The 115,343-nt window shown below is 71.3% G+C and carries 99 protein-coding genes and 4 tRNA genes (1 of these 103 running past the window's edge); 83 read left to right on the forward strand and 20 right to left on the reverse strand.

Annotated elements, in window-relative coordinates; all coding sequences use genetic code 11:
• Nucleotides 1-152: 152 nt before the first annotated feature.
• Nucleotides 153-1,619: an amino acid permease gene (locus tag ACH4VX_RS00075; RefSeq protein WP_398364507.1), complete on the reverse strand. Its 1,467-nt coding sequence runs from the start codon at nucleotides 1,617-1,619 to the stop codon at nucleotides 153-155.
• A 204-nt stretch (nucleotides 1,620-1,823) separates the two neighbouring features.
• Here ACH4VX_RS00075 and ACH4VX_RS00080 point away from each other — a divergent pair, with 204 nt between their 5' ends.
• Nucleotides 1,824-2,309 (forward strand): ribose-5-phosphate isomerase, encoded by a 486-nt coding sequence (locus ACH4VX_RS00080; RefSeq protein ID WP_398364509.1) that lies wholly within the window; start codon nucleotides 1,824-1,826, stop codon nucleotides 2,307-2,309.
• 41 nt (nucleotides 2,310-2,350) lie between these two features.
• Nucleotides 2,351-3,178: an Fpg/Nei family DNA glycosylase gene (locus ACH4VX_RS00085; RefSeq protein WP_398364511.1), complete on the forward strand. Its 828-nt coding sequence runs from the start codon at nucleotides 2,351-2,353 to the stop codon at nucleotides 3,176-3,178.
• Nucleotides 3,179-3,182: 4 nt separating this feature from the next.
• On the opposite strand, the gene ACH4VX_RS00090 is transcribed toward ACH4VX_RS00085, so the two are convergent.
• A complete protein-coding gene (locus ACH4VX_RS00090; protein WP_398364513.1) occupies nucleotides 3,183-4,433 on the reverse strand; it encodes a GNAT family N-acetyltransferase in 1,251 nt (416 codons plus the stop codon).
• Between the two features lie 162 nt (nucleotides 4,434-4,595).
• On the opposite strand from ACH4VX_RS00090, the gene ACH4VX_RS00095 reads away from it, so the two are divergent.
• Entirely contained in the window at nucleotides 4,596-5,774 is a 1,179-nt protein-coding gene (locus ACH4VX_RS00095; protein WP_398364515.1) for a PP2C family protein-serine/threonine phosphatase, read from the forward strand.
• An 18-nt stretch (nucleotides 5,775-5,792) separates the two neighbouring features.
• Nucleotides 5,793-6,263: an HD domain-containing protein gene (locus ACH4VX_RS00100; protein ID WP_398364517.1), complete on the forward strand. Its 471-nt coding sequence runs from the start codon at nucleotides 5,793-5,795 to the stop codon at nucleotides 6,261-6,263.
• On the opposite strand, the gene ACH4VX_RS00105 is transcribed toward ACH4VX_RS00100, so the two are convergent.
• A complete protein-coding gene (locus ACH4VX_RS00105; RefSeq protein ID WP_398364519.1) occupies nucleotides 6,260-7,375 on the reverse strand; it encodes an acyltransferase family protein in 1,116 nt (371 codons plus the stop codon). The genes ACH4VX_RS00100 and ACH4VX_RS00105 overlap by 4 nt on opposite strands.
• A gap of 697 nt (nucleotides 7,376-8,072) precedes the next feature.
• On the opposite strand from ACH4VX_RS00105, the gene ACH4VX_RS00110 reads away from it, so the two are divergent.
• Nucleotides 8,073-8,267 carry a hypothetical protein gene (locus ACH4VX_RS00110; protein ID WP_217127783.1) on the forward strand — a complete coding sequence of 65 codons (195 nt, stop codon included), beginning with the start codon at nucleotides 8,073-8,075 and terminating at the stop codon, nucleotides 8,265-8,267.
• A gap of 356 nt (nucleotides 8,268-8,623) precedes the next feature.
• On the opposite strand, the gene ACH4VX_RS00115 is transcribed toward ACH4VX_RS00110, so the two are convergent.
• From ACH4VX_RS00115 to ACH4VX_RS00125, 3 genes are all read right to left on the reverse strand, one after another.
• Nucleotides 8,624-9,178 carry a DUF6083 domain-containing protein gene (locus tag ACH4VX_RS00115; protein WP_398364520.1) on the reverse strand — a complete coding sequence of 185 codons (555 nt, stop codon included), beginning with the start codon at nucleotides 9,176-9,178 and terminating at the stop codon, nucleotides 8,624-8,626.
• Nucleotides 9,179-9,703: 525 nt separating this feature from the next.
• Nucleotides 9,704-10,939, reverse strand: coding sequence for a helix-turn-helix domain-containing protein (locus ACH4VX_RS00120; RefSeq protein WP_398364522.1), 1,236 nt, complete (start codon nucleotides 10,937-10,939; stop codon nucleotides 9,704-9,706).
• On the reverse strand, nucleotides 10,936-11,256 hold the full coding sequence (locus ACH4VX_RS00125; protein WP_398364524.1) for a putative quinol monooxygenase: 321 nt from the start codon (nucleotides 11,254-11,256) through the stop codon (nucleotides 10,936-10,938). Before ACH4VX_RS00125 ends, ACH4VX_RS00120 begins: the two co-directional genes overlap by 4 nt.
• A gap of 189 nt (nucleotides 11,257-11,445) precedes the next feature.
• On the opposite strand from ACH4VX_RS00125, the gene ACH4VX_RS00130 reads away from it, so the two are divergent.
• The 13 genes from ACH4VX_RS00130 (at nucleotide 11,446) to ACH4VX_RS00190 (ending at nucleotide 18,168) form a co-directional block, all read left to right on the forward strand.
• The gene (locus tag ACH4VX_RS00130; protein WP_398364526.1) at nucleotides 11,446-11,775 is read left to right on the forward strand and encodes a hypothetical protein; all 330 of its coding nucleotides are present in this window, start codon (nucleotides 11,446-11,448) and stop codon (nucleotides 11,773-11,775) included.
• A 2-nt stretch (nucleotides 11,776-11,777) separates the two neighbouring features.
• Nucleotides 11,778-13,094 (forward strand): FtsK/SpoIIIE domain-containing protein, encoded by a 1,317-nt coding sequence (locus ACH4VX_RS00135; RefSeq protein WP_398364528.1) that lies wholly within the window; start codon nucleotides 11,778-11,780, stop codon nucleotides 13,092-13,094.
• An 85-nt stretch (nucleotides 13,095-13,179) separates the two neighbouring features.
• Nucleotides 13,180-13,332, forward strand: coding sequence for a hypothetical protein (locus ACH4VX_RS00140; protein WP_398364530.1), 153 nt, complete (start codon nucleotides 13,180-13,182; stop codon nucleotides 13,330-13,332).
• Between the two features lie 5 nt (nucleotides 13,333-13,337).
• Nucleotides 13,338-13,508, forward strand: a complete 171-nt coding sequence (locus ACH4VX_RS00145) for a hypothetical protein (protein ID WP_398364532.1) — start codon at nucleotides 13,338-13,340, stop codon at nucleotides 13,506-13,508.
• A gap of 70 nt (nucleotides 13,509-13,578) precedes the next feature.
• Entirely contained in the window at nucleotides 13,579-14,217 is a 639-nt protein-coding gene (locus ACH4VX_RS00150) for a DUF2637 domain-containing protein (RefSeq protein ID WP_398364534.1), read from the forward strand.
• A gap of 16 nt (nucleotides 14,218-14,233) precedes the next feature.
• Nucleotides 14,234-14,416: a mobile element transfer protein gene (locus tag ACH4VX_RS00155; protein WP_058916493.1), complete on the forward strand. Its 183-nt coding sequence runs from the start codon at nucleotides 14,234-14,236 to the stop codon at nucleotides 14,414-14,416.
• A gap of 15 nt (nucleotides 14,417-14,431) precedes the next feature.
• Nucleotides 14,432-14,722, forward strand: a complete 291-nt coding sequence (locus ACH4VX_RS00160; RefSeq protein ID WP_398364536.1) for a hypothetical protein — start codon at nucleotides 14,432-14,434, stop codon at nucleotides 14,720-14,722.
• A gap of 1 nt (nucleotide 14,723) precedes the next feature.
• Complete coding sequence (locus tag ACH4VX_RS00165) at nucleotides 14,724-14,960, forward strand: hypothetical protein (RefSeq protein ID WP_398364538.1); 237 nt, start codon at nucleotides 14,724-14,726, stop codon at nucleotides 14,958-14,960.
• A gap of 92 nt (nucleotides 14,961-15,052) precedes the next feature.
• Nucleotides 15,053-15,232, forward strand: coding sequence for a hypothetical protein (locus tag ACH4VX_RS00170; protein ID WP_398364540.1), 180 nt, complete (start codon nucleotides 15,053-15,055; stop codon nucleotides 15,230-15,232).
• Nucleotides 15,233-15,237: 5 nt separating this feature from the next.
• Nucleotides 15,238-15,408: a hypothetical protein gene (locus ACH4VX_RS00175; RefSeq protein ID WP_398364541.1), complete on the forward strand. Its 171-nt coding sequence runs from the start codon at nucleotides 15,238-15,240 to the stop codon at nucleotides 15,406-15,408.
• Nucleotides 15,405-16,790: a replication initiator protein RepSA gene (gene repSA, locus ACH4VX_RS00180; protein WP_398364543.1), complete on the forward strand. Its 1,386-nt coding sequence runs from the start codon at nucleotides 15,405-15,407 to the stop codon at nucleotides 16,788-16,790. Before ACH4VX_RS00175 ends, repSA begins: the two co-directional genes overlap by 4 nt.
• Nucleotides 16,791-16,792: 2 nt before the next feature.
• Nucleotides 16,793-17,002, forward strand: coding sequence for an excisionase family DNA-binding protein (locus tag ACH4VX_RS00185; RefSeq protein ID WP_398364545.1), 210 nt, complete (start codon nucleotides 16,793-16,795; stop codon nucleotides 17,000-17,002).
• Complete coding sequence (locus tag ACH4VX_RS00190) at nucleotides 17,002-18,168, forward strand: tyrosine-type recombinase/integrase (RefSeq protein ID WP_398364547.1); 1,167 nt, start codon at nucleotides 17,002-17,004, stop codon at nucleotides 18,166-18,168. The genes ACH4VX_RS00185 and ACH4VX_RS00190 overlap by 1 nt, the downstream gene beginning before the upstream one ends.
• 66 nt (nucleotides 18,169-18,234) lie before the next feature.
• Here ACH4VX_RS00190 and ACH4VX_RS00195 read toward each other — a convergent pair.
• Nucleotides 18,235-18,308, reverse strand: a tRNA-Gly gene (locus ACH4VX_RS00195).
• A gap of 167 nt (nucleotides 18,309-18,475) precedes the next feature.
• Here ACH4VX_RS00195 and ACH4VX_RS00200 point away from each other — a divergent pair.
• From ACH4VX_RS00200 to clpX, 5 genes are all read left to right on the forward strand, one after another.
• Nucleotides 18,476-18,552: transfer RNA gene (locus tag ACH4VX_RS00200), tRNA-Pro, on the forward strand.
• A 166-nt stretch (nucleotides 18,553-18,718) separates the two neighbouring features.
• A complete protein-coding gene (gene tig / locus ACH4VX_RS00205; protein ID WP_398364549.1) occupies nucleotides 18,719-20,110 on the forward strand; it encodes a trigger factor in 1,392 nt (463 codons plus the stop codon).
• A gap of 459 nt (nucleotides 20,111-20,569) precedes the next feature.
• A complete protein-coding gene (locus tag ACH4VX_RS00210) occupies nucleotides 20,570-21,175 on the forward strand; it encodes an ATP-dependent Clp protease proteolytic subunit (protein WP_030217676.1) in 606 nt (201 codons plus the stop codon).
• A gap of 110 nt (nucleotides 21,176-21,285) precedes the next feature.
• Complete coding sequence (locus tag ACH4VX_RS00215) at nucleotides 21,286-21,978, forward strand: ATP-dependent Clp protease proteolytic subunit (protein WP_398364550.1); 693 nt, start codon at nucleotides 21,286-21,288, stop codon at nucleotides 21,976-21,978.
• 183 nt (nucleotides 21,979-22,161) lie between these two features.
• Nucleotides 22,162-23,448, forward strand: coding sequence for an ATP-dependent Clp protease ATP-binding subunit ClpX (clpX, locus tag ACH4VX_RS00220; protein WP_398364552.1), 1,287 nt, complete (start codon nucleotides 22,162-22,164; stop codon nucleotides 23,446-23,448).
• Between the two features lie 70 nt (nucleotides 23,449-23,518).
• Here clpX and ACH4VX_RS00225 read toward each other — a convergent pair whose 3' ends face one another.
• On the reverse strand, nucleotides 23,519-24,490 hold the full coding sequence (locus ACH4VX_RS00225; RefSeq protein WP_398364554.1) for a hypothetical protein: 972 nt from the start codon (nucleotides 24,488-24,490) through the stop codon (nucleotides 23,519-23,521).
• A gap of 137 nt (nucleotides 24,491-24,627) precedes the next feature.
• Between ACH4VX_RS00225 and ACH4VX_RS00230 the strand changes: the two genes are divergently transcribed.
• The 11 genes from ACH4VX_RS00230 (at nucleotide 24,628) to ACH4VX_RS00280 (ending at nucleotide 40,204) form a co-directional block, all read left to right on the forward strand.
• Nucleotides 24,628-27,252, forward strand: coding sequence for a valine--tRNA ligase (locus ACH4VX_RS00230; protein WP_398364556.1), 2,625 nt, complete (start codon nucleotides 24,628-24,630; stop codon nucleotides 27,250-27,252).
• Between the two features lie 198 nt (nucleotides 27,253-27,450).
• Nucleotides 27,451-28,965 carry a bifunctional folylpolyglutamate synthase/dihydrofolate synthase gene (locus ACH4VX_RS00235; RefSeq protein ID WP_398364558.1) on the forward strand — a complete coding sequence of 505 codons (1,515 nt, stop codon included), beginning with the start codon at nucleotides 27,451-27,453 and terminating at the stop codon, nucleotides 28,963-28,965.
• Between the two features lie 6 nt (nucleotides 28,966-28,971).
• The gene (locus tag ACH4VX_RS00240) at nucleotides 28,972-29,322 is read left to right on the forward strand and encodes a DUF4233 domain-containing protein (protein ID WP_398364560.1); all 351 of its coding nucleotides are present in this window, start codon (nucleotides 28,972-28,974) and stop codon (nucleotides 29,320-29,322) included.
• A gap of 65 nt (nucleotides 29,323-29,387) precedes the next feature.
• Nucleotides 29,388-29,801 carry a nucleoside-diphosphate kinase gene (gene ndk, locus ACH4VX_RS00245; protein WP_398364562.1) on the forward strand — a complete coding sequence of 138 codons (414 nt, stop codon included), beginning with the start codon at nucleotides 29,388-29,390 and terminating at the stop codon, nucleotides 29,799-29,801.
• A 305-nt stretch (nucleotides 29,802-30,106) separates the two neighbouring features.
• Nucleotides 30,107-31,126 carry a rod shape-determining protein gene (locus tag ACH4VX_RS00250; RefSeq protein WP_006133575.1) on the forward strand — a complete coding sequence of 340 codons (1,020 nt, stop codon included), beginning with the start codon at nucleotides 30,107-30,109 and terminating at the stop codon, nucleotides 31,124-31,126.
• A 192-nt stretch (nucleotides 31,127-31,318) separates the two neighbouring features.
• Nucleotides 31,319-32,260 (forward strand): rod shape-determining protein MreC, encoded by a 942-nt coding sequence (mreC, locus tag ACH4VX_RS00255; protein WP_398364564.1) that lies wholly within the window; start codon nucleotides 31,319-31,321, stop codon nucleotides 32,258-32,260.
• 13 nt (nucleotides 32,261-32,273) lie between these two features.
• Complete coding sequence (gene mreD / locus ACH4VX_RS00260; protein WP_398364566.1) at nucleotides 32,274-32,942, forward strand: rod shape-determining protein MreD; 669 nt, start codon at nucleotides 32,274-32,276, stop codon at nucleotides 32,940-32,942.
• A gap of 114 nt (nucleotides 32,943-33,056) precedes the next feature.
• Nucleotides 33,057-35,345, forward strand: a complete 2,289-nt coding sequence (mrdA, locus tag ACH4VX_RS00265; protein WP_398364568.1) for a penicillin-binding protein 2 — start codon at nucleotides 33,057-33,059, stop codon at nucleotides 35,343-35,345.
• Complete coding sequence (rodA, locus tag ACH4VX_RS00270; RefSeq protein ID WP_398364569.1) at nucleotides 35,342-36,544, forward strand: rod shape-determining protein RodA; 1,203 nt, start codon at nucleotides 35,342-35,344, stop codon at nucleotides 36,542-36,544. Before mrdA ends, rodA begins: the two co-directional genes overlap by 4 nt.
• 80 nt (nucleotides 36,545-36,624) lie before the next feature.
• Nucleotides 36,625-38,190, forward strand: coding sequence for a CHAD domain-containing protein (locus tag ACH4VX_RS00275; protein ID WP_398364571.1), 1,566 nt, complete (start codon nucleotides 36,625-36,627; stop codon nucleotides 38,188-38,190).
• A 64-nt stretch (nucleotides 38,191-38,254) separates the two neighbouring features.
• On the forward strand, nucleotides 38,255-40,204 hold the full coding sequence (locus tag ACH4VX_RS00280; protein ID WP_398364573.1) for a TIGR03960 family B12-binding radical SAM protein: 1,950 nt from the start codon (nucleotides 38,255-38,257) through the stop codon (nucleotides 40,202-40,204).
• A 58-nt stretch (nucleotides 40,205-40,262) separates the two neighbouring features.
• On the opposite strand, the gene ACH4VX_RS00285 is transcribed toward ACH4VX_RS00280, so the two are convergent.
• Nucleotides 40,263-40,973: a DUF2637 domain-containing protein gene (locus ACH4VX_RS00285; RefSeq protein WP_398364575.1), complete on the reverse strand. Its 711-nt coding sequence runs from the start codon at nucleotides 40,971-40,973 to the stop codon at nucleotides 40,263-40,265.
• Between the two features lie 272 nt (nucleotides 40,974-41,245).
• Between ACH4VX_RS00285 and ACH4VX_RS00290 the strand changes: the two genes are divergently transcribed.
• From ACH4VX_RS00290 to ACH4VX_RS00370, 17 genes are all read left to right on the forward strand, one after another.
• Nucleotides 41,246-42,418 (forward strand): hypothetical protein, encoded by a 1,173-nt coding sequence (locus ACH4VX_RS00290; protein ID WP_398364576.1) that lies wholly within the window; start codon nucleotides 41,246-41,248, stop codon nucleotides 42,416-42,418.
• A gap of 48 nt (nucleotides 42,419-42,466) precedes the next feature.
• Nucleotides 42,467-43,243 carry a TIGR03936 family radical SAM-associated protein gene (locus ACH4VX_RS00295; protein ID WP_398364578.1) on the forward strand — a complete coding sequence of 259 codons (777 nt, stop codon included), beginning with the start codon at nucleotides 42,467-42,469 and terminating at the stop codon, nucleotides 43,241-43,243.
• Between the two features lie 261 nt (nucleotides 43,244-43,504).
• Entirely contained in the window at nucleotides 43,505-47,767 is a 4,263-nt protein-coding gene (locus tag ACH4VX_RS00300) for an Rne/Rng family ribonuclease (RefSeq protein ID WP_398364580.1), read from the forward strand.
• A gap of 217 nt (nucleotides 47,768-47,984) precedes the next feature.
• A complete protein-coding gene (locus tag ACH4VX_RS00305) occupies nucleotides 47,985-49,052 on the forward strand; it encodes a glucose-1-phosphate thymidylyltransferase (RefSeq protein WP_398364581.1) in 1,068 nt (355 codons plus the stop codon).
• Nucleotides 49,049-50,038 carry a dTDP-glucose 4,6-dehydratase gene (gene rfbB / locus ACH4VX_RS00310; protein ID WP_398364583.1) on the forward strand — a complete coding sequence of 330 codons (990 nt, stop codon included), beginning with the start codon at nucleotides 49,049-49,051 and terminating at the stop codon, nucleotides 50,036-50,038. The genes ACH4VX_RS00305 and rfbB overlap by 4 nt, the downstream gene beginning before the upstream one ends.
• Nucleotides 50,039-50,153: 115 nt before the next feature.
• The gene (gene rfbD / locus ACH4VX_RS00315; protein ID WP_398364585.1) at nucleotides 50,154-51,077 is read left to right on the forward strand and encodes a dTDP-4-dehydrorhamnose reductase; all 924 of its coding nucleotides are present in this window, start codon (nucleotides 50,154-50,156) and stop codon (nucleotides 51,075-51,077) included.
• A complete protein-coding gene (locus ACH4VX_RS00320) occupies nucleotides 51,074-53,062 on the forward strand; it encodes a glycosyltransferase family 2 protein (RefSeq protein ID WP_398364587.1) in 1,989 nt (662 codons plus the stop codon). The genes rfbD and ACH4VX_RS00320 overlap by 4 nt, the downstream gene beginning before the upstream one ends.
• An 11-nt stretch (nucleotides 53,063-53,073) precedes the next feature.
• Entirely contained in the window at nucleotides 53,074-53,667 is a 594-nt protein-coding gene (rfbC, locus tag ACH4VX_RS00325; protein ID WP_398364588.1) for a dTDP-4-dehydrorhamnose 3,5-epimerase, read from the forward strand.
• 216 nt (nucleotides 53,668-53,883) lie between these two features.
• Nucleotides 53,884-54,204, forward strand: a complete 321-nt coding sequence (gene rplU, locus ACH4VX_RS00330; protein ID WP_033525816.1) for a 50S ribosomal protein L21 — start codon at nucleotides 53,884-53,886, stop codon at nucleotides 54,202-54,204.
• A 14-nt stretch (nucleotides 54,205-54,218) separates the two neighbouring features.
• Nucleotides 54,219-54,473, forward strand: coding sequence for a 50S ribosomal protein L27 (rpmA, locus tag ACH4VX_RS00335; protein WP_003990207.1), 255 nt, complete (start codon nucleotides 54,219-54,221; stop codon nucleotides 54,471-54,473).
• Between the two features lie 103 nt (nucleotides 54,474-54,576).
• On the forward strand, nucleotides 54,577-56,031 hold the full coding sequence (gene obgE, locus ACH4VX_RS00340) for a GTPase ObgE (protein ID WP_398364591.1): 1,455 nt from the start codon (nucleotides 54,577-54,579) through the stop codon (nucleotides 56,029-56,031).
• 99 nt (nucleotides 56,032-56,130) lie between these two features.
• Nucleotides 56,131-57,645 carry an FG-GAP-like repeat-containing protein gene (locus ACH4VX_RS00345; RefSeq protein ID WP_398364592.1) on the forward strand — a complete coding sequence of 505 codons (1,515 nt, stop codon included), beginning with the start codon at nucleotides 56,131-56,133 and terminating at the stop codon, nucleotides 57,643-57,645.
• A gap of 197 nt (nucleotides 57,646-57,842) precedes the next feature.
• Nucleotides 57,843-59,393, forward strand: coding sequence for an alkaline phosphatase D family protein (locus ACH4VX_RS00350; protein ID WP_398364594.1), 1,551 nt, complete (start codon nucleotides 57,843-57,845; stop codon nucleotides 59,391-59,393).
• 91 nt (nucleotides 59,394-59,484) lie between these two features.
• A complete protein-coding gene (locus ACH4VX_RS00355) occupies nucleotides 59,485-60,663 on the forward strand; it encodes a hypothetical protein (protein ID WP_398364596.1) in 1,179 nt (392 codons plus the stop codon).
• A gap of 225 nt (nucleotides 60,664-60,888) precedes the next feature.
• Nucleotides 60,889-62,385 (forward strand): D-ribitol-5-phosphate cytidylyltransferase, encoded by a 1,497-nt coding sequence (locus ACH4VX_RS00360; protein WP_398364598.1) that lies wholly within the window; start codon nucleotides 60,889-60,891, stop codon nucleotides 62,383-62,385.
• 181 nt (nucleotides 62,386-62,566) lie between these two features.
• Nucleotides 62,567-64,642: a hypothetical protein gene (locus ACH4VX_RS00365; RefSeq protein ID WP_398365376.1), complete on the forward strand. Its 2,076-nt coding sequence runs from the start codon at nucleotides 62,567-62,569 to the stop codon at nucleotides 64,640-64,642.
• A gap of 205 nt (nucleotides 64,643-64,847) precedes the next feature.
• On the forward strand, nucleotides 64,848-66,044 hold the full coding sequence (locus ACH4VX_RS00370) for a glycosyltransferase family 2 protein (RefSeq protein ID WP_398365378.1): 1,197 nt from the start codon (nucleotides 64,848-64,850) through the stop codon (nucleotides 66,042-66,044).
• Nucleotides 66,045-66,231: 187 nt separating this feature from the next.
• Here the strand turns inward: ACH4VX_RS00370 and ACH4VX_RS00375 are convergent, their stop codons facing one another.
• Together ACH4VX_RS00375 and ACH4VX_RS00380 are read right to left on the reverse strand one after the other, a co-directional pair.
• Nucleotides 66,232-68,316, reverse strand: a complete 2,085-nt coding sequence (locus tag ACH4VX_RS00375; protein ID WP_398364599.1) for a hypothetical protein — start codon at nucleotides 68,314-68,316, stop codon at nucleotides 66,232-66,234.
• Nucleotides 68,317-68,435: 119 nt separating this feature from the next.
• Complete coding sequence (locus ACH4VX_RS00380) at nucleotides 68,436-69,830, reverse strand: polysaccharide pyruvyl transferase family protein (RefSeq protein WP_398364601.1); 1,395 nt, start codon at nucleotides 69,828-69,830, stop codon at nucleotides 68,436-68,438.
• A 213-nt stretch (nucleotides 69,831-70,043) separates the two neighbouring features.
• On the opposite strand from ACH4VX_RS00380, the gene proB reads away from it, so the two are divergent.
• From proB to ACH4VX_RS00405, 5 genes are all read left to right on the forward strand, one after another.
• Entirely contained in the window at nucleotides 70,044-71,171 is a 1,128-nt protein-coding gene (gene proB, locus ACH4VX_RS00385; protein ID WP_398364602.1) for a glutamate 5-kinase, read from the forward strand.
• A 133-nt stretch (nucleotides 71,172-71,304) separates the two neighbouring features.
• On the forward strand, nucleotides 71,305-71,772 hold the full coding sequence (locus ACH4VX_RS00390; RefSeq protein WP_398364604.1) for a hypothetical protein: 468 nt from the start codon (nucleotides 71,305-71,307) through the stop codon (nucleotides 71,770-71,772).
• Nucleotides 71,773-71,944: 172 nt separating this feature from the next.
• The gene (locus tag ACH4VX_RS00395; RefSeq protein ID WP_398364605.1) at nucleotides 71,945-73,231 is read left to right on the forward strand and encodes a glutamate-5-semialdehyde dehydrogenase; all 1,287 of its coding nucleotides are present in this window, start codon (nucleotides 71,945-71,947) and stop codon (nucleotides 73,229-73,231) included.
• A gap of 72 nt (nucleotides 73,232-73,303) precedes the next feature.
• Nucleotides 73,304-73,903: a hypothetical protein gene (locus ACH4VX_RS00400; protein WP_398364607.1), complete on the forward strand. Its 600-nt coding sequence runs from the start codon at nucleotides 73,304-73,306 to the stop codon at nucleotides 73,901-73,903.
• Between the two features lie 87 nt (nucleotides 73,904-73,990).
• Nucleotides 73,991-75,064, forward strand: a complete 1,074-nt coding sequence (locus tag ACH4VX_RS00405; RefSeq protein ID WP_398364608.1) for a hypothetical protein — start codon at nucleotides 73,991-73,993, stop codon at nucleotides 75,062-75,064.
• Nucleotides 75,065-75,366: 302 nt separating this feature from the next.
• Here ACH4VX_RS00405 and ACH4VX_RS00410 read toward each other — a convergent pair whose 3' ends face one another.
• A complete protein-coding gene (locus ACH4VX_RS00410; RefSeq protein WP_398364610.1) occupies nucleotides 75,367-76,494 on the reverse strand; it encodes a M48 family metallopeptidase in 1,128 nt (375 codons plus the stop codon).
• 360 nt (nucleotides 76,495-76,854) lie between these two features.
• Here ACH4VX_RS00410 and ACH4VX_RS00415 point away from each other — a divergent pair, with 360 nt between their 5' ends.
• From ACH4VX_RS00415 to ACH4VX_RS00455, 9 genes are all read left to right on the forward strand, one after another.
• Complete coding sequence (locus ACH4VX_RS00415; protein ID WP_398364611.1) at nucleotides 76,855-77,019, forward strand: hypothetical protein; 165 nt, start codon at nucleotides 76,855-76,857, stop codon at nucleotides 77,017-77,019.
• 61 nt (nucleotides 77,020-77,080) lie between these two features.
• Entirely contained in the window at nucleotides 77,081-77,719 is a 639-nt protein-coding gene (gene nadD / locus ACH4VX_RS00420) for a nicotinate-nucleotide adenylyltransferase (RefSeq protein ID WP_398364613.1), read from the forward strand.
• 16 nt (nucleotides 77,720-77,735) lie between these two features.
• Nucleotides 77,736-79,427, forward strand: a complete 1,692-nt coding sequence (locus tag ACH4VX_RS00425; RefSeq protein WP_398364615.1) for an LCP family protein — start codon at nucleotides 77,736-77,738, stop codon at nucleotides 79,425-79,427.
• Nucleotides 79,428-79,520: 93 nt separating this feature from the next.
• A complete protein-coding gene (gene rsfS / locus ACH4VX_RS00430; protein WP_398364616.1) occupies nucleotides 79,521-79,967 on the forward strand; it encodes a ribosome silencing factor in 447 nt (148 codons plus the stop codon).
• Complete coding sequence (locus tag ACH4VX_RS00435) at nucleotides 79,958-80,632, forward strand: histidine phosphatase family protein (protein ID WP_398365380.1); 675 nt, start codon at nucleotides 79,958-79,960, stop codon at nucleotides 80,630-80,632. Before rsfS ends, ACH4VX_RS00435 begins: the two co-directional genes overlap by 10 nt.
• A gap of 132 nt (nucleotides 80,633-80,764) precedes the next feature.
• Nucleotides 80,765-80,837: transfer RNA gene (locus ACH4VX_RS00440), tRNA-Ala, on the forward strand.
• 201 nt (nucleotides 80,838-81,038) lie between these two features.
• Entirely contained in the window at nucleotides 81,039-81,212 is a 174-nt protein-coding gene (locus ACH4VX_RS00445) for a hypothetical protein (protein ID WP_398364617.1), read from the forward strand.
• A 3-nt stretch (nucleotides 81,213-81,215) separates the two neighbouring features.
• Nucleotides 81,216-81,449 carry a hypothetical protein gene (locus ACH4VX_RS00450; protein WP_006136074.1) on the forward strand — a complete coding sequence of 78 codons (234 nt, stop codon included), beginning with the start codon at nucleotides 81,216-81,218 and terminating at the stop codon, nucleotides 81,447-81,449.
• Between the two features lie 142 nt (nucleotides 81,450-81,591).
• Nucleotides 81,592-81,664: transfer RNA gene (locus ACH4VX_RS00455), tRNA-Ala, on the forward strand.
• 124 nt (nucleotides 81,665-81,788) lie between these two features.
• Here the strand turns inward: ACH4VX_RS00455 and ACH4VX_RS00460 are convergent.
• Both ACH4VX_RS00460 and ACH4VX_RS00465 read right to left on the reverse strand, forming a co-directional pair.
• Nucleotides 81,789-83,399 (reverse strand): NADH-ubiquinone oxidoreductase-F iron-sulfur binding region domain-containing protein, encoded by a 1,611-nt coding sequence (locus ACH4VX_RS00460; RefSeq protein WP_398364619.1) that lies wholly within the window; start codon nucleotides 83,397-83,399, stop codon nucleotides 81,789-81,791.
• Nucleotides 83,396-84,661, reverse strand: coding sequence for a cytochrome b/b6 domain-containing protein (locus ACH4VX_RS00465; protein ID WP_398364621.1), 1,266 nt, complete (start codon nucleotides 84,659-84,661; stop codon nucleotides 83,396-83,398). The genes ACH4VX_RS00460 and ACH4VX_RS00465 overlap by 4 nt, the downstream gene beginning before the upstream one ends.
• Nucleotides 84,662-85,143: 482 nt before the next feature.
• Between ACH4VX_RS00465 and leuS the strand changes: the two genes are divergently transcribed.
• From leuS to ACH4VX_RS00490, 5 genes are all read left to right on the forward strand, one after another.
• On the forward strand, nucleotides 85,144-88,032 hold the full coding sequence (leuS, locus tag ACH4VX_RS00470) for a leucine--tRNA ligase (RefSeq protein ID WP_398364622.1): 2,889 nt from the start codon (nucleotides 85,144-85,146) through the stop codon (nucleotides 88,030-88,032).
• A 206-nt stretch (nucleotides 88,033-88,238) separates the two neighbouring features.
• Nucleotides 88,239-88,985, forward strand: coding sequence for a hypothetical protein (locus ACH4VX_RS00475; protein ID WP_398364624.1), 747 nt, complete (start codon nucleotides 88,239-88,241; stop codon nucleotides 88,983-88,985).
• An 83-nt stretch (nucleotides 88,986-89,068) separates the two neighbouring features.
• Entirely contained in the window at nucleotides 89,069-89,914 is an 846-nt protein-coding gene (locus ACH4VX_RS00480; protein WP_398364626.1) for a DegV family protein, read from the forward strand.
• A gap of 680 nt (nucleotides 89,915-90,594) precedes the next feature.
• Nucleotides 90,595-91,419, forward strand: coding sequence for a helix-hairpin-helix domain-containing protein (locus ACH4VX_RS00485; protein WP_398365381.1), 825 nt, complete (start codon nucleotides 90,595-90,597; stop codon nucleotides 91,417-91,419).
• Nucleotides 91,416-94,010 (forward strand): ComEC/Rec2 family competence protein, encoded by a 2,595-nt coding sequence (locus ACH4VX_RS00490; protein WP_398364628.1) that lies wholly within the window; start codon nucleotides 91,416-91,418, stop codon nucleotides 94,008-94,010. The genes ACH4VX_RS00485 and ACH4VX_RS00490 overlap by 4 nt, the downstream gene beginning before the upstream one ends.
• 433 nt (nucleotides 94,011-94,443) lie before the next feature.
• Here ACH4VX_RS00490 and ACH4VX_RS00495 read toward each other — a convergent pair whose 3' ends face one another.
• The 3 genes from ACH4VX_RS00495 to ACH4VX_RS00505 form a co-directional block, all read right to left on the reverse strand.
• The gene (locus ACH4VX_RS00495) at nucleotides 94,444-95,016 is read right to left on the reverse strand and encodes a dihydrofolate reductase family protein (protein WP_398364629.1); all 573 of its coding nucleotides are present in this window, start codon (nucleotides 95,014-95,016) and stop codon (nucleotides 94,444-94,446) included.
• A 93-nt stretch (nucleotides 95,017-95,109) separates the two neighbouring features.
• Entirely contained in the window at nucleotides 95,110-95,994 is an 885-nt protein-coding gene (locus tag ACH4VX_RS00500; protein WP_398364631.1) for an alpha/beta fold hydrolase, read from the reverse strand.
• 79 nt (nucleotides 95,995-96,073) lie between these two features.
• Nucleotides 96,074-97,462 carry a PLP-dependent aminotransferase family protein gene (locus tag ACH4VX_RS00505; protein ID WP_398364633.1) on the reverse strand — a complete coding sequence of 463 codons (1,389 nt, stop codon included), beginning with the start codon at nucleotides 97,460-97,462 and terminating at the stop codon, nucleotides 96,074-96,076.
• A 160-nt stretch (nucleotides 97,463-97,622) separates the two neighbouring features.
• Between ACH4VX_RS00505 and ACH4VX_RS00510 the strand changes: the two genes are divergently transcribed.
• The 3 genes from ACH4VX_RS00510 to holA are packed head-to-tail and all read left to right on the forward strand — an operon-like array spanning nucleotide 97,623 to nucleotide 99,774.
• On the forward strand, nucleotides 97,623-98,462 hold the full coding sequence (locus ACH4VX_RS00510; RefSeq protein ID WP_398365383.1) for an arylamine N-acetyltransferase: 840 nt from the start codon (nucleotides 97,623-97,625) through the stop codon (nucleotides 98,460-98,462).
• A gap of 24 nt (nucleotides 98,463-98,486) precedes the next feature.
• Complete coding sequence (locus tag ACH4VX_RS00515; RefSeq protein WP_398364635.1) at nucleotides 98,487-98,732, forward strand: hypothetical protein; 246 nt, start codon at nucleotides 98,487-98,489, stop codon at nucleotides 98,730-98,732.
• A 52-nt stretch (nucleotides 98,733-98,784) separates the two neighbouring features.
• The gene (gene holA, locus ACH4VX_RS00520; RefSeq protein WP_398364636.1) at nucleotides 98,785-99,774 is read left to right on the forward strand and encodes a DNA polymerase III subunit delta; all 990 of its coding nucleotides are present in this window, start codon (nucleotides 98,785-98,787) and stop codon (nucleotides 99,772-99,774) included.
• Nucleotides 99,775-99,964: 190 nt separating this feature from the next.
• On the opposite strand, the gene rpsT is transcribed toward holA, so the two are convergent.
• Complete coding sequence (gene rpsT / locus ACH4VX_RS00525) at nucleotides 99,965-100,231, reverse strand: 30S ribosomal protein S20 (RefSeq protein WP_384722063.1); 267 nt, start codon at nucleotides 100,229-100,231, stop codon at nucleotides 99,965-99,967.
• A 242-nt stretch (nucleotides 100,232-100,473) separates the two neighbouring features.
• On the opposite strand from rpsT, the gene lepA reads away from it, so the two are divergent.
• From lepA to hemW, 4 genes are all read left to right on the forward strand, one after another.
• A complete protein-coding gene (gene lepA / locus ACH4VX_RS00530) occupies nucleotides 100,474-102,342 on the forward strand; it encodes a translation elongation factor 4 (protein ID WP_398364637.1) in 1,869 nt (622 codons plus the stop codon).
• 268 nt (nucleotides 102,343-102,610) lie between these two features.
• Complete coding sequence (locus ACH4VX_RS00535) at nucleotides 102,611-104,485, forward strand: AMP-dependent synthetase/ligase (protein ID WP_398364639.1); 1,875 nt, start codon at nucleotides 102,611-102,613, stop codon at nucleotides 104,483-104,485.
• Nucleotides 104,486-104,731: 246 nt separating this feature from the next.
• A complete protein-coding gene (locus ACH4VX_RS00540; protein WP_398364641.1) occupies nucleotides 104,732-106,789 on the forward strand; it encodes a SpoIIE family protein phosphatase in 2,058 nt (685 codons plus the stop codon).
• A 27-nt stretch (nucleotides 106,790-106,816) separates the two neighbouring features.
• Nucleotides 106,817-108,049, forward strand: a complete 1,233-nt coding sequence (gene hemW / locus ACH4VX_RS00545; protein ID WP_398364643.1) for a radical SAM family heme chaperone HemW — start codon at nucleotides 106,817-106,819, stop codon at nucleotides 108,047-108,049.
• Between the two features lie 125 nt (nucleotides 108,050-108,174).
• Here the strand turns inward: hemW and ACH4VX_RS00550 are convergent, their stop codons facing one another.
• Both ACH4VX_RS00550 and ACH4VX_RS00555 read right to left on the reverse strand, forming a co-directional pair.
• A complete protein-coding gene (locus ACH4VX_RS00550; protein WP_398364645.1) occupies nucleotides 108,175-108,981 on the reverse strand; it encodes a DUF3097 domain-containing protein in 807 nt (268 codons plus the stop codon).
• Nucleotides 108,982-109,015: 34 nt separating this feature from the next.
• On the reverse strand, nucleotides 109,016-109,750 hold the full coding sequence (locus ACH4VX_RS00555) for an MBL fold metallo-hydrolase (protein ID WP_398364647.1): 735 nt from the start codon (nucleotides 109,748-109,750) through the stop codon (nucleotides 109,016-109,018).
• Between the two features lie 164 nt (nucleotides 109,751-109,914).
• Here ACH4VX_RS00555 and hrcA point away from each other — a divergent pair, with 164 nt between their 5' ends.
• From hrcA to ACH4VX_RS00585, 6 genes are all read left to right on the forward strand, one after another.
• The gene (gene hrcA, locus ACH4VX_RS00560) at nucleotides 109,915-110,931 is read left to right on the forward strand and encodes a heat-inducible transcriptional repressor HrcA (RefSeq protein WP_398364648.1); all 1,017 of its coding nucleotides are present in this window, start codon (nucleotides 109,915-109,917) and stop codon (nucleotides 110,929-110,931) included.
• Nucleotides 110,931-112,067, forward strand: coding sequence for a molecular chaperone DnaJ (gene dnaJ, locus ACH4VX_RS00565; protein ID WP_398364650.1), 1,137 nt, complete (start codon nucleotides 110,931-110,933; stop codon nucleotides 112,065-112,067). The genes hrcA and dnaJ overlap by 1 nt, the downstream gene beginning before the upstream one ends.
• Nucleotides 112,068-112,305: 238 nt before the next feature.
• Nucleotides 112,306-113,379 carry a nitronate monooxygenase gene (locus ACH4VX_RS00570; RefSeq protein ID WP_398364652.1) on the forward strand — a complete coding sequence of 358 codons (1,074 nt, stop codon included), beginning with the start codon at nucleotides 112,306-112,308 and terminating at the stop codon, nucleotides 113,377-113,379.
• A complete protein-coding gene (locus ACH4VX_RS00575; RefSeq protein ID WP_398364654.1) occupies nucleotides 113,376-114,116 on the forward strand; it encodes a 16S rRNA (uracil(1498)-N(3))-methyltransferase in 741 nt (246 codons plus the stop codon). The genes ACH4VX_RS00570 and ACH4VX_RS00575 overlap by 4 nt, the downstream gene beginning before the upstream one ends.
• A gap of 82 nt (nucleotides 114,117-114,198) precedes the next feature.
• Nucleotides 114,199-114,741 carry a hypothetical protein gene (locus ACH4VX_RS00580; protein ID WP_398364656.1) on the forward strand — a complete coding sequence of 181 codons (543 nt, stop codon included), beginning with the start codon at nucleotides 114,199-114,201 and terminating at the stop codon, nucleotides 114,739-114,741.
• A gap of 45 nt (nucleotides 114,742-114,786) precedes the next feature.
• Nucleotides 114,787-115,343: the 5' portion of a S41 family peptidase gene (locus tag ACH4VX_RS00585; protein WP_398364658.1), read on the forward strand. It continues 2,686 nt past the right edge of the window; only the first 557 of its 3,243 coding nucleotides appear in the window; it begins with the start codon at nucleotides 114,787-114,789; the stop codon falls past the right edge of the window.

Raw genomic sequence — 115,343 nt, forward strand, 5'->3', positions numbered from 1 at the left:
CTCGCCCGCTGCGGGGGCCGGGGGGTGGGGGGGCGGCCCCCCCGCGTGAATTGCCGCCCACAGGGTTTGCGGGGGGGGGTGGGGGGGGGCGGGGCGGGGGGGGGGGGCGGCCCGCCCCCCCCCCCGGGCCTCTCCCCATGTGTACGAGTGCCTCAGCCGGCCGGGATCTCGTCCCGGTCCTTCGCGCGGCGCCCGGCCACCCGCTGCTTGACGAAGGCGATGGCGAGCACGATGCCGGCGACCAGCAGCGACAGCAGCATCGTCGTACGCCCGTCGTGCTCGGTGTCGGTGAGCATGTACCCGAGCACGAACACGATCAGCGCGGCGCTGGCCCACGTCAGATACGGGTACAGCCACATCCGCACGACCAGCTTCTCCGGCGCCTCCGCCTGGATGATCTTCCGCATGCGCAGCTGCGAGAAGCAGATCACCAGCCACACGAACAGCGCGACCGCGCCCGAGGAGTTGACCAGGAAGAGGAAGACGGAGTCCGGGAACTTGTAGTTGAAGAAGACGGCGACGAAGCCGAACACCACCGACGCGATGATCGCGGTCTGCGGCACGCCCCGGCGGGTGGTCCGGGCGAACGCCTTCGGCGCGTCCCCGCGCCGGCCGAGCGAGAAGGCCATCCGGGAGGCCGTGTAGAGCCCGGAGTTGAGGCAGGACAGCACGGACGTCAGCACGATGAAGTTCATGATCTGACCGGCGTGCGCGATGCCGAGGGAGTCCAGGGCGGCGACGTACGAGCCGTCCTCGGTGATCGACTTGCTGTCCCACGGCAGCAGACAGACCACGACGAAGATCGAGCCGAGGTAGAAGACGCCGATCCGCCAGATGATGCTGTTGGTCGCCTTGGTGACGGCCCGCTGCGGGTCCTCCGACTCGCCGGCGGCCAGGGTGGCGATCTCGCTGCCCATGAAGGAGAAGACGACGAGCAGGATGCCGGTGAGGATGGCACCGGCGCCGTGGGGCAGGAAGCCGCCGTGCCCGGTGAGGTTGGCGAGGCCCGCCTGGTCGGTGTCGGCGCCGGGCAGCACGCCGAAGACGGCCAGCCCGCCGATGACGATGAACGCGCCGATGGCGACGACCTTGATCCCGGCGAACCAGAACTCGAACTCGCCGTAGGAGCCGACGGACACCAGGTTGGTGGCGGTCAGCACCACCATCACGATGAGCGCCCAGCCCCACTGCGGAACGGCCGGGACCCACCCTTCGAGGATCGCGGCACCGGCGGTCGCCTCGACCGCGAGGACGACGACCCAGAAGAACCAGTAGAGCCAGCCGATCGTGAACCCGGCCCACGGGCCGAGCGCCCGGTCGGCGTGCGCGGAGAAGGACCCGGACGTCGGGTTGGCCGCGGACATCTCACCGAGCATCCGCATCACCAGCACCACGAGCGTGCCGACGAGGGCGTACGACAGCAGGATGCCGGGGCCGGCGGTCGCGATGCCGGAGCTGGAGCCGACGAAGAGGCCCGCGCCGATCACGCCGCCGATGGCGATCATCGACAGATGGCGGTTCTTGAGTCCGGCCTGGAGCCCGGAACCGTGTCCTGAGGGGCCGCTGCCGGATTCTCCGGGGCCGCTTCCGGCTGTTTTCAGGGTCGGCTGCGAGGTCATGGAACAGATTTCCTTTGCGCCGTGGGGGAGCTGCACTCCGTATGGGTCTACGGGCCGGACCAGTGAAACGGAGGTCAAAGGATTGGGGAACCTTCGAATCCATATTGTTACTTGAGCTTTTCCTGAGCTTCTGAGATTCTCCTCACTTTTTCGGCAGCAGTACCCGGCGCGCCTTCCCGGTAACCCCCGTGTCACACTCGGACCATGCGCGTGTATCTCGGCTCGGACCATGCGGGCTACGAACTCAAGAACCACCTCGTCGAGTGGCTCGAGGCGGCGGGCCACGAGCCCGTCGACTGCGGCCCGCACATCTACGACGCCCAGGACGACTACCCGCCCTTCTGTCTCCGCGCCGCCGAGCGGACCGCCGCGGACCAGGGCGCCCTCGGCATCGTGATCGGCGGCTCCGGCAACGGCGAGCAGATCGCCGCGAACAAGGTCAAGGGCGTACGGGCGGCCCTGGCGTGGAGCGAGGAGACGGCGGCACTGGGCCGCCAGCACAACGACGCCAACGTGGTCGCGGTGGGCGCGCGCATGCACTCCCAGGACGAGGCGACGAAGTTCGTCGAGATCTTCCTGAGCACCCCGTTCTCCGGTGACGAGCGCCACATCCGCCGGATCGACATGCTCGCCGTCTACGAGACGACGGGCGACCTCCCGCCCGTCCCCTCGCACCACCCGCAGCGGTAGCGGACGGGACGGAGCGGAAGAGTAAGCGAGGGGGGCGACCCGTGCCCGAGGGCCACACGATCCACAGGCTGGCCAAGGACTACGCCGCGGCCTTCGCCGCCGGCACCCCCCTGCGCGTCACCAGCCCCCAGGGCAAGTTCGCCGACGCCGCCGCCCTCCTCGACCGCACGCCGCTGCACACCACCGACGCCCACGGAAAGCACCTCTTCCTGGGCTTCGGCGACTCCGAGCCGGAACGCGCCGAGTGGGTCCACATCCACCTCGGCCTCTTCGGCAAGGTCACCTTCGGCCCGGCCCCGGCGCCGCCGCCCACGGACACCGTCCGGCTCCGCCTCGCCGACGCCACCTCGTACGTCGACCTGCGCGGCCCCACCACCTGCGCTCTGATCACGGACGGCGAGAAACGGGCGGTCCACGACCGGCTCGGCCCCGACCCGCTCCGCCCGGACGCCGACCCCGCCCTCGCGTACCGCAGGATCAGCCGCAGCCGTACGACGATCGCCGCCCTCCTCATGGACCAGAAGATCATCGCGGGCGTGGGCAACGTCTACCGCGCCGAGGTCCTCTTCCGGCACCGGATCGACCCGTACCGCGCGGGCCGGGACGTCACCCCGGCCGAGTGGGACGCCGTCTGGGCCGATCTGGTCGCGCTGATGCGCGAGGGCGTCCGCAACAACCGCATCGACACCGTCCGCCCCGAACACACCCCCGAGGTGATGGGACGCCCGCCGCGCGTCGACGACCACGGCGGCGAGGTGTACGTCTACCGCAGGGCGAACCTGCCCTGTCACATCTGCGGCGGCGGGATCCGCACCGCCGACCTCGCCGCCCGCAATCTGTTCTGGTGCCCGGACTGCCAGCGCCGCTGAGCCCTCAGAACCCGTGCGGCAGCCACGGCGCCGGGTCGCTCCCGAACGCCAGGGACGCCTCCGCCAGCGCGCCCCGCCGCAGCCCGTCCACCCGGCCGGCCGCCGCGAGCGCGGTGAGACTCACCCCGCCCAGATACGCGGCGCCCAACTCCCGTACCGACAGGGCGAGATCGGCCGCATCCTCCGTACGCTCGCAGGACGCGCCCTTGGCGTCCCCGCTCAGCCGCCAACGCCCCGCGTTCCAGGGGCAGAAGGCGTCCTCCACCTCGAACACGACGTCCACCGGCGCCCGGTACGTCCGCGCCTGGAGCGCCGCGCCGACGTCGACCAGCCGTACGTACAGCGAGTCCCGTGTCTCCGGCCGGCACCGGCGGATGTCGGACACCATGTACTGCCACGCCTCGTCGACCGGCCGGCCCCGCACCACCAGCGTCGACGTCAGGTCGACGCCGAACAGGAACCGCCACAGCGCCGCGTCCGCCGCGGGATCCAGCGCGGCCAGGTCGCTCAGGATCACCGACCCGTCGTGCCCGGACCGGCCCCAGCCCGGCTTCACCCGGAACCGCGCGTAGCCGACGGTCTCGCCGCCCCGCTCCGCGACGACACACTGCAGCGGCGACGCCCCGCCCCGGTCGCTCTCCGGATCGTGCGTCCCCAGCCGCTCCCAGCCGGGCTGCCGCGCCAGCATCCCCGCACGCCCCGGGACGAGCCGGGCGTACACCGCCTCACACGCGCCGAGCACGTCGGCGGGCGCCGCGTACCGCAGCCGTACGCCGTCCGTACCGGGCGGGACGGACAGATCCGTACGACTCGTGTCGATCTCGGCGTTCACCTGGAACGTCGCCGCCGCGTACCCGAACCGGCCGTAGATCGCCGGCTCGGACGCCGTGAGCACCGCCAGCGACTCGCCCCAGGAGCGCACGTCGTCCAACTGGCGCCGCATCATCGACCTCAGCACGCCGCGCCGCCGGTGCGTGGCGGCCACGCTGACGCCCGTGATGCCCGCGGCCGGCACGGACTCACCGCCGGGCACGGTCAGCCGGAACGAGAACGCCCCAGCCGTCCCCACGCACTCGTCGCCGTCCCACACCCCCAGAAAACGGTCGAATTCGGTGAAGGAGTTCCACAGTTCCCGTTCCTCGGGGGACTCCGGCACCCCGCTGAAGGCGCGGATCAGCGTCTCGTACCACTTCTCCCAGTCGTCCGGCCGCAGCGCTCGAAGTCCGGTCACGGGGCCCGCCTGCTCGTTCACCATGGGCCATGCCTACCAGGGCCGTACAGGACGAGCGAGGCAATTTCTCCCGCGCGGCCCCACGACGGCGTCCGGTGAAGTTCACTGTGAAGTCGGTCCCCGACAAGAGGACAACCAGGACCTCCCGTGCCAAGTGGCCGGTCCGATGGATAGGGTCCCGAACTAATGGCAGCAGGACGAGAGCGGCGCGCGGAAGCCGACACGTTCACGGCCCGGTTGAAGAAGCAGTGGCACCGGGCCCGCGTCGGCATGCGCCGGAGCGCGGTCGACTACTTCCGGGGGGACGGCTCCGACTGGATCGCGCTCGCCGGACTGCTCCTCGCCGTCCCGCTGATCGCGGCCGGGACACTCGCCAACTCCGTGTGGTGTGCGCCCGCCGCACTGGTCATCCCGATCGTCGCCGGCGGCCTGCTGCTGCGCCCGGCGAGCCTGCTCGGCCTGTACGCCGCCGCGGCGACCGCGCTGATCGTGGAGTCGGTCCGACTCGGCCCCTACACCGAGGGCGCGGCCCGGGTCACCCCGGGCGTGGTCCTCGTCGTCGCCGCCTGCGGCTTCTTCGGGCTGCTCGTCGCCCAGTTCCGCAGCCGGGTGGGCGTGCCCTGGCGGCGCGGCGGCACCATGCTGTTCGACCTGCGCGAACGCATCCGGGTACAGAGCAAGCTGCCGAAGCTCCCCGACGGCTGGCACCGGGAGATGGCCCTGCGCCCGGCGGGCGGACAGTCCTTCTCGGGCGACTTCGTGGTCGCGGCCCGCACCAACGGCGGGCGCACCCTGGAGGTCGTGCTCACCGACGTCTCCGGCAAGGGCATGGACGCCGCCTCGCGCGCCCTGCTCCTGTCGGGCGCCTTCGGCGGTCTCCTCGGCAGCCTCCCGCCGCACGCCTTCCTCCCCGCCGCCAACGGCTATCTGCTGCGCCAGGACTGGGACGAGGGCTTCGCCACCTCCATCCACCTGGTGCTCGACCTGGACTCCGGCGACTACGAGATCTACTCCGCCGGGCACCCGCCGGGCCTCCAGCTCAGCGCGGGCAGCGGCCGCTGGGAGGAGAAGGCGGCCGACGGACCGCTGCTCGGCGTGTACGACGGCGCCCAGTTCGACCCGGTGAAGGGCTCGCTGCGCCCCGGGGACGTGCTGATGCTGTTCACGGACGGTCTGGTGGAGACCTCCGAGCGGGACATCGTCGAAGGCATCGACCGCCTCACCGGCGAAGCCGACCGCTATGTCGCCGGCGGCTTCCACGGCGCCGCCTGGCACCTCATCGAGGCGGTCGCCAAGGACGTCAACGACGACCGGGCCCTGCTGCTCATCTGCCGCGAGGGTCCGACGGCCGCGGCGGCCCGCTGACCCGTGCACACTGGACGGGTGAACGAGACGACACCGCTGCCCCTGGACCGGGTCGAGGCCGTCGCCCGAGCCGCGCACACCGGCCAGAGGGACAAGGCGGGCCGGCCCTACGCCGAACACCTCCGGGCCGTCGCCGAGGGCGTACGGGCACGCGGCGGCGACGAGGAGCAGATCGCGGCGGCCTGGCTGCACGACGCCGTCGAGGACGGCAGGCTGTCGGAGCAGTGGCTGGCGGAGGCGGCGCTGACCCGGCGGACCAAGAGAATCGTCCTCGCGGTCACCAAACGGTCCGGGGAGCCCCCCGAGGCGTACGCGGCCCGGATCCTCGCCACCCCCGGCGCGCTGCTGGTGAAGGAGGCGGACCTGGCGCACAACGCCGACCCGGCCCGTCTCGCCGTACTGGACGGGCCGACCCGCACACGACTGACCGAGAAGTACGCGCGGATGCGCGTACTTCTCGGTCTCGTGACGGGGGAGGGAGACTCCTAGGCGGAGACCTTCTCGCGGGTCTCCCTCTTCTCCTGCCGCTCGCGTTCGCGGGCCACTTCGGCGGGGTCCCGCTTGAACGCCCAGTCCATCCTCGGCTCCATCACGAACCGGAACACCCGCCGCACGGGGGCGGTGCACAGCAGTGTCACCAGGGCCGCCGCCAGGACGCTCACGGCGATCTCGCCGAGCGGCCGGTGCAGCACGGAGTGCTCGAACCAGCCCTGGTAGTCGCCGGCCTTCACCACGAAGCCGTGCAGCAGGTAGCCGTACAGCGTGCCCGCGCCGAGCGCCGTGAACCACATGTGGCGGCCCGGCACCCAGGCGAAGAAGCAGGCGGTCAGCAGCAGCGAGCAGCCGAACATCGCGAGCACCATGACCGGGCCGGCCCACCACGGCGCGCCCAGCTCCTGCGCGGCGTCACGGTGGTAGAACCACGCGGTGTTCATCCGCGGCACCGCCCACCAGCCGAAGGCCAGCGCCGCCGCGAACACCGGCACCGCCGCGATCCGCACCGCCCGGCGCCGCACCCGGTGGAAGTGCTCCGGCCTCATGCACAGACCGAGCACGAAGTAGGGCAGGAACTGCAGCACGCGCTGCAGGTCGAGGTCGTCGCCGATCCCGGGGGTGACACTGGCCAGCACGGCGATGCCGAGGGCCAGCGGCAGCGGGTGCCGCACCGCGTTCCAGATCGGCGTGGTCAGCCGCCACACGAACAGCGCGACCAGGAACCAGGTCAGGTACCAGGGGTCGAGCAGGCTGATCTCCTGCTCCGGGGCGTGGTCGACGACCCGCCGGAACAGGGGATAGGCGGTCTCGAACACGATGTACGGCACGGCGACACCGGTGATCAGCCGGCGCAGCCGGTCGGGCCGCATGTCGAAACTGCGTGAGAAGAAGCCGGAGATGATGATGAAGGCCGGCATGTGGAACGAGTACACGACCGTGTACGCCGCCTCCAGGACCCGGCTGTCGCCCTTGAGGGGCTCCCAGGCGTGGCCGACCGCCACCAGCACGATCGCCAGGTACTTGGCGTTGTCGAAGAAGGCGTCGCGCTGTCTGCCGGACGGTGCGGGCCGGTCGCTGCGCCGGCTCCGCGTGCGCGGGCTCGGCACTCCGGGCGCCGGTGACTGTGCCGGGGGGAGCGGCGTTCTGCGGTTGCCGTACGGTCGCTGCGAGTTCGTCACTGACCCTCCCGGCGGGAACTCGGGGAGTCGATCGGTGGGCTCGCTGCGCTTGCGGGGGACGGGGCAGCGTGGAACATCTGAGGCACCCTAGCCTTGTCCGCGGCATTTCGTAAAACGCCCGACGTCGTACCTGGTATTCGACTCGGATACCCCGGATCGGGGAAAGTGTGCGACGTGGTCGGCGTGATGGTCGACACACCGTGCGCATAAGGTATTTGGTCGCCGCACAGGCCGCCCTTGTCATGATTGTTCCGGACTAAATCACGCATAGGGCCAGCAGGTGACTCAGGTGATATGTCCAGCTTCGGTACGTCTTTCCCGTATCGCCCTGGGGCCTGTTTGGGCACCTGCGGAGACAATTCGAATTAGCTGCGAACGCGTTGTGTGGAGACGGAAACGATCCGGTTGAATTCCCTGCGCGGGTGCTCTTTCGAATTGCCTTGCGACACAACGCCGTTGGTCCGTGCGGACGGCCGCGCGGGGGTGGGTCCGGCCACGCCGGGACGGATGATGCGTCAGCCGCCGCATAGGGCGGCCGTGTTGGTGGCACGATGGTTCTGGCGGGGTGCGCGGGGTCGCGTCGCCCGGGCCGGGGAAGCGGAACCGACCGAGGGTGTGATCAGTTGTGGCCATTTCACTGTCCGTGGTGCTGCTGTTGGCGATCATCCTGGTGGTGTTGATGAGAAGCGGCTCCATCAAGGCCGGGCCGGCGATCGTCGCCGTCCTCTTCGGCTTCTTCCTCGCCTCCACCGGCATGGCCGACGACATCCAGCGATTCCTGGACTCGATAGCCGAGATGATCAACTCCATCAGCTTCTGACCCCGCCCGCCCCGCGCGGAAACGATCCGGGCCGGCCCGGGAACCACCCGGCCCGGCCGACCGGCCGTCCGCCCGACACCACGACCGGCGCCACCGGCACCACGACCGGACCGCCCACCGCCCACTGCGCACTGCGCACCGCGAAGAACCCGCTGAGGACACGCAGGAAGCCCGGAGGCACGACCGACTGTTCGGACCCCGGAAAACGATCAGGGCCAGGCGGAGGAATGATCCTCTGACCTGGCCCTGAGCCGTATGGAGCGGGCGACGGGAATCGAACCCGCGTAGCTAGTTTGGAAGATCGCGTATGCGGATCGGGCCTGACCTGGCGAGTCAGTGACCTGCGGGTTTTCGGTTCACTCTCCGGTGTTCCCCGCTACTCCCCGCCGGCCGCCACCTGATCGGGCACGTGAGAGACACGGACCACCCTCCAGGCTTTCCGCTGTGCTCTGCGGCTCACCCGGCTCGGGGACACACATCATGCGGTGGGCTGGAACGACGGGTTCGCTCGGCAACGGATCGATTCCACGGACCCGTACAGCCACGATATCCGTGGGGATGGGGGAGTGGTCCGGGAGCCTCGTCAAACGCCACCGGAAGGCCTCTGGGACGTCCTTGGCGGGCAACTCCACCATGGCGAGGCTGACCCATCGGTCATAGTTGGTGGGGTATACGCGGATCAAGGCACCACATTCGGGGCAAACTGGCGGCTCGATCCACGTCACGTCGTCGGGATCGGGTCGGGGTGCGGCTGTGGCTCCGTCGGCTTCCGCCATCTCGTTGGCGAGGGTGTTCCAGCACCTCTCACAGAGCCGCGCCATGAGGCTGAACCGTCCGTGCTCGCGCACGGTTGGGTCGACTTTGTCACAGTGATGACATGCGAACTGGTCACGATCCTGAATCGCCCCCATGCACTTGAGTGTGAGCGAATCCGACTGGATCCCAGTAGGTCGCTATTTGGCCTCATTTGGCGATCACGCATCCACCATCCTCAACCCACCACTCACCCCAGCTCCCATCCCGTCCGCCGTCGACCCACACACCGTGGAGCGGGCGTGGTTCAGGGCGTCCAGGTGGAGCGCGCCACTGTACGAACGACCTGGACGCCCTGGGCCGCGTCTGCTCGGCTCTGCCTGGGTCGACGGTGGACGGGATGGGAGCACCCCACAGACACCCCTACGGGCCCGCAGTCGGCGACGGTGCCCCCTCCATCCCGGTGCCGGCCGATCCCCCGCCGGAGGCACTGCTGTGAGGTGCTGCCGACCTACGGTGATCACCTCATGGTCACCGGCCCTACCCACGTGGGCGCGCGTCGGCGCAGCGCGGGCGGAGCGGGCCGAAGGCAGGAGCGGCGCCCGGAGCGGAGCCGGGAAGCGCGCCGGCGGAGCGGAGCGCAGCCGGGCTTGATGAGGTAGAGAAATCTGTAACAAGATCGGCTAGCCGACCGCGCTCCGCTCGGCCAATCCGCGGAGGGATTCAGGAACACGTGGTTCGGAGAGCTGGACCAGATCGCGAATGACCTCGCGGGCCAAGTGGTGATCGTGGACCTGTTCCGGTGCCAAAGCCTCGGATTCCAAGAGTGCGGCTGTGGCCTCGCCGACGTGTCGCCGCTGCGCGTGCGCTCGCGCCACGTCAAGGAGGAAACGTGACTGCCGCTCCGGTGAGAGACCTGATGCGTCGACCTGCTGGGCCACTTCCAGGGCAAGCCCCGCGTCTCCCAACTCGACCGCCGTACTCACCGCGTGGATCTCGACGTTCGTCGGACCGAACTCCGTGTCGAAGTCGTTGCGGTCCTCACCCAAGCGCGCCGCGATCTCGCGCGCCCGGTCGATGTGCTCGTGAGTCCCTCTCCGGTTCCCCTCCCTCGCGTTGATCACCGAGAGAACGAGGTTCATAGCGCCCAACAGCGACAGCTCCTCTGGTGGGCACCCGGGGGCCTCCGCCCTGGGCGCCATGACTGCCACGGCGGACTTCGCTGCCTGCTCGGCCTGCTCCATGTGCTGTTGCCGCATGAACGCGTGCGCCATGCGGAACAGGCTCGCGACAACCTCCATCGGCTGTCCGGCAAGCTCGGCCGCCTGTAGCGCCCGATCGGCCGCGACCCATGCCGCGTCGGCCTGGTCCTGCCGGGTGAAGCTCGCTGCTGCCACCTGGTACGCCTTGGCACGGAGGGAGTGAAGTTCCGTGCGATCGCTCTCCGGCGCGTGACGTACCGCCGCCTCGATGCTCGGCAGCAACTGGGCAAGGTGCTCACTCAGAGCCGCGTAGCTCGAAGCGTGCGCGAGGGTCCAAGCCTCCTCCACGCGCTGACGGAAGTCGGGAAGGGAGGGAACCGGTTCGCCCGGCGACTCCTCGAACAGACTGCCCAAGGCTGGGTGCCCTGTGAGGGCGACGCGCAGCCCTTCAAGGTCGTTGCTCCTGTCGAGTTCTTCGGGCTGGGTCGGCTCAGCCGGCGCGGCATCTGGTCGCACTTCGCGCACGGATACGTTGAGCGCGTCGGCGAGAGCCTGAAGGATCGACAGCCTTTCAACGGGCTGCACGCCCCTTTCGACCTGCGATACCCAGCTTTCCGAGCGCCCCATAGCGGCGGCAAGGTCGCTTTGTGACATGCCTGCGGCGCGGCGTAGCTCCTTGATCCGCTGGCCGAGCGCCTTGGTGTCGGTGCCCGTCATGCCCCTGCTCCGGTCGGGTACTTGCCGGCGTACGGCTGAAGCCGGTCGACCTCGGTCTTCTCGACGTACTTGGTGCGCTCCGCGAGGAAGCGGCGCGTGTGGGGCTGACGCTCGTGCTCCTCGAACGCCTCGCGGTCGGCGTACAGCTCAAAGAAGATCCGCTCATTGGGCGCGCCCTCGACCTCGTGGCACGCGTACACGAGTGTGCCGGGCTCGTGAGCCTGTATGCCCGCTGCGGTCTCCCGGATCAGCGCGTCGAACGCCTCGCCTGCACCCTCGCGAAGAGTGAAGCGAACAAAAAGCCCATAGTTGGCCATCTCTCCTCCTTCTTGTCGCGTTCAGTCTCCCAGAGGCAGACTTCTACTGCTAGTCGCAGCTTTCCTGTTGACTCGCAGTTTTACTGCGAGTAGCTTCGATGGTGTCGGAAAACAAGGCACCCCGGGCTACGTGCGTCCGCCAAGATCACAACGCAGCCCGGGGCTGATCCCACAAGGGGAGGCTCCATAATGCCGTCCTTCAAGATTGACACTTCGACCGCCGTGGTGTTCGTGGCGACCGCGCCGGAACCCAAGATGGCGAACAAGAAGACCGGTGAGCGGGCCATGGACCGGGAGACCGGTGCGGCGCTGTCGACCGTGGGCCTGCTGGTCTCGGACGAGGGAGAGGGCAACCTCTACCAGGTGACCATCCCGGAGACGGGTTACCCGGAGGGGCTGGCGCCGGGCATGCCGGTGCGGGTCGTCGGGCTGAGGGCGCGGGACTGGGAGAACGAGTTCAACGGCCAGAAGCGGCACGGGATCTCGTTCCGCGCGGTCGCAATCACCCAGGTGGCCTGACCATGGCTGACCTGTCGATGTGGCTGGAGGCCACGGGAGCCTTAGCAGGGGCCGGCGGTCTCGGTTATGCGAAGGTCCGCGCTCCGCGCGTGTACTGGTCGCTGGTCGGGATGCCGGTCACCTGGGGCCGGTTCACCTTCTCCTACGCGGCGACGATGGACGTGTGCGGTCTGACGGTGCAGCCGTCCGCCCTGCGGGCGTTCATGACGCGCAACGTGGCCCGCCGTGAGGTGCGGCCCGTTCCGCCGAAGGTGCGCCGGGTGCGTCCGACCTCGACCGGGCTGCGCATCTCGCTGCGGCTGCCCGCGGGGCTGGAGCCGGCCGACCTCGCCGCTTCCTCGCAGCGCCTGCGGCACGCCTGGGGTGTGCAGTCGGTGACCGTGGTGGAGTCCAAGCCGGGGTTCGTGGAACTGCGCATGACCGGCTATGACGTGCTCGGCCGGGTCCGGATGCCGCGCCGTGCCGTGCCCCGTGACCTGGTCGTCCCGGTGGCGCTGCGGGAGGACGGCACGGTCTTCGAGCGGGACTACCGCAAGATCCCGCACGCCCTGACCCTGGGCGCGAACCAGTCCGGCAAGTCGATGTACCAGCGCAACCTGATCCAGGGCCTTGCCCGGCTGCCGGTGGGCCTGGTCGGTATCGACTGCAAGCGCGGGGTCGAGCAGTCCCGGTACGCGCCGCGTCTGTCGGCGCTGGCCACCGACCGCGAGAGCGCCGGGCACCTGGTCGATGCCCTGGTGGCAGAGATGGAAGAGCGCTTCGACCTGCTCGCCCTGCACGGCGTCTCGGACCTGTGGGAGCTGCCCGCGAAGGTACGGCCGGCGCCGCTGGTCGTGCTGATCGACGAGGTGGCGGAGCTGTTCCTGGTGACCTCCAAGAAGGAGGAAACCGCCCGCGATCACACGGTCATGCAACTGGTCCGACTCGGCCAGATGGCCCGCGCGGTCGGCATCTTCCTGGAGGCGTGCGGGCAGCGGTTCGGCTCCGACCTGGGCAGGGGCGCGACCGCCCTGCGGGCCCAGCTCACCGGCCGGGTCGTCCACCGCGTCAACGACAAACAGACCGCCGAGATGGGGTTGGGCGACATCGCCCCGGACGCCGTGGTCTCCGTGACCGGCATCCGGGCCGACCGTCCCGGTGTCGCGGTCGCCGGCGACGCCTCCGGCTACTGGTCGCGCATCCGCACCCCCGAGACCAGCCCGGCTCAGGCGGCGGCGGTCTGCCGCGAGTTCGCCCACTTGGCCCCCGACCTGCCGTTCCTGGCCCCGTTCCGCCCGGCCCTCTGCGCCGATACGGCTGCCGAGCCCGCCGGCATCTAGCCCCCTCCTGCTCACCCGGTCGGCGTGACCGCTGCACGCCAGGTCCCTACCCGAGCCATGCCGAAAACCGAAAGGAGAGATCGCAATGACGATCATCCCGTTCCCGGAGCCCGACCCCCGTCCGGTGGATCCGCTGGAGTCGGCCTTGCTCTCCGCCTGGAACAACTCGCCGGACGTCATGGACGACTACCAGGACGAGGAACCGGAGGACACCTCCGACTCCCCTTGGGCCTGGTGACCGCCATGACCGCGCGCAAGCCCACCAAGCCCAAAACCAAGCCGTGTCCGTCCTGCAAGGGCTCGGGTGAAGTCTCCCGGCCTGTCCGCGTCGGACGCAAGCGCAGGACGGTCGGCCAGCAAGCCGGTATGTGCCTGGGCTGCTTCGGCGCTGGCGAGATTCCTGCCGACGACTGAACCCGCCGGGGCGGCGGCCGGACACCTGGACCCCGCCCCGGCCCGATCCCCGCGAAGGGAGGTGGAGACCGTGTTCCGCTCGATCCGCATCGACGCCGTGCTCATTCAGGCCGTGATCGCCGGTGCCCTGTCCTTCGCCCACCTGCACGACCTTGCCGAAGCGGCCGGACAGTCCGGCTGGAAGGCATGGGCCTATCCCGTCTCCGTCGATCTGCTCTTGGTCGCCGCCTGGCGCCGACTGCGCACCGCGCGCCGAGACCGCTCGGCCTGGACATGGTTCGTCATCGCCCTGGTCGCATCCCTCGGCGCGAACGTCGTGACCGCCGGCCTCCTCGACCTCGACCACGTTCCAGCCTGGCTGCGCATCCTCGTCGCTGGCTGGCCTGCACTGGCTTTCCTCGGCGGCACCCTCCTGGTCCACCAACCCACCGACCGCACACCGGACCCGGCCCCCGTGCCTGCTCCCGTGCCGGTCGTCGACCGCCCCAAGACACCCGAACCGGCCCCGGAGATCACCACACCGGAGCCCGCCCCGGCCCTGCCGGAAGCACCGACCCCCGCGGTGCCGCCCGCGCTGGTCGACCACGCACGCAAGGTCGCCACCGAGCACCGCACCCGCACCGGAACCGACATCGACACCGCCACCCTGCGCGCCCGCCTCGGCATCCCGGAAGACCTCGCCGGCGCGATCGTCGCCCAACTCGCCTGAAAGGAGGTGACCCCTCGTGCGCCCGAACCGCTTTTACGACGTGATCCGCATCGGCCCCGTAAGGGTCGGCACGTTCAACAACGGCCGGGGCCAGACCCGGCACACCGCCGCCTGCACCGCCCCGAACTGCGGCTTCTCCACCGAGCACCGCGACCGCTCGGCGGCCGAACTCGCCGCCCGTACCCACCGCTGCACCTGAGAGGAGGACACCACCATGCAGCTCCCCGAAGACCAGCTTCGCGCCGGTCACATCCCCGCCGACCTCTACCGGCAGATCCCGCCCGGCACCGACGTGCGCCGCGTCGTGATCGTCCAAGAGGCGCCGCGCTCCTACCGGGGGCCCATCGTCCTGGCCCTGGTCGTCACCGCCGGGTCCGTCGCGGTGCTGCTGGTGGTCGCCTTCGTCGTCCAGGTCGTCGCCGGTGCTGCCGTCGCGGTCCTGTCGGCCACCGGCGGACTCAGCTATGCGATCAATCGCACGTCCAAGACCAGGAAGGGCAAGTGACATGGGCTTCTTCAGCCGCAAGAGCAACGACACCCCGGCCAACCCGGAGATAACCGAGCTGGGCCGTGAATACGCCATCGCCCGGCGCCACGGCGACCGCAAGACCGTCAAGCGCATCACCCGGCAGATCGGTGAGTCCGGTCTGAGCGAAGGCGACCGCACTTCGTTCGAGCAGGGCCGCGACTCCTACGACGCGATTCCGCCGGCCTACTCCACGCGCCGCAACCGCCGCCGCTAACGCCCTCCGGGGCGGCTCTCTCGCCAAAGAACCGCCGCCCCGGACGGCTCCACCACTTCCAGATCCAACGGACCCGAAAGGGAAACCTCATCATGCCCCAGCACGCCCGGAACACGCGCGTCTGCCGCGACTGCGACGGCTTCGCCACCGCCGCGATCACCACCGGCACCCGCCATGCCGACGGTACCCGCGCCACCCTCCGCGTCACCTGCCCGGCCTGCAAGGGCACCGGCCACACCGCCCCCGCCGCTCTGGCCCGGACGGGGAGGTGACCGCCGTGGCCCTCCTCGACTGGCGCTCGCCCGAGCACTTCGACCACACCGGCGACAAGCCGTGCGTGATCTGCACCAAGCCCACTCCGCTGCGCTCCGACCGGGGCAAGCCCGTCCACAAGGTGTGCGCGGAGGACTGGATCGACCGTCACCCCGCCAAGGAGGACGACGCGTGACCAACGCCGCCACCGCGGCGGGCCTGGACCCGGCCACCCTCGCCGACGTGCTGAGGCTGGCCGGGTCCACCGGCTTCGACCGCCTCCAAGACCAGATCCGCCGTACCGGTGGCTGCTCCGACCCCATCCACCTGATGGGCTCGACCGTCACCCGCGACGCTGCCACCGGACACGTGCTGCACGCGTACTCGACCGACACCGAACCCGGCGGCCGGCTCCGCGTCGCCTGCGGCAACCGCCGGGCCTCGCGCTGCCCGGCCTGCGCCTGGACCTACGCCGGGGACACCTACCACCTGATCCGCGCCGGCCTCGTCGGCGACCCGGCCAAGGGCACCCCGGACACGATCCGCGAACACCCGCGGGTGTTCGCCACCCTCACTGCGCCCTCGTTCGGCCCGGTCCACAACCGGCCCGGTAACCGGCCGTGCCGCTGCGGCACCCGTCATGGTGAGGACGCTCCCGAGCTGGGCACCCCGCTCGACCCGGAGGCGTACGACTACGCGGACGCGGTGTTGTGGAACAACCACGCCTCCGAGCTGTGGCGCTACTTCACGATCTACCTGCGCCGCCAGATCGCCAAGCGGGCCGGACTCACGCAGAAGGCTGCCCATGAAGCCTCCCGGGTCTCCTTCGGCAAGGTCGCCGAGTACCAGAAGCGCGGCGCGGTGCACTTCCATGCCGTGATCCGCTTCGACGGACCGGCCGGGCCCGACGATCCGCCCCCGTCCTGGGCCACTGTCGACCTGCTCACCGACGCCATCCGGGCCGCCGCCGCCCGCGTGGAAGTCGAGGTCCCCGCCGCCGGCGACCAGCCCGCCCGCGTCCTGCGCTGGGGCACCCAGCTCGACGTCCGCACCATCCGGGCCTTCGGCGACGGCGAGGAGATCACCGAACAGGCCGTCGCCTCCTACGTCGCCAAGTACGCCACCAAAGCCGCCGAAACCACCGGCACCGTCGACCGCCGCATCGGCAACAAAGAAGCCCTCGCCCTGCTCAGCGTGCCGGACCACCCCGCCCGGCTCATCGCCGCATGCCTCGACCTCCACGCGCTCTACCCGGACCGCAAGCTCCGCGACTGGGCACACATGCTCGGCTTCCGCGGCCACTTCTCCACCAAGTCTCGCCGCTACTCCACCACCCTCGGTGCCCTGCGCCAGGTCCGCGCCGACTACCGCGCCGCCCAGCAACGCGCCGCCCTCGGCCTGCCCGACCCCGACGACGAGAAGGCAACCACCCTGACCCTCGCCCACTGGACCTACGCCGGCCACGGCCACACCCCCGGCGAATCCTGGCTTGCCGCCAACATCCGCCGGGACATCCAGCACAACCGCGAAACCGCCCGCGAGGCCCTGCAAGACCTCGACACCCAAGGGGAGGACTGAACATGGATCGACTGCTGACCGTGGCGCAGGTTGCCGAACTGCTGGGAACAACGGAGCGTTTCCCTCGGCGGCTGATCGAGGAACGGCGTATCGAGTACGTGAAGGTGGGGCGACACGTTCGCATCCGTGAGAGCGCCGTACGTGCGCTGATCGACGCGAACACGGTGCAGCCTCGCCGGCGTGGCAACACTCTTCACGGGGTGGCTGCCTGATGGCCGGGAGGCGCCGCCAGTTCGGGCGGGTCCGCAAGCTCCCGTCCGGCCGTTACCAGGCTCGCTACGTTGGCCCGGACGGCATGTTGCGGCCTGCCCCGGAGACCTTCCGTACGAAGAAGGACGCGGATGCCTGGCTCGCCGACAAACAGACCGAGATGCGGCGCGGCGACTGGCACGACCCCGATGCGGGGAAGGTGGAGTTCGGCCCGTACGCCGCAGCCTGGATCGAGGAACGGGAGCTGACCGCCACCACTCGTCAGCTCTACGGTTCGCTGCTGCGGCATCACCTCGAACCCACCTTCGGCGTGGTCAACGTCGCGGACATCTCGCCCCCGCTCGTGCGCCGCTGGCGTGCCGACAAGCTCTCTGCCGGCACCGGTCCTACGACCGTAGCTAAGGCGTACGCCCTGCTTCGCGCCATCCTGCACACTGCTGTCGCTGACCAGATGATCCGACGCAACCCGTGCACGATCAAAGGCGCAAGCGTGGTGCACACCCCGGAGCGGCCCACCGCCACCGTGCAGGAGGTGTACGACCTCGCCGACGCCATCCAGCCGCGCTACCGGGCACTCGTTCTCATGGCTGGGTTCCTCGGTCTTCGCTGGGGCGAACTGATCGGCCTGCACCGCCGGGATGTCGACCTGGACCACGGCGCCGTGCGCGTCCGCCGGTCGGTCGCCGAACTCAACAACGGGCAACGCGAGATCAAGGCCCCCAAGAGCGCAGCCGGTAAGCGCACGGTGTCCATCCCCACCGCGATCGTCCCCGACATCCGCGAGCACCTGAAGCGGTATGCCGAGCCGGGTGCGGACGGCCGGGTTTTCATCGGTGCAAAGGGGGCGACGCCTCGCCGGAACCACTTCAACCGGCTGTGGCGCACCGCGTGCGGTGACGCCGGCGTCAAGGGCCTGCACTTCCATGATCTTCGGCACACTGGCAACACGCTCGCCGCGTCGACCGGCGCGAGCACACGTGAGCTGATGGCACGCATGGGCCACAGCACCGCCCGCGCCGCGCTGATCTACCAGCACGCCAGCGCAGAGCGGGACCGGCTGATCGCCGACGCCGTGTCCGGTCTTGTCGACAAGGGCCGGAAGAAGAATCGGAAGGGCAAGAAGAAAGATCGAAAGCCCAAGGGGCACGCCGGGGACACGACCGACTGATCGGGACCCCGGAAAGCGATCAGGGCCAGGCGGAGGAATGATCCTCTGACCTGGCCCTGAGCCGTATGGAGCGGGCGACGGGAATCGAACCCGCGTAGCTAGTTTGGAAGACTAGGGCTCTACCATTGAGCTACGCCCGCACGAGCGCGCCGCGCTTCGGTGGCCGCGGCACTGACAGGCATCGTAGCGGGTTGTACGCCCTCGTCGCACACCCCGTTTCCGGTCCGCCCCCCCCGGCGTCGCGCCGCGCCCGCGAAATGCGGCGACCGTTTCGCGCGGGTGCATGTACCCTACGTGTCGCACCAGACGGGGTGTGGCGCAGCTTGGTAGCGCGTCCGCTTTGGGAGCGGAAGGCCGTGGGTTCAAATCCCGCCACCCCGACCAGCCACCTGCTTCACGTACCGGTGATCGCCTTTTGGGTGCCGTACCCGCTGCCGTTACTATGCAAGCTGCACGCCCTGTGTGTCTCTGAAGTCCTCCGGGCGGCGAATCGGCCGGACCGTTCTGGTCCCGGCAGAACCCGAGAAGTCAGCCACAAGGAGACCGAACCGTGAAGAGCGCCGTGGAGACCCTGAACCCGACCCGGGTTCGGCTCACTGTCGAGGTGCCCTTCGAGGAGCTCAAGGACAGCCTCGACGCGGCGTACAAGAAGATCAACCAGCAGGTCACGGTGAAGGGCTTCCGCAAGGGCAAGGTCCCGGCCCGGGTCATCGACCAGCGCTTCGGCCGCGGTGCGGTGCTGGAGGAGGCCGTCAACGACGCCCTCCCGAAGTTCTACACCGACGCGGTCAACGAGGCGGAGCTGAACCCGCTGGGCCAGCCCGAGGTCGACATCACGGAGCTGAAGGACGGCGAGACGCTGAACTTCACCGCCGAGGTCGACATCCGCCCGGCCATCGAGATCCCGGACTACTCCGGCATCGAGGTCGAGGTCGACGCCGTCGAGGTCACCGACGAGGACGTCGAGAAGTCGGTCGAGCAGCTCCGCGAGCGCTTCGCCTCCACCTCCCCGGTGGAGCGCGCCGCCGAGGACGGCGACGTCGTCACCCTCGACCTGGAGGCCAAGGTCGACGGCGAGGTCCTCGAGGACGGCATCGCGAGCGGCGTGTCGTACACCATCGGCTCCGGCGAGCTGCTGGACGGCATCGACGACGCCGTGAAGGGCGTGGAGGCCGGTGGCGAGGCCACCTTCACCTCCGAGCTCAAGGGCGGCTCGGCGGCCGGCAAGGAGGCCGAGGTCACCGTCAAGGTCTCCCAGGTCGCCGCCCGCGAGCTGCCGGAGCTGGACGACGAGTTCGCCCAGCTCGCGTCCGAGTTCGACACCCTCGAGGAGCTCAAGGCGGACAGCCGCAAGCGCCTGGAGAACATGAAGCAGTACGACCAGGCCACGCAGGCCCAGGAGCGCGTCCTGGAGAAGCTGCTCGAGCTGGTCGAGGTCCCGGTCCCCGAGAAGCTGCTCGAGGACGAGATCAACACCCGCAAGCACAACCTCGAGCACCACCAGCTCGGCCAGATGGGCCTCGACCTCGCGAAGTACCTGGAGATCCAGGGCAAGACCGAGGAGGAGTTCGAGACCGAGACCCGCGAGGCCGCGGTCAAGGGCATCAAGACCCAGTTCGTGCTCGACGAGCTCGTCAAGCAGGAGAAGCTGAACGTCAACCAGGAGGAGCTCACCGAGCACCTCATGCGGCGCGCCGCCTCCTCCGGCATGTCCCCCGACCAGTTCGCCCAGGCCGTCGTCGAGCAGGGCCAGGTCCCGCTCCTCGTCGGCGAGGTCGCCCGCGGCAAGGCCCTGGCCGCCGTGGTCGAGAAGGCCACGGTCAAGGACACCAACGGCGAGGTCGTCGACCTCGAGGACGAGGAAGAGGACGAGGCGGAGACCGCCGAGTCGACCGAGGCCGAGGCCACCGAGGCCCCCGCCGAGGAGAAGACCGAGGGCTGACCCTCGCGTCACCTCCGACGTGATCAGCAGGGCCCCGGGGTGTGCACACCCCGGGGCCCTGCTGTCCGGCTCGCGGGGCGGCCGGCCCAGGGGCGCGGGACGGTACCGGCGTGCGGCCCCGCCGCGTGGGCGCGACCGGTCCTCACGGTCCGCGGCCGCCCGGGGACCGGGGCCCCGCCGTGCGGGCGCGACCGGCCCTCACGGGCCGCGGCCGGCCGCGGACCGGGGCCCCGCCGGGAAGGCGAACGGCGCTCCCCGAGGAGCACACCGCGGAGTACACCCCTTCTACGCCCCCGGCGAACACCCCGGTTACCGGGATTCCCCGGCGGAGCCACCGCGTTAGGGTCCATGAATACGGGGCCAGGAAACCACGGCGAGACCGCCGGAGGCCCCCCGCAGGGAAACGTGAGACGGCCCGGCGCCGTCGTAAGACGAGCAGGTGGATACGTGACGAATCTGATGCCCTCAGCCGCCGGCGAGCCCTCCATCGGTGGTGGCCTCGGCGACCAGGTCTACAACCGGCTGCTCGGCGAGCGGATCATCTTCCTCGGCCAGCCGGTCGACGACGACATTGCCAACAAGATCACCGCACAGCTGCTGCTCCTTGCCGCCGACCCGGACAAGGACATCTACCTGTACATCAACAGCCCCGGCGGCTCCATCACGGCCGGCATGGCGATCTACGACACCATGCAGTTCATCAAGAACGACGTGGTGACGATCGCGATGGGCCTGGCGGCCTCCATGGGCCAGTTCCTGCTGAGCGCCGGCACCCCCGGCAAGCGCTTCGCGCTGCCGAACGCCGAGATCCTGATCCACCAGCCGTCCGCCGGCCTGGCCGGCTCGGCCTCGGACATCAAGATCCACGCCGAGCGGCTGCTGCACACCAAGAAGCGCATGGCCGAGCTGACGTCCCAGCACACGGGCCAGTCGGTCGAGCAGATCACCCGCGACTCCGACCGCGACCGCTGGTTCGACGCCTTCGAGGCCAAGGAGTACGGCCTCATCGACGACGTGATCCCCACGGCCGCCGGTATGCCGGGCGGCGGCGGCACCGGGGCCTGAGCGGCCTCACGGAGCCCTTGTGGCCCCGTGGACGCCCCCGGGCCCCCAGGGGCCCGGCGAACAGCCCCAGCAGCCCCAGCCGACCGCCTCAGCCCCTTTCAGGAGACACCGTGAACAGCTTCCCCGGCAGCGGCCTGTACGACCGCACGCCCGCCGCCTCCGAGGCCCGGTACACCGGCCCCTCGGCCGAGTCCCGCTACGTCATCCCGCGCTTCGTCGAGCGCACCTCCCAGGGCATCCGCGAGTACGACCCGTACGCGAAGCTCTTCGAGGAGCGGGTGATCTTCCTCGGCGTCCAGATCGACGACGCCTCCGCCAACGACGTCATGGCGCAGCTGCTGTGCCTGGAGTCGATGGACCCCGACCGTGACATCTCGGTCTACATCAACAGCCCCGGCGGCTCCTTCACCGCGCTCACGGCGATCTACGACACGATGCAGTACGTGAAGCCGGACGTCCAGACGGTCTGCATGGGCCAGGCGGCCTCCGCCGCCGCCGTCCTGCTGGCCGCCGGTACGCCCGGCAAGCGCATGGCGCTGCCGAACGCGCGCGTGCTGATCCACCAGCCGTACAGCGAGACCGGCCGCGGTCAGGTCTCCGACCTGGAGATCGCCGCCAACGAGATCCTCCGGATGCGGAGCCAGCTGGAGGAGATGCTGGCCAAGCACTCCACCCGGCCGCTCGACAAGATCCGCGAGGACATCGAGCGCGACAAGATCCTCACGGCCGAGGACGCGCTGGAGTACGGCCTGATCGACCAGATCATCACCACCCGGAAGATGGACAACTCCAGCCTGCGCTGACGCGAGGTGGGGGTGTAACGTCTGCCGCCCCTTGGCACGGTTTGGCACGGTCCACGTCAAAGTGAACCGTGCCAAGGGGGGCCCGAACGAGGGGCTCGGCAAGGTACCGTCGGACATAAGGCAGCACCAGGAGCCGCCGGACGTTGACGTCCAGGCGACTCCCAGGCGAAGGGGAAGCACACCGTGGCACGCATCGGTGACGGCGGCGATCTGCTCAAGTGCTCGTTCTGCGGCAAGAGCCAGAAGCAGGTCAAGAAGCTCATCGCAGGGCCCGGTGTGTACATCTGCGACGAGTGCATCGATCTCTGCAACGAGATCATCGAGGAAGAGCTCGCCGAGACCAGCGAGGTCCGCTGGGAGGAACTGCCCAAGCCCCGCGAGATCTACGAGTTCCTCGAGGGGTACGTGGTGGGGCAGGAGTCGGCCAAGAAGGCCCTCTCCGTCGCCGTGTACAACCACTACAAGCGCGTCCAGGCCGGCGAGAACGGCGGCGCCCAGGGCCGTGAGGACGCCATCGAGCTGGCGAAGTCCAACATCCTCCTGCTGGGCCCCACGGGCTCCGGCAAGACCCTGCTGGCCCAGACCCTGGCCCGCATGCTGAACGTCCCGTTCGCGATCGCCGACGCCACGGCGCTCACGGAGGCGGGATACGTCGGCGAGGACGTCGAGAACATCCTGCTGAAGCTGATCCAGGCGGCCGACTACGACGTCAAGAAGGCCGAGACCGGGATCATCTACATCGACGAGATCGACAAGGTCGCCCGCAAGAGTGAAAACCCGTCGATCACCCGTGACGTCAGCGGTGAGGGCGTCCAGCAGGCCCTGCTGAAGATCCTCGAGGGCACCACGGCGTCCGTCCCGCCGCAGGGCGGCCGCAAGCACCCGCACCAGGAGTTCATCCAGATCGACACGACGAACGTGCTGTTCATCGTGGGCGGTGCCTTCTCCGGACTGGAGAAGATCATCGAGGGCCGGGCCGGCGCCAAGGGCATCGGCTTCGGCGCGACGATCCGCTCCAAGCGGGAGATGGAGTCCAAGGACCAGTTCGAGGAGGTCATGCCGGAGGACCTGGTCAAGTTCGGCATGATCCCCGAGTTCATCGGCCGCCTCCCCGTCATCACCTCGGTCCACAACCTCGACCGCGAGGCCCTCCTCCAGATCCTGGTCGAGCCGCGCAACGCGCTGGTGAAGCAGTACCAGCGCCTCTTCGAACTCGACGGTGTGGAGCTGGACTTCGAGCGCGAGGCCCTGGAGGCCATCGCCGACCAGGCCATCCTCCGCCAGACCGGAGCCCGCGGCCTGCGCGCCATCATGGAGGAAGTCCTCCAGGGCGTGATGTACGAGGTCCCGTCCCGCAAGGACGTCGCCCGCGTGGTCATCACGGCCGACGTGGTCCTCTCCAACGTCAACCCGACCCTGATCCCGCGCGACGCCCGCGGCCGGGGCTCCGGGGAGCAGAAGACGGCGTAGCAGCCACACGGAGGACACGCGGAAGGGGCCCCGGTCGATGCGACCGGGGCCCCTTCCGCGTGTGTACGTCTCAGGCCTTGACGCGGATCTGCTCGCGGAGCTTGGTGGTCAGGTCCACCGCGGTGTCCTTGCCGACGCCCGTGCCGTTGTTGTCGCCGGGGGAGACCATGGCGACCGTGCTGTAGTCGGCCCAGGCGCAGAACCAGTCGGTCGACTCCTTCTTGGTCAGCGCGTTGGTGCTCTTGGTCGACTGGCACTTGGCGACCGCGCCGTCGATCTCGACCTCCTCGGGGTCGCCGATCAGCTCCGCGTTCTGCATGCCGCCGGTGTCACTGGTCGAGCTCTCCTTGACTTCCTTCTGGATGTTGGCGAAGAACTTGTCCAGGACGATCTGGGGGTCGGCGATCTCGCCGTAACCGCCCACCATCGTCATGCCCTTGGCGGTCAGCAGTTCGGCCTGGTCGGGAATGGTGGAGGGGTCCTCGGGGTCGTAGCCGCCGAAGTCGGCGGTCGACCACTGTCCGACGACGGCCGTACCGTTCTTGACCCCGCTCTTCTCCATGTCCTTCGCGGTGTCGGAGTCGCTGGCCTGGTTGCCCTCGCCCACCCGCTTGTACTCGCCGATCACCGTCTCCGGCGTCGACAGCTTGTGCGCCCCGTCGTCCTCCAGGCCGCCCGCGCCGCCGCCCCCGCCGATCACGAAGTACGCGCCCACGCCGATGGCCGCCACGACCGCCACCGCGCCGATGATGATCCCGGCCTTCCTGCCGCCGCCACCGGACGCCGGAGGCTGGGGCGGCATGCCGTACTGGGGCTGGCCGTACGGGGGCTGCTGGCCGTACGGGGGCTGCTGCGGCGGGACGCCCGGCTGGCCGGGCTGCTGCGGGTAGCCGTAGCCGGGCTGGCCGGGCGGCGGGGCCTGCTGGGGGTAGCCGTAGCCGGGCTGCGGGGCCTGCGGCTGCTGGCCGTAAGGACCCGGCTGGCCGTACGGCCCGGGCTGCTGGGGCTGCCCGCCGTACGGGCCCGGCTGGTTGTAGCTCATTTCTGGGTTCCCCTCCAGATGCTTATACGTTGCTGACATCCTGACTCAGGAGTGAGACGTTCAGGCAGGCGGGGGTCGCACCGTTACAAAGGAAACGCGTTTCGGGACAGGCCCGTGACGCCTCTAAACTGAGCCCCGTGACCGAGAACGCTCAGCAGGAGCCACCAGCGCCCACGACCGAACTGCCGACCCAGTACGCGCCGGCCGATGTAGAGGGGCCGCTGTACGAGCGCTGGGTAGAGCGCGGTTACTTCGAGGCGGACGCGGCGAGCGACAAGCCGCCCTTCACCGTCGTCATCCCCCCGCCGAACGTCACGGGAAGCCTGCACCTCGGGCACGCGTTCGAGCACACGCTCATCGACGCCCTGACCCGCCGCAAGCGCATGCAGGGCTTCGAGACGCTGTGGCAGCCCGGCATGGACCACGCCGGCATCGCCACGCAGAACGTCGTCGAGCGGGAGCTCGCCAAGGAGGGCAAGTCCCGCCACGACCTCGGCCGTGAGGCGTTCGTCGAGCGGGTCTGGCAGTGGAAGGGCGAGTCCGGCGGGCAGATCTCCGGCCAGATGCGCCGCCTCGGCGACGGCGTCGCCTGGTCGCGTGAGCGCTTCACGATGGACGAGGGCCTCTCCCAGGCCGTCCAGACCATCTTCAAGCGGCTCTACGACGACGAGCTGATCTACCGCGCCGAGCGCATCATCAACTGGTGCCCGCGCTGCCTGACCGCGATCTCCGACATCGAGGTCAACTACCAGGACGACGACGGCGAGCTCGTCTCCATGAAGTACGGCGACGGGGACGAGACGATCGTCGTCGCCACCACCCGCGCGGAGACGATGCTCGGTGACACGGCCGTCGCCGTCCACCCCGGGGACGAGCGCTACAGGCACCTCGTCGGCAAGCTCGTCAAGCTGCCGCTGACCGACCGCTCCATCCCGGTCGTCGCCGACGAGCACGTCGACCCCGAGTTCGGTACGGGTGCCGTCAAGGTCACCCCGGCGCACGACCCGAACGACTTCGAGATCGGCCGACGGCACGGCCTGCCGTCCCTCACCGTGATGGACGAGCACGCCGTCATCACCGCCCACGGCCCCTTCCAGGGCCTGGACCGGCTCGAGGCCCGCTCCGCCATCGTCGCCGCGCTGCGCGCCGAGGGCCGGATCGTCGCCGAGAAGCGGCCGTACGTCCACTCGGTCGGCCACTGCTCGCGCTGCAGTACCACCGTCGAGCCGCGGCTGTCCATGCAGTGGTGGGTCAAGGTCGGCCCGCTGGCGAAGGCGGCCGGCGACGCCGTCCGCGACGGCCGCGTCAAGATCCATCCGCAGGAGATGGAGAAGCGGTACTTCGACTGGGTCGACAACCTCCACGACTGGTGCATCTCGCGGCAGTTGTGGTGGGGCCACCGCATCCCCGTCTGGTACGGGCCGAACGGCGAGGTCGTCTGCGTCGGCCCGGACGACGAGGCTCCGGCCGGCGAGGGCTGGCACCAGGACACCGACGTCCTCGACACCTGGTTCTCCTCCGGCCTGTGGCCGTTCTCCACGCTCGGCTGGCCCGAACAGACCGAGTCGCTCGCGAAGTTCTACCCGAACTCCGTCCTGGTCACCGGCTACGACATCCTCTTCTTCTGGGTCGCCCGGATGATGATGTTCGGCCTGTACGCGATGGACGGCACCCCGCCGTTCCACACCATCGCCCTGCACGGCATGGTCCGCGACCAGTTCGGCAAGAAGATGTCGAAGTCCTTCGGCAACGCGGTCAACCCGCTGGACTGGATGGACAAGTACGGCTCCGACGCCCTGCGCTTCACCCTCGCCCGCGGTGCCAACCCCGGCGTCGACGTGCCGATCGGCGAGGACTGGGTCCAGGGCTCGCGCAACTTCGCCAACAAGATCTGGAACGCGACGCGTTTCGCGCTGATGAACGGCGCGACGGTGGACGGCCCGCTGCCGGACGCCTCGCAGATGTCGCCGACCGACCGCTGGATCCTGTCCCGCCTCAACTCGACCGTCGCGGAAGTCGACGCGTTCTACGAGGACTACCAGTTCGCGAAGCTGTCCGACGCGCTGTTCCACTTCGCGTGGGACGAGGTCTTCGACTGGTACGTCGAGCTGTCCAAGACGACGTTCCAGGCGGGCGGCGCGCCGGCCGAGGTCAGCAAGCGGGTCCTCGGCGAGGTCCTCGACGTCACCCTGCGGCTGCTGCACCCGGTGGTCCCGTTCGTCACGGAGACGCTGTGGACGACGCTCACCGGTGGCGAGTCGGTGGTCATCGCCGACTGGCCGGCCGACAGCGGCTTCCGGGACGCGGATGCCGAGCGGGAGATCGAGACGCTGCAGTCGGTGATCACGGAGGTCCGGCGGTTCCGCGCGGACCAGGGGCTGCAGCCCGGACAGCGCGTCCCGGCCAGGCTGACCCTCGACGGCACGGCGCTGGCCCCGCACGAGCCGGCCGTCCGCCAGCTGCTGCGCCTGCAGCCGGAGGGGGAGTCCTTCACCGCGACGGCGACCCTGCCGGTCGCGGGCGTCGAGGTCGCGCTGGACCTGTCCGGCGTGATCGACGTCGCCGCGGAGCGCAAGCGCCTCGCCAAGGACCTCGCCGCCGCCGAGAAGGAGAAGGCCCAGGCCACGGCGAAGCTCGGCAACGAGGCGTTCCTCTCGAAGGCACCGGATCACGTGGTCGACAAGATCCGGGGCCGTCTGGCCAAGGCGGAGGAGGACATCGCGCGCCTCCGGGCGCAGCTGGAGAAGCTGCCGGAGGCGTAGACGCCGGTACGCCGGTGGAGGCTCCCGGTGCCCTGTCGGCACCGGGAACCTCCATGCGCTCAGGGGCGCGGGGGCCGGATCGGCGTACGGCTCCGCCGCGTGGGCGCGACCGGCCACGACGCGCCCGCACGGGCCGCGGGGCGCCGGCCGCTCCACTCCGTGGGTGTCCCGTCGGCCGGCCTCCGTAGACTGGTCCCCGTGAGCGACATCCCCGGCGAGAACGACCAGCCAGACCCCCTCGACTCCTTTGACGAGATCGTCGACGCGGAGACCACCCGCGACCCCGACCTCGCCGTCATCGAGGCCGGCAGCCGCACCCTGCGCACCCAGGGCGGCCCGTCCCAGGCGGACGTGCCGGCCCGTCCCGAGGACCCCGAGGTCGACAAGGCCCTGCGCGAGGTCGAAGTGGAGCTCGCCACCCGCTGGGGCGAGACCAAGCTCGAGCCCTCGGTCGCCCGGATCGCCGCGCTGATGGACGTCCTGGGTGAGCCCCAGCGCGCGTACCCCTCGATCCACATCACCGGCACCAACGGCAAGACCTCCACCGCCCGCATGATCGAGGCCCTGCTCGGCGCCTTCGAGCTGCGCACCGGCCGCTACACCTCGCCGCACGTCCAGTCGGTCACCGAGCGGATCAGCCTCGACGGCGCCCCGGTCTCCGCCGAGCGGTTCATCGAGACGTACCAGGACATCAAGCCGTACGTCGAGATGGTCGACTCCCAGCAGGAGTACCGGCTGTCCTTCTTCGAGGTGCTCACCGGCATGGCGTACGCCGCCTTCGCCGACGCGCCCGTGGACGTGGCGGTCGTCGAGGTCGGCATGGGCGGCAGCTGGGACGCGACGAACGTGATCGACGCCGGTGTCGCCGTGGTGACGCCGATCGACCTCGACCACACCGACCGGCTCGGCACCACGCCCGCCGAGATCGCCACCGAGAAGGCCGGCATCGTCAAGCGGGACGCGACGGTGATCATGGCCCAGCAGCCGGTGGACGCCGCGCAGGTGCTGCTGAAGAAGTCCGTCGAGGTGGACGCGACGGTGGCCCGGGAGGGCCTGGAGTTCGGGGTCGTGGCCCGGCAGGTCGCCGTCGGCGGCCAGCTGGTGACGCTGCGCGGACTCGGCGGCGAGTACCCCGAGGTGTACCTCCCGCTGCACGGCGAACACCAGGCCCACAACGCGGCCGTGGCGCTCGCCGCCGTGGAGGCGTTCTTCGGCGTCGGCGCGCAGCATGCCCAGCCGCTCGACAACGACACCGTGCGCAAGGCGTTCGCCGCCGTCGCCTCCCCGGGCCGGCTGGAGGTCGTACGGCGTTCGCCGACCGTCGTCCTGGACGCCGCCCACAACCCGGCGGGCGCGCGGGCGGCGGCCGCCGCGATCGGGGAGGCGTTCCAGTTCAGCCGGCTCATCGGCGTGGTCGGCGCGAGCGGCGACAAGAACGTGCGCGGACTGCTGGAGGCGTTCGAGCCGGTCTTCGCCGAGGTCGTCGTCACCCAGAACTCCAGCCACCGCGCGATGGACGCCGACGAGCTGGCGGGAATCGCCGTCGAGGTGTTCGGCGAGGACCGCGTCCAGGTCGAGCCGCGACTGCCGGACGCCCTGGAGGCCGCGATCACGCTGGCCGAGGAGGAGGGCGAGTTCGCGGGCGGCGGTGTGCTCGTCACCGGTTCCGTCATCACCGTCGGCGAGGCCCGACTGCTCCTGGGGAGGGGCTGAGATCCCATGCGTACGCTCTGCGCTTCGACCCTGATCGGCGAGTTCTTCATCATCGGTTTCGCCGGGCTGGTCGCGATGAAGGACGCGGACCTGTCCACCGGCACGGTGTGGACGGTCTGCGGCATCGCGATGTTCCTGTGCGTGGCCCTGTGCGGGATGATCACGCGGCCCGGCGGGGTGGCCCTCGGCTGGGCGCTGCAGATCGCCCTCGTCGCCTCCGGTGTCTTCGTCCCGATGATGTTCTTCATGGGGGCGCTCTTCGCGCTGCTGTGGTGGGCGTCGGTGCACTTCGGGCGAAAGGTGGACGAAGCGAAGGCCCGTTTCGCCGCACAGGCGGGCCGGCCTGACGTTGCGTGACAGGTGTCCCGACACGCCCGGTAACCTCGTCCTCCCGCACCACTTCACGCACAAGGAGCTCCGTCGTGACCCAGCGCACCCTCGTCCTGCTCAAGCCCGACGCCGTACGTCGTGGCCTGACCGGCGAGATCATCAGCCGTATCGAGCGCAAGGCCGGCTGGGGGATCACCGCGCTGGAGCTGCGCACCCTGGACCAGGACACGCTGGAGCAGCACTACGGCGAGCACAAGGGCAAGCCGTTCTACGAGCCGCTGGTGGAGTTCATGGCCTCCGGGCCGATCGTGGCGATGATCGTCGAGGGTGAGCGGGTCATCGAGGGAGTGCGCCAACTGGCCGGTCCGACCGACCCCGTCGCCGCGGCGCCGGGGTCGATCCGCGGCGACTTCGGTGTGATCGTCCGGGAGAACCTGATCCACGCCTCCGACTCCGAGGAGTCCGCCGAGCGCGAGGTGAAGATCTTCTTCCCGGGTCGCGCGTAATCTCGCGCATAACGATCACGTCGCGGCCGCGTCCAGCGTGTTTGGCCGCCTGTCGGATGGTCTGGGGGCTTTGCCCCCGGGCCATTTCTGGCATATGCGCGGCGTTCGGGGGAACGGATGCCCCCGATGGACCGTCTCCACAAGCAGCGGGACACGCCATCTGATGACAATGGCGAAGACCCTCGCGCGGTGTTCGCGAAGGCGCGTTTACCATGGAAGCCATCACGTCACCGCACCCACCTCGCCGACCTGAGAAGCCCTCAAAAGCTCGCGGGAAGGCCAGTCGAATCCTGATGGGGAACTCAATGTCGTTCATCGGCCGTGACATGGCTGTCGACCTCGGGACCGCCAACACGCTGGTGTACGTCAGGGGTCGTGGGATCGTACTCAACGAGCCGTCCGTCGTCGCGATCAACACCAACACCGGCGGCATCCTCGCGGTCGGCGCCGAAGCGAAGAAGATGATCGGGCGCACGCCCGGCAACATCGTCGCGGTGCGTCCGCTGAAGGACGGCGTCATCGCCGACTTCGAGATCACCGAGCGGATGCTCCGCTACTTCATCCTGAAGATCCACAAGCGGCGGTACCTGGCTCGTCCGCGGGTCGTCGTCTGTGTGCCCTCGGGCATCACGGGCGTCGAGCGCCGTGCCGTCATCGAGGCGTCGTCCCAGGCCGGCGCCCGTCAGGTGCACATCATCGAGGAGCCCATGGCCGCCGCCATCGGCTCCGGGCTGCCGGTCCACGAGGCCACCGGCAACATGGTCGTGGACATCGGCGGCGGCACCACGGAGGTCGCGGTCATCTCCCTCGGCGGCATCGTCACCGCCCAGTCCATCCGCGTCGCGGGCGACGAGCTGGACAACGCGATCATCCAGCACATCAAGAAGGAGTACTCCCTCCTGCTGGGTGAGCGGACGGCCGAACAGATCAAGATCACGATCGGTTCGGCGTACGACCTGGACACCGACGAGCACACCGAAATCCGCGGCCGGGACCTCGTCTCCGGACTGCCGAAGACCGTGGTGATCTCCGCCGCCGAAGTGCGCAAGGCGATCGAGGAGCCGGTCAACGCCATCGTGGACGCCGTCAAGACGACCCTCGACAAGTGCCCGCCGGAACTGTCGGGCGACATCATGGACCGGGGAATCGTTCTGACGGGCGGCGGCGCGCTGCTGCGCGGGCTCGACGAGCGGCTGCGCCGGGAGACGGGCATGCCGATCCACATCGCCGAGGACCCACTGGACAGCGTGGCGCTCGGTTCCGGCAAGTGCGTCGAGGAGTTCGAGGCGCTTCAGCAGGTGCTCGACGCCCAGCCGCGCAGATGACACAACCCCTCGATTCCGCCGTACGGGACGACCTTCTTCCGTACGGCGGATCGTTGATATAGAGGCATGAGCTCCCCCACAACGCCTCGAAACACTTCGAAACGCTCCCGAGCACTTCGAAGCACCCGCGACACACCTGAACAGACCCCCACCTCATACCCGTTCTCGACGAGGAAGGCACGGCCGCCGCACGTGAGGGACACACGAGAGAGCCGGCTGCTCCTGGTGCTGCTGATCGCCATCGCGTTCGCACTGATCACGGTGGACATCCGCGGCGGGGAGGATTCACCGGTCGACGGTGCCCGGCAGGCCGCGGCGACCGTCTTCGGCCCGATCGAGAACGGCGTGTCCGGCGCGGTCGACCCGATCGGCAACGCCGTCTCCGCCGTCCGCGAGTCCGGCGACCGGCACGACCGGCTCGCCGAGCTGGAGCGGGAGAACGCCGCGCTCAAGGCCGAACTCGGCAGCGACGACCGGGGCCGCAGCCGCCTCAAGCAGCTCGACAAACTGCTGAAGATCTCCGGCCAGGGCCAGTACGGCATCAAGGGCGCCCAGGTCATCGCCATAGGAGCGGCCCAGGGCTTCTCCTGGACCATCACCATCGACGCCGGCGCCGACGACGGCATCGAGCGCGACATGACCGTCCTCAACGGCGACGGACTCGTCGGCCGCGTCACCACCGTGGGCCCCGGCACCGCCACCGTGCTGCTCGCCAGCGACCCCGACTTCACCGTCGGCACCCGCATGGAGGCCACCGACGAACTCGGCTTCGCCTCCGGCCAGGGCGACCGACCGCTGCGCGTCGAACTCCTCAACGGCAAGGCCGAGATCAAGAAGGGGGACCGCCTGGTCACCTTCGGCTCGCAGGCCGACAAGCCGTTCGTGCCCGGCGTTCCCGTCGGCGTCGTCTCCCGCGTCGACCCCTCCGGCGGTGACCTCACCCGCACCCTCTCCGTCACGCCGTTCGTCAGCTTCAGCAAGCTCGACGTCGTCGGCGTCGTCGTCCAGGCCCCCGGGAAGGACCCGCGCGACACGGTGCTGCCCAAGAAGCCGAAGCCGACCCCCACCCCGACCGTGACGGTGACCGTCACCCCCTCCGCCCCCGCCGACGGCCTGAACCAGCAAGAGCAGTAGGAGCTGTCACCCCATGCGCGTCAACCGGATCCTGCTCTCCAGCTCGCTGATCGTCGTCGCCCTGGTGATCCAGGTGAGCGTCCTCGCCCGGCTCCACCTCCCGGGCGCCGTCCCCGACCTGCTGCTGCTCACCGTCCTCGGCCTCGCCCTGGTCTACGGCCATGTCGGCGGCGCCCTCATCGGCTTCGCCGCCGGACTCCTCGCCGACCTCGCCCCGCCCGCCGACCACGCCGCCGGGCGCTACGCCCTCGTGCTGTGCGTCATCGGCTACCTCGCCGGACTCGTCAAACCCGAGAGCGGCCAGGTGAAGTCGGCGACCGGCCCGATGGTCGTGGTCGTCGCCGCCGCCGTCGGCTCCACCCTGCTCTACGCCGGTGTCGGCGCCCTCGTCGGCGACACCGCCGCCCGCCATGTCGGCCTGAGCGGACTGCTGTTCACCGCCGCCCTGTACGACCTGCTGCTCGCGCCGTTCGTCGTCCCCGGCGTCATGGCCCTGGCCCGGCGCGCCGAGAACGACCCGCTCGCCGAGACCAACCCCGCCAAGTCCGGCGACATCGCCTCCGGCTGGCTCTCCGGCGGCACCGGACTGCGCATCGGCGGGCAGCGCAACGGACTGCGGGTCAAGGCGGCCCGTGCCCGGGTGGCCCGCGCCGGACGCATCAAGGGGGTCAAGCGCCTGTGACCTCGCACAACTTCACCGGAACGAGTGAACGGCGGCGGAACGCGAGCCCATGGCCCGGCCGTTCATCACTCGTACCCGCACATCCGTACGCGCTCTGAGAGAGGAGGAAGCCGCGTGACCAACATCCCCGAGACCGGCCGCAGCCCGCGGGTCCAGATCCGGCTCGTCGTCATCCAGGTCCTCGTCATCTCCCTCCTCGGCACCCTCGGCGGGCGCCTGTGGTACCTCCAGATCCGCGAGGGCGACCAGTACGCCAAGGAGGCCTCCGGCAACCACGTCCAGCAGGTCGTCCAGCCCGCGGTCCGCGGCTCCATCCTGGACGCGCGCGGAGTGGCCCTCGCCGACAACGAGACCCGGCTGGTCGTCTCCGCCTCCCGCACCGACCTGCTGAAGATGAAGGACGACGGCAAGGCGGTCCTCGCCAAACTCGCCGGCGTCCTCGGCATGGACGCCGAAGAGGTCGCCCAGAAGGTCCGCCTCTGCGACGCCAAAACCCCCCAGCCCTGCTGGAACGGCTCGCCGTACCAGCCCATCCCCATCACCGACGAGGCCACCGCCAAACAGGCCCTGCAGATCCGCGAACGCGCCGAGGACTTCCCCGGCATCACCGCCGAACCGCAGGCCCTGCGCCGCTACGCCGCCCCCGGCAAGGCCAACACCGCCCAGGTCCTCGGCTATCTGTCGCCCGTCACCGACGAGGAGATCACCCAGGCCCAGGACACCAGCTCGCCCTACCTGCGCTCCGACATGGTCGGCCGGTCCGGCCTGGAGCGCCAGTACGACAAGCAGCTGCGCGGCAAGGCCGGCGTCACCCGCTACGAGGTCGACAACCTCGGACGCGTCATCGGCGAGGCCGAGTCCGACCCCGCCCAGCCCGGCGCCAACCTCGTCACCAGCATCGACTCCCGCGTCCAGCGCATCGCCGAGTACGAGCTGAACGAGGCGATGAAGGAAGCCCGCAAGCAGCACGACCGCAACACCAACCGCAACTACGAGGCCGACTCCGGCGCCGTCGTCGTCATGGAGGCCAAGACCGGCCGCGTCGTCGCCATGGCGTCCAACCCGACCTACGACCCCAACGCCTGGGTCGGCGGCATCTCCGCCAAGGACTACGCGGACCTCACCGGCAAGAAGTCCAACTACCCGCTGCTCAACCGCGCCATCCAGGGCCAGTCGGCCCCCGGCTCCATCTTCAAGGTCGTCCCGACGGCCGCAGCCATACAGGCCGGCTACTCCTTCGAAGGCCCCTACAACTGCTCCAGCTCGTACTCCATCGGCGGGCAGGTCTTCAAGAACTTCGAGTCCCAGAACCACGGCCCGATCAGCCTCGGCCGCGCCCTGGAGGTGTCCTGCGACACCGTCTTCTACGCCCTCTCCCACCAGGAGTGGAAGCGCGACGGCGGCAACAAGCCGAAGAAGAACGCCAACGACTGGTTCTACAAGACCGCCCACCAGTTCGGCCTCGGCGACGAGACCGGCATCGACCTGCCCAACGAGGTCACCGGCCGCGTCCCCGACCGCCAGTGGAAGCTGGACTACTGGAAGGCCAACAAGGACGCCTGGTGCAAGTACGGAAAGAAGGACGGCACCTACGCCGAGAAGATCGCCTACGAGAACTGCCTCGAAGGCAACCGGCTGCGCGCGGGTGACTCCGTCAACTACTCCATCGGCCAGGGCGACACCCTCGTCACCCCCATCCAGATGGCCACCATCTACTCGGCCATCTCCAACGGCGGCACGCTCTACAACCCCACCGTCGGCAAGGCCGTCATCAGCCCCGACGGCAAGACGGTCACGGAGATCGAGCCCCAGTCGCACGGCAAGCTGCCGATGACGAAGAAGACGCTCGGCCAGATAGACGCAGCCCTCGAAGGAGTCGCCACCCGCGGTACGGCCGCGTGGCGGTTCGGGGGCTGGCCACAGGACGAGATCCCGATGCACGCCAAGACCGGTACCGCCGAGGTCTACGGCAAGCAGACCACCTCGTGGTTCGCCACGTACACCAAGGACTACTCGATCGTCATGACGATCTCCCAGGGTGGTACGGGCTCCGGCGCCTCGGGCCCCGCCGTGCGCAACATCTACAACGCCCTGTACGGCGTCTCCGAGGACGGCGAGATCGACAAGAAGAAGGCGCTGCTGTCCACGCCGCAGAAGAACCTCCCCAAGGTCCGCACGGACGGCACCATCAAGTCCCCGAAGATCTCCAAGGACCCCGCCAAGGACCGGGTGACCCCCTCGCCCGACGCGGGGGCCACCACCCCGCAGGGGGACCCGGCCGACCCGCAGCAGACGGGCACGGTCCCCTCACCGGAGAACACCAATCGCGAGACCCGCCGCCGCCACCGGCGACGACGCGGCGGCACCGGCACCGGAAAGGCACCGCGGAGGGCAGCGTCATGACCGGCGGAGCCAACAGCTTCCAGGTCTCCGGATACGGACCGGAGCGGGCCGGCTGGACACGGGTCCTCGCCCGCGACTCCCTGGCCCGGCGCCTCGACTGGCCGATAGTGTTCGCGGCGCTCGCCCTCTCCCTGCTGGGCTCGCTCCTGGTCTACTCGGCCACCCGCAACCGCACCGAACTCAACCAGGGCGACCCCTACTACTTCCTGGTCCGGCACTGGCTCAACACCGGCATCGGACTGGCCCTGATGATCGCCGCCATCTGGCTCGGCCACCGCGCCCTGCGCACGGCCGTGCCCCTGCTGTACGGCGCCTCGGTCGCCCTGATCCTGCTGGTGCTCACCCCGCTGGGCTCCACCATCAACGGCGCCCACTCCTGGATCAAGCTCCCCGGCGGCTTCTCCCTCCAGCCCTCCGAGTTCGTGAAGATCACGATCATCCTGGGCATGGCGATGCTGCTCGCCGCCCGCGTAGACGCCGGCGACAAGCCGTACCCCGATCACCGCACGGTCCTCCAGGCCCTCGGGCTGGCCGTCGTCCCCATGCTGATCGTGATGCTCATGCCCGACCTCGGATCGGTCATGGTCATGGTCATCATCGTGCTCGGCGTGCTCCTCGCCTCCGGCGCCTCCAACCGCTGGATCTTCGGCCTGCTCGGCGCCGGCGCGGCCGGCGCGATCACCGTCTGGCAGCTCGGAATCCTCGACGAGTACCAGATCAACCGCTTCGCCGCCTTCGCCAACCCCGAACTCGACCCGGCCGGCGTCGGCTACAACACCAACCAGGCCCGCATCGCCATCGGCTCCGGCGGACTGAACGGCTCCGGCCTCTTCCACGGCTCCCAGACCACCGGCCAGTTCGTACCCGAACAGCAGACCGACTTCGTCTTCACCGTCGCCGGTGAGGAACTCGGCTTCGTCGGCGGCGCACTGATCATCGGCCTGCTCGGCATCATCCTCTGGCGCGCCTGCCGCATCGCCCGCGACACCACCGACCTGTACGGCACGATCGTCGCCGCCGGCATCGTCGCCTGGCTCGCCTTCCAGGCCTTCGAGAACATCGGCATGACCCTCGGCATCATGCCCGTCACCGGCCTGCCCCTGCCGTTCGTCTCCTACGGCGGCTCCTCCATGTTCGCCGTCTGGCTGGCCGTGGGCCTGCTGCAGTCCATCCGGATACAACGGCCGATGTCCGCGTGAACCGTCGTGGGCGCGGAGCGGTGGTCCACTGCCGCTCCGCACCCACGACTAGATTCACCTTTGGCGGATAGATTCGCCTCATGGCGGACACCAAGCGCGAGATCGAGCGAAAGTACGAGTCCGACGACGGCGGACTGCCCGACCTGACCCGCGTCCCCGGCGTGGCAACCGTCCTCGACAGGGGCATCGCCCACCTCGACGCCACCTACCACGACACCGCCGACGAACGCCTCGCCGCGTCCTCCGTCACCCTGCGCCGCCGCACCGGCGGCTCCGACGCCGGCTGGCATCTGAAGTTCCCCGTCGCCCCCGGAGTGCGCGACGAGATCCACGCACCGCTCTCCGACACCCTCCCGGACGAACTCGCCGCCCTCGTCCGCTCCCGCGTCCGCGACAGAGAACTGCTGCCCGTCGTCCGGCTGCGCTCCGACCGCGACGTACGCCACCTGGTGGACGCCGACGGCCGGCTGCTCGCCGAGGTCAGCGCCGACACCGTCCACGCCGAACGCCTCACCGGCACCGGCGGCACCGCCCGGTGGACCGAGATCGAGGTCGAACTCGCCGACGACGGCGACCCCGCCTTCCTCGACAAGGTGGAGAAACGCCTGCGCAAGGCCGGCGTACGCCCCTCGGCCTCGACCTCGAAACTGGCCAGAGCACTGGCCGACACGGCACCGGACAAAACCCCGGCCGCGGCGACGGCACCCGCCACGGCACCGGAGGCGGCCCCGCGGCAGAAACGCAGGTCACGGACGATCGGGAAACCCGTCACCGCCGGCGACCACGTCCTCGCCTACGTCCGCGCCCAGCGCGACGCCCTCGTCGAACTCGACCCCGCCGTACGCCAGGACATCCCCGACTCCGTGCACCGCATGAGAGTCGCCACCCGCCGCCTGCGCAGCACCTTCCGCTCCTTCCGCACCGTCCTCGACCGCGAGGCGACCGACCCCGTCGGCGCCGACCTGAAGTGGCTGGCCGCAGAGCTGGGCCTGGACCGCGACCAGGAGGTCCTCGCCGAACGCCTCCGGTCGTCCCTGGCCGGCCTGCCCGACGCCCTCGTCGCCGGCCCCGTGGGCGACCGGCTCACCACCTGGGCCGAGGCCCGCCACACCGGAGCCCACGGCCACCTCACCGGCATCCTCGACTCCCGCCGGTACCTCACCCTCCTCGACGCCCTGGACGCCCTGCTCGCCGACCCGCCCCTGCGCAAGAAGGCCCGAGCCACACCGGACAAGGTCCTCACCAAGGCCGTACGCAAGGACCTCGACAAGCTCACCGGCCTCGTCACCCGGGCCCTGGACCTCCCACCCGGCACCGACCGCGACGTCGCCCTGCACGAAGCACGCAAGAAGACCAAGCGCACCCGCTACGCCGCCGAGACCGCCACCCCCGCACTCGGCAGACCGGCGAACGGCCTCGTCAAGGCCATGAAGTCGCTCCAGGGCCTGCTCGGCGACCACCAGGACAGCGTCATGGCCCGACAGACCCTCCGCGAACTCGCCGCCGTCGCCCACGCGGCAGGCGAGAGCGCCTTCACCCACGGCGTCCTCCACGGCCGCGAGGAACGCCGCGCGGAGCTCGCCGAGGCGGCCCTCCCCGAAGCCTGGACATCGCTCACCAAGGACCTTCGGCCCTGGACAACGTAGGGAGTACCCCTCCGGCCGCGTTACGCTGAATGGTCACCCCACTCAGCACACAAAGGTTCGCGAGATGCCTGCCGAAGCCGCCGAGTCTGTGTTCCCGCAGCTCGAAGCTCTCCTCCCGCATGTGCAGAAACCGATCCAGTACGTCGGCGGAGAGCTCAACTCCACGGTCAAGCCGTGGGACAGCTGCGACGTCCGCTGGGCGCTCATGTACCCCGACGCCTACGAGGTCGGACTGCCCAACCAGGGCGTCATGATCCTCTACGAGGTCCTCAACGAACAGGACGGCGTGCTCGCCGAGCGCACCTACAGCGTCTGGCCGGACCTCGAGGCGTTGATGCGGGAGCACGACGTCCCGCAGTTCACGGTCGACAGCCACCGCCCGGTGAAGGCCTTCGACGTGTTCGGCCTGAGCTTCTCCACCGAGCTCGGCTACACCAACATGTTCACCGCCCTGGACCTGGCCGGCATCCCGCTGGAGGCCAAGGACCGCGGCCTCGACGACCCGATCGTCATGGCCGGCGGCCACGCCGCCTTCAACCCCGAACCGATCGCCGACTTCATCGACTGCGCGGTCATCGGCGACGGCGAGCAGGCCGTCCTGGAGGTCACGCGGATCGTCCGCGCCTGGAAGGAGGAGGGCCGCCCCGGCGGCCGCGAGGAACTCCTCTTCCGCCTGGCGAAGACCGGCGGGGTGTACGTCCCCGGCTTCTACGACGTCGAGTACCTCCCCGACGGCCGTATCGCCCGCGTCGTACCGAACAGGTCGGGCGTCCCGTGGCGCGTCTCCAAGCACACGGTCATGGACCTCGACGAGTGGCCCTACCCCAAGCAGCCCCTCGTCCCGCTCGCCGAGACCGTCCACGAGCGCATGTCCGTGGAGATCTTCCGCGGCTGCACCCGCGGCTGCCGCTTCTGCCAGGCCGGCATGATCACCCGCCCGGTCCGGGAGCGCTCGATCACCGGCATCGGCGACATGGTCGACAAGGGACTGAAGGCGACCGGCTTCGAGGAGGTGGGCCTGCTCTCCCTGTCCTCCGCCGACCACTCGGAGATCGGCGACATCGCCAAGGGCCTGGCCGACCGCTACACGGAGGACAAGATCGGCCTCTCCCTCCCCTCCACCCGCGTCGACGCCTTCAACATCGACCTGGCGAACGAGCTGACCCGCAACGGCCGCCGTTCGGGCCTCACCTTCGCCCCCGAGGGCGGCTCGGAGCGCATCCGCAAGGTCATCAACAAGATGGTCTCCGAGGACGACCTCATCCGGACCGTCGCCACGGCCTACGGCAACGGCTGGCGCCAGGTGAAGCTGTACTTCATGTGCGGCCTGCCCACCGAGACCGACGACGACGTCCTGCAGATCGCCGACATGGCCACCCGCGTGATCGCCAAGGGCCGGGAGGTCTCCGGCTCCAACGACATCCGCTGCACGGTCTCCATCGGCGGCTTCGTCCCCAAGCCGCACACCCCCTTCCAGTGGGCCCCGCAGCTCTCCGCCGAGCAGACGGACGAGCGCCTCGCCAAGCTCCGCGACAAGATCCGCGGCGACAAGAAGTACGGCCGCTCGATCGGCTTCCGCTACCACGACGGCAAGCCCGGCATCGTCGAGGGCCTGCTCTCGCGCGGCGACCGCCGCATCGGCGCGGTCATCCGCGCGGTCTACGAGGACGGCGGCCGCTTCGACGGCTGGCGCGAGCACTTCTCGTACGACCGCTGGATGAACTGCGCCGACAAGGCCCTCGCGCAGTTCGGCGTGGACGTCGACTGGTACACCACCCGCGAGCGCACCTACGAGGAGGTCCTCCCCTGGGACCACCTCGACTCCGGCCTCGACAAGGACTGGCTCTGGGAGGACTGGCAGGACGCCCTCGACGAGACGGAGGTCGAGGACTGCCGCTGGACCCCGTGCTTCGACTGCGGCGTGTGTCCTCAGATGGACACGTCCATCCAGATCGGCCCCACCGGCAAGAAGTTGCTGCCGCTGACGGTCAAGAACGCGGCGCCCGCTTCCTGAGCGGTGACGCACGGAAGCCCCCTTCGTGTGCGAAGGGGGCTTCCGTGCGTCACCGGGGCTACGGAAGGTCGCGCCGGTACTGGCGGTGACGGGGGGTGGCGCGGCGGGGCGGCCGGGTCAGGGTGATCTGGCGGACGAGTTGCTGGAAGCAGGCCAGGGCGGCTACGCCCGGGAGAGCCGCGGCGGCGGTGTCGGTGATCGTGCGGGGCGCCTGGGCCACGCAGAGCATCACCGCGACGGTCGAGAAGAGAAGGACGACGAACCACGAGTGCAGCGCCCGTCGTTGGTGCAGTGCCGCGCGGAGGATGGACAACGAGCCCGCCAGCCAGGGGCCGTAGACCAGTACTGGCCACCAGGCCGAGGAACTGCCGTTGCTGTGGGCCGTGGTGACGAGGAGCAGGGGTTCGTAGGTGACGATGCCGCTGAAGACGCTCACCATCGACACGGTGACCGCCGCCAGGGCGGCGATGGCGTAGCTGGCGAGGCGCAGCGCGTCGGGGCGTCTGCGCGGGGGTTTGCGGTGGCCGCGCGGTGCCGCGCGCAGGGGTGGCAGTTCCGCCGTGATCTCCTGCAGGTTGCCCATGGGGCTGCCGGCCGGGGGAGCGGTGATCGAGGTTTCCTCGCGGGGCCCCGGCATGGTGGCCCTGGAGGATTCCTCGCTGCGGGCTTCCTGGAGCAGATAGGCGAGTTCCTCGGCCGGGTCCCAGTGCGGCACGGACGATTCCATGGGTTCCGCGTAGACGAGAGGGTCGTAGCGTTCGTCATTCATGTCAACCGGCCTCGCCGATCCAGTGGTCGGCGAGGCCGGATTTCCACGAATTCCCCCCGTCGGGCCTGATGAGCCCGGGCATGCGTGCCTTCGTCATACAGCGACTAACGGTGGCTGTTTCACTTGGATGCGTGGCGAATGAGTGAACGGCCGTAGGGTAAATTGTTTTACATAAGTCGCGGAATTCTTATGTCCGATCGGCGTTCAGCATATGAGGTAAACAACATCATGAGGGTGGGATCCGGGCGGGCCGGGTCTGCGTCTCCGTAGGTATGGATCTCGAGAAGCCGGCCGGTCCGCCGGCCGCCGCGCCCGCGGGTGAGGGGTGTCTCATCGTGGCGATCCGCATCCCGGTGCGGATCGTGGTGCTGGTGCTGGTCGTGCCGGTGCGGATGGTCTGGGACGTGTTGGTCGTCGCCGGGCGGTTCCTGAACGACACGCTGCTGCGGCCTCTGGGACGGGCGCTGCTGTGGATGGGGCGGGCGGTGTTCGTGTGGCCGTTCGTGGGGTTGTGGCGGTATGTCCTCGTGCCGTCCGGCAAGGGGGTGGCGTGGCTCGGGAAGGTGCTGGTGGTCCTTCCGGCCATCGCGTTCTACCGCCATGTGCTGACTCCCCTCGGTCATGGGGTCGTGTGGCTGTACGCGCGCGTGCTGACGCCGATCGGCCGTGTGCTCGCCGCGATCGGGGCCGGGGTGTGGACGGGAGTGCTGTGGCTGGGGCGGGCGGTGTTCGTGTGGCCGTTCGTGGGGTTGTGGCGGTATGCCCTCGTGCCGCTCGGCAAGGGGGTGGTGTGGCTGGGGCGGTATCTCGTCGTCGTGCCCTCGGCGTGGCTGTACCGGTGGATCCTGACGCCGGTGGGGCGGGCGGTCGCCTGGTGCGCGAAGGGTCTGGTGCGGCTGGTGACGACGATCGTCGCCGGGATCGGCACGGGGCTGTACTGGATCACCCGGATCCTGCTGGTGCTGCCCGCGCTCGCGGTGTGGCGCTGGGTCCTGGTGCCTGTCGGCCGTGTGCTCGCGGTCGTCGCGCGGGAGGCCGGGGCCGCCCTCGGGCATGCCTGGCGCGTCGCCGGGCACATCTCGCTCGCCGTGGGGCGGTTCCTGGGGACGCTCTTTTGGCGGGTGTTCGTGGAGCCGGTGCGGTGGGTGTACCGGAGTGTGCTTACCCCGGTGGGGCACGTGGTGCGCGACACGGTGCTGCGGCCTCTCGGGAATGCCGCCCGCGCGGCGGGCCGGGCCACCCGGCAGGCCCTCGCCGCCGCCCGCGCGTCGGCACGGCGGGCGCGCGCCGACTTCCGCCGGACGCTGCTGGGCGGACCGGCCGCCGAGCCGGTCCGCGAACCGGCCCCTGCGGGAAGGAAACCGCAGCTCACGCACCGGCGGGAACCTACCGGCCCGGAGGCACGTACTCTTGGTGGCAGTACGACCGCTCTCACGAAGGACTGAAGAACACTGGGCAAGCGACAGCCCGAAGGCCCGCCGCCCGCACCCGCGGTGCAGCGCATCCGACTGCGCTACACCAAGCGCGGCCGCCTCCGGTTCACCAGCCACCGTGACTTCCAGCGCGCCTTCGAGCGTGCGCTGCGCCGTGCCGAGGTGCCGATGGCGTACTCGGCGGGGTTCACACCGCACCCGAAGGTGTCGTACGCCAATGCCGCACCCACCGGCACGGGCAGTGAGGCGGAGTACCTGGAGATCGCGCTCACCGAGCCGCGTGACCCCGAGCGGCTTCGGGCCCTGCTCGACGAGTCGATGCCCGCCGGGCTCGACATCGTCGAGGCGGTCGAGGCCCGCACATCGGGTCTCGCCGACCGGCTGACGGCTTCCGTGTGGGAGCTGCGGCTGGACGGCGTCGGCCCCGAGGACGCCCGCCGTGCGGTGGACGTCTTCAACGCGGCCGGGACCGTCGAGGTCCAGCGCCGGACCAAGAACGGCGTCCGCACCTTCGACGCCCGCTCGGCGGTCGTGGGGCTGGAGAGCGCGGAAACGCACTCGTCGCCGGCTGATAGGCCGACCGGCCGGCCCTGTGCGATACTGCGGCTGGTTGTTCGGCACGTGACGCCTGCCGTACGACCCGACGACGTCCTGTCCGGTCTCCGCGCCGTGGCCGACCTGGCGCCGCCGGTCCCCGCAGCGGTGACCAGGCTGGCGCAGGGGCTGCTCGATGAAGAGACCGGCACGGTGACCGACCCGCTCGCGCCCGACCGCGAGGCAGCAGCGACCGAGCCGCAACCGGCCGACGCCACTGCCGCCGCGACGGTGCCGGCGTAAGGAAGGTCCCGCGAAGGGACGGACGTCGTAAGCGCAGCCCTCGAACCCGGGAGCCACCTGGGTCGGGCAGCGCACCGACCAGAAGACTTTCGCCAGGCCGTACGCATTCGGCGTACGGAACCGGCGAGACAGGACACAGAGTGCTCCCGTGCGGCGCCCGCGCCCCGGACGGCGGCGATCGCGCAATGCGCGAGCCGCGGACGTCACCGGCATCGCCGGACCAGGTGCGGCGCCCGGGAGCCCGACGGGAGAAATGCCCGCATGCTCGAACCGATCGAGCCCACCGAGGGCTCCGAACAGAACACCCCCAGCGACACCCTGCCGCCGAGGCGGCGGCGCCGTGCCGCGTCCCGCCCGGCGGGCCCGCCCGCCGGTGCGCCCGACACGACGGCCGAGACCGTCGCGCCGGCCGTACCGGCCGCGGAGGACCCCGAGCCCGATGAGCTCGTGGAGCAGGAGGACGCCGAGGCGGAGCAGGAGACCGAGCCCGTCGAGGCCCCGGCCGCCGCGCCCCGGCGTCGTCGTGTGGTCCGCCGCGCGGTCGCGCCGGCCGGGGCACCGGAGTCGGCGGAGGCCGCCGAGACCGTCGTACCGGCGACGTCCGCCGCGCCCGGGAGCACTCCGGCTCCCGAGCGGCCCGCCGTCGCCGCGGACACGTCCGAGGAGGCGGCTCCGCGCCGTTCCCGGCGTCGGGCGACCCGCAGTGTGACCTCGCCGGAGGCGATCGCCGAAACCCCGGAGACGGCTTCCGGAACCCCGGCGGCTGTTCCCGAGGCCGTGGAAGCCACCGCCGAGGAGGCGGCTCCGCGCCGTTCCCGGCGTCGGGCGACCCGCAGTGTGACCTCGCCGGAGGCGATCGCCGAAACCCCGGAGACGGCTTCCGGAACCCCGGTGGCTGTTCCCGAGGCCGTGGAAACCGCCGCCGAGGAGGCGGCTCCGCGCCGTTCCCGGCGTCGGGCGACCCGCAGTGTGACCTCGCCGGAGGCGATCGCCGAAACCCCGGAGACGGCTTCCGGAACCCCGGCGGCTGTTCCCGAGGCCGTGGAAACCGCCGCCGAGGAGGCGGCCCCGCGCCGTTCCCGGCGCCGGGCCACGCGCAGTGTGACCTCCTCGGAGGCCACCACCGAGACCGCCGAAGTCACCGCCGAGGCACCCGAGGCCGCCGAGACGGTGGAGCCCGCCGCCGGCACGTCCGAGGACGCCGCTCCGCGCCGGACCAGGCGTCGCGCCACGCGGCGTGCCGACGCGCCCGCCGCCGAGGAGGCCCCGGTGACCGAGACCCCCGAGCCCGCGCAGGCCCCCGAGCCCGCGCAGACCTCCGAGACCGGTGCCGACGAGGCCGCTCCGCGGCGCCGGCGCCGGGTGGTCCGTAAGGCCGCCGCCGGCTTCGCCGAGCCCGCCGAGTCCGGCGAGGCGGATTCCTCGCCGCGGCGCCCCGCGCGTCCGGCCGTCGCCGTGTTCCAGCCGCCGGTGTTCACCGAGCCCCGCTTCCAGACCCCGGAGCGGGCCGCCGCCGAAGCGGCCGCCGAGGTCGTCGAACCGGTGGCGGAGCCGGAGCAGACCGAGGAGTTCCCGGAGGAGCAGCCCGCCGCCTCCCGCCGCCGTCGCCGGCGCCGGGGTGCGGGCGACGAGCTCGAGGCCGCTCCCGTGACCCGCGCCGAGGACGAGGCGGAGGAGGCCGAGGAGCAGTCCGAGGACCACGCCGAGGCCGACGACCAGGACGACAGCGAGGCCGCCGGTTCGCGTCGTCGCCGTCGCCGCGGCGGCCGTCGCCGCCGGCGTGGTGACTCCGCCGAGACCGACATCGAGGGCGGCGAGTCCGCGGACGCCGGCGCCGAACAGGCAGCCCAGGACGCCGAGGACACGGCCGAGCAGGTCGAGGAGGACGAGGAGGACGCGGAGGACGACGCCGAGTCGGCCGAGGACCGCGAGGACTCCGGGTCCAGCAGCAGCCGTCGCCGTCGTCGCCGTCGTCGCCGTGCCGGTGACAGCGGCGGCGAGGCCGAGCAGTCCTCCGACGATCCCGAGCGGACCGTCGTCAAGGTCCGCGAGCCGCGTCCGAAGGCCGAGCCGTCGGACGAGGTGCAGTCCATCAAGGGCTCCACGCGTCTGGAGGCGAAGAAGCAGCGCCGCCGCGAGGGCCGTGAGCAGGGCCGCCGCCGGGTGCCGATCATCACCGAGGCCGAGTTCCTGGCCCGCCGTGAGGCCGTCGAGCGCGTGATGGTGGTCCGCCAGCACGGCGACCGTACGCAGATCGGCGTCCTGGAGGACGACGTGCTCGTCGAGCACTACGTCAACAAGGAGCAGGCGACCTCGTACGTCGGCAACGTCTACCTCGGCAAGGTGCAGAACGTGCTGCCGTCGATGGAGGCCGCCTTCATCGACATCGGCAAGGGCCGCAACGCCGTGCTGTACGCCGGTGAGGTCAACTTCGAGGCGCTCGGCATGTCCGGCGGCCCGCGCCGTATCGAGTCCGCGCTGAAGTCGGGGCAGTCGGTCCTGGTCCAGGTCACCAAGGACCCGATCGGGCACAAGGGTGCCCGCCTCACCAGCCAGGTCTCCCTCCCGGGCCGCTACCTCGTGTACGTGCCCGAGGGCTCGATGACCGGCATCAGCCGCAAGCTGCCCGACACCGAGCGGGCCCGGCTGAAGACCATCCTCAAGAAGATCGTCCCCGAGGACGCGGGCGTCATCGTGCGCACCGCCGCCGAGGGCGCGAGCGAGGACGAGCTGCGCCGGGACGTCGAGCGGCTGCAGGCGCAGTGGGAGGAGATCAAGCAGAAGTCCAAGAACGGCGGCGGCAGCGCGCCGACGTTGCTGTACGGCGAGCCGGACATGACCGTCCGGGTCGTGCGGGACATCTTCAACGAGGACTTCACCAAGGTCATCGTCAGCGGTGACGAGGCCTGGGAGACCGTCCACGGGTACGTCGCCCACGTCGCGCCCGACCTGACCGGCCGGCTGCAGAAGTGGACCAGCGAGGTCGACGTCTTCGCCACGTACCGGATCGACGAGCAGCTCGCCAAGGCGCTGGACCGCAAGGTGTGGCTGCCCAGCGGCGGTTCGCTGGTGATCGACCGGACCGAGGCGATGGTCGTCGTCGACGTCAACACCGGCAAGTTCACCGGTCAGGGCGGCAACCTCGAGGAGACGGTCACCAGGAACAACCTGGAGGCGGCCGAGGAGATCGTGCGTCAGCTGCGGCTGCGCGACCTCGGCGGCATCATCGTCATCGACTTCATCGACATGGTGCTGGAGTCCAACAGGGATCTCGTTCTGCGGCGCCTCCTCGAGTGCCTGGGCCGCGACCGTACGAAGCACCAGGTCGCCGAGGTGACCTCGCTGGGCCTGGTCCAGATGACCCGCAAGCGGGTCGGCCAGGGCCTGCTGGAGTCGTTCTCGGAGACCTGCGTCCACTGCAACGGGCGCGGTGTCATCGTGCACCTGGACCAGCCCGCCGCCGGTGGCGGCAAGCGCCGGAAGCGGGCGCGGGCCGGCGCGGCGGAGCAGCCGCACGAGCACGAGGCCGCCGTGGATGTGGAGACGGCCGAGCAGGAGGCGGAGACGGAGACGGCGGCCGAGGTCGCCGCCGAGGCCGCCGAGCCGGTCGCGCTCCCCGCGCCTGAGTTCGTCCCCGACGAGGAGCTGTACAGCAGCGCCGCCGAGGCGGAGGCCGCGGCCACCCGTGGGCGCACGCGCCGCCGGGCGAGCCGGCGGGTGTCGGCCCCGGCGGGCGCGCCGAGGCGGGAGACCGCCAGGGCCGAGCGGCGGAAGGCGGAGGAGAGCGAGCGGGCGGCGGCCGAGGTCCCGACGGCGCAGGACGTGACGGCCGCCGAGGAGGCCGCGCGTCCGGTGCGGCCGGAGCCGGCCGCCGAGGCACTGGCCGAGCCCGCGGCCGTCGAGGACGCGGTGGTCCCCGCGCCGGTCGTCGAGGAGGCCGCGCCGGTCGCCGAGGAGGCCGCGCCCAAGGGCCGTACGCGTCGCCGGGCCACCCGCAAGGTGTCCGCGCCGGCCGGTTCCCCGGCGGGAGCGGAGGCCGCGGTGGTGACGGTCGCGGAGCCCGCGGCCCCGGTCGCCGAGGTGCCCGGGCCGAAGTCCGGGGAGGCCCCGTCCGAGGCGCCCGCCGAGGCCGAGGCCCCGGCCCGCCCGCGCCGCCGCGCGGTGCGCAAGGCGAGCACGTCCACCGCGTCCGAGGACACGGCCGTCGTGGTCGTCCCGTCGGCGCCGGTGGAGGAGCAGGCGCCTGCCGAGAAGCCGTCCGACGAGCCCGCCGAGGAGGCGGAAGCCGCCCCGGCCAAGAAGACCGCCCGCACGGCGGCCAAGAAGGCCACGGCGAAGAAGGCTGCCACGAAGAAGACGGCGGCCAAGAAGACCGCCGCCAAGAAGACGGCGGCCAAGAAGACGGCGGCGAAGACCACCAAGTCGGCCGCCGCCAGGACGACCGCGAAGAAGACGGCGTCGAAGAAGACCGCGGCGGCGGCCCAGCAGCCGCCGTCGTCGGTGACCGCCTCGACGGAGGACTGACCTCCGGATCGTTCGGTGATCGTGATCCGCCCCCGGTTTCCTCCGGGGGCGGATCACTTTTCTGTCATTGGGCGGCCACTGGGGGTTCGAATGCGTGAATGGCCGGTGAATCGTTGTTCCTGCCACGTGGTTATGATGTGCCCAAAGATCTACTGCGAAGTCAGACAAACAGGGGTTTCCTGCCCCTATCAAGGTCCACAGTATTGGGGCGCCACACGTGAAGGCTCTCGTGCTTTCCGGGGGAGCGGGGACCCGCCTCCGTCCGATCACCCACACCTCTGCCAAACAACTCGTGCCGGTCGCCAACAAGCCCGTGCTCTTCTACGGCCTGGAAGCGATCGCCGACGCCGGGATCACCGAGGTCGGGATCATCGTCGGTGACACCGCGGACGAGATCCGCGAGGCGGTGGGGGACGGTTCCCGGTTCGGCATCGAGGTCACCTACATCCCGCAGGAAGCGCCCCTGGGGCTCGCGCACGCCGTGCTCATCGCCCAGGACTTCCTCGGTGACGACGACTTCGTCATGTACCTCGGCGACAACTTCATCGTCGGTGGCATCACCGGCCTGGTGGAGGAGTTCCGCACCGAGCGGCCCGACGCGCAGATCCTGCTGACCAAGGTTCCCAACCCCACCTCCTTCGGTGTCGCCGAACTCGGCGCAGACGGCCGCGTGGTGGGCCTGGAGGAGAAGCCGAAGCAGCCGAAGAGCGATCTGGCCCTCGTCGGCGTCTACCTGTTCACCCCGGCCATACACGAGGCCGTCCGCTCCATCGAGCCGTCCTGGCGCGGCGAGTTGGAGATCACGCACGCCATCCAGTGGCTGATCGACCAGAAGCGGGACGTCCGCTCCACCACGATCTCCGGCTACTGGAAGGACACCGGCAACGTCACCGACATGCTGGAGGTCAACCGGTCCGTCCTGGAGACCCTGGAGCCCCACAGCGCGGGCACGGTGGACGAGGCCAGCGAGATCATCGGCCGGGTGCGCATCGAGGAAGGCGCCCGGGTCAGCGGCAGCCGGATCGTCGGGCCCGCGGTCATCGGCGCCGGTACGGTGGTCAACGACGCGTACATCGGCCCCTTCACCTCGGTGTCCGAGGGCTGCCGGATCGAGGACAGCGAAATCGAGTACTCCATCGTCCTGCGGGGCGCGTCCGTGACCGGTGTGCGCCGGGTGGAGGCCTCGCTCATCGGGCGCGACGTCGAGGTCACGCCCGCTCCCCGTAACCCCAAGGCCCACCGGCTCGTGCTCGGTGATCACAGCAAGGTGCAGATCTCCTCATGACTACCAGGATCCTGGTGACCGGCGGTGCCGGCTTCATCGGCTCGCACTACGTCCGTACGGTGCTCGGCCCCCAGGGCCCCGGTGACGTCGCGGTCACCGTCCTGGACAAGCTGACGTACGCGGGCAACCCGGCCAACCTCGACGAGGTGCGCGAGCACCCCGGGTTCGCCTTCGTGCAGGGCGACATCTGCGACCCGGAGCTGGTCGGCAAGCTGATGGCCGAGCACGACCAGGTGGTGCACTTCGCCGCCGAGTCCCACGTCGACCGCTCCATCGACGGCGGCGCGGAGTTCGTCCGCACGAACGTGGTCGGCACCCACACGCTCGTCGACGCGGCGCACCGGGCCGGCGTCAAGACCTTCGTGCACATCTCCACCGACGAGGTCTACGGCTCGATCGACGAGGGCTCCTGGCCCGAGACCCACCCGCTGGAGCCCAACTCGCCCTACTCCTCGGCGAAGGCGTCCAGCGACCTGATCGCGCTGTCCTACCACCGCACCCACGGCCTGGACGTCCGCGTCACCCGCTGCTCCAACAACTACGGGCACCACCACTTCCCCGAGAAGGTCATCCCCCTCTTCGTCACCAACCTCCTCGACGGCAAGAAGGTCCCGCTGTACGGCGACGGCGGCAACGTCCGCGACTGGCTGCACATCGACGACCACGTCCAGGGCATCGAGCTGGTCCGCACCAAGGGCCGCGCGGGCGAGATCTACAACATCGGCGGCGGCACCGAGCTCTCCAACAAGGAGCTCACCGGGCTGCTCCTGAAGGCGTGCGGTGCCGACTGGGAGACCAGCGTCGAGTACGTCGAGGACCGCAAGGGCCACGACCGCCGCTACTCCGTCGACTGCACCAAGATCCGCGAGGAACTGGGCTACGAGCCCCGCAAGAGCTTCGAGCAGGGCCTCGCCGAAACCGTCCAGTGGTACCGCGACAACCGCACCTGGTGGGAGCCGCTGAAGGAGCGTGCGGCGCTGAGCTGACGCGCCACCCGTCTCGCGCGGGCCCGGGACCGTCCCGGGCCCGTTCAGGCATTTCCCGCGCGTCCCGGATCCCGCCCGGGGCCCGCGCCATCCGGCACGGAGGACAGGAAGAGGGATGAACCCGACAACGGAACAGGTGAACACGCCGGCCGGCTGGCTGGTCACCGGGGCGGGCGGGATGCTCGGCCAGGACGTACTGGCCCGGCTGGCCGCGGCGGGGGAGCAGGCCACCGCCCTGGAGCGGGCGGCGCTGGACCTCACGGACGCCGACGCCGTGCGGCAGGCGCTCGAACACCACCGGCCGGCCGTGGTCGTCAACTGCGCGGCCTGGACCGCCGTGGACGACGCCGAGACCCGCGAGGCCGAGGCGCTCGCGATCAACGGCGACGGCCCGGCCCACCTCGCGGCCGCCTGCGCCCGCACCGGCGCCGTCCTGCTGCACGTCTCCACCGACTACGTCTTCCCCGGTGACGCCACCGCCCCGTACGCCGAGGACGCCCCGACCGCCCCGCGCAGCGCCTACGGGCGCACCAAGCTGGCCGGCGAGCAGGCCGTCCTGAACACCCTCCCGGACCGCGGCTACGTCGTCCGCACCGCCTGGCTGTACGGAGCGGGCGGAGGCAACTTCGTCCGTACGATGATCAAGCTGGAAGGCCTCAAGGACACCCTCGACGTCGTGGACGACCAGCGCGGCCAGCCCACCTGGAGCGCCGACCTGGCCGGCCTGCTGATCGAGCTGGGGCGCGGAGCCCTGGCCGGTACCGCCCCGGCGGGCGTCTACCACGGCACCAGCTCCGGCGAGACCACCTGGTACGGCTTCACCCGCGAGATCTTCCGCCTGCTCGGCACCGACCCGGACCGGGTCCGCCCCACCACCAGCGAGGCGTTCGTCCGCCCCGCCCCCCGCCCGGCGTACAGCGTGCTCGGCCACGAGCGCTTCGCCGCGGCCGGCATCGAACCGCTGCGCGACTGGCGTGCGGCCCTCACCGAGGCGTTCCCGGAGATCCACCGGGTCCACGAGAAGGAGAACCCGGCGTGACAGTCAAGGTCAGCGTCGTCATCGCGGTCTACAACCCGGGCAAGTACGTCGAGGACTGCATCAACGGTCTGCTCCGGCAGAGCCTCACCCCCGACGAGTTCGAGGTCTTCTTCGTCGACGACGGCTCCACCGACGAGACCCCCGCCCGGCTGGACGAACTGGCGGCCGAGCACGCCCACTTCCACGTCGTCCACCAGGAGGCCTCCGGCTGGTCCGGCAAGCCCCGCAACACCGGCATCGACGCCGCCCGGGGCGAGTACGTCATGTTCGTCGACCACGACGACTGGCTCGGCGACGAAGCCCTGGAGCGGATGTACGACTACGGCAAGGCGAACGACGCCGACGTGGTCGTGGGCAAGATGGCGGGCATCGGCCGCCCGGTCCCGCAGGAGCTGTTCCGGGTCAACCGGCCGCGTGCCACGGTGGAGAACGCGCCGCTGATCGACAGTCTCACCCCGCACAAGATGTTCCGGCGGGAGTTCCTCGAGCAGCACGGCATGCGCTTCAAGGAGGGCCGCCGCCGGCTGGAGGACCACGTCTTCGTCGTCGAGGCGTACCTGCGGGCCAGGAGCGTCGCCGTCCTCGGCGACTACCTGTGCTACTACCACATCACCCGTGACGACGGCTCCAACGCCGGCTTCCAGCGCTTCGACCCGGTCGGCTACTTCACCAACCTCCGCGAGGCCCTCGACGTCGTCGAGGAGCTCACCGAGCCCGGTCCGCTGCGCGACAAGCTGTTCAGCCGCTGGCTGCGCAACGAGATGGTCGAGCGGCTGCGCGGAAACCGGCTGCTCAAGCTCCCCGAGGACTACGCCGAGGAGCTGTACCGCGAGATCCGCGGTGTGATCACCGAGCGGTTCGGGCCGGGCGTGTTCGAGCGGGTCGCCCCCACCCAGCGGGTGGTGGCCGGACTGATCGCCGCCGACCTCTACGAGGACGTCCGCGCCCTCGCCCGCTGGGAGGCCGGGATCAAGCCCACCGGCACCCTGTCCTCCCTGGCCTGGGAGGACGGCGTCCTGAACGTCGGCTTCACCTCCGAGTACCAGGTCGACGGCGAGCCGATGACCTTCCGCCGGGACGGCGAGCGCGACCTGCTCGGCCTGCCGCTGTCCGACAAGGCGCTCGAGGCGCTGGCCGGCCAGGACATCACCCTGGAGGCCCCGGTCGGCAGGAGCGACGTGGACCTGGTGGTCCGTCACCGGGAGGACGCCAGGCAGTTCTACCTCCCGGTCGAGTGCGAGCTGCACCGCGTGGACGCGGGGGACGGCTCCTTCCGTCAGCGGATCACCGCGCGCGCCGTTCTCGATCCGGAGACGGCGGCCGCGGGCGAGCCCCTGGACAAGGGCCTGTGGGACCTGCACCTGCGCATCAAGTCCTGCGGCTGGAGCAAGGAGACCCGGCTCGGCGCGGTGCGCGGCGAGGACGTGGACGCCGGGCGGCTGGCCGCGCTCACCGGCGAGCCGAGGCGGCTGGTGCTGCCGTACTGGACCGACGGGCCGGGCAACCTCTCCCTCGACGTGGACCAGCACACGAACAAGCTGGAGCGCGAGGCGGTGGCCCTGATGGACCCGGCCCGGGCCGTGGTCGAGGGCTCGGCCGTACGGCTCCCGCTGCCGCTGCACGGCACGGCGGACGCCGGGGACCCGGTGCGGCTCCGCTTCGAACGCAAGAACGTGGGCAAGTACCCGGCCGACGCCGTGACCGACGGCCGTACGGTGACCGCCACGCTGCCGCTGGACAAGCTCACCGGGAAGCGCTGGGCCGTCCGGATCGGCGTGCCGTCGGCCGGCCGCGGCGAGCCGAAATGGACCCGCCTTCCGGTCGACGTGGTGGTCGCCGAGGACGGCACCGCCCGGGTGATCGACCGGCACACCCCGCCCGCCGGGCGGTCGGCCCCGAAGAAGCCCGCCCAGCCCCGCCCGCTGTGGCGCAGGGCCGCCGGGCGGATCAAGCGCGCACTGATGAACGAGCAGAAGAAGAGCTGAGGACCCCTTCGATGCGACCCCTTTCCCTCTCCGGTGCCTGGGTGCACGAGCCGAAGATCTTCCCCGACGGCCGGGGCAGTTTCCACGAGTGGTTCAAGGCCCCGGTCTTCACCGAGGCGGCGGGCCATCCGCTCACGCTCGCCCAGGCCAACATGTCCGTCTCCAGCCGGGGCACCCTGCGCGGCATCCACTTCGCCGACGTGCCGCCCGGCCAGGCCAAGTACGTCAAGTGCGTGCGCGGCGCGGTCCTCGACGTGATCGTGGACATCCGGACCGGCTCGCCCACCTTCGGCCAGTGGGAGGCGGTCCGCCTGGACGACCGCGACCACCACGCGGTCTACCTCTCCGAGGGCCTGGGCCACGGTTTCATGGCGCTCACCGACGACGCCACCGTGGTCTACCTCTGCTCCGAGGGCTACGCCCCCGAGCGGGAGCACGGCATCCACCCCCTCGACCCGGCCCTGGGCATCGACTGGCCCGCGGACCTCGCTCCGCTCCTCTCCCCCAAGGACGAGCAGGCCCCCACCCTGGCCGAGGCCCGCGACCAGGGCCTCCTCCCCTCCTACGAGGCGTGCGTGGCCTACCGGGAGGGCCTCGGCCGCTGAACCGTCCGGGCGGGACCGGCCCTCCCTCCGGGGGGCCGGTTTGACCCGTTCGGCCACGGCCCCGTAGCCTTGACCGTCGGCGTGTCCATAGGGGCCGCCACATCCCCGTAAACCTTTTCCTTCCGGGTGCTCCGGTGGCCGGAAGAGGTCGTCCGTGTTCCTGGCCGGGCGGCTGGCCTGCGGGGGTGCCGATCTTCGAGTGAGAGTGAGATCCGCGTGTACGCCATCGTGCGCAGCGGTGGTCGGCAGCACAAGGTTGCTGTCGGCGACATCGTTGAGGTTGACAAGATTTCCACTGCCAACGTGGGCGACACGGTCGAGCTCTCGACCCTGCTCGTCGTCGACGGCGACGCTGTGACCAGCGACCCGTGGGTGCTGGCCGGCATCAAGGTCCAGGCCGAGGTCGTGGACCACCACAAGGGCCAGAAGATCGACATTCTGCGCTACAAGAACAAGACCGGCTACCGCCGTCGTCAGGGCCACCGCCAGCAGTACACGGCGATCAAGGTCACTGAGATCCCCGCGGCTGCGAAGTAAGGGACTGAGGAGACATGGCACACAAGAAGGGCGCATCGTCCACCCGGAACGGTCGCGACTCCAATGCCCAGCGGCTCGGCGTGAAGCGCTTCGGCGGTCAGGTCGTCAACGCCGGTGAGATCCTGGTCCGCCAGCGCGGCACCCACTTCCACCCGGGCGCCGGCGTCGGCCGTGGCGGCGACGACACGCTGTTCGCGCTGGAGGCCGGTTCGGTGCAGTTCGGCACCCACCGTGGCCGCAAGGTCGTGAACATCGTCCCGGTCGCCTGACCGGACGCTTTCGCGAGGCGGACCTCACTTCCCCCACGGGAAGCGGGTCCGCCTTTCGCGTGTTAGGCAAGAGACATTCCCGTAGTAACTGGAGGCACATCCCATGACCACCTTCGTGGACCGCGTCGAGCTGCATGTCGCCGCGGGTAGCGGAGGCCACGGCTGTGCCTCCGTCCACCGTGAGAAGTTCAAGCCGCTCGGTGGGCCCGACGGCGGGAACGGCGGGCGCGGCGGCGATGTGATCCTCACCGTCGACCAGTCCGTGACGACCCTCCTCGACTACCACCACTCCCCGCACCGCAAGGCCACCAACGGCAAGCCCGGTGAGGGCGGCAACCGCAGCGGCAAGGACGGCCAGGACCTGGTCCTCCCCGTGCCGGACGGGACCGTCGTCCTCGACAGGGCGGGCAACGTCCTCGCGGACCTGGTCGGGCACGGGACCTCGTACGTCGCCGCCCAGGGCGGACGCGGCGGGCTCGGCAACGCCGCCCTCGCCTCCGCGCGCCGCAAGGCGCCCGGGTTCGCGCTGCTCGGCGTGCCGGGGGACCTGCAGGACATCGTCCTGGAGCTCAAGACCGTCGCCGATGTGGCACTGGTCGGCTACCCGAGCGCCGGCAAGTCGTCGCTGATCTCCGTGCTCAGCGCCGCCAAGCCGAAGATCGCCGACTACCCCTTCACCACCCTCGTCCCGAACCTCGGTGTCGTCACCGCCGGGTCGACCGTCTACACCATCGCCGACGTGCCCGGCCTCATCCCCGGGGCCAGCCAGGGCAAGGGGCTCGGCCTCGAGTTCCTGCGGCACGTCGAGCGGTGCAGCGTGCTCGTGCACGTGCTGGACACCGCCACGCTGGAGTCCGACCGCGACCCCGTCTCCGACCTCGACATCATCGAGGAGGAGCTGCGGCAGTACGGCGGTCTCGGCAACCGCCCGCGCCTCGTCGTCCTCAACAAGATCGACGTCCCCGACGGCAAGGACCTCGCCGAGATGGTGCGCCCCGACCTGGAGGCGCGCGGCTACCGGGTCTTCGAGGTGTCGGCCGTCGCCCACATGGGGCTGAGGGAGCTGTCGTTCGCGCTCGCCGAGCTGGTGGCCGGGGCGCGGGCCGCCAAGCCCAAGGAGGAGGCGACCCGCATCGTCATCCGGCCCAAGGCCGTGGACGACGCCGGCTTCACCGTCACCCGCGAGGACATCGACGGTGAGCCGCTGTTCCGTGTGCGCGGTGAGAAGCCCGAACGCTGGGTGCGCCAGACCGACTTCAACAACGACGAGGCCGTCGGCTACCTCGCCGACCGGCTCAACCGCCTCGGTGTCGAGGCGGAGTTGATGAAGGCCGGTGCCCGGTCCGGTGACGGTGTCGCGATCGGACCCGAGGAGAACGCGGTCGTCTTCGACTGGGAGCCGACCGTCATGGCCGGCGCGGAGATGCTCGGCCGGCGCGGTGAGGACCACCGCTTGGAGGCGCCCCGCCCGGCGGCCCAGCGTCGTCGCGACAAGCAGGCCGAACGGGACGAGTCCGAGCAGGAGTACGACGGCTTCGAGCCGTTCCAGTCGGAGTGACTGCGGGTGAGGTCATGGTGAACACCCGGGCAACCAACGGGTGTTCCGGCCAGTCGTACTGAACGGCAACCCGACCGGTTCTACGACAGGACGCCCGCCATGGCCGCGCCTTCTCCACGCCACAGGAACCTCACCCGCCCCGCACGGATCGCGCTCGCGACCGGCGTGGCCCTCGTCGTCGCCGGCGCCCTCGCGGTGCCCGGCGCGTACGCCGCGCCCGCCGAGGGACCGGCCGCCGGCACCGCACAGCCGCGCGACGACTTCAACGGCGACGGCTACGCGGACCTCGCCGTGGCCGCGCCCGCCGCGACCGTCGCGGGCAAGAAGGGCGCCGGGTACGTCGCCGTGCTGTACGGGTCCGCGAACGGGCTGCGCCCCGCGAGCAAGCAGGTGTTCCACCAGAACACCGCCGGTGTCCCCGGCAGCGCCGAGACGGACGACGAGTTCGGCAGCGCGCTCACCACCGCCGACCTCGACGGGGACGGCTACGCCGACCTCGTCGTCGGCGTCGCCCGCGAGGACACCGAGGACGGAGGAGCCGACGCCGGGCTGGTCGAGGTGCTGTGGGGCGGGCCCCGGGGGCTGTCCGGCGGCACCGCGCTCGCGTCGGGGCACAACGCCCACGACGCGCTCGGTGCCGCCGGCCACCTGACCGTCGGGGACGTCAACGGCGACGGCGGCCCGGACGTGGTGACCGTGGAGAACCTGCACGACCTGCGGATCCTCAAGGGCCCCTTCGGCCGGGACGGCGCCGGCCCGGGCGGCGAGCAGGTGGTGAAGGACGTGTACGACAGCCGCGTCCTCGACCTCGCCGCCGGTGACGTCAACGGCGACGGCCTCACCGACGTCGTCGCCACCGAGAACGACGGCGACGAGTACGACGCCCGCCGGGTCGTGTACTGGCTGGGCGACCGGACCGCGCTCAACCCCTTCACCCTCGTCTACGACATCGACGGCGCCGGCCTGCAGGGCGGCGAGAACCTCGACGTCGGCGACGTGAACGCCGACGGCTACGACGACATCGTGGTCGGCCGGGCCGTGGACGGATACGACAGCGACCTCGACAACCCGTACGTCAAGGGCGGCCGGGTCACCTGGATCCCCGGCACCCCGGAGGGGCCCGACGGGGTGAAGGCCGTCTTCCTCAACCAGGACCGCCCCGGCGTGCCCGGTACCGCCGAGGACGACGACGCCTTCGGCACCGACGTCCACGTCGGCGACGTCGACGGCGACGGCTACCAGGACGTCGTCACCGGAGTGCCCGGCGAGGACCTCGGCAGCGTGTCCGCGGCCGGCGCCGTCGTCGTGCTGCGCGGCACCGCGAACGGGCTCACCGGCGCCGGCGCCCTGACGGTCACCCAGAACACCGCGAACGTGCCGGGCACCGCCGAGAAGAACGACAGGTTCGGCCGGGCCACCCACCTCGGTGACACGAACGGCGACGGACGCGCCGACCTCGCCGTCGGCGCGCCGGGGGAGAACTCCGGTGCCGGGTCGGTGTGGTACTTCCGCTCCTCCCCGACGGCCGTCGCGGGCGGCGCCGGGACCTTCGGCGCGGGCACCCTCGGCACGGTGGCCACCGGGGCCCAGCTGGGCCTCGCCTTCACCGACTGACGGCACGGGCCGCGTCGCCCGTCGCCCGCCGCTCACCCGACGGACCCGTCGTGGCCACGGGATGTTCCCGTACCGCGACGGGTTTCCCGTTGTCCCCCTGCTTGTCATGCACGCGAACCGTGGTGTTCAGCGGACGGACCGCCCGGACCGCGAACTTCCCAGTGTCCGAGCGCCGCACGACGCAGGGGAGTCCGCCGATGACCGGAGCAGTTCAGCCCGACCGCCGCCGTGTCCTGACCGCCGGTGCCGCCGTGCTCGGCGCCGCCGCCTCCGCCCAGCTGTGGCTGCCGGCCACCGCGCGCGCCGCCGAAGCGAAGTTGCCCGACGGCGTGTTCAGCCTGGGCGTGGCCTCCGGCGACCCGCTGCCCGACGGGATCGTCCTGTGGACCCGGCTCGCCCCGGACCCGCTGAACGGCGGCGGCATGCCCGGCCGCACCGTGGCCGTGGAGTGGCAGATCGCCCAGGACGCCCGCTTCAGGAAGGTCGTCCGCCGGGGCGTCGCCCCGGCCCGGCGCACGTACGGGCACAGCGTTCACGTGGACGTACGCGGGCTGCGCCCGGACACCACGTACTGGTTCCGCTTCCGTGCCGGCGGGCAGCTCTCGCGCGTCGGCCGCACCCGTACCGCGCCCGCCCCGCACAGCTTCGGCGGTCGGCTGAAGGTCGCGCTCGCCTCCTGCCAGAACTGGCAGCACGGCTACTTCACCCCGTACGCCGACATGCTGGACCAGGACCCGGACGTCGTGGTGTTCGTCGGCGACTACATCTACGAGTCCACCCCCTCGGCGACCGGCGTACGACGCCACGAGGGCACCGGTGAGCCGTACAGCCTCACCCAGTACCGCAACCGGTACGCCCAGTACCGCTCCGACCCGGACCTCGCGGAGATGCACGCGAACGCACCCTTCGTGGTCACCTTCGACGACCACGAGGTCGACAACGACTTCGCCGGCGAGATCCCGCAGGACCCCGACAAGCAGGCGCACGACCCGTTCGTCGCCCGGCTGACGGCCGCCTACCAGGCGTACTACGAGCACATGCCGGTCCGCGCCACCGCCGTACCCGACGGCCCGCACATCCGCATGCACCGCCGGCTGGACTTCGGCCGGCTCGCCCGGCTCAACGTGCTGGACACCCGCCAGTACCGCAGTGACCAGGCCACCACCCAGGAAGGCGCCCAGGACCCGTCGCTGACCATGCTCGGGGCCGCGCAGAAGCGCTGGCTGGTCGACGGGCTGCGCCACTCGCCCGCCCGCTGGAACCTGATCGCCTCCCAGATCATGATGGCCGAGACCGACCTCCAGGTCGGCGAGGGCAAGCTCTGGTTCTACGACGCCTGGGACGGCTACCAGGCCGAACGAGGCGCCCTGCTCCAGGAGCTCCGCCGGGTCAGCAACCCCGTCGTGCTCACCGGCGACCGCCACCTGACGATGATCAGCGACCTCAAGGCGGACTTCGCCGACCCCGGGTCGGCGGTCGTGGGCGCCGAGTTCGTCGGCACGTCCATCTCCAGCAACGGCGACCAGGACCACGCCGCGTTCCGCGCGCAGTGGGACCCGCGACGCGCGGACAACCCGCACTGGAAGCTGCTCGACGCCCACCGCGGCTACCACCTGTTCGACATCCGCCGTGAGGGCATCGACGCGAGCGTGCGGGTGGTGGACACCGTGGTGAAGCCGCAGGCCACGCCGAGCACCCTGGCCAGGCTGCGGGTCGAGGCCGGACGCCCCGGCGTGCACCTCGTCTGAGCCCGCCGCACGACGGGAGGAGCCCGGCACTCAGGTGGGTCCCAGGCTCCTCTCACGGCATCCTCAGCGAGCCGTCCTACCGTGCCTCGGCATGGACACGGACTGTACGAGAGAAGAACTTCCGGCCGCCGACGCCGCGATCCCCCCGCTGCCCGCCGGCACCCGGCTGCTGCACATCGGTCCGCACAAAACCGGCACCACCGCCGTCCAGGGCGCGCTGTTCGCCGCGAAGGAGGAGATGGCGCGGCACGGCGTCGACTTCCCGGCGCACAGCCGGCACCCGATCGAGGCAGTCCTCGCCGCCTGCGCCCGGCCCGCGATGATGGGGGACACCGCCCCCACCGAGCGCCACTGGCAGCGGCTGCTGGACCAGGTGCGGGCCACCGGGCGGCGCACCTCCGTGATCAGCAGCGAGTTCTTCGCCGACGCCGAGGACGGGACGGCGATCGCCCGGATCGTCGAGCAGCTCGGCGCCGACCGCGTGCACGTCCTGGTCACCCTGCGGCCCCTGGCGCGGATCCTGCCCTCGCAGTGGCAGCAGTACGTGCAGAACGGGTTGCGGCTGGGCTACGAGCCGTGGCTGGAGCACATGCTCCGCCGGCCCCCGTACGACCGGCCCACCCCCAGTTTCTGGCGGCGGCACCGGCACGACCGGCTGGTCGAGCGGTGGGTCGAGGCGACCGGCCCCGACCGGGTGACCGTCGTCGTGGTCGACGACCGCGACCGGGACGCGCTGATGCGCACCTTCGAGGCGCTGCTTGGGCTGCCCGAGGGGCTGCTGCGGCCGGTCCCGGAGACCGCGAATCGTTCCCTCACCCTCGCCGAGACCGAAATGCTGCGGAATCTTAACAAGGAATTCCGCGGCAATGAGCTTCCGGAAGAGCTGTATTCGAGTCTGGTGCGGCACGGCGCGATCGCGCATATGAAGAACTCGTGCAGCCCCGCCCCGCGGGACGTGAAGATCCGTACCCCGCGATGGGCCCTGGAGGCCGCCGCCGGGATCGGCGCCGAGACGGCCGCGCGCATCGGCTCCATGGGCGTACGGGTCCTCGGCGACCCGGAGTCACTGTCCCGCGTACCGGCGTCCGCAGGGCCGGCGGGCGAGCCGCGGCTCGCTCCCGAGGTGGCCGCGCAGGCCCTGTTCGGGATGCTCGCCACGGTCGCCGCGACGAACGGCACCGACAAGGGGCGTACCGTTCACCGGACATCGTCGAAGGAACTCGTGAAGGTCCTCGGTCACCGCTGCCTGAAACGGTTGCGCCTGCGCTGAGCCGACCGGGTGGTGTCACGCCTGTCACGCACAGCAATGGCATAACTCCTGTGGAGTTACTCACAAGAATTCACGGTGCGTCCCGGGAACCCCCACCGGGCGCCCGGAGTCGTAGGTGAATGACAGGTGGCGCGCACATATGCGGCGGAGGTCGCTCACCTTGCACTGCGGTAACCACAAGTGGGACCATTTCGAAGTTCCCTGTCGCCCCAAGGTAGGTCACCTGTGTCCCAGCACATAGCCAAGCCCCGTACCACCGCAGTGATCCTGGCCGGCGGTACCGGTCAGCGGGTGGGTCTGTCGATCCCCAAGCAGCTGCTGAAGATCGCCGGCAAGGCAGTCATCGAGCACACCCTGACCACCTTCGAGAAGGCCGACTCGATCGACGACATCATCGTGCTGATGGCGCCGGGATACGTGCCCGAGATCGAGAAGATCGTCGCCAAGGCCGGGTTCACGAAGGTCACCAAGGTCATCGAGGGCGGCGCGACCCGGAACGAGACCACCGAGCGGGCCATCGCCGCGCTCGGCGAGGGCCTGGCCGAGGGCGAGGACCGCAACGTCCTCTTCCACGACGCCGTGCGCCCCCTGCTGTCGCAGCGCGTCATCGACGACTGCGTGACCGCGCTGGAGCGCTTCCAGGCCGTCGACGTGGCCATCCCGTCCGCGGACACCATCATCGTCACGCGCACGCACGGCGAGGACGGCGAGTTCATCACCGAGATCCCGGACCGCTCCCGGCTGCGCCGCGGCCAGACCCCGCAGGCCTTCAAGCTGTCCACCGTCCGCCGCGCCTACGAGGTCGCCGCCGGCGACCCCAACTTCCAGGCCACGGACGACTGCTCGGTCGTGCTCAAGTACCTGCCGGACGTGCCGATCCACGTCGTGGCGGGCGACGAGTACAACATGAAGGTCACCCAGCCGGTCGACGTCTTCATCGCCGACAAGCTCTTCCAGCTGGCCTCCACCGCCACGCCCGAGCAGGTCTCCGAGGAGACCTACCGCGAGCTGCTCACCGGCAAGACGATGGTGGTCTTCGGCGGTTCGTACGGCATCGGCCAGGACATCGCCCAGCTCGCCGAGTCCTACGGCGCCACCGTCTACGCGCTGGGCCGCTCCACCACCGGCACCCACGTGGAGAACCCGGAGGAGGTCGACGACGCGCTGTCCAAGGCGTACGGCGAGACCGGCCGCATCGACTACGTCGTCAACACCGCGGGCGTGCTGCGCATCGGCAAGCTCGCCGAGACCGACAACGCCACCATCGAGGAGGCGCTGAAGGTCAACTACCTGGCCCCGGTGCAGATCGCCCGCTCGGCCTACAAGTACCTCGCCGAGACCAACGGTCAGCTGCTGCTGTACACCTCCAGCAGCTACACCCGGGGGCGCGCCGAGTACAGCCTGTACTCCTCGACCAAGGCCGCGATGGTGAACCTCACCCAGGCCCTGTCCGACGAGTGGGCCGGTGACGGCGTCCGGGTGAACTGCATCAACCCGGAGCGCACCGCCACGCCGATGCGCACCAAGGCCTTCGGGCAGGAGCCGGCGGGCAGCCTGCTGTCCTCCGAGGCGGTGGCCCGGACCTCGCTGGACGTGCTGTTGTCCGAGCTCACCGGCCATGTCATCGACGTGCGGCAGCAGGACCCGACGGCGGGTGCGGCGCGGGCCACCGGGTTCGAGCAGGCGCTGGCGTCGGTGTTGGACCGTCAGGACGGCGTGTAATAATTGCCGCTAAATAATCTTCCGTAATTCAGGCCTCCGTGGCCTCCTGTTCACGCGATTAGTCGACGGGAGTTCGCGGGGGCCTGAATCCGTACCTCCCGAATTGCGTACAGGCACAAAACCGGCACCCCCCTCCAAGAGCAGGTTATCCGTGATATCCACCGCTATTCGCGTCGCCCGGGTGGGCAGCGCGGCCGAGCTGGCCGCGGCGGTCCTCGTGATGCTGGGCTTTCCCTGCCTCATGCTGGCCGCGCTCGTCCCGAGCATCCCCGCCTTCGCGGCAGCGGCCGCCGTGACGTACCTGGCGGACCACTATCTGCACCGCAAGGGCAGCTATCTGGTCAGCCGCCTCAGCAAGGTACGGGCCGGTCTGTCGATCCGCTTCCTGATCCGACAGCTGCTGCTGATCCTGCTGCTGGCCCGTCTGTCCCTCGCGGACAACCTGATCTACTACGGGGCGATCGCCTGCTTCATCGCCTTCTACGGTCTTCAGGCCCCGCACGGCGCGCTCACCACGCTGATCCGCAACCGCCGCCGGATGCCGGTCGCCACCCGCAACGTCGACCTGGCCTCCCGCATCCGCATCCCGGACGCGCCGCCGCAGGTGCTGCTGAACCGGCCCGCGGAGAAGATGCTCCACCTCGACCTCGCGGCGGTCGTCGGCATACTCCTCGGCGCCTACCTGGAGTCGGCCGCCGTCGGTTACACCGGTATCGGCGTCACGGTGGCCGCGGGCGTCCTGTACGTCCTCGCCCTGCTGCCCTACGTGCGCGGCCGGAAGACCCCGCCGACCCCGGAGAAGGTGCTGGACGCCGTCGACGACTGGCTGCGCGAGTACCGCCCGGAGACCGTGCTGTACTTCTCCGGCTCCAGGGACTCCGCCTACCAGGTCAACATGTGGCTGGAGACCATGGAGCAGCTGGACACCCGTCCGCTGGTCCTGCTGCGCGAGCGGGTCATCCTGCAGAACCTGGCGCCCACCACGGTCCCCGTCGTCTGCGTGCCCGGAGGGGTGCACCTGATGAACATGGACCTGTCCACGGTGCGCGTCGCGCTGTACGCGGCGAACGTCGGCAAGAACATCCACATGCTGCGCGTGCCCACCATGAAGCACGTCTTCATCGGCCACGGCGACAGTGACAAGCTCGCCAGCGTCAACCCGTTCAGCAAGGTCTACGACGAGGTGTGGACGGCCGGCCGCGCGGGCCGCGACCGCTACGCCATCGCCGACGTCGGTGTCCGCGACGACGACATCGTCGAGGTCGGCCGCCCGCAGCTGGCCCCGATCCAGCCCTGGCGGGGCGTCCCCGGCGACCGCATGCCGACCGTCCTGTACGCCCCCACCTGGGAGGGCTGGGACGACAACCCCGGCAACACCTCGATCCTGCTGGCCGGCGAGAACATCGTGAAGAAGCTGGTCAAGGCCGACCCGCCGGTGCGGGTCCTGTACAAGCCGCACCCCTTCACCGGCACCCGCAGCCCGAAGGCGAAGGCCGCCCACCAGCGGATCACCGCGCTGATCGAGAAGGCCGCCGCCGCGCGCGCCGCCGACCCGCGCTTCACCGCCGACGCCGCCGCCCAGGCCGAGGCCGGGGCCGAGCTGGCGCGCATCGAGGCCCGGCTGGCCGAGCTGACCGGCGGCACCGAGAAGGGCGACGAGGCCGAGGCATCCCGCGACGGGGTGGCCGACGTGACCCGGCACGAGGAGACCGCCCGGCTGCGCGCCGAGTGGAACGCCGCGTACTGGCGCTCCTTCCCCGACTGGGAGCACCGCGTCATCACGGGCGCCGAGCCGCGGCTGTACGACTGCTTCAACGTCTCCGACGCGATGGTCTCCGACATCTCCAGCGTGGTCTCCGACTTCATCGCCAGCGGCAAGCCGTACGCGGTCACGGACTCCGCCGAGCTGGGCGTGGAGGAGTTCAAGCGGCAGAACACGGCGGTGCGTGCCGCGGTGATCCTGTCCAACGGCGCGAAGGAGCTCGGCGGACTGCTCGACGCGGTCCGCGACCCGGCCGCCGACCCGCTGGCCGAGGACCGGGGGGAGCTCAAGCGCTATCTGCTCGGCCCGGACGAGCCGAAGTCCATCGACCAGTTCAACACCGCGGTCGGGCAGCTCGCGCTGAAGGCCGAGACACGCAACCTCGGCCAGGAGTCCCGGATCACCACCGGCGGCCCCGACGTGGAGCTGGCGGACGCGGTGCCCGTGCCGCGGACGTCGGCGGCCGGTGAGGCGGACGGCGTCGACGCCGGCTGACCGGCCCGGCGGGCTCGACAGGGCTCGGTCCCCGAGGAGTTGATCCTCGGGGACCGAGCCCTTTCGCGTACCCGACAGACCGGCGGCGACCTTGTGACGTAGGTCACTAAAACGTGTGTCCGACGCAACCCCTCGCCTCGAACAGGCATCTAACAAATAGAGAATGAGGCAATAACGGGGGGAATGACCCGTGACGAGGGGGAAAGTGGCCATGGCGCAGCCTGATGTCACCGTGGTCATCGGGGCGTACGAGGCGATGCCGTACCTGGTCGAGTGCCTCGCCTCCGTGGAGGCGCAGACCATCGACCCGGAGCGCATCGAGGTCATCGCGGTCGACGACGGCTCGACCGACGGCACGGGGGAGTACCTGGAGGAGTTCGCGGCCCGCGCGCCCATGCCGGTCACCGTGCTCCGGCAGGAGAACTCGGGCGGCCCCAGCGGCCCGCGCAACGTGGGCCTGGGCAAGGCCGTCGGGCGCTACGTCTTCTTCCTGGACGCCGACGACCGGCTGGGCCCCGAGGCCCTCGAGCGGATGGTCGGTATGGCGGACCGGGCCGGCACCGATGTCGTGCTGGGCCGGATCGAGGGCGTCAACCGGGGCGCGCCGAAGTCCATGTGGGGCAAGACGCTGGAGCGCACCGACGTCTACTCGTCCTCCATCAAGTTCACGCTCAGCGCGCAGAAGCTGTTCCGCCGCGCGTTACTCGACCGGCACGGCATACGGTTCGACGAGTCCCTGTTCACCGGCGAGGACGCGCTGTTCACCATGGAGGCATATCTGCGGGCCGACGGCGTCTCCGTGATCGCCGACTACACCTGCTACTACCTGGTGGGCCGCGACGACGGCAAACACGTCACCAAGAGCGGCGGCTACACCCTGCGGTTCGACTCCGCCCGTGCCCTGATGAACCTGATCGCCGGCCTCGTCCCCGAGGGCCCTCGCCGCGACCTGCTCATGGTGCGGCCCTTCACCGTCACCCTGCTGCCCCAGTTCGGCCCCCGGTTCCTCAAGGACACCGACGACGTCCGGTGGCGCAAACTGGAGCTGGCGCGGCCGCTGATGGACGTCCACTGGACCGAGGGCGTCGCCCGGCGGCTGAAGGTCGAGGAGCGGCTGCGGCTGCACCTGGTGGCCGGGCAGCGGCTGGAACTCCTCATGGAGGTCCTGCGGTTCGTCCGGGAGAAGAAGCAGCCGCAGGCCCTGCTGGAGCGGCGGGGCCGCCGCGTCTACCTCGCCTACCCGCACTTCCGCGACCGCGCGGCCGGCATCCCCGACTCCGTGTACCTGGCCTCCCCGCGCGAGGCCCGCGGGGTCCCCGGCTACCGCGCGGACGGCGCGGACTCCCTGCTGCGCCGCGCCACCCGCAAGGCCCGCCGCCTGCTGACCCCCGCGGCGGCCTGAGCCCGGGGGGCCGTTCGCATCTTGCCGAGCCGAGCGGGGTCCGGCACGCACCTCCGCGGCGTTGTCGTCGGTCCTCGACGCTCCGCGTCGACTCCCTCCTCCGCCTCGCGGCCGCACGCACCGGACCCCGCCCGGCTCGGCTGTGAGGCGCCGTCGCCCGAAGCCGGCCTGATCCAAACGACACCCCCTAGACGAGACGCGGGGCGGCCGGGTTCGTGCCGTGTGCCGTGGTGGTCTCCTGGCGCTGGACGGGGAGGTCCGCGGTGAGGGAGTGCGTGGCGCGGGTCCTGTGGGCCTGGGACGCCGTGCACAGGGCCTGGACGGCCGCGGCGAAGCGCCGCTGGGACGACGGTTCGGCCGGGCCCAGCAGGCGGAGTTTCAACTCCGCGCGGGCCCCCGCCAGTCCGTCCTTCTCCGGGTCACGGACCGACTCCAGCAGGGCCGGCACCCCGGCCGCGTCCGGCGTCAGCACCGTCGCCGCCGCCACCGTCGGGAACGCCGTACGGAACGCCTCCTCGGGCAGCCCGCTGGTGTTCGCCACCGCGTACGGCTTCTCGCTCGCCAGGAAGTCGCTGATCACGCTCGACACGTCACTGATCAGCAGGTCGGCGACGTTGAAGCAGGCGTACAGCTCGGGCCGGGCGTCCGTGACGACCTGGTGCTCCCACTCCGGCAGCGACGCCCAGTACGCCTCCTCCCAGGCCGCCGTCGCCCGCGCCACCGCCTGCGCCCGGCCCGGCTCCGGCGCGGACTGCACCAGCATCCGCTCGACCTGATCGGCCCCCGCCCGGAACACCGCCGTGGTGAGCCGCTCCAACTCCGCGGTGCGCCGGGCCAGTTCCCCCGACGGCGCGGGACGCGCCCCGGACCGCTCCCGGTTCGCCGCCCGGATCAGCTCCCGCACGCGCCGGTCGGCGGCGCCCGCCCGCGGATCCACCGAGCCGGTCAGCGGATGCGGCTTGTACAGCAGCCGCACCCCCGGATCGGCGAGCAGCGCCCGCACCAGGTTCTCGCCGGCCGAGACCACCGACGTATTGCCCGGGTTGCCGTCCCAGCCCTCCCAGGTCGGCGCGTACAGCACGGTCACGCGGTGTCCGTCAGCGGCTCCGTCGCGGGCACCGGTGGGCGGACCCGCGTACGGGCGTACGGCGTCCAGCTGCGGGCGGCCGATCTCCACCACGTCCTTGTCCTCGACCCCCACCTCGGCCAGCGCGTACCGCTCACGCGCCGCCGGACCGGCCACCCACACCTCGTCGTACGCCTTCGCGTACGGGTTGCAGGACGACAGCTTGTCGCTCTCGCCGTGGTTGACGAAGGTGTGCTTGATCGTGGGGATCCGCAGCACCTGGGAGGTCTTGCCGGAGTTCGACGGGTGGATGAGTACCTGGAGCGTGGACTGCTCAAGACGCATCAGCGTGGACACCTTCGGCAGGCACACGACCGGGATGTCGGTCGCCGCGATCCTCGGCACCATGAACCGCTCCCGCAGGACGATCACCGGCCGCCCGCCGAGCCCGGCCAGCGGCTCCAGCCACATGTTGGCCTGATAGGCGGAGGAGAGGCCGCCGGAGAAGTACAGGCCGACCGTCGGCCGGTACTCGGCCAGCCACCCGTCGAACCAGTCGAGCACCTCCTGCTCGCCCGCCGGACGCCGCCCCGGCAGCAGCCGCAGCAGCAGCGCGCCCAGGCCCGCTGACGTGAGCAGCAGCGCCAGCGCGACACCGGCCGCCGCGTACCGGGCGTCGTCGGTGACCGCCGTCGCCGTCAGCCCGGCCGTGGCGGGCAGGCCGAACACCAGCAGCCGGGGGCCGGGGCGGCGCAGCAGCGCGGCCGGGGCGGGGGACAGGCGCAGTGCCGAGGCGTCGATGTTGCGGGTCAGCACCGGCAGCGTGCGGGTGCGGCGGACCAGCACGGACACCGCCTGGACCGTGCAGTGCAGCGCGTAGAAGACGAGCAGCCCGGCGACCAGGGGGGCGTACTGCGTCTCCCGGTGCTGCTCGCCGAGCCGCAGCAGGCCCACCACCAGCAGCAGATCGCGCAGCACATGGCGGACGGTGATGTCCGCGTGCGACTTGGCGAACAGCGACACCATGCCGGGCTGCCACCGGTACAGCACGCCCTCGACCGCCAGGGACACGGCGGTCGAGACGAGCAGCAGCGGCACATGGGGGCGCAGCGCGGCGACGGCCTGCGCGACGAAAGCGGCCGTCAGAACGGCGAGAACGAGCAACTGGGCGGCGGTCCGCCGCCGAGGGGACGAGGGTTCGGGCACTGCGGTCACTCCAGGGTCGACGCAGGACGGGCGCCCGGGTTAACGCGCGCCGACCTCCGGACGACACGCGGGTGTCCTCGTCGTATGGAGTGACCAGGGGTGCTACGGCCCCCGAAACCCTAGTTCCGGCCTCCCTGCAGTGCCCGGCGCAGGGGGGCGCCCACCACACGGCGGGCCCGGCGGTACACCGACGCGGTCGCCGGCGTGGCCACGGACTTGCGCGCGCCGGCCTTCGCCCGGACCAGGTCCCGCCGCAACCGGGTGTTCTCCTCGGTCAGTTCGCCCACCCGGTTGTTCAACCAGCCCATGCGGGAGGCGAGGGAGGCGAGGTCGGTGTCGGTCCAGGGGCGCACTCCCGCCGGGAAGTCCAGCGAGCGCAGCTTCTTCTCGAAGGCCGCGCCACCGTCGCCGTGCGAGAAGGTGTTCTCCAGGCCGTTGCGGTCCAGGAACGCCGTGAACCGCTCGAACCGCTCGTGGTGGTTGCCCGTCAGCGCGCCGAGGTCCGCCTCCTCGTACAGTCGCGCAGGGTCGACGTCCTCGGGCAGCTTGTCGATCCGGCGGTGCGGGATCTCGAAGTAGCGGCACAGCTCCAGCGTCCGCGAGTCCGCGCACAGCACGGTCGCGGGCGTACCGGCCAGCAGCGCGGCGATGTTGCCGTGGATGCGCGAGCCGAAGGAGTAGTCGAAGTCCCGCAGGTCGTCGATCCAGGTGACCGGATCGACGTAGACGCGGGCCTTGCCCTCCCGGTACATCGGGTGGTCGGGATGCGTCGGCATCGCGGTGACCTTCCCGTTCGGGTCGGACAGGTCCCGCCAGTGCAGCTGCTTGGCGTCGCTGAGGTTCTGGCCTATGAACCGCAGGTTCGGGTAGCGCGCGTGGGTGCGCGAGATGATCCGCCCCATGCCGAGCTTGCGTACGGCGCTGTGCGAGCCGTTGATCGCTATGCGCGAGTCGGCGGTCAGCTCCTGCGTCCGCTTCTGTACGACGAGTTCCTTGCCGTACATGAACAGTGACGGACAGCCGATCACCTCGACGTCGCGGAAGCCCATGTCGTTGAGGTACTTCTCGGTGAACTCGCCCCGCACCCCGATCGAGGCGCTGTGGTCGAGCACCGCGGAGACGAAGGCGCGCACGGACGGCTCCATCGGCTTCAGCCGCGCCGGGTCGTAGTTCAGCCCGGTCTGCGCGCCGACCCCGAGGACGACCACGGGGATCTTCAGCCGGCCGATCAGCCGCGTGAGCCGCTTCAGTCCCGGCTCGAAGGACGGCCGGAAGGCGTTCGCCAGCGGCACGACGAAGGCGTCGTACTCCTCGTTGATACGCGCCGCCGCGGCCAGCTCGGTCCGCATCTCGTTCGAGACCACCTCGGTGTGGGGCGTCTCGAGGATCTTGTGCGCGGCATCGCTGAAGATCAGGTTGCCGGAGTTGGTGGCGATGACGTCGCGGTGGAGGGCCTCCTCCACCGACAGGGCGTCATAGGGGCTCTTCCCCGATCTGAGGAGGATGCGTTTCATACGGCGAACGTTGTGTGGCACACCGTTCAGAATACGTTTTCGGAATGTTTGATTTCCATGGCCACCCAACGCAACCTTTTCACCGGGCGCGTGGCGTGAGTGAACGGTCACGGTGTGTGTGTCCGGAGGCTGGAACGGCCGAGCGCGGTCCGATCCGCTTCGCGTAGATTGCCTGGCGGGGCGATCGGACGACGTGAGGGGACGGGCGGCAAAGTGGCAGGGGCAAGGCAGGCCGTGGGCGAGGCGCGCAGGATCGTCGTCAAGGTCGGCTCCTCGTCGCTGACCACCGCGGCGGGTGGTCTGGACGCGGATCGCGTGGACGCGCTCGTCGACGTGCTGGCCAGGACCCGGAGCGGGGGAGAGCGGGAGGTCGTCCTCGTCTCGTCCGGCGCCATCGCCGCCGGTCTGGCCCCGCTGGGCCTGCGCCGCCGCCCCAGGGACCTGGCCCGCCAGCAGGCCGCCGCCAGTGTCGGCCAGGGACTGCTGGTCGCCCGCTACACCGCCTCCTTCGCGCGCTACGGCGTCCGGGTCGGCCAGGTGCTGCTGACCAGCGACGACATGAGCCGCCGCGCCCACCACCGCAACGCCTCCCGCACCTTCGACGAGCTGCTGGCGATGGGCGCGTTCCCGATCGTCAACGAGAACGACACCGTCGCCACCGACGAGATCCGCTTCGGCGACAACGACCGGCTCGCCGCCCTCGTCGCCCATCTGGTCCGCGCCGACCTGCTGGTCCTGCTCTCCGACGTGGACGGCGTCTACGACGGCGATCCCTCCCGCCCCGGCACCTCGCGGGTCGCCGAGGTCAGGGGCCCCGCGGACCTCGCCCACGTCGAGATCGGCAGCGCCGGCAAGGCGGGCGTCGGCACCGGCGGCATGGTCACCAAGATCGAGGCCGCCTCGATCGCCGCCGCCGCCGGCATCCGGGTGGTGCTGACAAGTGCGGTGCACGCCGCCGACGCCCTCACCGGCGGGGACACCGGCACCTACTTCCACCCCACCGGCCGCCGCTCCGCCGACCGGTTGCTGTGGCTCCAGCACGCGTCCGCCCCACAGGGCTCGCTCACCCTGGACGACGGCGCGGTCCGCGCGGTCGTCCAGGGCCGCAAGTCGCTGCTGCCGGCCGGGATCGCCGGCGTCGAGGGCGATTTCAGCGCGGGCGACCCGGTGGAGCTGCGGGACGGTGAGGGGCGGGCGGTGGCCCGGGGGCTGGTCAACTTCGACGCCAAGGAGATCCCCCTCCTGATCGGCCGCTCGACCCATGAACTCGCCCGGGATCTCGGACCGGAGTACGAACGTGAGGTCGTACACAGGGACGATCTGGTGGTCCTGCATCCGTAATGTGCCGAATCGTCCGCCCTCGGTGGTGGACGTTCCGCAAAAGTGCCCCGCGATCCCCGACGGCCTGCTCAACTTTCTTGCGAGGACACATCCGCCCGACCACCGGGTGGGTCCGCGCGTGAAGGAGGCCGTCGTGAGACGAGTGCGCCCGGGGACGACATCGTCTCGCGGTGCCGGCTCCCGTGCGGCCGGCGACGAGCGCGCCCTGAGCAGCGTCGCGGCCGGTGACCGGTTCCAGGGCGGCGGCGAACCCCGCGACCTGCCGCGCCTGTGGCACGTCACCCTCAGCGTCTCCGGCGAACCGGCCCCGGTCGCGGAGGTCCGGCGGGCGCTGGAACAGCTCGCCCACGACCACCCCTTCCTGCTGACCAGCCGCTACGCCGACGACCACGCGGAGATCCGCTACTGGGAGGAGGCCCGCGACCTGCACGACGCGGCCGCCGTGGCGCTGCGCCTGTGGGGCGAACACCGTCAGACCGCCGGCCTGCCGCCCTGGGAGATCGTCGGCCTGGAGGTCATCGACCGGGCCACCTACCACCAGCGCCTCGCGGCGGGGTACGGCCCGGCCCTCGCGACCCCCGTCGGTGTCCATCCGTTCTGAGAACGACCGCGGTCCCCGCCATCGACCGCGGTCCCCGCCATCGATCGAGCAACCCCCGCGGCGAGCGGCCACGTCCGCGGGAGCGGCGCCGGTTTGGGCGCAAAAAGGGGCTTCCGTCTCGGGAAATGGGACAAGAGCCGGACGCCGGTCCCCGTCGCACTACCCTTCCCCCATGACCACGCTCTCGCCGTACGACTCGATGTCCCCGGTCAGCCAGGCCGCCTACCGGGCCAAGGGGGCCGCCGCCACCCTCGCGCCGCTGCCGCGGGCCACCAAGGACGACGCGCTGCTGGCCATCGCGGACGCGCTGGAGGTCCGTACGAGTGAAATCGTCGAGGCCAACGCCCAGGACGTGGCCAGGGCCCGCGAGGCCGGCATCGGCGAGGGCATGATCGACCGGCTCACCCTCACCCCCGAGCGGGTGCGCGCGATCGCCGCCGACGTGCGGGACGTGGCCGCACTGCCCGACCCGGTCGGCGAGGTCGTCCGCGGCTCCACGCTGCCCAACGGCATCGACCTGCGCCAGGTCCGGGTGCCGCTCGGCGTCGTCGGCATCATCTACGAGGGCCGCCCGAACGTCACGGTGGACGCCGCCGCCCTCTGCCTGAAGTCCGGCAACGCGGTCCTGCTGCGCGGCTCGTCCTCCGCGTACCGGTCGAACACCGCGCTCGTGCGGGTGCTGCGCGACGCCGTGCACGGCGCCGGGCTGCCCGCCGACGCCGTCCAGCTGGTGCCCGGTGAGAGCCGGGACAGCGTGCGCGAGCTGATGCGTGCCCGGGGCCTGGTCGACGTGCTCATCCCGCGCGGTGGCGCCTCGCTGATCAACACGGTGGTCCAGGAGTCGGTCGTCCCGGTCATCGAGACCGGCACCGGCAACTGCCACGTCTACGTCGACGCGGCGGCCGACCTCGACATGGCGGTGGAGATCCTGGTCAACTCCAAGGCCCAGCGGGTCGGCGTCTGCAACGCCGCCGAGACCCTCCTGGTGCACCAGGACATCGCCGCCGAGTTCCTGCCGCGCGCCCTGGACGCCCTCGCCGGCGCCGGCGTCACCGTGCACGCCGACGAACGCGTGATGGCGTACGCCAAGGACTCCCGCGCCACCGTCGTGGAGGCCACCACGGAGGACTGGGAGACCGAGTACCTCTCCCACGACATCGCCGCCGCCGTCGTCGACTCCCTCGACCGGGCCGTCGAGCACATCCGGCTGTGGACCTCCGGTCACACCGAGGCCATCGTCACCACCTCGCAGCAGGCCGCCCGCCGCTTCACCCAGTTGGTGGACTCCACCACGGTCGCGGTGAACGCCTCCACCCGGTTCACCGACGGCGGCCAGTTCGGCTTCGGCGCGGAGATCGGCATCTCGACGCAGAAGCTGCACGCCCGGGGGCCGATGGGCCTGCCCGAGCTGACCAGCACGAAGTACATCGTCACCGGCGACGGTCACGTACGGCGCTGACCCGGGCACGGAGGGGCAGCGGCGGCGGGACCGTCTCGGCGGACGGACGAATTTCCATACGGTCTGCCCAAAATGACCCCCCAGGTCTACTCTGGATCCGTGCCGGAGGACGTGGGGGGCACGCCGTTCCCTGACGGCTGGGAGCCCGACGACGACCACGACCGCGGGGTGTCGGACGAAGAGTTCGCCTCCGTGGTCTTCGACGAGTCCTTCGTGCGGGCGGCCGAGGTGCACGAGCCGACCGCCGTCGAACGCCTCCTGGCCGCCGCGCAGGCCAGGGCCGAGGCCTCCGAGGCCGAGGCCCACCGGGCCCGTGCGCGCGGCGAGCGGCACGACGACGGGTACGGCGGCTACCGGGGCGATTCCGGCTACGACCCGGACGACGAGGACGCCCTGGAGGACGACTACGGCTCCCCGGGCCCGTACGGCAGGCAGGTGCGCTGGCACCGCCCCGTCGCCTGGATGCTCGCCCTGATGATGGGCATCGGCATGGTCGCGCTCGCCTTCTCGGCCGTCTACCGGGGCGCCTCCTCCCACCGCCAGGACCCGGCCCCGCCACCCACCACCACCGGCGTGGAGCAGGGCGGCGCGGCGGCGCCCTCCGCAGCGCCCTCCGCGTCGGCCGACTACTCCCGGCCGACCGTCCCGGTGATCCCGCGCGGCAACCCCTGAGACCGGCCGTCGGCCTGATGAGAACCTGTCAGAACTTGTGCCCCGGCCGGGCGTTTACCGGGACCTCACCGGACCTACCCTGAAGATATGGGAGGGCCTTCGGACCCGCCCGAGGGGACGCCCGAGGGAGCCCCCGGAGGTGGAGAGGACGAGTACAGGTCCGTCGTCTTCGACGAGTCCTTCGTCCGTGCTGCCCGGCTCCAGGAGTACTCCGCCGAGCAGCGCATCACCGACCACGCGCCCGCCGTACGCCGCCGCCCGCCGATGCGCCGGAGCGGCCTGTCCCGGCAGGCGCTGATCCTGGTCCTGCTGATCGCCGTGGCCTTCGGCACCGCCGTCTACATGGGTGTACGTCACCCCTACCGGAGCCCCGCCGCCGACGAACCCGCCGAGCCGCTGCGGATGACCGTCATCCCGCTCGCCCCGCAGGGCGAGGTCCCCGGCACCACCGACGTCGAACGGCTGTACGCGCACAGTCCGGCGGCGCAGTTCCGGCCCGGCGCCGAGGGGGTGCCGCTCCCGGCGTCCCGGCGCACCGCGCACTTCTCCGACGGCCAGGTGGTGAGCGCGCTGCTCACCGCCAAGGACTACCTCGTGCGGTCCGCCCTCGACCCGGGCGTGCTCACCGGCGGCGAGATCCGGCCCGTGCGGACACTGCTCGACTCCGGTCAGCTGGACCAGTTCGACCAGAGCTTCGACCGGCCCACCGCCGACGGACGGCACGCGCCCACCGGATGGCTGGTCCGCTTCGACCCCGCCCGCGTGCGGCTGGCGGACCGCGAGATCCGGGTCCAGGGCACCATGCAGGCAGCCGAGACCGACTCCGCCACCCTCGAGGTCACCACGGACCACACGTTCGTCTACGCGCTGCGCCCGGCCGGCGCGGAGCGGGACGCCGAGGCGTCGCTGTTCACCGTCCGGCGCGAGCTGCACTTCCGCTTCGACCGCGACGACCTGCGCCTGCACCAGGCGGAACTCGTCGTCGCCCACGTCCAGGCCGGCCCGCTGTCCTGCGCCGAGGACTCCGCCGCCCGGCTGCGCCCGCTGCTGGCGGGGCAGACGGCGAAGGAGACCGCCCCCGCCGGCACCGACCCGTACGCCACGGGCAGCACCCCGGCCCTGTGCGGCTCCCTCGCACCGGGCGCACAGCCGAAGCTGTGAGCGCGGGCGGCGCCGCGTCATTTCGGCGGGCCGCGCCACTCGGCTTCGGCGGGCGGCGCCGTTGCGTACCGCCCGCGCGATCCCTGCTTGTCACCCTTCCGGGGGGTGCCACGCACAGGGGCGGTGGGACATCCCGCTCCGTGCCCGCCCGGGGCACGGGCGGAAGGCGGGTTCGCGCCCGCCGGCCCCCCGCGCGGTCGTGCGGCGGCGTGGTGGGACACACCCCGCAGGGCCGACCCGGGTCACGGGCGGGAAACGCGGGTTCCCGCCCGACCGCCCGACCGCCCGCAGCCCCGCCGGCCCTACGCGCCGTCGCGTGGCGGCTCGTCGCCCTCCGCACCCGACGGTGTGTCCGGCCCCTGGGGGCCCGGCTTCGGTGGCCTCGGCTCCGAGGACGTGAAACCGCCGAAGCCGCGGCGGACCCGGCCGCCCAGGTCCCCGGCGCCGCCCGCGATGTCGCTGACCAGCTTCATCAGCGGGTCCTTGGAGTTGCGCACATCGTCCGCGTAGCTGCTCGCCGACTCCCGCCAGGAGTCCCGTACCGAGGCGTCCTTGTCCTCGTCGCGGCGCGGGTAGTGACCGTCCATGATCCGCTGGTAGTCACGGGAGGCCGCCCACTTCTTCAGCTCGGCCGCCCGCACGGTGGTGAACGGGTGCGAGCGGGGCAGCACGTTGAGGATCTTCAGCACGGAGTCGCGCAGATCGCCCCCGGCCTCGTACTCCTCGGCCTGCTCCAGGAACGCGTCCACGTTCATCTCGTGCAGATGGTTGCCGCCCGCGATCTTCATCAGGCCGCGCATCGAGGCCTGCGGGTCCTGGCCGACCAGCAGCCCCGCGCGGTCCGCCGACAGCTCCGACTTGCGGAACCACTCGCGCAGCGCCGTCACGATCGCCATGATCGCGACGTTGCCGAGCGGGATCCACGCGACCCGGACCGCCAGCGACGTCAGAAACAGCAGGATCGTCCGGTACACCGAGTGCCCGGACAGCGCGTGCCCGACCTCGTGCCCGACGACCGCCCGCATCTCCTCCTCGTCGAGCAGCTCCACCAGACCCGTGGTCACCACGATGATCGGCTCGTCCATGCCGATGCACATCGCGTTCGGACTCGGGTCCTGCTTGACGTACATCGGCGGGACCTTCTCCAGGTCCAGGATGTAGCAGGCGTCCCGCAGCATGTCGTTGAGATGCGCGAACTGCCGGTCCGAGACCCGCACCGAGTCGGACAGGAACAGCAGCCGCAGACTGCGCTCGGGCAGCAGACCGCTCAGCGCCTTGAACACCGTGTCGAAACCGGTCAGCTTGCGCAGCGCCACCAGCGCGGAACGGTCCGCCGGATGCTCGTACGCCCGCGTGGAGATCCCGGGGAAGCGCCTGCGCTGCCTGCTCGGCACGCTTTCGTGCCCGTTGTGCTGATGGCCGTCGGACATGTATCCCCCATGTGCGTCTGCGTGACCCTTTGCGGCCCCTTGTGCGGCCCTTGGCTCCCCCGCGGCGAAGCCCAGCCTAGGCGGAGTCACCGTGGACCGGCAGTGACGGACGACGGGACGACCGAGGAGGTGCGGGGGTTCTGCTCAGGGTGCTTCTGATCGTGATGCTGGTGGGCTGTGCGCTCACCGCGTGGTTCCTGTTGCGTGGCTACAGCCGGAAGGACGACTGAGCGGCGGGGAAGGTTCCTTCCGCCCGCCACCGCGCCCGCAACGGCGGAGTCGGCGTGATCGGCGCGAAGGTGCCCGCTTACGATGAGCCGACGTCTTTAACCCGCCCACACGCGATAGGTCCTGCCGAAGATGAGCATCCCCGTCACAGCTGCCCAGTTCGCCACCCTTGCCGCCGAGGGCGGAGAGCACAGCGGCAACCACGAGAGCCTCAACCCCTACTTCACCGGTGGCGGCGCCCTGTTCGTCCTGCTGCTCCTGCTGTGGATCACCACCCGCTTCAACCGCGACCGCTGAGCCGTCCGCCGGCCGCCCTGGCGGACGGGGTTCTCCGGCCGGGCCGGTAGGGTCTGCACGCATGGGAGAGCAGGACATGCCTACCGGCCCCGGCAGCGGCCCGGCGTGGCAGGGCAGGCGCCGTCTCGGCGTGATGGGCGGCACCTTCGACCCGATCCACCACGGGCACCTGGTGGCGGCCAGTGAGGTCGCCGCGCAGTTCCGCCTCGACGAGGTGGTGTTCGTCCCCACCGGCCAGCCGTGGCAGAAGAGCCACCGCGCGGTCTCCGCCGCCGAGGACCGCTATCTGATGACGGTCATCGCGACCGCCGAGAACCCGCAGTTCTCGGTGAGCCGCATCGACATCGACCGCGGCGGCCCCACCTACACCGTGGACACCCTGCGCGACCTGAGCGCGCTCAACCCGGACACGGACCTGTTCTTCATCACCGGCGCCGACGCCCTCGCCCAGATCCTCACCTGGCGCGACAGCGAGGAACTGTTCTCCCTGTCACACTTCATCGGCGTGACCCGGCCCGGCCACCATCTGACCGACGCGGGCCTCCCCGAGGGCGGTGTCTCGCTCGTCGAGGTTCCCGCCCTCGCCATCTCCTCGACGGACTGCCGTGCGAGAGTCGCCAAGGGGGAACCCGTCTGGTACCTGGTGCCGGACGGAGTCGTGCGCTACATCGACAAGCGCGACCTGTACCGCGGCGAGTGAGCCGAGAGGGGCACCGGTGAACGACCGATACGACGCGGGGTACGGGGCCGACGGGGGCACCCCGTACGAGCTCGTCGGCTACGACGAGTACGGCCGGCCCGTCTACCGCCAGGCCACGGACCAACAGGCCCAGCAGTACGACGCCTACCAGCAGCAGGGCTACGGCTACGACCCGTACAACACGGGCGGACATCAGCAGCCCTCGTACGACCCCTACGGGACCGGGACCGGGGCCCCGCAGCAGCCGCAGGCGCCGTCCTACGACTCCTACGGCACCCAGCAGGGCGGCCAGGGCGGCCAGAGCACCCCGTACGACCCCTACGGGCAGACCGCGCACACCGGGCAGCAGCCCCGCGTCACCGAGCAGACCGCGCACATCCCGCAGCAGCCCGGCCCGGCCGAGGACGAGCAGGACCCCGCCGGGCCCGCACCGGACTACCGCACCGAGCAGTTCGCCTTCGTCGAGGAGCCCGACGGCGACTCCGAGGACGTCATCGACTGGATGAAGTTCACCGAGAACCGCACCGAGCGCCGGGAGGAGGCCAAGCGCCGCGCCCGCAGCCGGATCGTCGCCCTGGTCGTGGTGTTCGCCCTGGTCGCGGCCGGCGGTGTCGGCTACCTCTGGTACGCGGGGAAACTGCCGGGCCTGTCCGGCTCCGGCTCCGGCACGGGCACCACGACGGCCGCGGGCGCGCAGAAGCGGGACGTGATCGTCGTGCACCTGCACGACACCGCCAACGGCGGAACCGCCACCGCCCTGCTCGTCGACAACACCACCACCGAGCAGGGCACCACCGTCCTGCTGCCCAACTCCCTCGCCCTGACCGCCGACGACGGCACCACCACCACGCTCGCCAAGTCGGTCGAGGACGACGGCTCCGAGGGCACCAGGACCGCCCTCGACACCGTCCTCGGCACCGACATCGAGGGCACCTGGCGGCTGGACACCCCGTTCCTGCTCACCCTCGTCGACCTCGTCGGCAACATCGAGATCGACACCGACACCGACGTGCCCGACCCGGACGCCGAGAAGAAGGGCGAGGCGCCCCTGGTCAGGAAGGGGAAGAGCCAGACCCTCAGCGGCAAGACGGCCGTCGCCTACGCCACCCACCGCGGCTCCGGCGAGACCCAGAACGCCCAGCTGGAGCGGTTCGGGCAGGTCCTGCACGGCGTCCTGCGCAAGATGACCTCCGACCCGGACGCCGCCACGACCACCATCCAGACCCTCGGGCAGATCATCGAGCCGCCGCTCACCGACAAGGACCTGGGCTCCTTCCTCGCCCGGCTCTCCGAGCTCGCCAAGGGCGGCGACCACAAGACCGCCGTGCTGCCCGTGCGGGACGACGGCACGCTCACCGCGGAGGCGAGCGACAGCGTGGTCAAGGACGTCCTCGGCGGCACCGCGAAGAGCCCCGACCCGGACGCCGCAGTCAGCGTCTCCGTACGCAACGCCACCGGGGTGGAGAACCGCACCGAGAAGGCCCGCGTGGTGCTCCTCAACGGCGGCTTCACCTTCCGGGAGGCCGGCACCGCCGCCGCCTCGGAGGCGACCTCGGAGGTCGTCTACGCGGACGCCGCCGACAAGGAGAACGCCACCGAGGTCGCCAAGACCCTGGGGCTGCCCGCCGACTCCGTCGCCAAGGGCGAGGTCTCCGCGAACGCCCGCGTCTCGGTCGTCCTCGGACAGGACTACGACCCCGGCTCGTAGCGCGCTCCGGGCGCACACTCCGTAATGCGGAGGGTGCGCCCGGCGGTCCGTGAGACCCTTGGGAGCAAGTGTCCGCCGATCGAAAGCTTTGTAGTGACCGCAACCGACCGTTCCCTCGAGCTCGTCACCACCGCCGCCCAGGCGGCCGCCGACAAGCTCGCGCACGACATCGTCGCCTACGACGTCAGTGACGTGCTGTCCATCACCGACGCCTTCCTGTTGGCCTCGGCGCCCAACGACCGCCAGGTCAAGTCGATCGTCGACGAGATCGAGGAGCGGCTCAGCAAGGAGCTCGGCGCCAAGCCGGTCCGCCGCGAGGGCGACCGCGAAGCCCGCTGGGTGCTGCTCGACTACGTCGACATCGTCGTCCACGTCCAGCACAGCGAGGAGCGCGTCTTCTACGCCCTGGAGCGGCTGTGGAAGGACTGCCCCGAGCTGGGGCTGCCCGAGGACGCCAAGGCCACCCGCGGCAAGGCCGCCGAGCACGCGAAGCTGCAGGAGGCCGAGGAGGCGGCGGAGCCTGGTGGTGACTGGCGGTGAGCGCCACCGGTGAGGTGAGCGGGTCCGCGCGCCGGGGCCGCCGCGTCATCCTGTGGCGGCACGGCCAGACGTCCTGGAACGTGGAGCGCCGCTTCCAGGGCTCCACGGACGTGGACCTCACCGAGACCGGCGTCGCCCAGGCCCGCCGGTCCGCCCGCCTGCTCGCGGGGCTGAAGCCCGACGCGATCGTCGCCTCCGACCTGAAGCGGGCCGCGGCCACCGCCGCCGAGCTGGCCGCGCTCACCGGCCTGGACGTCACCCACGACGAGGCCCTGCGGGAGACGTACGCGGGCGTCTGGCAGGGCCTGACGCACGACGAGATCATCGCCAGGTACGGCGACGAGTACACCGCGTGGAAGCGCGGCGAGCCGGTCCGCCGGGGCGGTGGCGAACTGGAGACCGAGGTCGCCGACCGCGCCGCCCCCGTGGTGCTGAGGCACATCGAGAAGCTCCCGGAGGACGGCACGCTCGTCGTGGTCAGCCACGGCGGCACCATCCGCACCACCATCGGCCGGCTGCTCGGACTCGACCCGCACCACTGGGAGGGCCTGGGCGGTCTCACCAACTGCTGCTGGTCCGTCCTCGGTGAGGGCGCCCGGGGCTGGCGGCTGCTCGAGCACAACGCCGGCACCCTGCCGGAACCGGTGCTCGGCGACGACGACTGAGCGCGCTTCGATCCGGCCCCGGGGCGCCCGGGGACCCGGATTTCGCTTTCCGGCAGGTCGCAGGCTAAAGTTCTTCTTGTTCGCCCCGCCGAGCGGGACGGAACACCAGGTGGTCACCTCGCGTGACAACCAGGGGCTATAGCTCAGTTGGTAGAGCGCCTGCATGGCATGCAGGAGGTCAGGAGTTCAATTCTCCTTAGCTCCACATGACGAAGATCCCGTCTCCCCCAGGGAGGCGGGATTTTTCGTTGCCCGCCGGTGAGCAGCACGGTTCCGGAGCGCGTATACCTCTGTGAGGTGTCGAGCCGTGTCCCGACCGGTACCACGGCGTCGCTGACCGTGTCGGCCCGGCCGTGGCAGAATCAAACGGCCGGAAGGGGGCGCGGCCCGACGGGAGGGAGTGGTGATGCCTGGCAGCATCCTCGAGGAGGTCGACCACCTTCTCGGAGCGGTGTCGACGCGACGGACCTCGACCCGCCTCAGCTGCCCCTCCTGCGGCTCCGGGCACGTCGCCCAGGTACTCGGCGACAACGGCGGGATCTCCTACGTGTGCACGGCCTGCGGCCACAGCTGGAGCTGATCGATGGGTGCACACAGGCGGAAGTGCGACTGGTGCGGCAGTGGGACGCCGATCGTCCGGGACATGGAGCCGATCAATCCCGACTACCAGTACTGGTGCGAGGAATGCGCGCGGGCGCTGATCATAAAAGGCGACCCCATCGAGACGTACCGCGAACTCGAGGGGGAGCCGATCTACGGCCGGCTGCTGGAGGAGCACTGCACACTCAAGCGCTTCTATTCGTTCGTGACCGCGTAACCCTCGGCAGGGGCAATTCTGGACATAGGCGAGCCAAGTGAAACCGATTTGGTGTTGGCCCGGGTCGACCGTGTAAAGTTGGCGTCGCCGCCGGGGAAACCGGGCGACGCGGGCAACATGCGGCTCCGCCGCGTGAAGTCGAGGGGCTATAGCTCAGTTGGTAGAGCGCCTGCATGGCATGCAGGAGGTCAGGAGTTCAATTCTCCTTAGCTCCACAGAAGTAGAGGGCGGATCATCCGAATGGATGGTCCGCCCTCGCTGGTTGTGTCCGGTCGTAGCCGGTGGTGTCCGATGGCGCCGGCGGTGTCCGCCCTCGCCGGTCGCGAGGGCGGACCCGTGTCAGCGGCCCAGGGCGCGCCGGCCGCGCCCCTGCGAGAGCACCGGCAGATTCCGGGACGGCGCCTTGGCCTGGGGCGCCTCGTCCTCGACGCGCAGGGCCAGCGCCGGGCAGCGGCGCACCGCCCGCAGCGCCTTCGCCTCCGCGAAACGCGGCACCTGGGCCTGAGCCACCGTCGGGAAGCCGTCCGCGCCGAGCTGGAAGACCTCCGGGAGGATGTCCGCGCACAGGCCGTGGCCCCGGCACAGTGTCCAGTCGACGTAGATCTTCTGGCGGCTGGGCCCGTTCTCCTCGCCTCCCCCGCCCGGGACGCCCGTGGGGGCCCTGCCCCCCTCGAAGAGCGGCAGGACGCCCGCCACGGGCCGTCCGCAGCCGTTGCCGAGGACATGCGCGGCGAGGTCGTCGGGGAACGCCTTGACGGTCGATTCCAGGAACATCGCGGAGCCGTCCGGGTGCGAACACGCCCCGCGCCGCTTCACGTTCTTGGCGACCTGCTTGACCGCCTCCAGGGCGGCGGGACCGCCGCCGTTGAGGATGTCCTCGAGGCCGCGCGCCGCGGCCGGCAGCCCCAGATAGCAGGGGCCGCACTGGCCCGCGCTCTCCTCGGCCAGCCACTGCGCCACCCGCAGCGACTCGCCCAGCGGACAGGTGTCCTGACTGATCGGCAGGATCGCGCCCGCGCCCAGCGAACCGCCCACCGCGTCCAGGGAGTTGCGGGAGACGATCGCCTCGTTGACGGTCGCCGCGTCGATCCACTTGCCGTGGTAGCCGCCCGTCAGCACTCCCTGCGGCACCGGCGGGGCACCGGCGAGCTGCAGGACGTAACGCAGTGGCACACCTGTCGGCACCTCGATCACCATGGGGCGGGCCACCGCCCCGGACACCGTGAGCATCACGGTGCCCGGCTCGTCGTACAGGCCGGTGTTGCAGTACCGCTCCGGGCCGATGCGGGCGGCGATGGCGAGCTGGGCGAAGGTCTCGGCGTTGGACAGCAGCGTGGGCGCGCCGCCGACGCCGTTCTTCGAGGCGCTGGTCTTGCGGCCCGGCGGGACGGCCGGACCGCCGTCGATGGAGCGGATCAGGGAGGCCGCCGCGCCCGTGACCATGCGGACCGGGTTGCGCTGCACGCGGGCGCGCAGCGCGGAGCGGCGTCCGTTGTTCAGGCCGCGTTCGGCGAGCGCGGCCTCCATGGAGCGCTGGGTGGACTCCCGGGTGACCCCCACCACGAGCGTGCGGGCACCCATGGCCTCGGCGCACAGCAGTGCGCCGTCCAGGATGAGATGCGGGGCACGGTTGATCAGCACCGTGTCCTTGCGGCAGGCCGGCTCGTCCTCGCTGCCGTTGACGACGACGACCGGCCGGACGCCGCGCTTGATCGCCGTTTCGGCGACCGAGCGCAGCTTCCTGTGGAAGGGGAACCCCGCGCCGCCGCGGCCCCTGAGGTTGATGCGTTCGGCGAGCTGCGCGAGCTGCTCACCGCCCAAGGGCTCGAGCGGCCCGTGCACCTTGAGGTGCATGGGCAGATCGAGCCGGTCGACAAGGTCGAAACCCGACGTGAGCTGGGGAAGACCGACCACGCGGACTTCGGGTACGTCGGGCAGGGCCTCGTTCACTTATAGCCTCCGGACGGCGTGTTCCAAGGTTCGCCCGAACCCGGTGCGTCGAAGTCGTAGGACGACGAGGGCGACGCACCGGGGAGTGGTTCATTGGCGGGACCGCTGTTGTACGTGTCACTCGGGTTGTACGTGGCGTAGAGGCCGTTCGTCTCACCGGTGTCGTACACATCACTTGAACCGAAGCCGGAGGCGGCCGAATTGTCATAGGCCGGGATGTTGTATCCGGTGTCCTGGAGCGGGTCGTACGCCGACGGCGGGGCCTCGCCGACCGGCGGCGGGGACGGGATCGGCCAGTTGCCCGAGGTGCTGGAGGGGCCGTCCACGCGCGGGACGGCCTCCGTGGGCTGCATGTCCAGCGGCAGCTCCATGCGGGCGGTCGCGTCGGTGAGGGGCGTCTGCCCGGGGGCCGGCCCGCCGGGCGTCGACACCGCGCGGTAGGCGGCCGCGAAGCCGTTCGCCGGTTCCGGGGCGCGCTCGGCGGTCTCGTACAGCGGGCGCTCGCCCCGCCGGTCGCCGTCCCCGCGCGGGCGCCGGTCGCCCCGCGCGGAGCCGCGCCCGCCGCCGTATCCCGGCAGGGGGGCCTCGGCGGCCCGGGACCTGCTCTCCTCCAACTGCTCCTCTCGGCCCCGCTGCTGGTCGGCGGTGCCGAGCAGCGCGGTGATCCGGTCGGCGATTCTGCGCTTCACGCGGGGCGGGGAGGCGCGCACGGCGAGGGCCGCCATGACGCCGACCATGGACAGCCCGTAGAGGATCAGGAAGATCGGCTTCGCGGCTCGACCCGCGTAGAGGCCGTGCACCAGCGCGGCGCACCAGGCCGGGTAGGCCAGCATGTGCATCGCCCGCCAGCGGGCCGCGACCGGTGCCGGGGAGGCGAAGCGGTTGCGCAGCACACCGGTGATGCCCACGAAGATCATCAGCATGCCGGCGAGGGTGCCGAGCCCGATGAGGAAGGCCCTGCCGGTGACGGCCTCGTCGTCGGTGAGGGCCAGCCCGAAGGGGATCACCACGGCGATCCACGTGGTGTGCTCCTGGGCCACCTTGATGCCGATGTGCACCAGCAGGAAGAGGACCGAGGCGACCGCGGTCGTCCGGTGCACCGCCTGCGCCAGGATCCGCTGACGGGGGCCGAGCAGGATCCGGTCCTGGGCGACGAGTCCCCAGATCACCGAGCAGCTCAGGCAGACCAGGGACAGGACGCCCACACCGAAGCTGAGGAACTCGGCGAGCCAGTCGTCCGCCGTGCTGTCGTCCGGCCTCACGACCTACCTCCCGGCGTCGCGACGCGGAGCGGGCACACCGGAGCCGCAGCCGACCGGCCCCGAGCGAGGGGTGGGCTGCTGTCTGGACGAGGGTTCATGGGGGCAACTCCGAAGGTTCGGTAAAGCGGTCCCGCTGCCGAACTCTAAGGCTCGTCATACCGATGAGTACGAGGTTTGAGTTATTGCGTTGTTATCAAAAGACAATGAGGCCGTTGTGATGTCCCTTAGCGGTTGTTACGCGAAGTAATTTTTGACCTTGAGTCAACGTGTCGTGGAAGCGCGTCGCGACCGGATCGGTGGCTGCGGTACCCTGGCGCCATGCGTGCCGTACGCCTTCTGCTTAGCGAGCCGCGCTGATCAGTCCCGACCGCCGGTGACCGGTGGGTCGGAATCGGCGCGGCGTCCCCTCCTGTGCGAGGGGATTTTTCATTTCCGGGAAGCCGCAGCAGCAGGCAGAGACGATCGATGGAGCATTGAGGATCATGAGCGAGACGAACCCCGCTGCCACCGCAGCCGCGGAGGCCGCGCCGCACCGCTACACGGCCGCCCTGGCGGCCGAGATCGAGGCACGCTGGCAGGACTTCTGGGACGTCGAGGGCACGTATGCCGCGCCGAACCCGAGCGGCGACCTGTCGGGTGATCCGGAGACGGCCGCCAGGCCCAAGAAGTTCATCATGGACATGTTCCCGTACCCCTCGGGTGCGGGACTGCACGTGGGACACCCGCTGGGCTACATCGCCACCGACGTCTCCGCCCGCTTCCAGCGCATGACCGGGCACAACGTCCTGCACACCCTGGGCTTCGACGCCTTCGGCCTGCCCGCCGAGCAGTACGCCGTGCAGACCGGCACGCACCCGCGCGTGTCCACCGAGGCCAACATGGAGAACATGAAGGCCCAGCTGCGCCGGCTGGGCCTGGGCCACGACAAGCGCCGCTCGTTCGCCACGATCGACCCGGACTACTACAAGTGGACCCAGTGGATCTTCCTGCAGATCTTCAACTCCTGGTACGACGACGAGGCGAAGCGGGCCCGCCCGATCGCCGAGCTGGTCGAGCGGTTCGAGTCCGGTGAGCGCGGCGTCCCCGGCGGCCGCTCCTGGAGCGAGCTGACCGAGGCCGAGCGCGCCGACGTCCTGGGCGAGTACCGCCTGGCCTACGCCTCCGACGCGCCGGTCAACTGGTGCCCCGGCCTGGGCACCGTCCTGGCCAACGAGGAGGTCACCGCCGAGGGCCGCTCCGAGCGCGGCAACTTCCCCGTCTTCAAGGCCAAGCTGCGCCAGTGGAACATGCGCATCACCGCCTACGCGGACCGGCTGCTCGACGACCTGGACGCGCTGGACTGGCCCGAGGCCATCAAACTGCAGCAGCGCAACTGGATCGGCCGCTCCGAGGGCGCCCGCGTCGACTTCCCGATCGACGGCGAGAACATCACCGTCTTCACCACCCGCCCCGACACCCTGTTCGGCGCGACCTACATGGTGCTGGCGCCCGAGCACCCGCTGGTCGAGAAGTTCACGCCCCAGGAGTGGCCCGAGGGCACCCACGAGGTGTGGACCGGCGGGCACGCCACGCCCGCTGAGGCCGTCGCCGCCTACCGCGCGCAAGCCGCCTCGAAGTCCGACGTCGAGCGGCAGGCCGAGGCCAAGGACAAGACCGGCGTCTTCATCGGCGCGTACGCCACCAACCCGGTCGACGGCGAGCGGGTCCCCGTCTTCATCGCCGACTACGTCCTGATGGGCTACGGCACCGGCGCGATCATGGCCGTGCCGGCGGGCGACCAGCGCGACTTCGAGTTCGCGCGCGCCTTCGAGCTGCCGATCCGCTGCATCGTCGAGCCGACCGACGGCCGCGGCACGGACACCTCCACCTGGGAGAACGCCTTCGCGTCGTACGACGCGAAGATCATCAACTCGTCGAACGACGAGATCTCCCTGGACGGCCTGGGCGTCGTCGAGGCCAAGGCGCGCATCACCGAGTGGCTGGAGCGCGAGGGCCGCGGCGCGGGCACCGTCAACTTCCGCCTGCGCGACTGGCTGTTCAGCCGGCAGCGCTACTGGGGCGAGCCCTTCCCGATCGTCTACGACGAGGACGGCATCGCCCACGCCCTGCCCGAGTCGATGCTGCCGCTGGAACTGCCCGAGGTCGAGGACTACTCGCCGCGCACCTTCGACCCGGACGACGCCGACACCCGGCCCGAGACGCCGCTGTCCCGCAACGAGGACTGGGTCCACGTCACCCTGGACCTGGGCGACGGCCGCGGTCCGCGCAGGTACCGCCGCGAGACCAACACCATGCCCAACTGGGCCGGTTCCTGCTGGTACGAGCTGCGTTACCTGGACCCGCACAACAGCGAGAAGCTGGTCGACCCGGCCATCGAGCAGTACTGGATGGGTCCGCGCGAGGGCATGCCGCACGGTGGTGTCGACCTGTACGTCGGCGGTGCCGAACACGCCGTACTGCACCTGCTGTACGCCCGTTTCTGGTCCAAGGTGCTGTACGACCTGGGACACGTGTCGTCGGCGGAGCCGTTCCACAAGCTGTTCAACCAGGGCATGATCCAGGCCTACGTCTACCGCGACAGCCGGGGCATCGCCGTACCGGCCGCCGAGGTGGAGGAGCGCGACGGCGGCTACTGGTACCAGGGCGAGAAGGTCTCCCGGCTGCTGGGCAAGATGGGCAAGTCCCTGAAGAACGCGGTCACTCCGGACGAGATCTGCGCCGAGTACGGGGCCGACACGCTGCGCCTGTACGAGATGGCCATGGGCCCGCTGGACGTCTCCCGGCCGTGGGACACCCGCGCGGTGGTCGGTCAGTTCCGGCTGCTGCAGCGGCTGTGGCGCAACATCGTCGACGAGGCGAGCGGCGAGGTGACCGTCGTCGACACCGAGGCCGCCGACGTGGACGAGGACACCCTGCGCGCCCTGCACAAGGCGATCGACGGCGTGCGCGGCGACCTGGAGGGCATGCGCTTCAACACCGCCATCGCCAAGGTCACCGAGCTGAACAACCACCTGACCAAGCGGGGAGACGCGCTGCCGCGCTCCGTCGCGGAGTCCCTGGTGCTGCTGATCGCTCCGCTGGCCCCGCACATCGCCGAGGAGCTGTGGCGCAGGCTGGGGCACGCGGATTCGGTGGTGCACCAGGACTTCCCGGTGGCCGACCCGGCGTACGTGGTGGACGAGACCGTCACCTGCGTCGTGCAGATCAAGGGCAAGGTCAAGGCGCGGCTGGAGGTGTCCCCGGGCATCGCCGAGGACGAGCTGGAGAAGGTCGCGCTGGCCGACGAGCGGGTCGTCGCGGCGCTGGACGGGGCCGGGATCCGCAAGGTGATCGTCCGGGCGCCGAAGCTGGTGAACATCGTCCCGGCGTGAGGTGGGCGTTTCGGGGTCCGTCCGGTGTGATCCGCCGGACGGGCTTCAGGGCACCCGGTGGCCCGGGTGATCCGGGTGGTCCGGGTGGTCCCCTACGGGCAGGTTCGGGGTTTCTCAGGAACTCCGGACCTGCCCGCTGCGTTTACCGTTGAAGAGCGGCGCGAAGTGCGCCGGGACAGGCCAGAGGGGCCCGGAGGAGGAGCTTCGTGGAAGCGGTGTTCGCAGTGGTCGCCCTGCTCTTCGTGCTCTTCGTCGTGCTCGGCGCCTACGCCACGGTGAAGGTCGTCGGCGCCGCCAAGCGCAGTGCGGACCGCCACATCACCCAGGCCCGCCGCACGGTCGAGGAGCACACCCTGCGGGCCAAGGCCTTCGCGCAGCCCGGCCCGGCCGGCGAGATCGCCCAGCTCAGGCTCAAGCTGCGCACCTCCATGCGGGCCACCCAGGACGCCCTGGAGGCCGCCGTCGCCGAGGACGAGTCCCTGAAGGAGTCCCTCGGCCTCTTTCAGCGGCTCAGCGCGCACGGCCACGAACTGGACGGCGAACTCAGGCGCCTGGAGTCCGAACCGGACCGCACCACCCTCGCCGACCGGCTGCCCGAGCTGCGCGAGCGCACCGAGCGCATCACAAGCGCCGCGGACTCCCTGCGCTGGGCGGCCCGCGACCGCGCCCGCCGGTTCGCCTCCGACGACCTGGACTCGCTGAGCGAGCAGATCGACATGGAGGCCGGGGCCCTGCGCCACTGGACCGCCGCGGAACCGAGTCCGGCACCCCCGCCCTGGCCCGAAGCGCCCGCCGCCGACGCCCCGACGGCCGGGCAGGCCCGGCCGGAGAACCCGGAGCCCGCCTCGGCGAAGGAACCGCGGCAGCGGCCCGCCCGGCCCGCCATCACCCCGCCGGCACCGCGCCCCGCCTACCCCTGGCAGAAGAAGCCCCGCCCCGAGAGCACCACTTGAGCACCACCTGATCCGGCCACCGTCGAACCCGGCCCGCGAGGCCGGGCTGCCGCACGGGCACTACGGCAGGTAACCTCCAGCTCATGTCCCGCCATGTCGCGATCGTCACCGATTCAACGGCCTACCTGCCGGCCCGGACGATGGAGCGGCACCGCATCACGGCGGTACCCCTGACCGTGGTCCTCGGCGACCGCGCGCTCGAAGAGGGCACCGAGATCTCCACCCGCTCCCTCGCCCAGGCTTTGCAGAAGCGGCGCCCGGTCACGACCTCGCGGCCGGGCCCCGAGGTGTTCGCCGAGACCTATCACAGGGTCGCCGAGTCCGGAGCGACCGGCATCGTCTCCCTGCATCTGTCCGCCGAGCTCTCCGGCACCCATGACGCGGCGGTCGTCGCGGCCCGGCGGGCTCCGGTGCCGGTACGGGTGGTGGACACCCGCATGATCGCGATGGCGCTCGGGTTCTGCGCGCTGGCGGCGGCGGAGACCGCGGAGGCGGGCGGCACGGTGGACGAGGCGGTCACGGCCGCCGAGAAGCGGGCGGCGGACACGTCCGCCTACTTCTACGTCGACACGCTCGACTATCTGCGCCGGGGCGGCCGGATCGGCGCCGCGCAGGCCCTGCTGGGCTCGGCCCTCGCGGTCAAGCCGCTGCTGCAGTTGGCGGACGGCCGCATCGAACCGCTGGAGAAGGTGCGTACGGCGTCGAAGGCGATCGCCCGCCTGGAGGAGATCGCGGCCGAGCGGGCGGGCGGGGCGGAGGTCGACGTCGCCGTCCACCACCTCGCCGCGCAGGAACGTGCGTCGGCCCTCGCGGACCGGCTGCGGACCCGGCTGCCGGGACTGGCCGACCTGCATGTCAGCGAGGTGGGTGCGGTGATCGGGGCGCATACGGGACCCGGACTGCTGGGGGTCGTGGTCTCGGCCCGGTGAGGTTCGGTGTACTCGTGCGGGTGACGGAGTTGTCCACAACCGGGCGGTAGTCCCCCGAATTCGAGCAAGATCATCGCGAATGGGGTGATGTGCCGGATCCTCCTCGCATGGCACTTCGATCACGCTCACGCACAGCGACGGCGACCAGTGGCCCGGGCCGTCCACCCGCCTCCGACGGCCGTGCCCGCCACCGTCGGCCGGCCGGGCCCCGAGGCCGGGCCCCGCACCGGGACCGCCGGGCGGCGGCGGAGGAGCTCCGCCGCCGGGCGGAGGCGCTGTTCGACGGCGACGACCACAGCGCGCACGGCAGGCGACCCCCGGCCTGGGCCCTGACCGGCACCCGCCGCATCGCACGGGCCGGCGCTTCGGCGGCCGGGAACCGGTTGGCGGCTGTGGACCACGTGGGGAGCGCGGACCGTGGGGCGGCCGCGGATCGCGTGCCGGCCCGGGGGCGCTCGGTGGCCGTGGAACGTCGGGGCGCCGGGGAGCACGCGGCGGCGGGGAACCGGCCGGCGGCTGTGGACCACGTGGGAAGCGCGGACCGGGCGGCGGACGTGGGCCGGTCGGTGGACGTGGGCCGGTCGGTGGACGTGGGCCGGTCGGTGGGGCCGGGCCGGTCGGTGGGGCCGGGGCGGGCGGCGGCTGTGGACCGGCAGGCCGCGCAGGGACGGGCGGCGACTGTGGGCTCTCTCGCGGCGGGACCCGGTGGTGGTGCGGTCGTGGTGGACGACGGGGGCGATGTCGCGGGCCCGGAGGAGGCCGGCGACGGGTTCGAACGGGGTCGGCGGCGGGAGCGGGCCGGGCTCGCGCTGCGGGAGCGTCTGCCGTTGTGGGTGCGGGCGCGGTGCGGGATGGAGCGGCGGAGCGTGATCGCGCTGTCGGTGCTGCTCGTGGTCGTCGTGGGATTCGCCGTACAGCACTTCTGGGCCGGACGGACCCAGCCGGTACGGGCGCCGGAGGTGGTGCGGGCGGCGGCGGTTCCTCACGGGGAGCACGTCGGGGGCGAGGCGAAGGGGGAGAGCGCGCCGGACGGCGCGGTGAAGCCCGGCGCTCCGGCGGGGCCCGAGATCGTGGTCGACGTCAGCGGCAAGGTGCGCGACCCGGGGATCCATCACCTGCCCGCCGGTTCACGCGTCGAGGACGCGCTGCGGGCAGCCGGCGGAGTACGGCCCGGCACCAGGACCGACACCCTGAACCGCGCCCGTTTCCTCGTCGACGGCGAACAGGTGGTCGTAGGGGGCCCGGCACCGGCCGGAACAGCCCCCGCCGGCGGTCCCGGTACGGCGGGACCGCCGGCGGGAGCCCGGCCCACCGCACCGGTGTCCCTCAACACCGCCACCCCGGACCAGCTCGACACCCTGCCCGGAGTCGGCCCCGTGCTCGCCCAGCACATCGTCGACTACCGCACCCGGAACGGCGGTTTCCGCTCGGTGGACGAACTCCGTGAGGTGAACGGCATCGGCGACCGCCGTTTCGCGGATCTGCGGAACCTCGTACGGCCATGAGGACGGAGGCGACGGACCCGGAGGCGCCATCGCCCACGGAGCCCACCGCCCGGCAGCACGTCCACGCCGCCTCCGGGAAGCGGCTCGGAGCCGCACACCCCCGGCAGGAGGGACCGACGGACCTGCGGCTGCTCCCGCCCGCCCTGGCCGCCTGGGCCACGGCCGCCGTGATGCTGCACGCCCCGCCCGCCCTGGCGGCGGGCGCGGTGATCGCCTCCCTGCTGACGGCCGGCGCTCTCCTCGCGGCGTACAGCCGCCTGACCGGCCGGGGACAGGCCACCGCCCACGCCACCGCCGCCGTCCTGCTCTGTGCCGCGGCGGCCGCCGCATCGGCGGGACTGCACGGCGCGGACCTGCGACGTGGCCCCGTGCCCGCACTGGCGCGGGAGTACGCCCCGGTGACCGCCGAGGTCGAGATCACCTCCGACCCCCGGCTCACCCGGCCCAGGGTCAGCGGCAACCACATGGCCCCGACATCCGTACTGATCGAGGCCGACGTGCGACGGGTGGAGCGGGCCGGCGGCGCGGCGGAGACGACCCGCACGCCCGTACTGCTGATCGTCGACCCACGCTCGTCCGGACGGACCGCGCCGAACGGCAGAGGGGACTCCCCTTGGCTCGCCCTGCTGCCTTCCACCCGCCTCCGCGTCGAGGCGCGGCTCGCCCCCGCGATGGCGGGCGGCGACCGGTTCGCCGCCGTGCTGCGGGTGAAGGGCCGAGGCGGCCCGGAGACCGTGGGCCGGCCGTCGGGTCCCCAACGGCTGGCGGGACGGCTGCGGGCCGGACTGCGGGAGGCGACCGACGGACTGCCGACGGACGCGCGGGCGCTGCTGCCCGGCCTGGTCGTGGGCGACACCGCCAGGATCACCCCCGAACTGGACGAGGCGTTCAGGGAGACCGACCTCACCCACACGCTCGCCGTCTCCGGCGCCAACTTCACCATCCTCCTCGCCCTGCTCCTCGGCCCGCCCGGCCTGGCGCAGCAGGCCGAGCGACGCGGACTCGCACCCCGCCTCGGCATCTCCCTGCGGGCCACCGCACTGCTGGGCGCGGCGCTCTCCCTCGCCTTCGTCGTCGTGTGCCGGCCCGATCCCAGCGTGCTGCGGGCCGCCGCCTGCGGATCCGTCGCCCTGCTCGCGCTCGCCACCGGCCGCCGCAGATCCCTGATCCCGGCGCTGGCGACAGCCGTCCTGCTCCTGGTGCTGTACGACCCGTGGCTGGCCCGCAGTTACGGTTTCCTGCTCTCCGTGCTGGCCACCGGCGCGCTGCTCACCCTCGCGCCGCGCTGGAGCGTGGGACTGCGGCGGCGCGGGGTGCCGCCCCGCCTCGCGGAGGCGCTGGCCGCCGCCGGTGCCGCGCAGGCCGTGTGCGCGCCGGTGGTCGCCGTGCTGGCGGCGCGGGTGAGCCTGGTGGCGATCCCGTGCAACCTGCTCGCGGAGTTCGCGCTCGCGCCGGCCACGGTGCTGGGCTTCCTGACCCTGGCGACGGCGCCGGTGGCGATGCCGGCGGCGAAGGCACTGGCCTGGTGCGCGAGCTGGCCGGCCCAGTGGCTCGCGCAGGTCGCCAGGACCGGGGCGGCGCTCCCCGGCGCGGGAGTGGACTGGCCCGGCAGCTGGGCCGGCGCGGCGGCGCTCGGCGCCCTCACCACGGTCGCGCTGCTCGTGGGACGGCGGCTGCTGAGACACCCCTGGTGGTGCGCCGCCTGCGCGCTGCCGCTGGTGCTGCTGGTGGTGCAGCCACCGCCGCTGACCCGGGCGATCACGGGCTGGCCGCCGCCGGGCTGGCGCATGGTGATGTGCGACGTCGGCCAGGGCGACGCGCTGGTGCTGGCGGCGGGCGAGGGCGCCGGCGTGGTCGTGGACGCCGGACCCGACCCGGCCCTCGTCGACCGCTGCCTGCGCTCCCTCGGCATCACCAGCGTCCCGCTCGTCGTCCTGACCCACTTCCACGCCGACCATGTGGCGGGCCTGCCCGGCGTACTGCGCGGACGTGCGGTGGGCGCCATCGAGACGACGTCCTTCGAAGAACCCGCCGACCAGGCCGCGTTCGTACGGAGGACCGCCGCCGCCCGGCACATCCCCGTGACGCACGCCGCCGCAGGTGAGGCACGGCGCACGGGGGAGCTGTCCTGGGAGGTGGTGTGGCCACCCCCGAGCGCCCCACCGCCCACGGGCCCACAGCTCACGGGCCCGCAGCTCACGGGCCCGGTGCCGGAAGGCCCGAACGACGCCAGCGTGGCCATGCTGGTCCGCACGGCCGGCCTGCGCCTGCTGCTCCTCGGGGACCTGGAACCCCCGTCCCAGCGGGCCCTGGCGAGATCACCGGCGGTCCACCGCCTGACCGACGTGGACGTCCTCAAAGTCGCCCATCACGGCTCGGCGTATCAAGACCCGGACCTCATACGCCGGGCGGCCCCACGGCTGGCACTGATCAGCACGGGGGAGGACAACACCTACGGGCACCCCGCCCCGAACACGCTCGCCGCCCTGCGGGCCGGGGGAGCGACGGTACTGCGGACGGACCGGGACGGGGCACTGGCGGTGACCGTCGGCGAGAACGGGGGTGAGGAACTGCGGGTGGCGCGCCACTGATGTCTTCCGCCCTGGTTTCCCCGACTGTTCCGTCTGCATACGTCTACAGGCCCCCGCCTCCTTCGGGAACACTGTTGGCGAATCGGAGGCTGAACGTGACGTCGGCCTGCGCAACCCGTTGTGATCGTGGAGACCGGCGTTGTGTTTGGGGAGGGTGTCGGTCTCGTGTGTCCAACATCCGGGGTCAAGGCCCGGCCGACCAGCACAGGACCGGTTCGGGTACGTCCGCGCCACTGACGGAACCGCCTACGCCTGGTATCTCCCCGACGGGACACGCTGGAACCTCGGCGCCTGACCCACCGACCGGCCCCGGCCGGGCTCCGCATCGCGGGCATCTTCCTCTGGTCCGCCCGGTGACCCGATGGCCACTGGGCAGACCTTCCGACCGGTGCCGTGTCCGACGACGCGACCGCCGGGCGGGTGCGGAGCCGTGTCAGCGGACGACGTCGAACACGTTCTTCTGCAGGCCGTTGGCGTATGCCTCGTACTCAACCAGCTTCAGCTTCTGGGTGTCCTTGTCCGTGTCACTGAACAGGCGCTTGCCCGCGCCGAGCAGGAGCGGGAAGACGAGCAGGTGGTAGCGGTCGATCAGGTCGGCGTCCGAGAGGCTCCGGTTCAGGGCGGCGCTGCCGTGGACGATGATCGGACCGCCCTCGGTCTCCTTCAGGGCGGCGACCTCGTCGAGCGAGCGCAGGATCGTCGTCTCACCCCAACCTGCCACCAGTTCGTCCTCGGTGAGGGTGGCGGAGACGACGTACTTCGGCATCGCTTTGTAGTCGGCGAAGTCCGCCATGTCCGGCCACACCGGGCTGAACGCCTCGTAGCTGGTCCGGCCCATCAGCATCGCCGTGGCTTCCTTCTGCTCACGGCCCTTGATGTCGAACGCCTCGGGGAGGAACTCGATGTCCTTGAAGGTCCAGCCGGAGTTCCGGTAGCCGGGCTCGCCACCCGGGGCCTCCACGACGCCGTCGAGCGAGATGAAGGCAGTGCTGATCAGGGTACGCATCTGAGGTTCCTCGGTATCTCGTGTCTGCTTCTCAGCGGGCCGGATCGGTGGACGCTCCGGCCACACCTGCGGCTTCGGCGCATCAACCAGGACCTACGACTGCTGATCATGAAGGAACTCATCGGCCCGCGCCCGATCTTTCCCGGCGGTCTCGACGACCGACCCCGCTCGTCTGCTCCCCTCGTGGCAACCGGCCGCGGTGTCGAGTCGTCGCAGGAAGTCGGCCAGGGCCGCGTCGAACGCGTCGGGGCGCTCCAGGTTGGGCAGGTGGGCCGCCCCGTCGACGACGGCGAGGGTGGAGTCGGGGAGGAGGGCGTGCAACGACTCGGCGTCGCCGACGGGCGTGTACTCGTCCTCGGCGCCGACGACGACCAGCGCGGGCACCGCGACCCGGCTCAGCAGCGGGCGGTAGTCGGGCCGCTCGGCGCGGCCGCGCAGGGCCGCCGCGGCGCCCCGCGGGTCGGTGCGGGTCATCATGCGGTGGACGTGCGCCGCGACGGCCGGGGGCGCATGGGGCGCGACCATCTTGTACAGCACCTCGTCGGCGTAGCCCCGCATGCCCTCACGCAGCAGCCGGTCCGCCATGTCGTTGCGGGCCCTGCGCCCTTCCGGGGTCTCGGGTGCGGCGAAGGTGTCCGCGAGCAGCAGACCGCGGATGCGCTCCGGGAACCGGGCGTAGCACTCCATGACGATCTGCCCGCCCATCGACAGCCCGCCGAGGACGCACCGGTCCACGTCCAGGGAGTCGAGCAGTTCCTCGATGTCGTCCGCGAACACGGACAGCGCCGTGACGCCCGGGGTGACGGGCGACGCGCCGTAGCCACGCAGGTCGGGCGCGATCACCCGGCGCCCGGGTGAGAAGGCGGCGATCTGCGGGGCCCACATGGTGTGGTCGAAGGGATGGCCATGGACGAGGACGAGGGGCAGCGCGGAGGCAGCGGCGTTCCCCTCGTCCCGGTGTGCGGGACGGGATGCCATGCGCCCGACCCTAGAAGCACGCCGCTACTCGGTGCAATCAAAACATTGCCCTCGGTGCAATGCGGTGCCGTGGCCGGCCTCAGGACGGGAGGCCCGCGGTCCCCCGCGGCGCGCCCCGCGCGAGGGAGGCGAGCGTCCGCAGGGCCTGCTCGAGCGCATCGAGCGGCGCCGACGCCAGCCCGAGCCTGACGCAGTCTGCGGCGCCGGACGCGGGGGCGTCCGGCGAAGGACGGGCCGGTGCCGGCCCGGTCGCCGGCACCGCGAAGGACGGGCCGGGCGTCACCGCGATGCCGCGGGCGGCCGCGGCCGCGGTGAAGGTGTCCGCCCGCCACGGCGCGGGCAGGCGCCACCACGCGTAGTACGTCCGCGGGTCGGCCTGGACGGCGAAACCCCGCAGGTGCTCGGTGACCAGCCGCTGGCGTCGCGAGGCGTCGGCGCGCTTGGCCGTCGTCAACCGGTCGACGGTTCCGTCCGCCGTCCACCGCAGTGCCGCTTCGAGCGCGAAACGCCCTGCCGTCCAGCCGCCGGAGCGCAGTGCCTCGCCCGCCTGCCCGGTCCGTCCCTCGGGTACGACGAGGAAGCCGACGGTGAGGCCCGGCGCGACCCGTTTGGACAGCCCGTCGACCACGTACGTGAGTTCGGGGGCGAAGGCCGCGAAGGGTTCGGTGCCGTCCGAGAGGAAGGACCAGATGCGGTCCTCGACGACCGGCAGATCCCATCGGCGCAGGTCCGCTGCGAGCTGGCGACGACGGGTCTCCGGCATGGTCACCGACGTCGGATTGTGCAGGGTCGGCTGCAGGTACAGGGCGGAGAGCGGCGCCGTGCGCCGGGCCGCGGCGACGGAGTCGGGACGGATGCCGTCGGCGTCACCGGCGAGCGGAACCAGGGTGACGCCGAGCCGGGCCGCGATCTCCTTGACCAGGGGGTAGGTCAGGGCGTCGATCCCCACCCGGCCGCCCGGCCCGACCAGCGCGGCCAACGCGCCGGCGATCGCCTGACGGGCGTTGCCGCTGAAGAGGACCTGACCGGCGGAGGGCCGCCACCCGGCCGTCGCCAGCAGCCCGCAGGCCGCCTCGCGAGCGGCCGGCGTGCCCGCGGCCGGAGCGGTACGGGTCGCCTCGGACAGCACGTCCGGGCGCAGCAGCGGTGCCAGGGCGGGTGCGAGGAGGGCGGCCTGGTCCGGCGCCGTCGGGTAGTTGAGCTCCAGATTGACCGGTGCGGTGGTGGCGGGCTCGGCGAGTGCCCGGCCGGACGGCACGGGCGCGGCACGCACGAACGTGCCGCGGCCGACCTCGCCCACCACCAGTCCGCGCCGGACGAGTTCGGCGTAGACGCGGCCGGCCGTCGACGCGGCGATCCCGCGGCGACGTGCGAAGGACCGCTGCGGGGGCAGCCGCTGCCCGGGCTCGAGCCGGCCGCTCAGGATGTCGGCGGCGATCCGGTCGGCGATCCGCTGGTAGTCGTGCACGCGCTGGTTCCTCCGCCACTCGGGAGCGGAGAGCGTACCCGTCGCCGCCGGGGGCGCGACGGTGCCGCGGACCGGCCGGACGGGGTGCCGGTGGCGACCGGTGGCGGGAAAGGGGGCAAGGAGGTGCGGGTGGCGCGACACTGAAGGCATGAACGACGGCATGAACACCGCGGAAGTCGACGCCTATCTGCGCCGCCTGGGCGTCGGACAGCCCGCCTGGCCCACCGTGGACGCGCTGCGCGAGCTGCACCTGCGGCATCTGCGGACCGTGCCGTTCGAGAACCTGTCCGTTCATCTCGGCGAGGAGACCGTGCTGGACGGGAAGCGGCTGCTGGACAAGGTGGTGGAAGCGCGGCGGGGCGGGTTCTGCTACGAACTCAACGGCGCCTTCGGGGCGTTGCTCGCCGCCCTCGGCTACGACGTCCAGCTGCTCGCGGCGCGGGTGTACGGCGACGGGGGCCGGCTCGGCATCCCGTACGACCATCTCGCGCTGCGGGTGCGGACGGTGGACGGCGGCGACTGGCTGGCCGACGTCGGCTTCGGGGCCCACTTCCACCTGCCGCCGGCCTTCGGGGAGCGCGGGGAGCAGGAGGATCCCGGGGGTACGTTCCGGATCGCCGAGGCGGGCGCCGACGCGGCCGGGGTGCGCGGCGGGCACGACCGGGTGGAGGCCGCGGACCTGGACGTGAGCCGGAACGGGCGGCCGGTGTACCGCCTGGAGGTCCGGCCGAGGACGCTCGGCGACTTCACGGCCGGGGCGTGGTGGCACAGCACCTCGCCGGCCTCCCACTTCACGCGGTCGCTCGTGTGCTCGCGGATCACCGGGGACGGGGGCCGGATCACGCTCAGCGGACGGCGGTTCACGGTCACCGCGCCGGACGGCACGCGGCAGGAGCACGGGACCGGGACGGACGAGGAGGTGCTGGCGCTCTACCGGGACCGGTTCGGCATCGCACTGGACACGGTGCCGACGGTGCGCGACGCCGGGAGGAGCGGCTGACCCCGGTACCGGACAATGGCCCGTGTGAGTGATGTGCGACATGTGCTGGTGCTGCCCGACCGTGATGCCGCGGAGGAGGTGGCCGAGGTCCTCGGGGAACGGTTCGGCGTGGACGAGGAGCCGCGGCTGGTGCGGGACGCGCTCGCTGGTGAGGACGACGCGGAGGACGCGCAGTGGCTCGTCGTCCTGCGGGACGAGCCGGGCCGGCTGGACCCCGGGGAGCTGAACGAGTTCGCGGCCGAGTGGGACGGCTGGCGGGAGGAGCCGTAGGGGGATCGCGGCCGGCGCGGCGTTGTCAGTGGCGCGTGGGATGCTTGTCGCGATGGCCAGGAAGACCGCATCCGACGACCCTCTCGCCCCGGTGACGCTCGCCGTGGGCCAGGAGGACCTGCTGCTCGACCGTGCCGTGCGGGAGGTGGTGGCCGCCGCGAGGGCCGCCGACGCCGACACGGACGTACGTGACCTGACACCGGACCGGCTCCAGCCCGGCACCCTCGCCGAGCTGACCAGCCCGTCGCTCTTCGCCGAACGCAAGGTCGTCGTCGTACGCGATGCGCAGGACCTCTCGGCCGACACCGTCAAGGACGTGAAGGCGTACCTCGGCTCGCCCGCCGAGGAGATCACGCTCGTCCTGCTGCACGCGGGCGGCGCCAAGGGCAAGGGGCTGCTCGACGCGGCGCGCAAGGCGGGGGCGCGGGAGGTGGCGTGCCCGAAGATGACGAAGGCCACGGATCGGCTGGCCTTCGTGCGGGGGGAGTTCCGCACCACCGGGAGATCGGCCACCCCGGAGGCGTGCCAGGCGCTGGTCGACGCCATCAGCAGCGATCTGCGGGAGCTGGCCTCGGCGGTGTCCCAGCTGGTCGCGGACGTCGAGGGCACGATCGACGAGGTGGTCGTCGGGCGGTACTACACCGGGCGGGCCGAGGCGTCGAGCTTCGAGGTCGCCGACCGGGCGGTCGAGGGACGCACGGCGGAGGCCCTGGAGGCCCTGCGCTGGTCGCTGTCGACCGGAGTGGCCCCGGTGCTGATCACCAGCGCGCTGGCCCAGGGCGTACGGGCGATCGGCAAGCTGTCGTCGGCGCGCGGCGGCAGACCCGCCGATCTCGCCCGGGAGCTGGGCATGCCGCCCTGGAAGATCGACCGGGTGCGGCAGCAGATGCGCGGCTGGACCCCGGACGGCGTGGCCGTCGCGCTGCGCGCGGTCGCCGAGGCGGACGCGGGCGTGAAGGGCGGCGGGGACGACCCGGAGTACGCCTTGGAGAAGGCGGTCGTCACGATCGCCCGGGCGGCCCGCTCACGAGGCCGCGGCTGACGGACCGGACAAGGCCGAAGGCCCCGCCCACCACCCGGGGAAGGGTGTGAGGGCGGGGCCTTCGGTCGAAGCGTGTGAGCCCGTACCCGCGTGGCGAACGCAGGCCGCGTACGAGCTCGGGGTGCCGGCCGGGGGCGGAGGAGAGAGGGCCCGCCCTGGGTCCCGCCGGCGGTCAGATCAAAGGGTTGGTTCAGCCCTTGACGGCCGCGACCTTCTGAGCCAGCGCCGACTTCTTGTTGGCGGCCTGGTTCTTGTGGATGACGCCCTTGGAGACGGCCTTGTCGAGCTGACGCGCGGCGACGCGCTGGTACTCGGTGGCCTTCTCGGTGTCACCCGCGGCGGCGGCCTCACGGGCCTTGCGGATCGCGGTCTTCAGAGAGGACTTGACGGCCTTGTTGCGCAGCCGGGCCTTCTCGTTGGTCTTGTTCCGCTTGATCTGGGACTTGATGTTCGCCACGAATGAGCCTCTACAGGTTCTGGCACGGGACCGCAGTGGATCCGCACCGGTGATTTCTTGGGGTGTGCCTCGCGCTGAGAGGGCATGAGACACAGCCCCCCACACTACCAGCGGCCCATTCGGTGGCCCAAACCCGTCCCGGGTCGCCACCCGTGGGACCATGGAAGCTACGTATCGATCCGACCCGAGACCGCAGACGCACAAGCACACGTATGCGGACGCCTCAAGAATCAGGACCCTGCGTGCCCGCGATCCCCAGCCATGTGCCCGAGCCGAGCCGTACCGACCCGGCGCTGATCCGCAATTTCTGCATCATCGCGCACATCGACCACGGCAAGTCCACGCTCGCCGACCGGATGCTCCAGCTGACCGGTGTGGTCGAGCAGCGGCAGATGCGTGCTCAGTACCTCGACCGCATGGACATCGAGCGCGAGCGCGGCATCACGATCAAGTCCCAGGCGGTGAGGTTGCCGTGGGCCCCGACCCACGACAAGGGCAACACGCACATCCTCAACATGATCGACACCCCGGGCCACGTCGACTTCACCTACGAGGTCTCCCGCTCGCTCGCCGCCTGCGAGGGCACCGTCCTCCTGGTGGACGCCGCCCAGGGCATCGAGGCCCAGACCCTCGCCAACCTCTACCTGGCGATGGAGAACGACCTCACGATCATCCCGGTGCTCAACAAGATCGACCTGCCGGCCGCGCAGCCGGAGAAGTTCGCCGAGGAGCTGGCGAACCTGGTCGGCTGCGACCCCGACGACGTGCTCAAGGTCTCCGCGAAGACCGGTCTGGGCGTCGAGGCGCTGCTGGACCGGGTGGTCGCCGAGGTCCCGGCCCCGGTCGGCGTCGAGGACGCCCCCGCCCGCGCGATGATCTTCGACTCGGTCTACGACTCCTACCGCGGTGTCGTGACGTACGTCCGTGTCATCGACGGCCAGCTCAACAAGCGCGAGCGGATCCGGATGATGTCCACCGGCGCCACGCACGAGCTGCTGGAGATCGGCACCAACTCGCCGGAGATGCTGTCCGCCGACGGCCTCGGCGTCGGCGAGGTGGGCTATCTGATCACCGGTGTGAAGGACGTCCGCCAGTCCAAGGTGGGGGACACCGTCACCAGCCAGCACAAGGGCGCCGAGGAGGCGCTCGGCGGCTACAAGGACCCCAAGCCCATGGTGTTCTCGGGCCTGTACCCCCTGGACGGCTCCGACTACCCGGAGCTGCGCGAGGCCCTCGACAAGCTCCAGCTCAACGACGCCGCCCTGGTCTACGAGCCGGAGACCTCCGCCGCCCTCGGCTTCGGTTTCCGCGTCGGCTTCCTCGGCCTGCTGCACCTCGACGTGATCCGGGAGCGGCTGGAGCGCGAGTTCGGGCTCGACCTGATCGCCACCGCGCCCAACGTGGTCTACCGGGTGGTCATGGAGGACGGCACCGAGCACATCGTCACCAACCCGAGCGAGTTCCCCGAGGGCAAGATCGACGAGGTGTACGAGCCGGTCGTGCGCGCCACCATCCTGGCGCCCAGCGAGTTCATCGGCTCGATCATGGAACTGTGCCAGACCCGGCGCGGTGTCCTGCTCGGCATGGACTACCTCTCCGAGGACCGGGTGGAGATCCGCTACACCCTCCCGCTCGCCGAGATCGTCTTCGACTTCTTCGACCAGCTGAAGTCCAAGACGCGCGGTTACGCCTCGCTGGACTACGAGCCCACCGGCGAGCAGACCTCCAGCCTGGTCAAGGTCGACATCCTGCTGCACGGCGACAAGGTGGACGCGTTCTCCGCGATCACCCACAAGGACGCGGCGTACGCGTACGGGGTGCGACTCGTCGCCAAGCTGCGCGAACTCATCCCGCGCCAGGCCTTCGAGGTGCCCATCCAGGCCGCCATCGGCTCCCGGGTCATCGCCCGCGAGACCATCCGAGCCATCCGCAAGGACGTCCTCGCCAAGTGCTACGGCGGTGACATCTCCCGTAAGCGGAAGCTGCTGGAGAAGCAGAAGGAAGGCAAGAAGCGGATGAAGATGGTGGGTTCCGTGGAGGTTCCGCAGGAGGCCTTCATCGCCGTCCTCTCCAGCGACGACAGCGCGGGATCGGGCAAGGGCAAGAAGTAGCGGGAAGCGGCCGGGGAGGCAACCGGAGGTTACCGCGGGTCACGCCGCGAACCGGGTGGAACGGGGGCCCGTCGTACGCGAGTACGGCGGGCCCTGCGCGTCGGTCGGGTAGCTCTCTGTGCGAAGTCACAGGCCGTGGCCCCTTACGCCGTGGCCGGTCGCCCTTTACTCTGTCCGTGCTCGATAGTTACTCGCGAGTTAAACAACGGCGCGAGGAAACCCCAGCCGCACTGAGCCAGCCGCACCGTCGCGGGCCCCGGAGGACGTCGTGAGCGACACACAGAAACTGATCGAGAACCGTCCGCCGAGCGTGGCGACCCTCTTCCTGGAGCGTGTGGCGGCCACACCGGACGCCGAGGCCTACCGCTACCCGGTCCCGGCGGCCTCCGGCGAGGGCCCCGACAACTGGAAGTCCCTCACCTGGGCGGGCACCGCCGAGCGGGTCCACGCCATCGCGGCCGGCCTGATCGAGCTGGGCGTACAGCCGGAGCAGCGGGTCGCGCTCGCCTCCTCCACCCGGGTCGAGTGGATCCTCGCCGACCTCGGCATCCTCTGCGCCGGCGCCGCCACCACCACGATCTACCCGCAGACCAACGCCGACGAGTCCGCCTACATCCTGTCCGACTCGCAGAGCCGGGTGCTCATCGCGGAGAACGCAGAGCAGGCGGCCAAGGCGGTCGAGAAGCGCGCCGAGCTGCCCGAGCTCACGCATGTCGTGGTCGTCGACCCGGCCGGCGCCGAGACCGACGACTTCGTGATCACCCTCACCGACCTGGAGAACCTCGGCGCGGCCCGGCTCCAGGAGGAACCGGAGCTGATCAAGGAACGGGTCGCCGCGATCACCAAGGACCAGCTCGCCACCCTGATCTACACCTCCGGCACCACCGGCCGCCCCAAGGGCGTACGCCTGCCGCACGACTGCTGGTCGTACATGGCGAAGGCGATCGCCGCGACCGGGCTGGTCAGCGGCGGGGACGTGCAGTACCTGTGGCTGCCGCTCGCGCACGTCTTCGGCAAGGTGCTCACCTCCGGTCAGATCGAGGTCGGACACGTCACCGCCGTCGACGGCCGTGTCGACAGGATCATCGAGAACCTTCCGGTGGTCCGGCCGACCTACATGGCGGCCGTGCCCCGCATCTTCGAGAAGGTCTACAACGGCGTGGCCACCAAGGCTAAGGCCGGCGGAGGCGCCAAGTACAAGATCTTCCAGTGGGCCGCAGGAGTCGCCCGCGAGTACGCCAAGGTCACCCAGGACAACTTCCGCCGCACCGGCACCGCGAGCGCCCCCTTCGGTCTCTCGGCGAGGCACAACATCGCCGACAAGCTCGTCTACGCCAAGATCCGCGAGGCCTTCGGCGGCAACCTCCGCGCCTGCGTCTCCGGCTCCGCGGCCCTCGCCCCCGAGATCGGCTACTTCTTCTCCGGCGCCGGCATCCACATCCTGGAGGGCTACGGCCTCACCGAGTCCTCCGCCGCCTCCTTCGTCAACCCGGGCGAGGCCTACCGCACCGGCACCGTCGGCAAGCCGCTGCCCGGCACCGAGGTGCGCATCGCCGACGACGGCGAGATCCTGCTGCGCGGCCCCGGCATCATGCAGGGCTACCACAACCTGCCCGAGAAGACCGCCGAGGTCCTGGAGGAGGACGGCTGGTTCCACACCGGCGACATCGGCGAACTCTCGCCCGACGGCTACCTCCGCATCACCGACCGCAAGAAGGACCTGATCAAGACCTCCGGCGGCAAGTACATCGCGCCCGCCGAGGTCGAGGGCCGGTTCAAGGCGGTCTGCCCCTACGTCTCCAACATCCTCGTCCACGGCGCAGACCGGAACTACTGCACCGCCCTCATCGCCCTCGACGAGGCCGCCCTCACGGCCTGGGCGGCCGAGAACGGCATGGAGGGCAAGCCGTACGCCGAGATCGTCGCCGCGCCCGTCACGGTCGAGATGGTCGACGGCTACGTCAAGCAGCTCAACGAGGGCCTGCAGCGCTGGCAGACCATCAAGAGGTTCCGCCTCCTCCCGCGCGACCTCGACGTCGAACACGGCGAGATCACCCCGAGCCTGAAGCTGAAGCGCCCGGTGGTGGAGCGCGAGTACAAGCACCTCATCGAGGAGATGTACGAGGGCGCGCGCGAGGCGTGACCATCACGGTGTGACTGCGGGGGCGAGGTCCCGGGCCGGTGCGGCGCGGGACCTCGCCTCTCTGCTCACGCTGTTCACGACGACCGGAACAGAACGACTTTTTGTTCGTTCCTGAACACACGCGTAGCACTGTTCTCACCCCTGGCGGTTCACTTCGGTGACTCGACGCTCATGAGCGGCGCCGGTCTGTCACCCTGTCGGCAGCGATCGAGGTTCTATTCGTACGAACTGCCCGGGGAGCTGCCCATGAGGGCCATTCCGACCCAACGGGAGACCGCCTCGTGCGTCTCCGGCGCGCGGGAGCGCGCGTGGGTGGACGCGACCCTGCCCGGGAGCCCCCTCGCGCCGGGCACCGCACGCGCCGTGCTGCGCAAGGCGTTCACCGAGTGGGCGGAACTCGCCCTGCCCGGCGTCGACCACCTCACCGGCCGCGTCGGCGACGACGCCACGCTGATCGCCAGCGAACTCGTCACCAACGCCGTCGTGCACGCCGGCACCGAGGTGCGGCTGACGTGCGGGCTGGAGGAGGCGACCGGCGCGCTCGTCGTCGAGGTCGCCGACCGGCACCCCTCCCGCGCGCCGCGCGGCAACGAGCCGGAGGGACCGGCGTACGAGACCCCGGAGTACGGGCGTGGCCTGCGCCTCGTCGCCGCGCTCTCCGAGGCCTGGGGGATCACCTACCGTCCGGGCACGAAGACGGTGTGGGCGCGACTGGCCGCCGGGGGGTGCGCGGCGGGCGACCAGATCGAGGCGTACGCCGGGGAGCGCACGCTGGCGCGCGACCTGAGGGTGGCGGAGATCCTCGCGCCGGAGCCGCCCCGGGCGGAACAGGGCGCGCCCGATCCGCTGGACGCACTCGATCCGCCGGCCTCCCGACGCCCGCCCGGCCACCGGGAGACGCCCGGACCCGCCCGGGACACCTGGCGCGGCGGCTCCTACGGCGACGACTGGCTCGCCCGCCGGCACGGGCGGGACGGGGCCTGGCTGGGGCGCGGCGCCCTCTCCTTCCTCGCCGAGGCCTCCGACCTGCTCGCCGGGCAGCTCGACGAGGACCTGGTCGCCTCCCTCACCGGGCAGCTGATCGTGCCGCGGCTGGCCGACTGGTGCGCGGTGTGGCTGGAGGACGAGACCACCGGCCACGGCGGCGGCTGGAGCGGGGGCAACCGGGCCGGCGGACCCCGCCTCGCCCGTGTCTGGCACGCCGGCGAGAACCACATCGAGGAGCTGAGCCGCTCCCTGGAACGGAACCCGCCGCCCGCGTGCGACCCGTTCCAGGACGGCCCCGTCCCCTATCCGTGGCCGGACGGAGCACTCGACCCCCCGGACGCCGGCGACCAGGCCCTCGGCACCGCCCTCGCCTACCGGCTCGTCGCCGGCGGACGCCCGCTGGGAACACTGGTCATCGGCCGGGGCGGCATCGACCGCTTCCCCGACGAGATCACCGGCCTTGTCGAGGACCTCGGCCGGCGCGTCGCCCTCGCCATCGGGGCCGCCCGGCAGTACTCCCGCCAGGCCACCATCAGCGCCGTGCTCCAGCGCGGACTGCTGCCCGGCGCCGTCGCCGAGATCCCCGGCGTGCGCAGTGCCCTGGTCTACGAACCCTGCGACAAGGGCGGACCCAGCGGCGACTTCTACGATCTCTTCCCCGCCGGCCACGGCCGCTGGTGCTTCGCCGTCGGCGACGTCCAGGGCAAGGGACCGGAGGCCGCCGTCGTCATCGGCCTGGCCCGCCCCTGGCTGCGGCTGCTCGCCCGCGAGGGCTACCGCGTCGCCGACGTCCTGGACCGCCTCAACCAGCTCCTCCTCGACGACGCCACCGAGGCCGCCGACGCCGCCGCCCGCGCGCTGGTGGCGGCGGGGGCCCGCCCGACCGCCCCCGGCGACGGCCCGCAGACCCGTTTCCTCTCCCTCCTCTACGGCGAACTCGTCCCCTTCCGGGGCGGCGTCCGCTGCACCCTCGCCTCCGCCGGACACCCCCTGCCCCTGCTGCTCGCCCCCGACGGCTCGGTCCGCGCCGTCGCCCAGCCGCAGACCCTGCTCGGGGTCGTCGAGGACGCCACCTACGCCAGCGAGACCTTCGAGATGTACTCCGGCGACACCCTGCTCTGCGTCACCGACGGAGTCACCGAGCGGCGCTCCGGATCCCGCCAGTTCGACGACGGGGACGGGCTCGCCATGGCCCTGTCGGGGTGCGCGGGGATGGACGCCGAGCTGATAGCGGAACGGATCACACAGCTCGTGCACGAGTTCGGGGCCCGTCCACCGGCCGACGATCTCGCGCTGCTGGTGCTCCAAGCGGAGTGACGCGGCCGGTGCGGGACAATGGAGCACATGCCTTCCGCACTCCCCGACGGCGAGCCCGTCCCCGCCGACGGCGCGCTGCCCGCGTCCGCGCTCGCCGGGGCCGCCGACCGCCCTCTCGGGTTCTACCTGCACGTCCCGTACTGCGCGACCCGCTGCGGCTACTGCGACTTCAACACGTACACCGCGACCGAGCTGCGCGGCAGCGGCGGCGTGCTGGCCTCCCGCGACAACTACGCCGAGACCCTGAGCGACGAGGTCCGCCTGGCGCGGAAGGTGCTGGGGGACGACCCGCGGCCGGTCCGTACGGTCTTCGTCGGGGGCGGTACGCCGACACTGCTGGCCGCCGACGACCTCGTACGGATGCTGGGTGCGATCCGCGACGAGTTCGGGCTGGCGCCGGACGCCGAGGTCACCACGGAGGCGAACCCGGAGTCGGTGGACCCGGCCTACCTGGCGACCCTCCGCGCGGGCGGCTTCAACCGGATCTCCTTCGGGATGCAGAGTGCCCGGCAGCACGTGCTGAAGGTGCTGGACCGCACGCACACCCCCGGCCGCCCGGAGGCATGCGTCGCCGAGGCCCGCGCGGCCGGCTTCGAGCACGTCAACCTCGACCTGATCTACGGCACGCCGGGGGAGTCCGACGACGACTGGCGGGCGTCCCTGGACGCGGCGGTCGGCGCCGGTCCTGACCACGTCTCGGCGTACGCGCTGATCGTCGAGGAGGGCACGCAGCTGGCCCGCCGCATCCGCCGCGGCGAGGTCCCGATGACGGACGACGACGTCCACGCGGACCGCTACCTGATCGCCGAGGAGATGCTGTCCGCGGCGGGCTTCGACTGGTACGAGGTGTCGAACTGGGCCACGTCGGAAGCCGGCCGCTGCCTGCACAACGAGCTCTACTGGCGCGGTGCCGACTGGTGGGGCGCGGGTCCCGGCGCCCACTCGCACGTGGGCGGGGTGCGCTGGTGGAACGTCAAGCACCCGGGCGCGTACGCGGCGGCGCTGGCGGCGGGGCGGTCGCCGGGGGCGGGACGCGAGCTGCTGTCGGACGAGGACCGGCGGGTGGAGCGGGTGCTGTTGGAGCTGCGGCTCGAGGAGGGCGTTCCGTTGTCTCTCCTCCGGCCGGAAGGGCTGGCGGCTTCCCGGCGGGCCCTGACGGACGGGCTGCTCCAGCAGGGCCCGTACGAGGAGGGCCGCGCGGCCCTCACCCTGCGCGGGCGGCTGCTGGCGGACGCGGTGGTGCGGAACCTGGTGGACTGAGGGGCGCCCCCGCTCCGGCGGGGAGGATCAGCTGCTCGGCCGCGTGGACGAGCTGATCGACGGACCACCTCCGCAGCGGCGGAGAGCAGCCCACCAGGCTCGCCCTTTCGACGACCGGCCGGTGCTCAGGGCACGGTCACGTGATCGATGAGCCGTTCCACGCTGCCCAGGAGCTGGGGCTCGAGGTCCTTGTACGAGCGCACCGAGCCGAGGATCCGCTGCCACGCCTCGCCCGTGTTCGCCACCCGCCACCCCAGCGCCGCGCACACCCCCGTCTTCCAGTCCTGGCCGCGCGGCACCCGCGGCCAGCCGGCGATGCCCACGGACGCCGGCTTCACCGCCTCCCAGACGTCGATGTACGGGTGGCCCACCACCAGCGCGTGCTCGCTCGTGACCGACTCGGCGATGCGCCACTCCTTCGTGCCCGGGACCAGGTGGTCCACCAGGACCCCCAGCCGCGCGTCCGGACCCGGCGCGAACTCCGCCACGATCGACGGCAGGTCGTCGACACCCTCCAGGTACTCCACGACCACGCCCTCGATGCGGAGATCGTCGCCCCACACCTTCTCCACCAGCTCCGCGTCGTGCCGCCCCTCGACGTAAATGCGCCCCGCGCGAGCGACCCGCGCCCGCGCGCCGGGGACGGCCACCGAACCGGATGCCGTACGGGTGGGACGTACCGGACCGGCGGCCGGCCGCACCAGCGTCACCACGCGGCCCTCCAGCAGAAAGCCCCGCGGCTCCAGCGGGAACACCCGGTGCTTCCCGAAGCGGTCCTCCAGCGTCACCGTGCCCGCCTCACAGCGGATCACCGCGCCGCAGAAGCCGGTGCCGGGCTCCTCCACCACCAGGCCGGGCTCGGCCGCGACCTCGGGAACGGGCGGCTGCGGTTTCTTCCACGGAGGGGTCAGGTCGGCGGAGTACTGGCGCATTCTGATGACGATACGAGGATCCCGCCCGCGGTGATCAGTCCGACACGCCGAAACGGGCCGCCAGGGCGTCGCGCTGGGCCCGTACGAACGCCGCGTCCACCACCGCGCCGTGACCGGGGACGTACCGCGCGTCCTCGCCGCCCAGATCGAGGAGCCGGTCCAGCGCGGCCGGCCAGCGGGACGGTACGGCGTCGGGGCCGGCCTGCGGTTCGCCCGACTCCTCGACCAGGTCGCCGCAGAAGACCACCTCCGGGTCGCCGGGGACCAGTACCGCGAGGTCGTGGGCGGTGTGCCCCGGGCCCACGTTCGCCAGCAGCACCTGCCGGCCGCCGCCCGGGCCGAGGTCGAGCGTCCGCTCGCCGCGCACCGCGTGCCGCGGCGGGAGGAGCGCGTCCACGGCCTCCTCCGCCACCCGCGCGTCCAGCCCGTGGCGCACCGCGTCCGCGCGCAGCTTCTCGCGTCCGCGCCCCGCGAGCGCCGTGTCCATGCCCACCGCGCCGAACACCTCCGCCCCCGCGAACGCCGCCGCCCCGAGGATGTGGTCGAAGTGGGGGTGGGTGAGCGCGAGATGCGTCACACGGCGGCCGGTGAGCGCCTGCGCCTCCGTCCGCAACCGTGCGCCCTCGCCCAGACCGGAACCCGCGTCGACGAGCAGTACGCCGTCCGCGCCCACGACGAGCCCTGCCGTGCAGTCCCACCCCGGCAGCCGGCACCGCCCCACCCCGGCGGCCACTTGCTCCCATCCCGACTCTTCCCAAGTCACGGTCATACCGGGACGCTATCGGGGGACGACAGCGCCCGGCGCGAGGGCGCGGGGACCGGCCTTGCCCGGGGCGTACCCCCCGGCCGTACACTGGGCCGGGGAAGTTTGGCACTCGCGTGCGAAGAGTGCCAGGGACGTTACCGCGCGGAAGGCTTCTGGAGGTGTGCGCGATGCTCAGTGAACGCAGGCTCCAGGTGCTGCGCGCCATCGTCCAGGACTACGTGGGCACCGAGGAGCCCGTCGGCTCCAAGGCCCTCACCGAGCGGCACAACCTCGGCGTCTCCCCGGCCACCGTGCGCAACGACATGGCGGCCCTGGAGGACGAGGGCTTCATCGCCCAGCCGCACACCAGCGCCGGGCGCATCCCCACCGACAAGGGCTACCGGCTGTTCGTCGACAAGCTCGCCGGCGTCAAGCCCATGAGCCCGCCCGAGCGGCGGGCCATCCAGAACTTCCTCGAGGGCGCCGTCGACCTCGACGACGTGGTCGCCAGGACCGTACGGCTGCTCGCGCAGCTGACCCGGCAGGTCGCCGTCGTGCAGTACCCGTCGCTGACCCGCTCGACGGTGCGGCACGTGGAACTGCTGGCTCTCGCCCCCGCGCGGCTGATGCTGGTGCTGATCACGGACACCGGCCGGGTCGAGCAGCGCATGGTCGACTGCCCGGCGCCGTTCGGCGAGTCGTCCCTGGCGGACCTGCGGGCCCGTCTGAACAGCCGGGTCGCGGGCCGCCGGTTCGCCGATGTGCCGAGCCTGGTGGAGGACCTCGCCGAGGCCTTCGAGGCGGACGACCGCGGTACGGTCTCGATGGTGCTCTCCACTCTCCTGGAGACGCTCGTCGAGGAGAACGAGGAGCGGCTGATGATCGGCGGTACCGCCAATCTCACCCGCTTCGGACATGACTTCCCCCTCGTGATCCGGCCCGTCCTGGAGGCGCTGGAGGAGCAGGTCGTGCTCCTCAAGTTGCTTGGCGAGGCGAAGGATCCGGGCGTGACCGTGCGTATCGGTCATGAGAACGCCCATGAGGGACTCAACTCCACGTCCGTCGTGTCGGTGGGCTACGGTTCGGGCGGCGAGGCGGTTGCCAAGCTCGGCGTGGTCGGACCGACCCGCATGGACTACCCGGGAACGATGGGAGCGGTACGCGCAGTGGCACGGTACGTCGGACAGATCCTGGCGGAGTCGTAGTGGCCACGGACTACTACGCCGTACTCGGCGTACGCCGCGACGCGTCGCAGGATGAGATCAAGAAGGCCTTCCGGCGGCTCGCCCGCGAGCTGCATCCGGACGTCAATCCTGATCCCAAGACGCAGGAGCGGTTCAAGGAGATCAACGCCGCCTACGAGGTGTTGTCGGACCCGCAGAAGAAGCAGGTCTACGACCTCGGCGGCGACCCCCTCTCGCAGGCCGGCGGCGCCGGCGCGGGCGGCTTCGGGGCCGGTGGCTTCGGCAACTTCTCCGACATCATGGACGCGTTCTTCGGTACGGCGTCGCAGCGCGGGCCGCGCTCGCGCACCCGCCGGGGCCAGGACGCGATGATCCGCATCGATGTCGAGCTCGACGAGGCCGCCTTCGGCACGACCAAGGACATCCAGGTCGACACGGCCGTCGTCTGCACGACGTGCAGCGGCGAGGGCGCCGCCCCGGGCACCACCGCCCAGACCTGTGACATGTGCCGGGGCCGCGGTGAGGTCTCGCAGGTCACGCGGTCCTTCCTGGGCCAGGTCATGACGTCCCGGCCCTGCCCGCAGTGCCAGGGCTTCGGCACCGTCGTGCCCACTCCGTGCCCGGAGTGCGCGGGCGACGGCCGGATCCGTTCCCGGCGCACCCTCACGGTCAAGATCCCGGCCGGTGTCGACAACGGCACCCGGATCCAGCTGGCCGGCGAGGGCGAGGTCGGGCCCGGTGGCGGTCCCGCCGGTGACCTGTACGTGGAGATCCACGAGCTCCCGCACTCCACCTTCCAGCGGCGCGGCGACGACCTGCACTGCACGGTCACCATCCCGATGACCGCGGCGTGCCTGGGCACCAAGGTGCCGCTGGAGACGCTGGACGGCATGGAGGAGGTCGACATCCGGCCCGGCACCCAGTCCGGCCAGTCGATCCCGCTGCACGGCCGGGGCGTCACGCATCTGCGCGGCGGCGGCCGGGGCGACCTCATCGTCCACGTCGAGGTCCAGACCCCGACCAAGCTCGACCCCGAACAGGAACGCCTGCTCCGGGAACTGGCCAAGCTCCGTGGCGAGGAACGCCCCACGGGGCAGTTCCAGCCCGGTCAGCAAGGGTTGTTCTCCCGGTTGAAGGACGCGTTCAACGGGCGTTGACCGGCTGGTGCCGGGTGGGTGGTGGTCTGCTGCCGGGGGCCCGGGGGTCGTCCCCCGGGTGGGTGCGGTCGGCCCGGTCGGCAAGGGTTGTTCTCCCGGTTGAAGGACGCGTTCAACGGGCGTTGACGCGCGCGTTCGCGGGACACCGTCGCCGGGTCCGCCGTTCCGTCGAAAAGTGGCTTATGCCAAGGGGAAGGGTGGATTCGGAGTCGGTCGGAGGACGTGACAACATGCCGTCATGTCCTCCGTACTGACCGATATCTGCCCGCACCCGATCGTGCAGGCACCCATGGCGGGCGGTGTCGCCGTGCCGCAGCTCGCCGCGGCCGTGTCCGAGGCGGGCGGACTCGGTTTCCTGGCCGCCGGGTACAAGACCGCGGACGGGATGTACCAGGAGATCAAGCAGCTGAGGGGACTGACCTCCCGGCCCTTCGGCGTCAACCTCTTCCTGCCGCAGCCGGAGACGGCCGATCCGGCCGCCGTCGGCGTCTACGCCCACCAGCTGGCCGGTGAGGCCTCCTGGTACGAGACCCGGCTCGGCGACCCCGACAGCGGCCGCGACGACGGCTACGACGCCAAACTCGCCGTGCTGCTGGACAACCCGGTGCCGGTGGTGTCGTTCCACTTCGGCGTGCCGGCCCGCGAGGTCCTGGACTCCCTGCGCCGCGTCGGTACGTTCACGCTGGTCACCGCCACGACCGTGGAGGAGGCCCGGGCCGTGGAGCGGGCCGGCGCGGACGCGGTGATCGCGCAGGGCGTGGAGGCCGGCGGCCACCAGGGCACCCACCGCGACGTCCCGGAGACGGACGGCTCCGGCGTCGGACTGCTGTCCCTCGTCGCCCAGGTCCGGGAATCGGTCGGTATCCCGGTCGTCGCCGCCGGCGGCATCATGCGCGGCGGCCAGATCGCCGCCGTCCTCGCGGCCGGTGCCGCAGCGGCCCAGCTGGGCACGGCCTTCGTCGCCGCCCACGAGTCCGGCGCGCACGCCCTGCACAAGCAGGCCCTCACCAACCCCCTGTACGTCCGCACCGAGCTGTCCCGCGCCTTCTCCGGCCGTCCGGCCCGCGCCCTGGTCAACCGCTTCCTGCGCGAGCACGGCCCGTACGCGCCCGCCGCCTACCCGGACGTCCACCACCTCACCGCGCCCCTGCGCAAGGCCGCCGCCAAGGCCGGCGACGCGCAGGGCCTGGCACTGTGGGCGGGGCAGGGCCACCGGATGGCCCGCGAGCTGCCCGCCGGGCAGCTGGTGGAGGTACTGGCCGCCGAACTGGCCGCCGCCCGGACGGTGCTGTCGACGGGAGGCGCCCGATGACCGCGCCGGTGTTCGTCGTCGACCACTTCGACACGGACGGCACCGGCCGCTACGTGCTCGACGGCCCCGAGGGACGGCACGCCGTCGCCGTGAAGCGGCTGCGGGCCGGCGAGGGCGTCGTCCTCACCGACGGGGCCGGCCGCTGGGCCGAGGGCGAGGTGGACGGCACCGAGGGCAAGGAGCGGCTGATCGTGCGGCTCGGCCGCGTCACCGAGGAACCCGAGGAGTTCCCCCGGCTCACCGTCGTCCAGGCCCTGCCCAAGGGGGACCGGGGCGAGGTGGCCGTGGAGACGATGACCGAGGTCGGTGTCGACGTGGTCGTGCCGTGGGCGGCGGCGCGCTGCATCACACAGTGGAAGGGCGAGCGGGGGGCGAAGTCCCTCGCCAAGTGGCGGGCGACGGCCCGGGAGGCCGGCAAGCAGTCCCGCCGGGTGCGTTTCCCGCGGGTCGCGGACGCGGCGACGGGCAAGCAGGTTGCGTCACTTCTCGCCGAAGCGGAGTTCGCCGCCGTGCTCCACGAGAGCGGTACGGAATTCCTGGCGACCGCCGAACTCCCCGCCTCCGGTGACATCGTGCTGGTCGTCGGGCCCGAAGGCGGAGTGTCTCCGGAGGAGTTGGCGCTCTTCGAGGAGGCCGGCGCGCGTGCCTACCGGCTGGGCCGCAGTGTGCTGCGCACGTCCACGGCCGGGACGGCCGCGGCGGCGCTGCTGCTCGGCCGCACGGGCCGCTGGTCCTGACCGGAGGGTTTTCGCGGGGCGACGAGGCAAGTGGCCGTATGCGCCCTACCGCCCCGCCTGTGACGGTGGCAGGCTGCCGTTCATGGGGGCGTTGAACAGGATTCCGCGCGCGGCGCGCGCATGGCGGCGGCACGTGCCGGCCGTCGGCTTCGCCGTGGCCGCCGTGGCCGGGGTCACCGCATGCGAGGGCGGTGGACTCAGCTCCGCGGCCGTCGCGTTCACGACCGACGAGACCGTGACCGAGGAACTCAACCGGCAGAAGGCCGACGTGCGCTGGCTCAGCTGCACCGGGTCCTTCGGCGACAAGGGCCGCTCACCGTCCGCGGACGAGGACACCGTCGCCTCCGTCGACTGCCGGGGTGAGACCCAGGACGGCAAGGAGATCACCGTCACCGGAAAGGTCACCCACGCCGTCAACGGCGCCTGCGTACGCGGGGACCTCACCGCGAAGGTCGGCGGAAAGCAGGTGTTCCGGGTCGACGGCCTGGGCGACTGCGACTCCACCAGCCCGCCGCGCGTCGGCGAACCCACGCACCGCGGCCCCGGCCCCACCGTCACCGTGACCGTCACGACGACCGTGTGGTGCGAGCAGTACCCGTCGTGTCGCCCCGTCGAGGGCAAGTGATCGGAACCTCTGTCCAAGGCCGCCCGCCCTGCATAGGGTGACCGGGTGACACAGTCCGCATCGGTCGCATCCGCCGCTTATCTCCGGTTCCCGCATCTGCACGGCGAGTTGGTCGCCTTCACCGCCGAGGACGACGTGTGGCTCGCCCCGCTCGACGGCGGCCGGGCCTGGCGGGTCAGTGCCGACAACGTGCCGGTGACCCGGCCCCGTATCTCGCCCGACGGCACCACCGTCGCCTGGACCTCCACCCGTGACGGCGCCCCCGAGGTGTACATCGCGCCCGTCGACGGCGGCCCCGCCAAACGCCTGACCCACTGGGGCAGCGCCACCACCCGGACGCGCGGCTGGACGGCGGACGGCCGGGTCCTGGTGACCAGCGCCCACGGCCAGGCCAGTCTGCGACGCACCTGGGCCCGCGCCGTCCCCCTGGACGGCGGCCCCGCCACCACCCTGCCCTACGGCCCCGTCGGCGACGTCGCCCAGGGCCCGCACACCGTGCTGCTGTCCGCACCGATGGGCCGCGAGGCCGCCTGGTGGAAGCGCTACCGGGGCGGTACGGCGGGCAAGCTGTGGATCGACCGCGAGGGCGACGGCGAGTTCGT

Source organism: Streptomyces sp. NPDC020731 (genome assembly GCF_044334705.1).
GTDB lineage: Bacteria > Actinomycetota > Actinomycetes > Streptomycetales > Streptomycetaceae > Streptomyces.

Excerpts from the sequence above, each read along its gene's own strand:
- ACH4VX_RS00130 (WP_398364526.1), top strand. The coding sequence starts at position 11,446 with ATGCCGTCCTTCAAGATTGACACTTCGACCGCCGTGGTGTTCGTGGCG.
- ACH4VX_RS00080 (WP_398364509.1), top strand. The coding sequence starts at position 1,824 with ATGCGCGTGTATCTCGGCTCGGACCATGCGGGCTACGAACTCAAGAAC.
- ACH4VX_RS00495 (WP_398364629.1), bottom strand. The coding sequence starts at position 95,016 with ATGCGTACCCTGATCAGCACTGCCTTCATCTCGCTCGACGGCGTCGTG.
- ACH4VX_RS00490 (WP_398364628.1), top strand. The coding sequence starts at position 91,416 with ATGAGGACGGAGGCGACGGACCCGGAGGCGCCATCGCCCACGGAGCCC.
- ACH4VX_RS00185 (WP_398364545.1), top strand. The coding sequence starts at position 16,793 with ATGGATCGACTGCTGACCGTGGCGCAGGTTGCCGAACTGCTGGGAACA.
- ACH4VX_RS00410 (WP_398364610.1), bottom strand. The coding sequence starts at position 76,494 with ATGTCCGACGGCCATCAGCACAACGGGCACGAAAGCGTGCCGAGCAGG.
- ACH4VX_RS00510 (WP_398365383.1), top strand. The coding sequence starts at position 97,623 with ATGAACACCGCGGAAGTCGACGCCTATCTGCGCCGCCTGGGCGTCGGA.
- ACH4VX_RS00355 (WP_398364596.1), top strand. The coding sequence starts at position 59,485 with ATGGACACGGACTGTACGAGAGAAGAACTTCCGGCCGCCGACGCCGCG.
- ACH4VX_RS00415 (WP_398364611.1), top strand. The coding sequence starts at position 76,855 with ATGAGCATCCCCGTCACAGCTGCCCAGTTCGCCACCCTTGCCGCCGAG.
- ACH4VX_RS00210 (WP_030217676.1), top strand. The coding sequence starts at position 20,570 with ATGCCCTCAGCCGCCGGCGAGCCCTCCATCGGTGGTGGCCTCGGCGAC.
- ACH4VX_RS00350 (WP_398364594.1), top strand. The coding sequence starts at position 57,843 with ATGACCGGAGCAGTTCAGCCCGACCGCCGCCGTGTCCTGACCGCCGGT.
- ACH4VX_RS00280 (WP_398364573.1), top strand. The coding sequence starts at position 38,255 with ATGCCTGCCGAAGCCGCCGAGTCTGTGTTCCCGCAGCTCGAAGCTCTC.
- ACH4VX_RS00290 (WP_398364576.1), top strand. The coding sequence starts at position 41,246 with ATGGATCTCGAGAAGCCGGCCGGTCCGCCGGCCGCCGCGCCCGCGGGT.
- rpmA (WP_003990207.1), top strand. The coding sequence starts at position 54,219 with ATGGCACACAAGAAGGGCGCATCGTCCACCCGGAACGGTCGCGACTCC.
- ACH4VX_RS00115 (WP_398364520.1), bottom strand. The coding sequence starts at position 9,178 with ATGGGGGCGATTCAGGATCGTGACCAGTTCGCATGTCATCACTGTGAC.
- ACH4VX_RS00480 (WP_398364626.1), top strand. The coding sequence starts at position 89,069 with ATGTCCCGCCATGTCGCGATCGTCACCGATTCAACGGCCTACCTGCCG.
- ACH4VX_RS00575 (WP_398364654.1), top strand. The coding sequence starts at position 113,376 with ATGACCGCGCCGGTGTTCGTCGTCGACCACTTCGACACGGACGGCACC.
- ACH4VX_RS00275 (WP_398364571.1), top strand. The coding sequence starts at position 36,625 with ATGGCGGACACCAAGCGCGAGATCGAGCGAAAGTACGAGTCCGACGAC.
- ACH4VX_RS00300 (WP_398364580.1), top strand. The coding sequence starts at position 43,505 with ATGCTCGAACCGATCGAGCCCACCGAGGGCTCCGAACAGAACACCCCC.
- ACH4VX_RS00550 (WP_398364645.1), bottom strand. The coding sequence starts at position 108,981 with ATGCGCCAGTACTCCGCCGACCTGACCCCTCCGTGGAAGAAACCGCAG.
- ACH4VX_RS00190 (WP_398364547.1), top strand. The coding sequence starts at position 17,002 with ATGGCCGGGAGGCGCCGCCAGTTCGGGCGGGTCCGCAAGCTCCCGTCC.
- ACH4VX_RS00135 (WP_398364528.1), top strand. The coding sequence starts at position 11,778 with ATGGCTGACCTGTCGATGTGGCTGGAGGCCACGGGAGCCTTAGCAGGG.
- rfbC (WP_398364588.1), top strand. The coding sequence starts at position 53,074 with ATGCGACCCCTTTCCCTCTCCGGTGCCTGGGTGCACGAGCCGAAGATC.
- ACH4VX_RS00445 (WP_398364617.1), top strand. The coding sequence starts at position 81,039 with ATGCCTGGCAGCATCCTCGAGGAGGTCGACCACCTTCTCGGAGCGGTG.
- rfbB (WP_398364583.1), top strand. The coding sequence starts at position 49,049 with ATGACTACCAGGATCCTGGTGACCGGCGGTGCCGGCTTCATCGGCTCG.
- ACH4VX_RS00450 (WP_006136074.1), top strand. The coding sequence starts at position 81,216 with ATGGGTGCACACAGGCGGAAGTGCGACTGGTGCGGCAGTGGGACGCCG.
- holA (WP_398364636.1), top strand. The coding sequence starts at position 98,785 with ATGGCCAGGAAGACCGCATCCGACGACCCTCTCGCCCCGGTGACGCTC.
- ACH4VX_RS00165 (WP_398364538.1), top strand. The coding sequence starts at position 14,724 with ATGGGCTTCTTCAGCCGCAAGAGCAACGACACCCCGGCCAACCCGGAG.
- ACH4VX_RS00090 (WP_398364513.1), bottom strand. The coding sequence starts at position 4,433 with ATGGTGAACGAGCAGGCGGGCCCCGTGACCGGACTTCGAGCGCTGCGG.
- rfbD (WP_398364585.1), top strand. The coding sequence starts at position 50,154 with ATGAACCCGACAACGGAACAGGTGAACACGCCGGCCGGCTGGCTGGTC.
- ACH4VX_RS00075 (WP_398364507.1), bottom strand. The coding sequence starts at position 1,619 with ATGACCTCGCAGCCGACCCTGAAAACAGCCGGAAGCGGCCCCGGAGAA.
- ACH4VX_RS00225 (WP_398364554.1), bottom strand. The coding sequence starts at position 24,490 with ATGAGCTACAACCAGCCGGGCCCGTACGGCGGGCAGCCCCAGCAGCCC.
- ACH4VX_RS00555 (WP_398364647.1), bottom strand. The coding sequence starts at position 109,750 with ATGACCGTGACTTGGGAAGAGTCGGGATGGGAGCAAGTGGCCGCCGGG.
- ACH4VX_RS00540 (WP_398364641.1), top strand. The coding sequence starts at position 104,732 with ATGAGGGCCATTCCGACCCAACGGGAGACCGCCTCGTGCGTCTCCGGC.
- ACH4VX_RS00380 (WP_398364601.1), bottom strand. The coding sequence starts at position 69,830 with ATGAAACGCATCCTCCTCAGATCGGGGAAGAGCCCCTATGACGCCCTG.
- ACH4VX_RS00405 (WP_398364608.1), top strand. The coding sequence starts at position 73,991 with ATGGGAGGGCCTTCGGACCCGCCCGAGGGGACGCCCGAGGGAGCCCCC.
- ACH4VX_RS00145 (WP_398364532.1), top strand. The coding sequence starts at position 13,338 with ATGACCGCGCGCAAGCCCACCAAGCCCAAAACCAAGCCGTGTCCGTCC.
- ACH4VX_RS00285 (WP_398364575.1), bottom strand. The coding sequence starts at position 40,973 with ATGAATGACGAACGCTACGACCCTCTCGTCTACGCGGAACCCATGGAA.
- ACH4VX_RS00160 (WP_398364536.1), top strand. The coding sequence starts at position 14,432 with ATGCAGCTCCCCGAAGACCAGCTTCGCGCCGGTCACATCCCCGCCGAC.
- mreD (WP_398364566.1), top strand. The coding sequence starts at position 32,274 with ATGCGCGTCAACCGGATCCTGCTCTCCAGCTCGCTGATCGTCGTCGCC.
- ACH4VX_RS00345 (WP_398364592.1), top strand. The coding sequence starts at position 56,131 with ATGGCCGCGCCTTCTCCACGCCACAGGAACCTCACCCGCCCCGCACGG.
- hrcA (WP_398364648.1), top strand. The coding sequence starts at position 109,915 with ATGCTCAGTGAACGCAGGCTCCAGGTGCTGCGCGCCATCGTCCAGGAC.
- ACH4VX_RS00400 (WP_398364607.1), top strand. The coding sequence starts at position 73,304 with ATGACCCCCCAGGTCTACTCTGGATCCGTGCCGGAGGACGTGGGGGGC.
- ACH4VX_RS00095 (WP_398364515.1), top strand. The coding sequence starts at position 4,596 with ATGGCAGCAGGACGAGAGCGGCGCGCGGAAGCCGACACGTTCACGGCC.
- ACH4VX_RS00240 (WP_398364560.1), top strand. The coding sequence starts at position 28,972 with ATGCGTACGCTCTGCGCTTCGACCCTGATCGGCGAGTTCTTCATCATC.
- ACH4VX_RS00140 (WP_398364530.1), top strand. The coding sequence starts at position 13,180 with ATGACGATCATCCCGTTCCCGGAGCCCGACCCCCGTCCGGTGGATCCG.
- nadD (WP_398364613.1), top strand. The coding sequence starts at position 77,081 with ATGGGAGAGCAGGACATGCCTACCGGCCCCGGCAGCGGCCCGGCGTGG.
- ACH4VX_RS00125 (WP_398364524.1), bottom strand. The coding sequence starts at position 11,256 with ATGGCCAACTATGGGCTTTTTGTTCGCTTCACTCTTCGCGAGGGTGCA.
- ACH4VX_RS00570 (WP_398364652.1), top strand. The coding sequence starts at position 112,306 with ATGTCCTCCGTACTGACCGATATCTGCCCGCACCCGATCGTGCAGGCA.
- ACH4VX_RS00170 (WP_398364540.1), top strand. The coding sequence starts at position 15,053 with ATGCCCCAGCACGCCCGGAACACGCGCGTCTGCCGCGACTGCGACGGC.
- ACH4VX_RS00395 (WP_398364605.1), top strand. The coding sequence starts at position 71,945 with ATGACCACGCTCTCGCCGTACGACTCGATGTCCCCGGTCAGCCAGGCC.
- ACH4VX_RS00580 (WP_398364656.1), top strand. The coding sequence starts at position 114,199 with ATGGGGGCGTTGAACAGGATTCCGCGCGCGGCGCGCGCATGGCGGCGG.
- hemW (WP_398364643.1), top strand. The coding sequence starts at position 106,817 with ATGCCTTCCGCACTCCCCGACGGCGAGCCCGTCCCCGCCGACGGCGCG.
- ACH4VX_RS00500 (WP_398364631.1), bottom strand. The coding sequence starts at position 95,994 with ATGGCATCCCGTCCCGCACACCGGGACGAGGGGAACGCCGCTGCCTCC.
- rodA (WP_398364569.1), top strand. The coding sequence starts at position 35,342 with ATGACCGGCGGAGCCAACAGCTTCCAGGTCTCCGGATACGGACCGGAG.
- leuS (WP_398364622.1), top strand. The coding sequence starts at position 85,144 with ATGAGCGAGACGAACCCCGCTGCCACCGCAGCCGCGGAGGCCGCGCCG.
- ACH4VX_RS00120 (WP_398364522.1), bottom strand. The coding sequence starts at position 10,939 with ATGACGGGCACCGACACCAAGGCGCTCGGCCAGCGGATCAAGGAGCTA.
- obgE (WP_398364591.1), top strand. The coding sequence starts at position 54,577 with ATGACCACCTTCGTGGACCGCGTCGAGCTGCATGTCGCCGCGGGTAGC.
- ACH4VX_RS00250 (WP_006133575.1), top strand. The coding sequence starts at position 30,107 with ATGTCGTTCATCGGCCGTGACATGGCTGTCGACCTCGGGACCGCCAAC.